At 48.5% G+C, this 115,343-nt stretch carries 98 protein-coding genes, 1 tRNA gene and 2 pseudogenes (1 of these 101 running past the window's edge); 35 read left to right on the top strand and 66 right to left on the bottom strand.

Annotated features, from left to right (window positions below):
* Window positions 1-149: 149 nt before the first annotated feature.
* From KIU71_RS12960 to KIU71_RS12975, 4 genes are read right to left on the bottom strand one after another with little or no spacing between them, the layout of a single operon-like run.
* The gene (locus KIU71_RS12960; RefSeq protein WP_214131721.1) at window positions 150-1,124 is read right to left on the bottom strand and encodes an NADPH:quinone oxidoreductase family protein; all 975 of its coding nucleotides are present in this window, start codon (window positions 1,122-1,124) and stop codon (window positions 150-152) included.
* 11 nt (window positions 1,125-1,135) lie between these two features.
* On the bottom strand, window positions 1,136-2,164 hold the full coding sequence (locus KIU71_RS12965; RefSeq protein WP_214131722.1) for a phosphotransferase family protein: 1,029 nt from the start codon (window positions 2,162-2,164) through the stop codon (window positions 1,136-1,138).
* Window positions 2,165-2,168: 4 nt separating this feature from the next.
* Window positions 2,169-3,392 carry an acyl-CoA dehydrogenase family protein gene (locus tag KIU71_RS12970; RefSeq protein WP_214131723.1) on the bottom strand — a complete coding sequence of 408 codons (1,224 nt, stop codon included), beginning with the start codon at window positions 3,390-3,392 and terminating at the stop codon, window positions 2,169-2,171.
* Between the two features lie 17 nt (window positions 3,393-3,409).
* Window positions 3,410-4,114, bottom strand: a complete 705-nt coding sequence (locus KIU71_RS12975) for a histidine phosphatase family protein (protein ID WP_214131724.1) — start codon at window positions 4,112-4,114, stop codon at window positions 3,410-3,412.
* A 193-nt stretch (window positions 4,115-4,307) separates the two neighbouring features.
* Between KIU71_RS12975 and hemN the strand changes: the two genes are divergently transcribed.
* From hemN to KIU71_RS12995, 4 genes and pseudogenes are all read left to right on the top strand, one after another.
* Complete coding sequence (gene hemN / locus KIU71_RS12980; RefSeq protein WP_214131725.1) at window positions 4,308-5,672, top strand: oxygen-independent coproporphyrinogen III oxidase; 1,365 nt, start codon at window positions 4,308-4,310, stop codon at window positions 5,670-5,672.
* A 234-nt stretch (window positions 5,673-5,906) separates the two neighbouring features.
* Complete coding sequence (locus KIU71_RS12985) at window positions 5,907-6,110, top strand: hypothetical protein (RefSeq protein ID WP_214131726.1); 204 nt, start codon at window positions 5,907-5,909, stop codon at window positions 6,108-6,110.
* A gap of 15 nt (window positions 6,111-6,125) precedes the next feature.
* Window positions 6,126-6,641, top strand: a pseudogene (locus tag KIU71_RS12990) (DUF2306 domain-containing protein); the annotation flags it as partial.
* A 101-nt stretch (window positions 6,642-6,742) separates the two neighbouring features.
* The gene (locus KIU71_RS12995) at window positions 6,743-7,216 is read left to right on the top strand and encodes a YehS family protein (protein WP_214131728.1); all 474 of its coding nucleotides are present in this window, start codon (window positions 6,743-6,745) and stop codon (window positions 7,214-7,216) included.
* 588 nt (window positions 7,217-7,804) lie between these two features.
* On the opposite strand, the gene KIU71_RS13000 is transcribed toward KIU71_RS12995, so the two are convergent.
* Genes KIU71_RS13000 through moaB form a run of 8 tightly spaced genes read right to left on the bottom strand, consistent with a single transcriptional unit; the run spans window position 7,805 to window position 12,533 of the window.
* Window positions 7,805-8,242 (bottom strand): DUF3291 domain-containing protein, encoded by a 438-nt coding sequence (locus tag KIU71_RS13000; protein ID WP_214131729.1) that lies wholly within the window; start codon window positions 8,240-8,242, stop codon window positions 7,805-7,807.
* Between the two features lie 29 nt (window positions 8,243-8,271).
* Window positions 8,272-9,345, bottom strand: a complete 1,074-nt coding sequence (locus KIU71_RS13005) for an ATP-binding cassette domain-containing protein (RefSeq protein ID WP_214131730.1) — start codon at window positions 9,343-9,345, stop codon at window positions 8,272-8,274.
* The gene (modB, locus tag KIU71_RS13010) at window positions 9,336-10,004 is read right to left on the bottom strand and encodes a molybdate ABC transporter permease subunit (RefSeq protein ID WP_214131731.1); all 669 of its coding nucleotides are present in this window, start codon (window positions 10,002-10,004) and stop codon (window positions 9,336-9,338) included. The genes KIU71_RS13005 and modB overlap by 10 nt, the downstream gene beginning before the upstream one ends.
* Entirely contained in the window at window positions 10,004-10,804 is an 801-nt protein-coding gene (gene modA, locus KIU71_RS13015) for a molybdate ABC transporter substrate-binding protein (RefSeq protein WP_214131732.1), read from the bottom strand. Before modA ends, modB begins: the two co-directional genes overlap by 1 nt.
* The gene (locus KIU71_RS13020) at window positions 10,801-11,286 is read right to left on the bottom strand and encodes a molybdenum cofactor biosynthesis protein MoaE (protein WP_214131733.1); all 486 of its coding nucleotides are present in this window, start codon (window positions 11,284-11,286) and stop codon (window positions 10,801-10,803) included. Before KIU71_RS13020 ends, modA begins: the two co-directional genes overlap by 4 nt.
* 1 nt (window position 11,287) lies before the next feature.
* Entirely contained in the window at window positions 11,288-11,533 is a 246-nt protein-coding gene (locus KIU71_RS13025) for a MoaD/ThiS family protein (RefSeq protein WP_214131734.1), read from the bottom strand.
* A complete protein-coding gene (gene moaC / locus KIU71_RS13030; RefSeq protein ID WP_214131735.1) occupies window positions 11,530-12,018 on the bottom strand; it encodes a cyclic pyranopterin monophosphate synthase MoaC in 489 nt (162 codons plus the stop codon). Before moaC ends, KIU71_RS13025 begins: the two co-directional genes overlap by 4 nt.
* A gap of 5 nt (window positions 12,019-12,023) precedes the next feature.
* Complete coding sequence (gene moaB, locus KIU71_RS13035) at window positions 12,024-12,533, bottom strand: molybdenum cofactor biosynthesis protein B (protein ID WP_214131736.1); 510 nt, start codon at window positions 12,531-12,533, stop codon at window positions 12,024-12,026.
* A gap of 159 nt (window positions 12,534-12,692) precedes the next feature.
* Between moaB and KIU71_RS13040 the strand changes: the two genes are divergently transcribed.
* Complete coding sequence (locus KIU71_RS13040; protein ID WP_214131737.1) at window positions 12,693-13,814, top strand: succinylglutamate desuccinylase/aspartoacylase domain-containing protein; 1,122 nt, start codon at window positions 12,693-12,695, stop codon at window positions 13,812-13,814.
* On the opposite strand, the gene KIU71_RS13045 is transcribed toward KIU71_RS13040, so the two are convergent.
* The 4 genes from KIU71_RS13045 to recC form a co-directional block, all read right to left on the bottom strand.
* The gene (locus KIU71_RS13045) at window positions 13,811-16,201 is read right to left on the bottom strand and encodes a zinc-dependent metalloprotease (protein ID WP_214131738.1); all 2,391 of its coding nucleotides are present in this window, start codon (window positions 16,199-16,201) and stop codon (window positions 13,811-13,813) included. The two genes, KIU71_RS13040 and KIU71_RS13045, sit on opposite strands and share 4 nt — an antisense overlap.
* Before the next feature lie 122 nt (window positions 16,202-16,323).
* Window positions 16,324-18,237: an exodeoxyribonuclease V subunit alpha gene (gene recD, locus KIU71_RS13050; protein WP_214131739.1), complete on the bottom strand. Its 1,914-nt coding sequence runs from the start codon at window positions 18,235-18,237 to the stop codon at window positions 16,324-16,326.
* On the bottom strand, window positions 18,224-21,880 hold the full coding sequence (gene recB / locus KIU71_RS13055) for an exodeoxyribonuclease V subunit beta (RefSeq protein WP_214131740.1): 3,657 nt from the start codon (window positions 21,878-21,880) through the stop codon (window positions 18,224-18,226). The genes recD and recB overlap by 14 nt, the downstream gene beginning before the upstream one ends.
* A complete protein-coding gene (gene recC, locus KIU71_RS13060; RefSeq protein WP_214131741.1) occupies window positions 21,880-25,353 on the bottom strand; it encodes an exodeoxyribonuclease V subunit gamma in 3,474 nt (1,157 codons plus the stop codon). The genes recB and recC overlap by 1 nt, the downstream gene beginning before the upstream one ends.
* 415 nt (window positions 25,354-25,768) lie before the next feature.
* On the opposite strand from recC, the gene dut reads away from it, so the two are divergent.
* Complete coding sequence (gene dut, locus KIU71_RS13065; protein WP_214131742.1) at window positions 25,769-26,236, top strand: dUTP diphosphatase; 468 nt, start codon at window positions 25,769-25,771, stop codon at window positions 26,234-26,236.
* 8 nt (window positions 26,237-26,244) lie between these two features.
* On the opposite strand, the gene KIU71_RS13070 is transcribed toward dut, so the two are convergent.
* The 10 genes from KIU71_RS13070 to KIU71_RS13115 all read right to left on the bottom strand — a co-directional run bounded on the left by KIU71_RS13070 (window position 26,245) and on the right by KIU71_RS13115 (window position 37,039).
* Window positions 26,245-26,604, bottom strand: a complete 360-nt coding sequence (locus tag KIU71_RS13070) for a hypothetical protein (protein ID WP_214131743.1) — start codon at window positions 26,602-26,604, stop codon at window positions 26,245-26,247.
* A gap of 141 nt (window positions 26,605-26,745) precedes the next feature.
* Window positions 26,746-27,882: a porin gene (locus KIU71_RS13075; RefSeq protein ID WP_214131744.1), complete on the bottom strand. Its 1,137-nt coding sequence runs from the start codon at window positions 27,880-27,882 to the stop codon at window positions 26,746-26,748.
* 14 nt (window positions 27,883-27,896) lie between these two features.
* Window positions 27,897-28,316 (bottom strand): phosphate ABC transporter substrate-binding protein, encoded by a 420-nt coding sequence (locus tag KIU71_RS13080; RefSeq protein WP_214131745.1) that lies wholly within the window; start codon window positions 28,314-28,316, stop codon window positions 27,897-27,899.
* A gap of 28 nt (window positions 28,317-28,344) precedes the next feature.
* Complete coding sequence (locus KIU71_RS13085) at window positions 28,345-29,466, bottom strand: porin (protein ID WP_214131746.1); 1,122 nt, start codon at window positions 29,464-29,466, stop codon at window positions 28,345-28,347.
* Window positions 29,467-29,482: 16 nt separating this feature from the next.
* On the bottom strand, window positions 29,483-29,908 hold the full coding sequence (locus KIU71_RS13090) for a phosphate ABC transporter substrate-binding protein (protein WP_315853294.1): 426 nt from the start codon (window positions 29,906-29,908) through the stop codon (window positions 29,483-29,485).
* A 251-nt stretch (window positions 29,909-30,159) separates the two neighbouring features.
* On the bottom strand, window positions 30,160-31,836 hold the full coding sequence (locus tag KIU71_RS13095) for an AMP-binding protein (protein WP_214131747.1): 1,677 nt from the start codon (window positions 31,834-31,836) through the stop codon (window positions 30,160-30,162).
* 145 nt (window positions 31,837-31,981) lie between these two features.
* Window positions 31,982-33,268 carry a ribonuclease J gene (locus KIU71_RS13100; protein ID WP_214131748.1) on the bottom strand — a complete coding sequence of 429 codons (1,287 nt, stop codon included), beginning with the start codon at window positions 33,266-33,268 and terminating at the stop codon, window positions 31,982-31,984.
* 178 nt (window positions 33,269-33,446) lie between these two features.
* Window positions 33,447-35,834: a TonB-dependent receptor gene (locus KIU71_RS13105; RefSeq protein WP_214131749.1), complete on the bottom strand. Its 2,388-nt coding sequence runs from the start codon at window positions 35,832-35,834 to the stop codon at window positions 33,447-33,449.
* A gap of 143 nt (window positions 35,835-35,977) precedes the next feature.
* A complete protein-coding gene (locus KIU71_RS13110) occupies window positions 35,978-36,325 on the bottom strand; it encodes a DUF2750 domain-containing protein (protein ID WP_214131750.1) in 348 nt (115 codons plus the stop codon).
* Between the two features lie 153 nt (window positions 36,326-36,478).
* A complete protein-coding gene (locus tag KIU71_RS13115; protein ID WP_214131751.1) occupies window positions 36,479-37,039 on the bottom strand; it encodes a TetR/AcrR family transcriptional regulator in 561 nt (186 codons plus the stop codon).
* A gap of 100 nt (window positions 37,040-37,139) precedes the next feature.
* Here KIU71_RS13115 and KIU71_RS13120 point away from each other — a divergent pair, with 100 nt between their 5' ends.
* Both KIU71_RS13120 and KIU71_RS13125 read left to right on the top strand, forming a co-directional pair.
* Window positions 37,140-38,213 carry a DUF418 domain-containing protein gene (locus tag KIU71_RS13120; protein WP_250207498.1) on the top strand — a complete coding sequence of 358 codons (1,074 nt, stop codon included), beginning with the start codon at window positions 37,140-37,142 and terminating at the stop codon, window positions 38,211-38,213.
* A 241-nt stretch (window positions 38,214-38,454) separates the two neighbouring features.
* Complete coding sequence (locus KIU71_RS13125) at window positions 38,455-38,823, top strand: hypothetical protein (protein WP_214131753.1); 369 nt, start codon at window positions 38,455-38,457, stop codon at window positions 38,821-38,823.
* A gap of 14 nt (window positions 38,824-38,837) precedes the next feature.
* Here the strand turns inward: KIU71_RS13125 and KIU71_RS13130 are convergent, their stop codons facing one another.
* Complete coding sequence (locus tag KIU71_RS13130; protein WP_214131754.1) at window positions 38,838-40,733, bottom strand: M1 family metallopeptidase; 1,896 nt, start codon at window positions 40,731-40,733, stop codon at window positions 38,838-38,840.
* Between the two features lie 187 nt (window positions 40,734-40,920).
* Between KIU71_RS13130 and iadA the strand changes: the two genes are divergently transcribed.
* The 3 genes from iadA to KIU71_RS13145 all read left to right on the top strand — a co-directional run bounded on the left by iadA (window position 40,921) and on the right by KIU71_RS13145 (window position 44,113).
* On the top strand, window positions 40,921-42,072 hold the full coding sequence (gene iadA, locus KIU71_RS13135) for a beta-aspartyl-peptidase (protein WP_214131883.1): 1,152 nt from the start codon (window positions 40,921-40,923) through the stop codon (window positions 42,070-42,072).
* Window positions 42,073-42,179: 107 nt separating this feature from the next.
* Window positions 42,180-42,872, top strand: a complete 693-nt coding sequence (locus KIU71_RS13140; RefSeq protein ID WP_315853295.1) for an ABC transporter ATP-binding protein — start codon at window positions 42,180-42,182, stop codon at window positions 42,870-42,872.
* Window positions 42,869-44,113 carry an ABC transporter permease gene (locus KIU71_RS13145; RefSeq protein ID WP_214131755.1) on the top strand — a complete coding sequence of 415 codons (1,245 nt, stop codon included), beginning with the start codon at window positions 42,869-42,871 and terminating at the stop codon, window positions 44,111-44,113. Before KIU71_RS13140 ends, KIU71_RS13145 begins: the two co-directional genes overlap by 4 nt.
* 472 nt (window positions 44,114-44,585) lie before the next feature.
* Here the strand turns inward: KIU71_RS13145 and KIU71_RS13150 are convergent, their stop codons facing one another.
* The 4 genes from KIU71_RS13150 to KIU71_RS13165 all read right to left on the bottom strand — a co-directional run bounded on the left by KIU71_RS13150 (window position 44,586) and on the right by KIU71_RS13165 (window position 47,889).
* Entirely contained in the window at window positions 44,586-44,843 is a 258-nt protein-coding gene (locus KIU71_RS13150; protein WP_214131756.1) for a ribbon-helix-helix domain-containing protein, read from the bottom strand.
* A 382-nt stretch (window positions 44,844-45,225) separates the two neighbouring features.
* On the bottom strand, window positions 45,226-45,684 hold the full coding sequence (locus tag KIU71_RS13155) for an acyl-CoA thioesterase (RefSeq protein ID WP_214131757.1): 459 nt from the start codon (window positions 45,682-45,684) through the stop codon (window positions 45,226-45,228).
* Complete coding sequence (locus tag KIU71_RS13160; protein ID WP_214131758.1) at window positions 45,685-46,857, bottom strand: iron-containing alcohol dehydrogenase; 1,173 nt, start codon at window positions 46,855-46,857, stop codon at window positions 45,685-45,687.
* Window positions 46,858-46,866: 9 nt separating this feature from the next.
* Complete coding sequence (locus tag KIU71_RS13165) at window positions 46,867-47,889, bottom strand: LacI family DNA-binding transcriptional regulator (RefSeq protein ID WP_214131759.1); 1,023 nt, start codon at window positions 47,887-47,889, stop codon at window positions 46,867-46,869.
* 515 nt (window positions 47,890-48,404) lie between these two features.
* Here KIU71_RS13165 and KIU71_RS13170 point away from each other — a divergent pair.
* The gene (locus KIU71_RS13170; RefSeq protein WP_214131760.1) at window positions 48,405-49,778 is read left to right on the top strand and encodes an MFS transporter; all 1,374 of its coding nucleotides are present in this window, start codon (window positions 48,405-48,407) and stop codon (window positions 49,776-49,778) included.
* Between the two features lie 37 nt (window positions 49,779-49,815).
* Window positions 49,816-51,504, top strand: a complete 1,689-nt coding sequence (locus KIU71_RS13175) for a glycoside hydrolase family 13 protein (RefSeq protein WP_250207499.1) — start codon at window positions 49,816-49,818, stop codon at window positions 51,502-51,504.
* Window positions 51,505-51,651: 147 nt separating this feature from the next.
* On the opposite strand, the gene KIU71_RS13180 is transcribed toward KIU71_RS13175, so the two are convergent.
* Window positions 51,652-53,139, bottom strand: a complete 1,488-nt coding sequence (locus KIU71_RS13180; RefSeq protein ID WP_214131761.1) for a tryptophan halogenase family protein — start codon at window positions 53,137-53,139, stop codon at window positions 51,652-51,654.
* Window positions 53,140-53,321: 182 nt separating this feature from the next.
* Window positions 53,322-56,231 (bottom strand): TonB-dependent receptor, encoded by a 2,910-nt coding sequence (locus KIU71_RS13185; protein ID WP_214131762.1) that lies wholly within the window; start codon window positions 56,229-56,231, stop codon window positions 53,322-53,324.
* A gap of 311 nt (window positions 56,232-56,542) precedes the next feature.
* Here KIU71_RS13185 and KIU71_RS13190 point away from each other — a divergent pair, with 311 nt between their 5' ends.
* Window positions 56,543-57,337: a hypothetical protein gene (locus tag KIU71_RS13190; protein WP_214131763.1), complete on the top strand. Its 795-nt coding sequence runs from the start codon at window positions 56,543-56,545 to the stop codon at window positions 57,335-57,337.
* Between the two features lie 3 nt (window positions 57,338-57,340).
* On the opposite strand, the gene KIU71_RS13195 is transcribed toward KIU71_RS13190, so the two are convergent.
* Complete coding sequence (locus KIU71_RS13195; protein WP_214131886.1) at window positions 57,341-58,078, bottom strand: HesA/MoeB/ThiF family protein; 738 nt, start codon at window positions 58,076-58,078, stop codon at window positions 57,341-57,343.
* A 5-nt stretch (window positions 58,079-58,083) separates the two neighbouring features.
* A complete protein-coding gene (gene moeA, locus KIU71_RS13200) occupies window positions 58,084-59,310 on the bottom strand; it encodes a molybdopterin molybdotransferase MoeA (protein ID WP_214131764.1) in 1,227 nt (408 codons plus the stop codon).
* A gap of 184 nt (window positions 59,311-59,494) precedes the next feature.
* Between moeA and KIU71_RS13205 the strand changes: the two genes are divergently transcribed.
* The 5 genes from KIU71_RS13205 to KIU71_RS13225 all read left to right on the top strand — a co-directional run bounded on the left by KIU71_RS13205 (window position 59,495) and on the right by KIU71_RS13225 (window position 63,776).
* Window positions 59,495-60,292: a substrate-binding periplasmic protein gene (locus KIU71_RS13205; RefSeq protein ID WP_214131765.1), complete on the top strand. Its 798-nt coding sequence runs from the start codon at window positions 59,495-59,497 to the stop codon at window positions 60,290-60,292.
* 98 nt (window positions 60,293-60,390) lie between these two features.
* Complete coding sequence (locus KIU71_RS13210; protein ID WP_214131766.1) at window positions 60,391-61,134, top strand: SDR family NAD(P)-dependent oxidoreductase; 744 nt, start codon at window positions 60,391-60,393, stop codon at window positions 61,132-61,134.
* 169 nt (window positions 61,135-61,303) lie between these two features.
* The gene (locus tag KIU71_RS13215) at window positions 61,304-61,597 is read left to right on the top strand and encodes a hypothetical protein (protein ID WP_214131767.1); all 294 of its coding nucleotides are present in this window, start codon (window positions 61,304-61,306) and stop codon (window positions 61,595-61,597) included.
* Between the two features lie 22 nt (window positions 61,598-61,619).
* Window positions 61,620-62,087, top strand: a complete 468-nt coding sequence (locus KIU71_RS13220; RefSeq protein ID WP_214131768.1) for an energy transducer TonB — start codon at window positions 61,620-61,622, stop codon at window positions 62,085-62,087.
* Between the two features lie 72 nt (window positions 62,088-62,159).
* Window positions 62,160-63,776, top strand: a complete 1,617-nt coding sequence (locus tag KIU71_RS13225; RefSeq protein ID WP_214131769.1) for a winged helix-turn-helix domain-containing protein — start codon at window positions 62,160-62,162, stop codon at window positions 63,774-63,776.
* 33 nt (window positions 63,777-63,809) lie between these two features.
* On the opposite strand, the gene KIU71_RS13230 is transcribed toward KIU71_RS13225, so the two are convergent.
* The 3 genes from KIU71_RS13230 to KIU71_RS13240 form a co-directional block, all read right to left on the bottom strand.
* The gene (locus KIU71_RS13230; RefSeq protein WP_214131770.1) at window positions 63,810-64,580 is read right to left on the bottom strand and encodes a hypothetical protein; all 771 of its coding nucleotides are present in this window, start codon (window positions 64,578-64,580) and stop codon (window positions 63,810-63,812) included.
* Between the two features lie 175 nt (window positions 64,581-64,755).
* Window positions 64,756-65,229, bottom strand: coding sequence for a DUF4920 domain-containing protein (locus KIU71_RS13235; RefSeq protein WP_214131771.1), 474 nt, complete (start codon window positions 65,227-65,229; stop codon window positions 64,756-64,758).
* An 86-nt stretch (window positions 65,230-65,315) separates the two neighbouring features.
* The gene (locus tag KIU71_RS13240; protein ID WP_214131772.1) at window positions 65,316-65,690 is read right to left on the bottom strand and encodes a DUF4174 domain-containing protein; all 375 of its coding nucleotides are present in this window, start codon (window positions 65,688-65,690) and stop codon (window positions 65,316-65,318) included.
* Window positions 65,691-66,202: 512 nt separating this feature from the next.
* Between KIU71_RS13240 and KIU71_RS13245 the strand changes: the two genes are divergently transcribed.
* Window positions 66,203-66,715: a GNAT family N-acetyltransferase gene (locus KIU71_RS13245; protein WP_214131773.1), complete on the top strand. Its 513-nt coding sequence runs from the start codon at window positions 66,203-66,205 to the stop codon at window positions 66,713-66,715.
* A 128-nt stretch (window positions 66,716-66,843) separates the two neighbouring features.
* Here the strand turns inward: KIU71_RS13245 and KIU71_RS13250 are convergent.
* Window positions 66,844-67,368 (bottom strand): annotated as a pseudogene (locus tag KIU71_RS13250) (IS30 family transposase); the annotation flags it as partial.
* A gap of 70 nt (window positions 67,369-67,438) precedes the next feature.
* Here KIU71_RS13250 and KIU71_RS13255 point away from each other — a divergent pair.
* Window positions 67,439-69,421: a protein-disulfide reductase DsbD family protein gene (locus KIU71_RS13255; protein WP_214131774.1), complete on the top strand. Its 1,983-nt coding sequence runs from the start codon at window positions 67,439-67,441 to the stop codon at window positions 69,419-69,421.
* Window positions 69,414-70,019 carry a redoxin domain-containing protein gene (locus KIU71_RS13260; protein WP_214131775.1) on the top strand — a complete coding sequence of 202 codons (606 nt, stop codon included), beginning with the start codon at window positions 69,414-69,416 and terminating at the stop codon, window positions 70,017-70,019. The genes KIU71_RS13255 and KIU71_RS13260 overlap by 8 nt, the downstream gene beginning before the upstream one ends.
* Window positions 70,020-70,260: 241 nt before the next feature.
* On the opposite strand, the gene KIU71_RS13265 is transcribed toward KIU71_RS13260, so the two are convergent.
* Window positions 70,261-70,337, bottom strand: a tRNA-Pro gene (locus KIU71_RS13265).
* A 228-nt stretch (window positions 70,338-70,565) separates the two neighbouring features.
* Here KIU71_RS13265 and KIU71_RS13270 point away from each other — a divergent pair.
* The 3 genes from KIU71_RS13270 to trhA all read left to right on the top strand — a co-directional run bounded on the left by KIU71_RS13270 (window position 70,566) and on the right by trhA (window position 72,239).
* Window positions 70,566-70,742: a hypothetical protein gene (locus KIU71_RS13270; RefSeq protein WP_214131776.1), complete on the top strand. Its 177-nt coding sequence runs from the start codon at window positions 70,566-70,568 to the stop codon at window positions 70,740-70,742.
* Window positions 70,743-70,965: 223 nt separating this feature from the next.
* Window positions 70,966-71,256, top strand: coding sequence for a class IIb bacteriocin, lactobin A/cerein 7B family (locus KIU71_RS13275; RefSeq protein WP_214131777.1), 291 nt, complete (start codon window positions 70,966-70,968; stop codon window positions 71,254-71,256).
* A gap of 326 nt (window positions 71,257-71,582) precedes the next feature.
* Complete coding sequence (trhA, locus tag KIU71_RS13280) at window positions 71,583-72,239, top strand: PAQR family membrane homeostasis protein TrhA (RefSeq protein ID WP_214131778.1); 657 nt, start codon at window positions 71,583-71,585, stop codon at window positions 72,237-72,239.
* Between the two features lie 55 nt (window positions 72,240-72,294).
* Here the strand turns inward: trhA and KIU71_RS13285 are convergent, their stop codons facing one another.
* Window positions 72,295-72,762, bottom strand: coding sequence for a YHS domain-containing (seleno)protein (locus KIU71_RS13285; protein WP_214131779.1), 468 nt, complete (start codon window positions 72,760-72,762; stop codon window positions 72,295-72,297).
* Between the two features lie 72 nt (window positions 72,763-72,834).
* Here KIU71_RS13285 and KIU71_RS13290 point away from each other — a divergent pair, with 72 nt between their 5' ends.
* Window positions 72,835-73,788 (top strand): AraC family transcriptional regulator, encoded by a 954-nt coding sequence (locus KIU71_RS13290; protein ID WP_250207500.1) that lies wholly within the window; start codon window positions 72,835-72,837, stop codon window positions 73,786-73,788.
* Window positions 73,789-73,794: 6 nt separating this feature from the next.
* Here KIU71_RS13290 and dcd read toward each other — a convergent pair whose 3' ends face one another.
* Together dcd and apbC are read right to left on the bottom strand one after the other, a co-directional pair.
* On the bottom strand, window positions 73,795-74,385 hold the full coding sequence (dcd, locus tag KIU71_RS13295; protein ID WP_214131780.1) for a dCTP deaminase: 591 nt from the start codon (window positions 74,383-74,385) through the stop codon (window positions 73,795-73,797).
* Window positions 74,386-74,467: 82 nt separating this feature from the next.
* Window positions 74,468-75,577: an iron-sulfur cluster carrier protein ApbC gene (gene apbC, locus KIU71_RS13300; RefSeq protein ID WP_214131781.1), complete on the bottom strand. Its 1,110-nt coding sequence runs from the start codon at window positions 75,575-75,577 to the stop codon at window positions 74,468-74,470.
* 93 nt (window positions 75,578-75,670) lie between these two features.
* Here apbC and metG point away from each other — a divergent pair, with 93 nt between their 5' ends.
* On the top strand, window positions 75,671-77,734 hold the full coding sequence (gene metG / locus KIU71_RS13305) for a methionine--tRNA ligase (RefSeq protein WP_214131782.1): 2,064 nt from the start codon (window positions 75,671-75,673) through the stop codon (window positions 77,732-77,734).
* A gap of 54 nt (window positions 77,735-77,788) precedes the next feature.
* Here metG and KIU71_RS13310 read toward each other — a convergent pair whose 3' ends face one another.
* Together KIU71_RS13310 and KIU71_RS13315 are read right to left on the bottom strand one after the other, a co-directional pair.
* Window positions 77,789-78,823, bottom strand: coding sequence for a methyl-accepting chemotaxis protein (locus tag KIU71_RS13310; protein WP_214131783.1), 1,035 nt, complete (start codon window positions 78,821-78,823; stop codon window positions 77,789-77,791).
* Window positions 78,824-78,987: 164 nt separating this feature from the next.
* The gene (locus KIU71_RS13315; protein ID WP_250207501.1) at window positions 78,988-79,725 is read right to left on the bottom strand and encodes a class I SAM-dependent methyltransferase; all 738 of its coding nucleotides are present in this window, start codon (window positions 79,723-79,725) and stop codon (window positions 78,988-78,990) included.
* Between the two features lie 85 nt (window positions 79,726-79,810).
* On the opposite strand from KIU71_RS13315, the gene gloB reads away from it, so the two are divergent.
* From gloB to KIU71_RS13330, 3 genes are all read left to right on the top strand, one after another.
* Entirely contained in the window at window positions 79,811-80,599 is a 789-nt protein-coding gene (gloB, locus tag KIU71_RS13320) for a hydroxyacylglutathione hydrolase (protein ID WP_214131784.1), read from the top strand.
* A gap of 79 nt (window positions 80,600-80,678) precedes the next feature.
* Window positions 80,679-82,334, top strand: a complete 1,656-nt coding sequence (locus KIU71_RS13325) for a lytic transglycosylase (RefSeq protein WP_214131785.1) — start codon at window positions 80,679-80,681, stop codon at window positions 82,332-82,334.
* A 13-nt stretch (window positions 82,335-82,347) separates the two neighbouring features.
* The gene (locus KIU71_RS13330) at window positions 82,348-83,394 is read left to right on the top strand and encodes an ion transporter (RefSeq protein ID WP_214131786.1); all 1,047 of its coding nucleotides are present in this window, start codon (window positions 82,348-82,350) and stop codon (window positions 83,392-83,394) included.
* A gap of 21 nt (window positions 83,395-83,415) precedes the next feature.
* On the opposite strand, the gene cysS is transcribed toward KIU71_RS13330, so the two are convergent.
* Window positions 83,416-84,807 (bottom strand): cysteine--tRNA ligase, encoded by a 1,392-nt coding sequence (gene cysS, locus KIU71_RS13335; RefSeq protein WP_214131787.1) that lies wholly within the window; start codon window positions 84,805-84,807, stop codon window positions 83,416-83,418.
* Between the two features lie 117 nt (window positions 84,808-84,924).
* Between cysS and KIU71_RS13340 the strand changes: the two genes are divergently transcribed.
* The 3 genes from KIU71_RS13340 (at window position 84,925) to KIU71_RS13350 (ending at window position 87,040) form a co-directional block, all read left to right on the top strand.
* Window positions 84,925-85,419 (top strand): peptidylprolyl isomerase, encoded by a 495-nt coding sequence (locus KIU71_RS13340; protein WP_214131788.1) that lies wholly within the window; start codon window positions 84,925-84,927, stop codon window positions 85,417-85,419.
* Window positions 85,420-85,488: 69 nt separating this feature from the next.
* Entirely contained in the window at window positions 85,489-86,238 is a 750-nt protein-coding gene (locus tag KIU71_RS13345) for a UDP-2,3-diacylglucosamine diphosphatase (RefSeq protein WP_214131789.1), read from the top strand.
* 100 nt (window positions 86,239-86,338) lie between these two features.
* On the top strand, window positions 86,339-87,040 hold the full coding sequence (locus tag KIU71_RS13350) for an OB-fold-containig protein (protein WP_214131790.1): 702 nt from the start codon (window positions 86,339-86,341) through the stop codon (window positions 87,038-87,040).
* Here the strand turns inward: KIU71_RS13350 and miaE are convergent.
* Window positions 86,998-87,774, bottom strand: a complete 777-nt coding sequence (gene miaE, locus KIU71_RS13355; protein WP_214131791.1) for a tRNA isopentenyl-2-thiomethyl-A-37 hydroxylase MiaE — start codon at window positions 87,772-87,774, stop codon at window positions 86,998-87,000. The two genes, KIU71_RS13350 and miaE, sit on opposite strands and share 43 nt — an antisense overlap.
* Before the next feature lie 125 nt (window positions 87,775-87,899).
* On the opposite strand from miaE, the gene KIU71_RS13360 reads away from it, so the two are divergent.
* Entirely contained in the window at window positions 87,900-88,157 is a 258-nt protein-coding gene (locus tag KIU71_RS13360; RefSeq protein ID WP_214131792.1) for an RNA recognition motif domain-containing protein, read from the top strand.
* A 17-nt stretch (window positions 88,158-88,174) separates the two neighbouring features.
* On the opposite strand, the gene KIU71_RS13365 is transcribed toward KIU71_RS13360, so the two are convergent.
* From KIU71_RS13365 to KIU71_RS13420, 12 genes are all read right to left on the bottom strand, one after another.
* Entirely contained in the window at window positions 88,175-88,855 is a 681-nt protein-coding gene (locus KIU71_RS13365; protein WP_214131793.1) for a spermidine synthase, read from the bottom strand.
* An 84-nt stretch (window positions 88,856-88,939) separates the two neighbouring features.
* Window positions 88,940-90,067: an alkene reductase gene (locus KIU71_RS13370; RefSeq protein ID WP_214131794.1), complete on the bottom strand. Its 1,128-nt coding sequence runs from the start codon at window positions 90,065-90,067 to the stop codon at window positions 88,940-88,942.
* A gap of 95 nt (window positions 90,068-90,162) precedes the next feature.
* A complete protein-coding gene (locus KIU71_RS13375) occupies window positions 90,163-90,483 on the bottom strand; it encodes an antibiotic biosynthesis monooxygenase family protein (protein ID WP_214131795.1) in 321 nt (106 codons plus the stop codon).
* Window positions 90,484-90,743: 260 nt separating this feature from the next.
* The gene (locus KIU71_RS13380; RefSeq protein WP_214131796.1) at window positions 90,744-93,326 is read right to left on the bottom strand and encodes a glycoside hydrolase family 3 protein; all 2,583 of its coding nucleotides are present in this window, start codon (window positions 93,324-93,326) and stop codon (window positions 90,744-90,746) included.
* A 10-nt stretch (window positions 93,327-93,336) separates the two neighbouring features.
* A complete protein-coding gene (locus KIU71_RS13385) occupies window positions 93,337-94,578 on the bottom strand; it encodes a sugar MFS transporter (protein WP_214131797.1) in 1,242 nt (413 codons plus the stop codon).
* 168 nt (window positions 94,579-94,746) lie between these two features.
* Window positions 94,747-95,742, bottom strand: coding sequence for a cupin-like domain-containing protein (locus tag KIU71_RS13390; RefSeq protein WP_214131798.1), 996 nt, complete (start codon window positions 95,740-95,742; stop codon window positions 94,747-94,749).
* A 2-nt stretch (window positions 95,743-95,744) separates the two neighbouring features.
* Window positions 95,745-96,491, bottom strand: coding sequence for a SapC family protein (locus tag KIU71_RS13395; protein ID WP_214131799.1), 747 nt, complete (start codon window positions 96,489-96,491; stop codon window positions 95,745-95,747).
* Between the two features lie 9 nt (window positions 96,492-96,500).
* Entirely contained in the window at window positions 96,501-98,060 is a 1,560-nt protein-coding gene (locus tag KIU71_RS13400; protein WP_214131800.1) for a tryptophan halogenase family protein, read from the bottom strand.
* Window positions 98,061-98,096: 36 nt separating this feature from the next.
* Window positions 98,097-101,036 (bottom strand): TonB-dependent receptor, encoded by a 2,940-nt coding sequence (locus tag KIU71_RS13405; RefSeq protein WP_214131801.1) that lies wholly within the window; start codon window positions 101,034-101,036, stop codon window positions 98,097-98,099.
* Between the two features lie 67 nt (window positions 101,037-101,103).
* A complete protein-coding gene (locus KIU71_RS13410; RefSeq protein WP_214131802.1) occupies window positions 101,104-104,289 on the bottom strand; it encodes a glycoside hydrolase family 16 protein in 3,186 nt (1,061 codons plus the stop codon).
* A gap of 208 nt (window positions 104,290-104,497) precedes the next feature.
* Window positions 104,498-105,334 carry a LytR/AlgR family response regulator transcription factor gene (locus KIU71_RS13415; RefSeq protein ID WP_214131803.1) on the bottom strand — a complete coding sequence of 279 codons (837 nt, stop codon included), beginning with the start codon at window positions 105,332-105,334 and terminating at the stop codon, window positions 104,498-104,500.
* Window positions 105,335-105,338: 4 nt separating this feature from the next.
* On the bottom strand, window positions 105,339-106,451 hold the full coding sequence (locus tag KIU71_RS13420; protein WP_250207503.1) for a sensor histidine kinase: 1,113 nt from the start codon (window positions 106,449-106,451) through the stop codon (window positions 105,339-105,341).
* A 288-nt stretch (window positions 106,452-106,739) separates the two neighbouring features.
* Between KIU71_RS13420 and KIU71_RS13425 the strand changes: the two genes are divergently transcribed.
* Entirely contained in the window at window positions 106,740-107,339 is a 600-nt protein-coding gene (locus KIU71_RS13425) for a Yip1 family protein (RefSeq protein WP_214131804.1), read from the top strand.
* Window positions 107,340-107,393: 54 nt separating this feature from the next.
* Here KIU71_RS13425 and purF read toward each other — a convergent pair whose 3' ends face one another.
* The 7 genes from purF to KIU71_RS13460 form a co-directional block, all read right to left on the bottom strand.
* Window positions 107,394-108,917 (bottom strand): amidophosphoribosyltransferase, encoded by a 1,524-nt coding sequence (purF, locus tag KIU71_RS13430; RefSeq protein ID WP_214131805.1) that lies wholly within the window; start codon window positions 108,915-108,917, stop codon window positions 107,394-107,396.
* Window positions 108,918-108,931: 14 nt separating this feature from the next.
* Window positions 108,932-109,420, bottom strand: coding sequence for a CvpA family protein (locus KIU71_RS13435; protein ID WP_214131806.1), 489 nt, complete (start codon window positions 109,418-109,420; stop codon window positions 108,932-108,934).
* Between the two features lie 116 nt (window positions 109,421-109,536).
* On the bottom strand, window positions 109,537-110,130 hold the full coding sequence (locus tag KIU71_RS13440; protein WP_214131807.1) for an SPOR domain-containing protein: 594 nt from the start codon (window positions 110,128-110,130) through the stop codon (window positions 109,537-109,539).
* A 31-nt stretch (window positions 110,131-110,161) separates the two neighbouring features.
* Window positions 110,162-111,430 (bottom strand): bifunctional tetrahydrofolate synthase/dihydrofolate synthase, encoded by a 1,269-nt coding sequence (gene folC, locus KIU71_RS13445; protein ID WP_214131808.1) that lies wholly within the window; start codon window positions 111,428-111,430, stop codon window positions 110,162-110,164.
* Entirely contained in the window at window positions 111,430-112,272 is an 843-nt protein-coding gene (accD, locus tag KIU71_RS13450) for an acetyl-CoA carboxylase, carboxyltransferase subunit beta (protein ID WP_214131809.1), read from the bottom strand. The genes folC and accD overlap by 1 nt, the downstream gene beginning before the upstream one ends.
* An 88-nt stretch (window positions 112,273-112,360) precedes the next feature.
* On the bottom strand, window positions 112,361-113,143 hold the full coding sequence (gene truA, locus KIU71_RS13455) for a tRNA pseudouridine(38-40) synthase TruA (protein ID WP_214131810.1): 783 nt from the start codon (window positions 113,141-113,143) through the stop codon (window positions 112,361-112,363).
* A gap of 93 nt (window positions 113,144-113,236) precedes the next feature.
* A protein-coding gene (locus tag KIU71_RS13460; protein WP_214131811.1) for a FimV/HubP family polar landmark protein crosses the window boundary here: on the bottom strand, window positions 113,237-115,343 show its 3' portion. 1,385 nt of this gene lie beyond the right edge of the window; the window shows 2,107 of its 3,492 coding nt (coding positions 1,386-3,492); the start codon falls outside the window, past its right edge; the stop codon is at window positions 113,237-113,239.

Genomic DNA, 115,343 nt, shown 5'->3' on the forward strand with positions numbered 1-115,343 from the left:
GGCTTAGCCGACAACCCGATTGCTGCCGTCATCACTGACCGCATCTAAATTACGTTACTCCATGTTTCAACATGGTCCGCGAGTGTGCGCTCGCAACCTCTAAAACGGCTCCTTCGGGAGCCGTTTTTCCTTTGCCCGCTCACGGTGGATTAAGGCGTAAGTACCATCTTGCCTTTCACTTCCCTGCCCATGACTTTATGCAATGCCTGTTTAGCGTCGGCTAGCGGCAGCGCCTGATCAACCACCACTTTCACTTTACCCTGCAAATACCAGCCTAGCAGCTCTTGCATATTCGCCGCGAAATCTTTCGGTTGATGCTGCGTAAATGAGCCCCAAAACACACCCACCACGGCGTAACCTTTCACCAGTGATAAATTGACCGGGAACTCCGGGATCTCGCCACCGGCAAAGCCTATCACCAATAGCCGACCATTCCATGCCATACTGCGGCTGCACGCATGGAAAGTATCACCTCCCACACATTCATACACCACATCGGCGCCCTTGCCGTTTGTTGCCTCTTTTATCCCTGATTTCAGATCGGTTTGTGTATAATTGATTAATATATCGGCACCATTGGCTTTGGCTGTTGCCAACTTTTCTGCTGTCGAGCAAACGGCAATAACGGTAGCGCCCATCTGCTTGCCTATTTGAACAGCTGCCAGCCCAGTGCCACCTGCAGCACCTGTAACGACCAACGTTTCCCCTGCTTTTAACTGAGCGCGTTGCTTCAGTGCGTGATGTGCGGTGGCATGAGCAGTAACCAATGCAGCAGCCTCCTCTGATGGGATTGCATCCGGCAGCGGTAGAATATGCGTTTGCGGCACTGCCACTTTTTCAGCGTACCCGCCCATCATACAAAGCGCGATGACACGCTGGCCCACTTTCCAGCCCTTAACGCCTTCACCAACTTGGCTGATAGTACCGGCCACTTCATTGCCAGGAATAAATGGTCGGTCTGGTTTCATCTGATAGAGACCTTGCACTAAGAGTCCGTCAGGAAAGTTAACACCCGCAGCATCAACATCCACGACCACCTGATTTTCAGCTGCCGTAGGGTCATCAACATCGCTGTAAGCGAGTGCATCAACCGGGCCGAATTCGTTACATACAATGGCTTTCATCTGTTCTCTCCCTAATCAATCAAAGTGACGGCATGCGCGGCAAGTGGTTTCATCATCGCTGCCAGTGAACTCGCTTTCGCATTGGAAGCATTCCCCTGCTGTGCGCGCTTCACGACCCCTTGCACAATAGCGGCCAGACGGAAAAAACTGAACGCAAGGTAAAAAGACCAGTTATCGATGGCGGCAATCCCGCGGCGCTCACAGTACTGATTCACGTAGTCTTCCTCACTGGGGATGCCTAGCGCTTCGCGATCCAACCCTCCTAACCCCGGTGCATGCCCCATGTTGTGCGGTAACCGCAACTGCATACACTGGTAGGCAAGATCAGCGAAAGGATGGCCCAACGTGGAAAGCTCCCAATCCAGCACGGCCACAACATCTGACGCGTCTTCGGCAAACATCATATTGTCTAAACGAAAATCTCCATGCACTAAAGAAACTTGCCCGTCGTCATCAGGCAGCGAGGCTTCTAACCACGTTATCAGGCGCTCAATATCGTCGATACGTTCTGTTTCAGAGGCCCGATATTGTTTTGTCCATCGTTGCAACTGACGCTCAAAGTAATTACCCGGCTTGCCATAATCACTGAGCCCGACGGCATCGACGTCGACGCTATGAAGTGCAGCCATTACGCGATTCATCTCGTCATACATTGCCCCTCTTTGGGTGTTTGACTCAATTTCCGGTAAGGCACTTTTCCAAAATATGCGGCCTGCTTTAAATTCCATAATATAAAACATGGCGCCAAGCACCTGGGTGTCGGTACACAAATGGATCGCCTCAGGAACGGGTACGTCTGTCTCAGACAGCGCACTGATCACGCGATATTCGCGATCAACAGCATGAGCCGATTTAAGCAGTTCACCGGGCGGTTGTCGGCGCAAAACATAGTCGGCATCGGCACTACTGATTTTAAAAGTTGGATTCGACTGCCCACCACTGAATTTCTCAGCGCTGACTATCTCACCTATTGAAACCTGCGCATCGCGTAAGTATTTATTCAGTGCATTTATATCCAACAAGCTGTGATGTTGACTCATTCAGTTACCCCCGTTTTGCTGCGGTGTCGGCAATTAAGTTTCTGCCTAATTGCATCATGTGCACTTGATCAGGGCCGTCGGCCAATCTGACAGTGCGGGCATACGCGTAAGCAGCCGCTAACGTTGTATCTTGACTGGTACCCATCGCGCCGTGCATTTGAATGGCCTGATCAATCACATCACAGGCCATTTGCGGCGCAACAATCTTGATTGCTGCAATAATATCGCGGGCAACTTTATTGCCGTATTTATCCATCTTGTCTGCGGCTTTTAGCGTCAATAAGCGAGCTTGTTCAACGCGACAATGCATTTGCGCTATTGCCTCACGAACCGATTGCTGCTTACTCAATGGCTGTCCAAATGCGGTTCGTTTTTCTACCCGCACACAGGCTTCATCCAAAGCTCGCTGAGCCACACCAATTAATCGCATGCAGTGATGTATACGACCAGGCCCTAAGCGACCTTGGGCAATTTCAAAACCTCGCCCTTCGCCTACCAGTAGATTCTCCGCAGGTACGCGAACGTTATCAAACACCACCTCTGCATGCCCAACCGGCTCATCATAGAATCCCATTGCAGACATGGGCCGAACAATAGTGACACCCTGTGTATCGAGTGGCACGAGAACCTGACTTTGCTGCTGATGGCGAGCGGCCTGTGGGTCGGTTTTGCCCATGACAATCATTATTTTACAGTTTTCGTTCATCGCGCCGCTGGTATACCATTTCCGGCCATTAATGACGTATTCATCACCGTCGCGCACGATCCGCGTTTCGATATTGGTTGCGTCCGACGATGCAACGTCAGGCTCAGTCATCGCGAATGCTGAGCGAATGTTGCCTTCCAGCAAGGGAATCAACCAGGTTTGTTTGTGCGCCTCAGTGCCGTATTTTGCCAACACTTCCATATTGCCAGTATCCGGCGCGCTGCAATTGAATATCTCCGCACTCCAGGGTACTCGCCCCATGATTTCACACAGCGGCGCGTACTCAAGGTTCGTTAGCCCTGCACCATAGGGTTTATACTCTTCCGGTAAAAACAAATTCCACAAACCTGCCTGCTTCGCCTTGGTTTTAAGAGTGTCCATTAAGTCCGGTGTTTTCCAACGCTGTTCGGCGTTTTCAACCGCCTCGATGTAGCGCTGTTCAATGGGATAGACATGCGTGTGCATAAAGTCTTCCAGACGCCCAATTAGGGCTGTCGTTTTGTCGCTGTAATCAAAGTTCATGAGATTTCCTTTACAGTCTAGCTGTAACTAATAGCATGGCGCATCGCTTTATTATCTAAGTGTGGCAATGCGTTGAACTGATGCAAGTGACGGCCACTCGCATTGGCAAAAATGTGTGTAAGGCTGGTGTTGCGGATCTGCAGATTCAAATTGATCATCGACGCGGCGTCCGCACCCAGTATATGGCTGATTGACATGGCGATCGCTCCGCCTGATGTCGCCATCACAATGCGCTTATGACCGCTGGCAACCGCTTGATCGAGCACTTCCACCACACGCGATTGAAATGCTTGCCAGGTTTCTGGCAGTTGATGTTCAGACAATTCTCCGGCAGACCAGGCGCGCATCGATTTTCGCAATAGTCGATAAAATGCGGCAGGCTCTGCTCCTGATGCCGGTTTGTCATCAGGGTGAATGGTTAGGTAAGCATCGGCCACAGCTTGGAAGTCAAATTCATTTAAGCCCGAATGTACCGCAACATCGTTAACACCATCAGCAACCAATTTGCCCTCTGGCGAAGTCGATAAGCCCAACAAAATGCCATGTGCGGTTTCTTCATGACGCACCATATCGCCGCGCCACAACGCGTCAAAAGTGAACTCATTATCAGCCCAAAACTGCCCTAAACAATGCGCTTGTTGCGCGCCCAGCTCACTGAGTTTGTCATAGTTAGTTTTGCCGAAGGAGGCTTGGCCATGTCGAACCAGAATAATCTCGGTCATAAATTCACTCTCACATTGTTATCACTAAATGTTAAAAATAAGTGATCGTAAAAGGTAATTGTTTATTCTGATAGGTAGGTATTGGCAATGGCAATAGTTGCCCGGCTGGATGCGCAAAGTTTGCACGAGATCAATATTCTGTCATACCGATTGCACTACACTGCACTCATTCAAACATCCTTGGTCAAGCGCTATGACGAACCTTTTCAACACCGACATTATCGCAAAATACAATACCAGTGGGCCGCGCTACACGTCCTATCCTACGGCTTTGGAGTTCACTGACCAGCTACCTGATCGCCCCCTGCACCATGCAGCACTGACCAGTGCAGGTGAAGGCTTATCTCTGTATGTCCACATCCCGTTTTGCCATAGCCTTTGCTATTACTGCGGTTGCCACAAAATCGTGACGCGCCAGCACGATAAAGCTGATCGGTACATCGATTACCTGGCGCAAGAAATGGCGCTAAATCATACGTCTTTTCGCTCGCAACCCGTCAGGCAATGTCATTTAGGCGGCGGCACACCCAGCTTTTTGAGTCCCGAGCAAATGACCCGATTGATGAATCACCTTCGACATTACTATGTATTTGCCGAAGATTGTGAAATCAGTATTGAGCTGGATCCCAGGCAATTAGATACTGCCTATGTCGATATGCTCTGGGGCCTGGGATTTAATCGACTGAGCATCGGGGTTCAGGATGTTAACGACGTCGTGCAGTCGGCTATCAATCGTGTGCAGGCGACAGAAGATATCGCGGCGTTGGTTACGCACGCCAAACACATCGGCTTCAGTTCAGTGAATCTGGATTTGATTTATGGTTTACCTCACCAAACTACCGACACGTTTGCGAAAACATTGCGTGTTGTTGGCGACATCGATCCGGAGCGGATTTCGCTATTTAGTTACGCACACATGCCGACGCGATTTGCCGCTCAACGTAAAATTAAAGAGGCGTGGCTGCCAAGCCCTGAGGCCAAGTTTAGATTAATGCTGCAAGCTATCGAGACGCTCTCAGAGCAAGGCTATGATCTGATTGGCATGGATCACTTCGCCAAGCCACACGATGAGCTGGCAATTGCTCAGCGTAGCGGTACTTTACATCGCAATTTTCAGGGTTACACAACGCGCGCCAACCTTAACATGCTGGGGATTGGCATATCGTCAATAAGCTTTGTCGGTGATTGGTATATGCAAAATGCAAAAACGCTGAACGAATATTATGCAGCGCTTGACCAGCGAACGTTACCGACCCAGCGCGGCGTTGTTATTCAGTTTGATGACGCCGTTCGCCGTAGCGTGATCATGTCACTGATGTGCAACTTAAGTGTGGATAAAATAGCGATAGAGCGAGATTTTGAAATCCAATTCGATGATTATTTCAAAGCGGAAATGGATAGTTTGTACCGATTTGAATGCGATGGATTATTGCGTATCACCGCCTCCAGTATTGACGTTAAACCTCATGCGCGGCTATTGATCAGAAATATTGCGATGACCTTTGACGCATACCTCGGCCTCGCCAAGAATCATCAACGATTCTCACGTGTCATTTAACCTTGCTGATCATTGCTGACGACCGCGGTATGTAACAAAGCCCCTGAAACTGTTACGGCATGTTTCGGTGTACTGCGCGGTGCGCTGTTTTTGTTCTACAGTAGCGCACAGATTAAAATACTAAAACTGTTCATCACAATGACTATCTCAGCATCCGCACTAAAAAGCGTACCATCCCACTCGACCGCTAACGCAGCCTCGCTCTCAGTGCGCGTGTGGTTTTCGATTCTACTTGTGGCCCAACTGTTATTTGTGGCGTATCTGGTGCTTGGGTATGGGTATGCAACAGTCACTGGTGTACCCGCCAACTGGAACACGTTCAATGACGGTAGCTTCGATGCTGCCGACCCGATAGGCAATGTTGCTTACGGCCTTCATGTTTTGCTTGCTGTGGTCATGTTATTGGGCGGTCCGATGCAATTGATACCGGCAATTTGAAACCGGTATCGCCGATTTCACAGGATCAACGGTCGCGTGTTTTTGACACTCGCGTGCACTATCTCAATCGCTGGCATTTACTTAATGATATCGCGCGGCACGGTAGGCAGTTGGCCAATGCATGTCATGACAGGTTTCAGTGGCGTGGTTGTGTTGGTCAGTAGTTTTTTTGCACTTCGAGCTGCACTGCAAAAGCGATTCGTGGAGCATCGCGTTTGGGCAATTCGTTTATATCTGGCTGCCAATGGCGTGTTATTTTTCCGCATCATGCTATTTGGCTGGTTAATGGTATTTGGGCAGCTAGGGATTGATTTTGCAACCTTTACCGGCCCGGCAATCATGTTTGTCAGCGTGGCTTCTTATCTGTTGCCGTTAGCCGTTTTCGAGTTTTACCAATATTCGCAGCGATCGGGTTCCACGCTGATAAACGGCTTATTTACGGGATTGATGTGCGTAGTGTCACTGTGTTTTCTGATCGGCACTGCGGGTGTTGTGATGGGAAATTGGTATCCTACATTATTCCCTGCTTAATATTGCCTGCTTAGTTCTGAGCCAATGAAAGGTAAACAGGCCGTTTGAATGGGGTATACTAGGGCGTATTGATGTATGAATCTCCTTAAAGGCCATGTTTTATGTTGTTGAATGATGTTTTCCGCCGCGTACGCTTTGCGTTAAGCCTTGATAATACGGCGACGATCAACGTGTTTAAGCAGGTTGATTATGCGCTCGAGGAAGACTATCTGACAGCCATGATGAAACGCGAAGACGAGGAAGGCTTTCTCCCCTGTCGGGACAAAATCCTCTGTTTTTTTCTAGACGGTTTAATTGTTAAACACCGTGGTAAGCAAAATGGGCAATTACCACCGCCCCTGCCAGCCGGCGAGCGCCTTTCCAACAACGACATATTACGTAAATTGAAAATTGCGATGAACTTCCAGCAGGAGGATATGCTGGAAGTACTGGCCTTGGCTGACTTTTCTATAGGCAAAAGCGAACTTTCTGCGCTGTTTAGAAAACCTGATCACCGCAGCTACCGCGTTTGTGGTGACCAGCTGCTACGTAATTTTCTGCAAGGTATGGTGAAAAAGTATCGTCCGAATAGTTAATTCCTGCTGCTCATGACTGAAGCCATCACGGCCATCGATAGTTAATGTCGTCTTCTTCTGTTTCTTAGCTCTTATCGTTGTGGGCCTGAAAGTACCTATTTCAGACACTCCGACAAAACAACATGATCAAAATCCAGCTTGCTCCCATCGTCAGAAAACCGACCCCATCGTGCGTTTTTGTCTGCAAGGACGTTTGCGGAATTGTTTGGCATCCATCGTTTTCTTTGACTTTCAGGAAGTTGGTGATCGTAGCACTATGGAAGAAAACGAGCACAGGTTCGGTAGAAAAACGCGCAATTTTTGCAGGATTAAATTGTTAGCTGCAAGGTGTAACATTTGATCTGTTCAGTCTGTCATACGAATGGAATATATTGGTTTTTAAGATTCAAAATTGCGTTTGGACAAGACGTAGAATGTGATCACTGCGGACAAAGACTCTTTGGCGGCTTCGCCATTTTCCTAAAAGGCCTTTTTTGTTTGCTTATTTTTTCGGTGCACTTGTGTGGCAGTTTGATAAAACGATCAACACCCTTTAGTTTTATTGAGTCGTTCCACAGGGTGTGTTTACAGTTTCACCGGACAGAAACGTTAAGGGGCTGCGTATTCGCTTTTGAAACTGAATGCGTCAGGCGTTTCACCATTCTCCCGCAGGCACTGTAATTTCGCCATCGCTTCCTCAATAGTAGGAATATGACCTTCCGGGATAAACCACAACACATAAGACGCTTCTCCCAGCGGAATAAACCATTCCTTCTTTCGTTTTAGAAAGTCGATATGATGGGTTTTGTACATAAAGTGTTTAAGTGATTCAACATCTTTCCAGACCGACATGTTTACGATGATATCTGGATTGTTTTCCACGGCTATACTGGTTGCATCACCACTGTCGTCTTGCAGTCGCCAAACAAACCCCGAACTGTTTTCAGCGATGCTATTGATGGGGTCTAGATTGTTGACGAAATCTGCCATGTTTGGCGATGCTAGATCGAACCTGACTTTGCCAATATTGAGTTGTGCGAGGTGCATGTAGTCTCCTTTTGTATGGAAAAAACGCATCAATGCGCTTTAAAACTTGCAATCATTGGCCGCCCTGCCTGTATATTAAGCTGTTCAACCGCCTGCGAGGTGATCAAAGCGGTAATCTGGATATCTGTTTCCTGATCATCTAGCGACAATAGTTGTAAGCTCACTAGCATGGTTGCCTGCGAAATTTTCTGCACGGTGAGAACCCGAGTAGGCAAATGATTTTGTAACGACGTATTCTGCGGCTTATGCAGGCTTAAAATTACCTGATTGGCATCGATTTTTAACCGATTACTCACAGATTGGGCAGCTACCATATACAGCGTATGACCCGCCACGACATATTGGTTTATGTGATTTGTACGAGGCTGGATCGCCGCCACGGGAATAATGCTAAATAAAGGCTCACTCTGTGGTTCACCATCAGCGTTGTGCTGCATGAGCAGTGTGTGGCGAAGCGTTGCTGCATCCCCTTGCTGAACAACCTCTCCCTGCTGCAAAGCGATGAGCCAATCACAACACAGCGCGAGTTCACTGAGTGCATGGCTCACCATAATAATCAGCACGCCACCCTGTGCAGCGTGGCAAAGGCAGTTTAGCACGCGTTGTTTTAATGCATTATCCAGTGCTGAAACGGGTTCATCTAACAGCAATACATCAGGGCGATTGAATAACGCTCGCGCAATTGCCACACGTTGTTGTTCGCCGCCAGAGAGGGTTTGCACAGGTTCATTTAACAGATGCTCAATAGCCAATTCGCTCAGCACGTCAGCATCGCACAAGCTTTGCATATACTGTGATTGAGGGCGCGTATTGGCATAACGCTTAGCCAGTGCAAGGTTTTCTGCCACGCTTAAATGCGGCAGCAGCACAGCATCCTGAAATACTATACCGACTCTTGGCTTAGCGTCGCATTGCATTATACGCGATGGCCATGCAACGGCCACATGCGCATTGGTTTCAAGCCCTGCCAAGCAGCGCAGGAAGGTGCTCTTGCCCACGCCGGAGGGGCCGTAAATACCGATGGCAGAAACGTCATCGGGCACCGTGCATCGCAGTGAAAGCCATGGGCGCTTGGGTTCTTCAAGGCAAACAACTAATTCCATTTCAGCACCTGCCGGCGATTAAAACGGTAGAGTAAAGACAACAGCACCAGCGAAAAAATCAACAGCAATAAAGCGAGACGATGCGCATCGGCGTATTGCAGCGACTCAACATGATCAAACAGGGCGATAGACACCACTTTGGTTTCGCCGGGAATATTGCCGCCGATCATCAAAACAACACCAAATTCACCCAAAGTGTGAGCAAAGCTTAAACCGGCCGCGGTGACAAATGCGCTTTTGGTGAGCGGCAGAACCACATGACGAAATTGCTGCCAGCGCGTCATGTGAAAGGTTCGTGCCACGTCAATGAAGCGTTTATCTAAATGCTCAAAGGCGTTGTACAACGGTTGCACGGCAAACGGTAAGGAGTAGACCAATGAGCCGATTAGTATCCCGGTAAAACTAAACGCCAGCGTACTGCCTGTGGCCGACACATAGAAACCGCCCAACGCGGTATTCGGCGAAAAAGCCACCAGCAGGTAAAACCCCAGTACCGTGGGCGGTAACACGAGCGGCAATGCAATCACAGCGTGAACGACTGGGCGCAGCGGATGCTGCCAACGCGCTAGCCACCATGCCAGCGGTGTGGCAATGACGATCAATACAACACTGGAAAGAAAAGCGAGTTTCAATGTTAACTGTATCGATTGCCAGTCCATTAGTCATAAGCTCGCGGTATAAGGTAACCCAACGTTTGGATCTGCCGCTGCGCTTCGCCAGAGCGCAAGAACGCAGTGAAAGTATGTGCCTGCTCAGGATAGTGGGTTCGTTTAAGTATCACCATGTGCTGTTCCACAAGGGGGTATAGCTGTTCTGGAATCAGTAAGGCTTCGGGTTGGTTGACGACTAACGAATAAGCCACCAGCCCACGTTCTGCGTTGCCCGTTTGTACAAACTGGTAAGCCTGCAACACACTGGTTCCCTTCACCAGAGTCGGTTGCAACGGCTCCCACATCGACAGGGCTGCGAGCATAGCGCGCGCCGCCTCGCCATACGGTGCGGTAGCAGGGTTGGCAATCGCTAATCGTTTGGTCGTACTCAGGTGCTGGCGCAGCGCATCTATCGATATGTGACGGTGCGCGTCAGATAGCGCTGCGTTAGAGTCATTAAAAATCGCATCGCGTGTCACCAACGCAAGCTGCCCTGCCGCATAGGCTCGTCGCGAACCAGCCAAACTGAGGCCGCGCTGCTCCAGCGCTTCAGGGCGTTGCTTGTCAGCGGCAAGAAACACATCAAATGGCGCACCATGAATGATTTGTGCTGCCAGTGCACCCGTCGAACCACTCGACAATTGAATGGATATGTCAGGGTTTTGTTGCTCGAAGTTTTCAGCCAGTGTGACTGCCGCTGCGTAAAAATTGGCAGCAACCGCAACTCTCAATTCAGTCGAGGTTGATGCAGCCGCCCATACCACTGAAGTGCTGCACCACACACACAGCACACGTAGCGCGAATCTCATGTCTGCGACTCGCTATCCCAACGCTGCGCCGCTTTGCTATCGCGCGTTTTCGCCATCACCCACTGTTCATCACCGTTTGAGTGCAATTCTTTTTTCCACAATGGGATATCAGATTTCAGCCTGTCCATCAGAAACTGTGCCCCATCAAAAGCGGCTTGACGGTGTGGGCTGGTCGCGCCCACAAAGACGATTTGCTCATGAGTTGCCAACACACCAATGCGATGCAACACGACAACTCGACCCAGCGAGAAGCGAGACTGTGCCGTTGCGGCTAACTGCCGCAATGCCGGTAATGTCATTTCTGAGTAGTGCTCTAACTCGATGCCGCGCAGCGATGCCTGCGCATTGCTGTCGCGAACCACGCCAGTGAAGGTAACGATCGCGCCGTCAGTTGCACAGGAACTGTCACCTCGCAGCCACGTATACAAAGTGCCGACATCAAAGTCGCTGGTTTGAACCGCGGCCCACACAGAGTCCTGCATGTTACCCCCCCGTCACGGGTGGGAAAAAAGCAATCGTATCACCGGATATAACGGCGGTGTCACGTGTTACTAAGGTGTGGTTACGCGCACACATAAGGTTGTCCGCGTCAACCAGATCCCAGTTATCGAAGCGCTCTGAAACACTATCAAGCACAGTTTGTACGGTCATACCCGGCTCGGCATCTAAACTGACACCATCACTCTTAAGTAATTGGCGAGTGTGCGCGAAAAAAAGTACCTGAATCATTGCTGCTGCGCCTGCTGATGCCGCCATTGACCTGATTTTCCACCGACTTTTTCAAGCACTCGGATACCGTCAATCACCATCGCGGGGTCGATGGCTTTACACATATCGAACACGGTCAGTGCGGCCACATTGACCGCAGTTAGCGCCTCCATTTCCACGCCTGTGCGTCCCGTTACCTTGCACAGGCTCTCGATCCGGATCCGGCTATGCTCAGGCTGGCATTCAAATAACAATTCCACCTTACTCAGCGCCAGTGGATGGCACAACGGAATGAGATCAGCGCAGCGTTTTGCTCCCTGAATACCCGCGATCCGGGCAACCGATAGCACGTCACCTTTGGCCAGCTGCTGCTGCATCACTTGCGTCAATGCCGCAGCTGTCATTCGAACATAGCCCTCTGCCCTCGCTTCACGCTGTGTCGCCTGTTTATGGGTTATATCAACCATGTTTGCGTCACCCTGATCGTTAAGATGCGTAAAACTCATGTTGGTTAGCTCCTAGCCGGGCGGTTGAGTAAATGACCCACGAAATTGCAAGGGCGATGCTCGCTGTCTAATTGAGGTTGAATGATGTCCCATGCGGTTTTACACGCACCGGTTGAGCCCGGCATGCAAAATATCACCGTGTGATTTGCCAGACCGGCAAACGCGCGCGACTGCACAGTGGATGTACCAATTTCCTGATAGGAAATCGAGCGAAATAGCTCGCCAAAGCCTTCCACTGTTTTATCAAATAACACGCCTAACGCCTCGGGCGTTGAGTCACGCAGGGTAAAGCCAGTCCCTCCGGTGACCAGCACGGCATGCACTGAATCATCAGCAATCCAGCGCGAAACGTGCGCTCGCAATTGGTACACATCATCTTTCACGATACGGCTTTCAACCAACTGATGCCCTGCGTCAGTAACGGCCTGCTGTAAAAAGCGACCCGATGTATCGTTGGTTTCATCGCGCGTGTCGGACACAGTCAACACCACGATATTCAATACCTTGGATGCCATTGTACTTAACTTCCTTAAAACGATCCCTTTGCGCTATAAGCTAACCTGATCCACTCAGTGACTCAATCACTCAGGTCAATTAATCCTTAGCGACAGACTGTTAACCCAGCAACAAACACCTTACACTACCGGCATTTACTGGCAGGTGAGCAGAAGTCCATGATCAATGAGTTTCACAAAGACTACTTAGTGGTTGCTAAAAATGCTTCAGGACGAAGTATGCAGGTGCCTGTCTATCGTTTCATTGGCAAACAGCATGGCCCTGTTGTGTATATTCAAAGCTCGATCCACGGCGCTGAAGTACAGGGTAACGTGGTGATCTACCACTTGATCCAACTGCTAAAAAGCTTACCTATTCGCGGTGAAATCATTCTCGTGCCAAACTGCAATCCGGTCGGCACCAACATCAAAGCCGGTGAATATACACTCGGTCGCTTTGATCCCGTTAACGGTACCAATTGGAATCGTGGCTATTTTTATGATCGAGATGCCGTGCTCAAGTTCGCGCGCACTGTGGGTGCGGAAGAGTCCATCCAGTCAATCAAACAACGCTTTCGTGCACATTTACTACAAGGCTTACAGCGGCGGATGAGCAATGATTGGGGATTAGGGCTGGCCAATCAACTCAACCTCAAACTTCAGTTGGTCGCAGCCAATGCCGACATCGTGCTTGATTTACATAATGGACCCGTTTCAAGTAGGCACTTGTATGTACCCGAGTACGCCGAAGCGGCCGCTACGCATTTTAATATTCCTCATATCATCTATATTCCAAACACCTTTGCCGGAGCGCTGGATGAAGCAACGTTTTGCCCGTGGTGGACGTTGTCAGAGTCGTTATCGAAAAAACACCAGCGCCAGTTTGATTTTGGTGTGGAAGCATTTACTGTCGAAATGGGATCGCAAGAGGTGGTGAATTTCAGCGAAGGTGAGGAAGATGCACAAGGGATTTTAAGTTATTTGAACAGTCGAAATGTGCTCATCGACGCCCACGTCACGCCAAAAAAAATGCCGCGCTACGCCACTGAATTGGCTAACTATAAGACGCTATTTACCCAAATGGGTGGCATTGTGGAATATTGCGCTAAACCGGGAACCCCGGTAAAGCAAGGCGATTGCCTAGCCAAAGTACTCAACGTTGATGAACTGGAAAACGAGCGTGCGGTGGAACTGATTTCCGCGCCCTGCGACTTGATCCCAATCCTACATTTCCCATCAGCGTCGGTGCTCAGCGGTACCCAGTTATACAAATGCTTCACTGAGTACCGCCAAGTAACCTAAATAGGTGACCCCGGCGGCATGGCTTTCGCGTCAAACCCACCCAACCATTCGCCGGTTTGCCAGTAACGGTTTAAATGATTGAGTAACGCTTTATCGGCGACCGTATCGTCGTTGCGCTTTAACCATTGCGTAAAATTGAGCAAATTACCCTCAATCACAAGACGGTTTTCAGGGCTAAGCGCCTCATCCATCACCGTGTCCATTAAGCCATCCAAAACGACCAACTTGACACGCTGCGCAATGACGTTTGAGTCTCGACGGGAGCGCTTCCAGGTAGATTCAATTAGTTGATTAACCACGCTACTCACCGACGGTACATCGTCATTCAGTGAATGTTGCCACGTCAGGCGATTGAGGCGCTGCGGCGCAAGCATTAATCTAACGGAATAAGCACTGGCGGCCTCAGCAGCGGAAACCGGATCGAACATCAAACCAGTACGCCCGTTGAAGGACTCCCTTGAGCGCGATGAACCATACACTTTCGGAATGATCAGTTGCGTGATGTGTTCGGGTAGCGCCAAAAACGTAGGCGAAAGGCTTTCCAACAGCGCGTCTAGGGCCCGTTGCTGTGACGCGGCATTCACCACGGTTTGGCCCTGCGGCTCTTTTTCTGTCTTCACTTCGTAAGAATATTCCACGCCGCCAATATGCTTAGCCACTGCATCGAGTTGGTAACGATGGGCAAAGTACAACGGTGCCAAGGTTTCTTCCAGTGCTGATAAGGGCGTACCCTCAGGCAGGGTATCGACACCAAAACGTGCTAAAGCGAATTGGCGAACCTGCGCGATGCGCTTGAACTCCTCAACCGGATCCGCTCCATTATCCCAAAGATGTCCGTCTGCACCGGGGTGCATAGGTGAACGAGAATCGGGGTCAGATTTATAGCGATAGCCATTTTCATGCGCCTGTGCAATCAACCTGTCGAGAGCGGCTTTCTCATCTGTGGACGTGGCGAAATCCTGATATCCATAAGCAACTGTATGAAAATCCCACGCTCCCATGCCCACTGCGTAGGCATCATCCAACTGAATTTTGCCATCGACAATGGTTGCTTTGGGGTGTGGGTAATCCATCACCGAGCCGCGCCCGTATTCAGATGCAGCAAAATTGTGCGCAATGCCTAAGGTGTGGCCTACTTCGTGGGCTGAAAGTTGACGAATTCGCGCTAGCGCCATCTCTTTCTGGGCCGAGGTATCGGTATTGCCATTCACAAACGGACTGGTTAGCCCCAATGCGATCAGATAATCCTGACGCACGCGCAACGAGCCCAGCGTTACGTGGCCTTTAATAATTTCGCCAGTGCGTGGGTCAATCACTGAGGTGCCGTAAGACCAACCGCGCGTCGCACGATGTACCCACTGGATCACGTTGTAGCGCACATCCATTGGGTCTGCGTCCTCTGGTAACACTTTGACCTGAAACGCCTGCTCATAACCAATGGCCTGAAACGCTTCATTCCACCACAATGCACCATCCTTCAACGCACTCATCACGGGTTCGGGTATACCCGGGTCAAGATAATATACGATGGGTTCAACCGCAGGGCTGGATTCTGCCTGTGGGTTTTGTTTCTGTAATCGATGCCGAGGGATCAGCTTCTGCTCCATGGGTTCATCAATGGGAACTGAGTAATCCATATAGCTATGTTTCCAAAACCCCGAAAACGGATGGAACTGACGTGGCTGGTATTGATCGTCAGGAAGCTCAATGAAAGAGTGATGTAAATGCACTGAGATGATTTCAGGCTCCGGCGATACCTGGCGCACATACTCACCCGGTTTCTTACCCGCAAAGGTGACTAAGGCTTCCAACTCGGTGTTTTTCACAAACGATTTAGTGCGCGGTAGATAGACACCACTGCGTTTCGGATCAGGCTTAAACTCTCCCTGTTTTGTGGTGGTTAAGCGGTTGCTTATTCCATGAATATCACTGACTAAAAATTCAGTGTAATCAACCAACACCGCACCGGTGCTCTCAGCAACTACTGGCAATCCGGCAATCACGGCATCAGCAAACGCTTCATCAATACTGGCTTGCTCAGCTAGGTTGCCACTGCCTGCGCGGTAGTGGGTATTGAGCTGTTTAAGCAACACTTTGTTGCCAAAGCGGGCGAACTCAACTAAGCGCGTTGCACCAAGTTGACCGCGATCCAGACCGATATCATTTGACCCGACGCCTTGAGGCAAGCTGCTCTGGAAAATAAGAGGAGAATCGATAGCGCTGATTTTTAAATAGACTTTATCTTCTGTGCCGTCATAGTAAATTGGGATAAACCCGTCCTGCGCCGTCATACCGAGGGTAAATTCCTCGATAGTTTTTGCCCAACTGGCGGTGCTTAGTATTATCAGATTAATCAGTGTCAGCGCGCTGATTAGTCTCTGCGTCATTCCACGTTGTAAACCCACGTTAAACCCTCATCTTAATTTGTTGACGGCACTCATGCGACGGTGCAGCGCTCTCGACTATACCTATGCTGTGCGCAAATAACCAGAAACGACCTAGGGCCTGTTTATCCCTCACTGATTTTGTCTGCCGAGATCCCAGACCAGCGCTGCGATGATTGAGCGACGGTGCGTTCAAACACAGGTTTGTCACACACTAGCGTGAGCTTACCCTTACTGCGGGTAATGGCGGTATACAACAGCTCTCTTCCCAGCAATTGCTCAGCGCCCTGCTCAGGAAGCACCACGGCCACGTGGTCGAACTCAGATCCTTGTGACTTGTGTATGGTCATGGCAAACACACTGTCTACCGCCGTGATCCTTTGCAGGTCGAATTGCCGCATCGGTTTACCCGCACTGGCCGCAAAACAGAGGGACAGCTGGCCCGTTTGCGCGTTACCATGATTCCAAACCAGTCCGATGTCACCATTGAATAAGCCCAATGCCGGTAGGTTGCGGGTGATCATTAGGCGCTGACCGTGAAACGCTTGGTGATGCAAAATTCCCAGTCGCTGACGAAGCCGTTGTTCAATCAATGTATTCAGCGACTCAACACCATAGTCGCCCTGCCGCAGCGCACATAACACATTGAATCGGCTTAAGCTGTTTAGCGCCTGATCAATCACTGTCATCCGGCACAGCGGCAGAAAGTGTTCGTCGATCCAGTTTTCCACTGCAAGCGATAACGCACTGTTGGGGAGTCGCTTGATACCGCTGTCGGTTACATCGCTAAGCGTTTCTAGCAGCTCCCATGACGAAGGCGATACACTCGCCTGTGCAGGTTGATTAACTCGACTTGCCAGTTGCGCCAGCGCACCGCCAAAACGCCGCGAGCCTTGCAAGCTAACGCTATAACCTATCGTTTTGGATTCGGTGTGTTGTGGTATCATGTCGCACTGCACCAGCGCCTGTATATTGTCTATTTGCGCGGGTAAAAATTGGTTCACCGCGCCCTCAACAGGCATCAGTTGTGCCAACACATTACCAGCCTCAACCGAGGGTAGTTGTTGTGCATCGCCCACCAGTATCAAGCGGCACGTTGGTGATAACGCACGGATAAGCCGAGCAAATAGCGCAACATCTAGCATTGAGCTCTCATCCACTATCAACACATCAAGTGGAAGTGGATTGGTCTCATGATATTTTGCTGCCAGTGATGTTTCCTGTAATCCGAGTAGGCGATGGACGGTTTGCGCCTGCATCGGAACACGCTGCATAGCGCGCTTAAGAGGCGAGCTGTCATCGATATCAAGATTTTTGAAACTGCTTTGCAGTGAGTCACTCAAGCGCTGAGCAGCTTTGCCTGTGGGAGCGGCTAAGCCAATATGCAACTCTTGACCTGAAGCTACGTGTAGGGCTAATAGTAAGCGTGCAACGGTGTAAGTTTTGCCAGTACCCGGCCCCCCGGTCAGGATAAAAAAGCGCTGATGCACAGCGAGGGCAACTGCGACCTGTTGCCAATCGATAGCGGCTGGATGCATGTCAGCATTGGGTGGAAATAAACAGGGCCACACTGATTGCAGAGCACTTTGGTGGATAAGCGGTTTTTCAATCAGCACATTTCTGGCTCTGAGTCCCTGTAGAATGTGTTGCTCGAAGGTCCAGAAACGTGTCGTGAACAGATGATCATCGTCCAATACGATGCACGCGGGTGACGGCAGATGACGTTGCAGGTGTGCAGCATGCTCACGAAGCGCATCCAAAACGCCAAACGAATAGCCAGGTTTGTCGTCATTACGCCATAACGTTTGCTCTGCGATTGCTTGCAACGACAAACAACTATGCCCCTGACGTTGAGCGGCGCTCAGTGCCAAAAGCAGCATGAAGCAATGGTGACGACTCGCAGCAGACTGCGGTTCGTGTACCAGACGTTGATTCACAGCCTGCGCAAAAAAATAGTCGATCGGCACGATGCCTTCCAGCGATTGCGTGGCCGCATAAAATGATTCAAACGGCGTCGCTTTTAAATCAAACAGCGTCATTTGAAAATGCCTTGTCTAGCTCAGTCAACAGAGGCTCATCGATTTCGACCGACAAAACGCCCTGTTGATGTTGATTGTGCGGGTGCATACCGCGTAAATACAAATACACAACGCCACCGAAATGCGTGCCTACCCGATAATCAGGCAACATGGCTTGCAAGTAGCGATGCAATGCTACGCTGTATAACAAATACTGTAAGTCATAGCCGTGTGACATACTACTTGCTGCCAGTTCAGCCGGAAGATAGGCATTAAAGTGATCGCCGAGGAAATTAGATTTGTAATCGGCAACGTAGTAGCGCCCATTGTGCTCGAAAATCAAGTCGATAAAACCGTGCAGCAACCCCTCCAGTTGCGCCATACTTAGCTGTGGCGCAGGTGGCGCTGCCTCTGAAGCGATGAGCCCTTTTTCAATTTGCCGTTGGCGATGCTGAGCCAACAACGTCATGACTTTTTCCACACTCACCTGCTTAAGCGGAAAATAAAACTCGGCTTCGCGTAACGTCTGCGCTGGTGTCAATTGAGCGAGGTTCACCATGTCACCCGTTGGCAACACAATATCAGTGTGTAATACGCTGTCCAGCCACGCTATCGTCGCATCAGATTGATCGTGCGCCATCACGCCGTAATGCGCATTCGTATGCAGTAAAAGCGCCTGCCAATCTGGTGCCATAAAATCTGTATTTTCCAGCACATCATGTAAAAAGTTACCCGCCGACGCGCCCTTGGCAAACACAAAGCGTGCGTCCGCTGTCCATACTGGTGAGATGTCTTGCAGCGATGACATTGCGCTCGCGTCTGCCGTATCGATGTTCTCCGCTTCCCGTTGCAGAAGCGAGACGGAAGCACTGCTGCGAATAAGGCCGCTAAATGAATGTATGTGCCAACCGCTGCGCAAGTCGCCGTTAAAAAGACGTGGTATTAATGCCTCCTGCTCGAGTGACACTGTGTTACTTGAGGCCGGTTCAGGTAACGCTGAAACCGCCGTGCACGTCCACCCAGATCCTGGCTCCGCACACAGTGAACTTAACACATCCTGCCAGCTCTTTTGCGCATCTTGCGTGGCATAAACCGCCGCACCAAACGCCGACAGCCGACTGGTATCTGTATCAGCAATGCCAACGTAGCACCGGTATTCAGCGCGTGTTACGGCAACGTACAGTAAACGCATGTTCTCAGCGTGCTCCTGTTCAGCTAACAGTCTCAATGAGCGATGTGTTGCGCCGCATTGCGTCACCCTTTGACCCAGCTCAGGATCATAAAGGGTGAAAATATGTTTAGTTGCCGGTCCCTGCTTGGTCGGATCTCTGTAGTCCGAGGCGTAAGGTAAAAATACAAACGGGTATTCAAGCCCCTTGGATTTATGCTGCGTGATGATTTTGACAAGACCCGCGTCGCTCTCCAAACGTTGCTCATACTGTTCATCAATATCAGGCGCATTGATTTGCCCCCGCAACCAGTGGATCACTTGCAGCGGATGAGCTTGCTCCCGCGCCATTTGCTCCAGAATTTCAGTCAAATGCATCAGGTTGGTCAGCGCTCGTTCCCCATTCACATGCGGTGTAAAGTGCTCACGTATCAACTCAAACAGCAGCGCCATCGTGCCTTTATCTAACCACAACTGGCGCAGTTCGATGCACATGCTGCGCAATTCAGACCAATTACCGTGTAAGGGATCACGGTGCATCGCAGCAAGACGCTCAGCGCTGATACCTAATAAATCGCTGGACAATGCCCGAATCAACTCACTGTCATTCTGACAAAGCCAGATACCGTTTAAAACGCGTAATAACTCGTGCGCCTGTTGGCTTTCAAACAATGGGGTTCGGTCGCTTAAATACACCGCATTTAATCCCACCGTTCGCAAATGAGCGCCAATCCGTTCAGCTTCGTGCCGACCGCGCACTAAAATCGCAATGTCTGACGGCCGCACGGGCCTTTCTCCGAGACTGACCTCAGCGAGTAAACGCTTAATTTCTAACACGCACCATTTTGAGAGTGCGACATGATGCTGTTGTTTTTGCTGCCCGATTGTGCCTTCTTCGTTTTCTAACTGAGGTGACAAAATACAGCTCATTGCTTCGCGCTGCTGCGACAGCGGATCCTGCAACGGGCGCTTTGCTGCTGCTGAGTGTGGCGTGGACTGAATTAACTCGTACTCGATGCCAAAACCAAATACATCTGCAGCGTTACCAGAAACCGCGTCGCCCCAGAACAAGCGATTGTACGCACTGACCATATTAGCGACAGAGCGCCAGTTGGTGTCCATCAACCACACATACTGCGCATCATCACGCGCTTTCAAATAGGTGAAGATATCGCCACCACGGAACCCATAAATCGCTTGTTTAGGATCGCCAATCATCATCAACAAGGGCGTGTCTGGCGTTGGCAGTTCAGCCACCTCAAAGCCTGTATAAACGTGGCGCAAAATAGTGTATTGCTGGGCATCGGTATCTTGAAATTCATCGATAAGGGCAGCTGGGAATTGCGTTCTGAGGGCCGTCGCTACGTGAGCATCGTGCTGAACAGCGTGCGTCAATAGCGCGATCAAATCGTCGAATGACAGTTCCGCATTCATTTGCTTGGCACTTCGCACCTGCTGTTGGATGTTACTCACTCCTTCAGCTACACATTCATAGACGGCAGCGGCATCAAGTGTTGCCTGATAAACACCGGCCAGCTTGTCGGCATCTTTTTTCAGTGACGTGCGCAGTTCGGCGATTGGCTTAAGGACTGCTTTAGCGTCCGGCTTTGTACGATAGCGATTGCCGTTGAGAAATAGCCCAACCTCAGTGGGTACCGCTATTACGTCGCTTTGCGCATCCGCTCCACGCCTCAACCAATCAAGCAGTATTGACCATTCTTCAAGGCGACTCTCTTCATCCTGATGACCGTGAACAATCGCATGGTGTACCGCCGTTTGATGGGCCTTCAATGTGTCTAGGTGATGGCGGAACTCGTCTGCACGCGACGCGACATAGTTAGTCAGTTGTTGCTGGTAGTCCTGATACAGCACTTCGGGCGTGGGGATCACCACCGGCTCTGTGCCATAAATCAAATGTTGGAATGTGTGTAAAAAGGCCGTGGGCGTATGCCAGTGTTGCTGCCTTAATAAAGTCATTTTCGCAACATCGTTGCGGATCACTCTAAACCAGTCTTCAGTGCAGCGCTGCACCACATGAGTCTGGTCATTTTGTAGCGCGAACTGAAGCGGTTTTCCCGCACCAAACGCCATTTGTTTGAGCACTCGGTGGCAAAATCCGTGCAGCGTGAATATGGCCGCTTCGTCCATTTCAACCAGCGCCAGAGACAAGCGCTGAATGGCAATTTCCGTCGGAACTTTCTGGTACAACGCAACAAGCACAGGCTCTGCGTCCTGTATTGTCGTGCTTGTGGCACGCTGCCAAAAGGTCAGTGCCGAGCGCAGCGTTTCGGTCAGGCGGCCACGAAGTTCTTGTGTCGCAGCATTGGTAAAGGTCATCACCAATATCTGCGTCACGCTTAAATCGGCCTCGAGAATGAGGCGCAAATACAAGCGGGTAATATTGTAAGTTTTGCCGGTTCCCGCACTGGCCTCAATCAAATGCTGGCCACTTAAGGGCGTAGTGGCAACATTCAGTGGCTGATGTAAACGTGCCATCAGGATTCCTTCACTTTTGAGCGCCTACCCAACGTTGGATATAGGGTGTCGTATAGCGACAGCAACGCATAGGCTGCCTGCTCATCAAACTCAGGTGCTTGCGTAAAAAACCATTCGAAATAAGCACTGCGAAGCAGTGGCGAACGCTCATCAGTCATCAACTTCTGCCACGCGTCGGCAAGTGTGATTGTCGTGTTGTGTGATGCCTCAGCGTCTAAATGACGTACCGAATCGACCAGCGCTTTGCCCAACTCACAATGTAATAACTGAGGGGCTTGTAGCACGTTAGCATAAGCCGATAGAGTCGCCTCTAACTGATGAAAGGCGTGCTCTGGTGTCACCTCAGGGTATGCTGCTTGGCGAACACTAAGATTGCCTTGCTTCTCTTCAATATCAAACACTAATGCACGGCATGATTGACCCGTGCTCAAGGCGGTTAGCATTTGTGCCAATCTATAGTTCACTTGATGATGTGCCCTGACTTCAGTGACCTGATGCGCGATTAACGTCAGCGAGTCAGTATGCTCATTGGGGGCAGCATAATACACATTGCCGGTTATCTGAACGCCCTTCATATCGTAGCGTAAAGCGTGATATTCAGGCTTAAGTTCAGACACCGTATTCGCCAATAGCGTCGCGGTATGCTGCCAGCTCTCTACTTCTGCGATTGATAGACTGTCGCTCGGGATCATGCCATCAGCAATAAACCAGCGTAGAGGATCTATTTCAGTGCTCTCTTGCTGCGTCTGAGCATGCTCAACCATGGCTGATAAAACGCGATAGCGACCCAGCGTATCGATGGCAAAGGGTTCGCTATCAAGCAGGTCAGGCGTGCGATCATCTAAATACAATCCCAGCGACTTGTTCGCAAAACAGCGTAATGGGTCGTGCAAAGCTCGCGTGATGTCCATGATCGATAAGTCTTCTGCCATATCAACATCTAGCCGATATTCAGCCTGTTGAGTAGATTGTTGTGGTTGTTGAATGGTATTGGCCAAACGTAACCAGCCCGGATCAAAACTGGGAATGGCCAAGGCTGGTGATGCGGCGAAATGTTCAGTATTGAATGGATGCAGTGGTAATGTGTACGTACGAACAGGAGCGGCCGCGTTTTGTGGATGTGAAAATGCACTGCGTATGTAGTCACATAATTCTCTGAGCACCAGACTTGGCTGACGTTCGCTGTTGTCTTTAACGCTACTCGCCTGATAGCTTAAATACAGTCGGTGACGCGCAGATATGATCGACTCTAAAAACAGATAACGGTCATCACCCCGACGGGATCGGTCACCCAGTCGACGAGACGCAGATTGCATTAAGTCGATTGAAAACGGCGTAGAAACGCGCGGAAATTCACCGTCATTCAGCCCCAGTAACGCGATGACTTTGAACGGGATACTGCGCATGGGTTGCATCGAACAAAAAGTCACCTGCCCCGTCATAAACTGATTGATCGCGTCTGGGGTGGCGAAATTGTGATTCAGTGCATCACGCATAATACTTAGCGGCACTTTGTCATTGTATCCGGCGGCATTCACGTGTTCCACCGAGGTGCCAATCACACGTTCGATCTGAGCAAGAATGAATTGGTTATCCTGCGTTTCTGCAAGAAAACTTTGCTGAAGTTGACGCAAATATCGCTGCCATTCGGGCACGCTGCGCTGAGCCAGCAACTGGTCGGCATAGCGACTCAATTGCTCTAATAACCAACAGAGTTTACCCAAGGTTTCTGCCTGTTTTCCTTCTGCGTCTGGAACGGTGAGTAGTTCATTTTGCATCATCTGTGCATCACATTGTGCAAACCCCACCAATAGACGCTCTAATCCCCACGACCAACTGTGCGATGGCTCTGCCTGTGCTCCAGTAACAAACTGTTGCTTGTGTTCACCGCTCAGCCCCCATCGAATATTGGCACGAGACAACCAATGGTTTATGAGGGTTAATTCGTCGTCATTGATTGCAAACTTGTTCTGGATAGCCGGTAAGCGCAGATAAGCGATAATATCGGTGACGCTGAAACGGCTATCCGGTAACGTTAACAAACTTAAAAATGCTGACACCTCAGGTAAGCTATCCAACGGTGTTCTATCTGCAATCGAGCAGGGGATCCTTACCCCCTCTTGGCGATGCGATGACGAAGTGAAGCGGCGCTGACCCAACTGAAAAATAGCAGGGATAAACGGCGCATAATCTTCAATAGCAGGGCACATAACGACAATATCGTGTGGTTTAATCGATGGGTTGTGCTGCATCTCTGCTAACAAAAAATCATGCAAACCCTGCAATTCCCTGAGCGCGCTGTGCGCTTTTACGACGGTGACAGAAGGGCACTGCGCAAATTGTGTAGTGCCTGTATCAGGCACGACAACGCCTTCAAAAATGGCTTGTTGCAACGTATTGAGCAGCGAACCGGATGGTGCTGACTCACTGTGACTCGCGTCACTGGGCAACGGTGCTTCAAAGGCGCTTACTTCAAAATTAGGCAACGCATTGAGCAGCGTAAACAAGTCCCTACCCTGTTGCCCCATGTTGGCCAACAGTGGGTTTTGTGTGCGTTCATCTCCCCATCGCGCCAACTCAGTGGCCAATGAAGTACGCATCGATTGCTTATCGGTTTGGAAGTCGCCCCAGTAATTCACGCACGGATTGAGATGAAACACATGAATGTCGCAATGGTTCGCCAGCGCATCCAAAAACGCCACTAACTGAGGAGCCATGGTATTGATCGCGAACACATAAAGATGTTCTGGCAACGCCGGCTGTGCCATTTTATCGGTCGCCGTCAATGCATCAATCGCTTGCCGGTGCAGCATCGCCGGGTGCAAAGGCTGTTGCTGAACCAGCAAACGCCATATGGCTGCCTGCCATTGCTCATCGCTGGCAGATAATCCTTCGGACGGCGCTACACTGTGGCCGGCTTCCCAGGCTGCTAACCAGTCTGGGCGGTAGAGCATATACTGCTCGTAAACATCAGCCAGTGCGCGAGAAAACTGTAACTGTTTGACCGCACTTTGTGCCGCACCTTGCCGACGCAAATAGGGGGTATCAAGCTTGCTCACCGGCGTTGCAACACGGGAAAAATAGTCAGCAACCGCAGGTATCTTTTGCTCGGTTAACAGGTTGGGTGTTGTGAGTAAGGCATAAATTCGCCAGCACAACACCTCACGTTTGTAAGGCGATTGCTTTGGTACCCGCTGGTCACCCAGCACTGCTCTGGCAACATTCCACATAAACCGTGTTGGCATCGGATATTGAATGTTCATCGCGATGCCATGTTGGCGCGCCAATGTCATATTTAACCAATGTTGCATACCTAAGCTTTCGACCAGAATAATATCACTGCGCAACGGCGACTGCGCATCGGCGCCTTTCACATGCTCGCGCACAGACGCTAGCAAAGAGACAAGATGTTCTAGTTTATTGGAGGGATATAGCCTGAGCACAACACCATCTGTTACTGGTTTAGATAGCACAAGACTACGTGATAACGCGTCAAAGCAAAAGAATTGCCGCGTGAGAGCATGAAAAAAATCGCGCTGTTTTGAGGACACGTTCAAAACAGCGCGATCAAGGTTATGAACACAAAGGCCACTCCCGGTAAACGACGTTGCCTGGTATCGCTTACCCATCAACGCGACCAAAGTACTCGTTAACGACCTAGTAAAAGCAACCCTTGTGCCATTGTACTAAGCCATTGTTTAAAAAAGATTTTTGTTAACTACGTATCAAATTTTTTCTTATCGACTGTCGCAATTTGGTGCACAATGCCTTCAGACTGTGCGACGTAACGTGGCTCTGATTTATACTCTTTGATAAGCACAAGGCGCTGTTCATTGCGGTGGCGAATAGGTAGAATCCCTGCGCCTTTTTGTGAAGCGGAACATTGATATGACGACCAGCAAGCAGCCGATTGAACTTAAAATCCTCGACCCTCGCATTGGCGATAGTATTCCATTGCCCAGTTACGCAACAGAAGGATCAGCTGGCGTGGATTTGCGGGCTTGCGTCGATGAGACCGTCAGCATCGCGCCAAATCAAACGCTATTGATCCCCACCGGCATTGCCATACACATTGCCGATAATTCATTGGCGGCGACCATTCTGCCGCGATCGGGTCTCGGTCATAAGCAGGGCATTGTGTTAGGGAATTTAGTCGGCCTGATTGATTCAGATTATCAGGGCCAGCTGTTTATTTCCTGCTGGAATCGTAGTGCGGAGGCATTTTCAATTTCGGCGGGTGACCGTATTGCGCAACTCGTTTTTGTTCCAGTGGTACAGGCAGACTTCACTATCGTTGACGAATTTGGCCAAAGCCAACGCGGTGAAGGTGGCTTTGGCTCAACCGGCGTGTCTTAATACTGACATCAATAATCTTCGGCCACGTCTTCGTAAGCCTCGCACTCGGTTGTGGAAACATCCTCTTCAAGCTCTTCACAGCTGAGTGCCGCCATTGATTGTAAACACGCCGCGGCGGGTTTGTGGAGCTCAGCATGTGTTTCAATCTGACTAAAATCCATAACGTTGTCGCACATGCCCGCGATCATGCCTTCTATCATTTGACGCATTTGCGGAGTTAAGTCCTCTTCCTGCCCCATTTGTTTTAATGCGCAGGTTTTCATTTTGTCGCACACGGCGACGGTTGCCTGTTCAAACGATTGTGCTGTTGCTCCTGCACTCAACAGGACAAACGAAAGTGATAATAGGTGTGTTCGCGAAATCCGCATTCCTTGCTCCTTTTTGAAGTAAAAAGCTCATACCGCTGAGCTGATAAGAATGCACAAAATAGTTCAGTTTTTAACCGCGCGCAAGCACAAAAAAACCGAGTCGCTAACGCAAGACTCGGTTTTCAACACTTGCTAGTGACTTTAAAACACGTAGTTTACCGCGAAGCGAACCAACGTGGCATCGCTACTTTCATCAATATCGTCAGTGTATTTACTAACATCGGCTTTGAAAGCCACGTTAGTGTCGTAGTCATAACGAACACCCGCAGTTATTGTGTCATTCTTCTCGACAAAAGATTGTTGGATCCCCACCAGAAGCTGTGTCAACGGCCCTTGAAACGGCGCTGGAAAGCCTGCAACACGGTCAAGTAATTTTGGACCATCGTCTGCATCAGTCGCTTCGTACGTTAATGAGGGCGTCCACTTGCCATAGCGAATGCCTGCTGTTGCGTAGTACGCAATCGTATCCGGATTGTATGAATCCGTAGCTTCGATACTGGTCACTTCCGCACTGACAAACCAGTCAAACGCGTCGTACTCAACCCCAAAACCCAAGAACTCACCGGTGTCGTCTTCAAACTCGACTAAATCAGCAAGTTCTGGAGAAATTGAACGCAGCTGACCGATTGCAGGCGCAAGCGCTGGAACATCAACCGTGCTCTTTGCACGGCCAATAACACCGCGTAATTTCAGTGCTTCGTATTGTGCTTCAGCACTCAATACGATGACATTATCACCTTTGAAGTTAGCGTCCTGTCCAGCGGTTGTAAAATCGTTATCGATCGTACCGGCGGACAACTGTAAATTATATTCCCAGTCACCTGCGTAGTTAGAGTAATCCACGCGTAACCCATCAAGGTTATTGAAAGGCACTGAATAGACCGACCTTGGTGCATTCACCCAATGGTACGAATAGCCAACATCCAGTGACGCTGAATAACGAAACAGCGGTAAGCGGAATCGACCAGCGGAAATATTGGTGTTGTCGGTCGCTTCGAAAGTGAGATAGGCCCACTCAAAATCCACTTCGTAATCGTCTGAACCACGTGCCACTAATTGCCCGGTGGCTGTCATACGGTCGTTAATATCGCCACTGACTTGAATGGCAAACAAGCTTTCTTCGCCAAAGCCGATGTTGTCATCGTAACCGTACAGCGTGTCATCGCTGCTAGTGATACCACCAATCAAATTGGCGAAACCGTTAATACGTACGTCCGCGTGAACACTACTGCTCACAGCAGCAGCAACGAGAGATAATGCGAGTATTCTTTTCATCATTCTTATCCTTGTTCTTAGTTCAACGAAACGGCTTTGACGTCGCCGGTCACTGACGCACTATCGACGTAGCCGATAGCGCTGGGGTTTTTTGATACCAATTCGATCACGTCAGCATCGCTGCTGACTTCTTTCGGCGGTACACCTTTACCCGTGAATACCAGCTTGGACCAATAAGCAGAGACCTGCGCCGAGCTGCGACCTAGCACATTCTCGTCAAAGTCTCCGCGGACTGCAGAGTCTGCAACCTGATTGATTGGAATAGACTCAACGCCATCAGAAAATTTCTTTTCTTTACCTAAAAAGATACGCTGCACGCTCTTTTCATCTAACGCGGCGGCGTTGCTTGGATGAACGATAACCGTTGTTGCAGCAGCGGCGCTGAATGACGTTAACAGCGTTAACGTTGCTGCTAGTAGTGCATGTTTTCTCAACATAGTGTGTTCCTCAGATATAAACCGTGAATTAGAAGACGTAATTAACCGCTACGCGAACCAGTGTCGCGTCGTTGCTCTCATCAATGTCGTCAGTGTATTTACTGACATCCGCTTTAAAAGCCACGTTAGTGTCATAGTCATAACGAACACCGGCAGTGATAACGTCATACTCTTCCATAAATGGAAGTTGCACACCGGCTGCAAGTGCAGCACCTGCGGGTTGTAGCTGTGCAGGCAATCCTGCAACGATGTCTAACCCTTTGATATCATTATTGCCATCGAGCGACTCGTAAGTCAGGGTTGGCGTCCATTTATTAATCCGTGCTCCGGCAGTCACGTAATAGGCAACGTCTTTCGGCGAGAAAGACTCTTCTGTTTCAATCGAAGTGATTTCTGCACTCACGAACCAGTCGAATTGGTCAACCTCAACACCTAGCCCTAAAAATGTGCCTGAGTCATCATTGAGGCTTAAAAACCCTGCCAGCTCCGGTGATACTTGCTGCATCTGTGCAAAAGCAGGCGCAAGATCGGGTATTTCCAGTGTTGCATTCGAGCGACCATAGACGCCACGAACCTTGAACCATTCGTACGTGGCTTCTGCCGAGAATACCAGTGTATTGCTGCCCTCTAGCTTGCCACCAGCAATCTCATTCTCGTAGGTGCCAGCACCCGCTTGAAGGTTGATTTCCCAATCGCCCACGAAGGTATTGTAATCGACCCGCACTCCGTCAAGGTTGTTGAATGGAACGTCGTACACAGCACGTGGGGCATTCACCCAGTGATACGAATAGCCGACATCCAGCGAGGCAGAATAGCGGAACAATGGCAACCGCAGACGGCCAGCAGAGATGCTCACCTTGTCCGTGACCTGATAAGTGAGATAGGCCCACTCAAAATCCACTTCGTAATCGTCTGAACCACGTGCCACTAATTGCCCGGTGGCTGTCATACGGTCGTTAATATCGCCACTGACTTGAATGGCAAACAAGCTTTCTTCGCCAAAGCCGATGTTGTCATCGTAACCGTAAAGCGTGTCATCGCTGCTGGTGATACCACCAATTAAATTGGCGAAACCGTTAATACGCACATCGGCATTTGCCGCTGTTGACATGGCTAAGGCCAAGGTAGAGATCGTCAGAACCTTTTTCATGAGTATTCCCTAATAATTAATTGAGTGAAATCGCTTTGACATCGCCTGTGACCGAGGCACTATCGACATAGCCAATAGCAGTCGGGTCGGCGGCAACAGCTGCTATCACTGCTGCATCATTGGCCACTTCAGTGGGGGGAACACCCTTACCTGTAAACACCAGCTTAGACCAGTATGCCGATACTTGAGCTGAGCTGCGCTCCAAAATCGATTCGTCAAACTGTGAACGAACTGATGAGTCAGCGCTTTGATTAACAGGGGTTGCAGAAGCGCCACCAGGAAACTTTTTCTCTTTCCCCAGAAAGATGCGCTTAACCACCTTATCGTCTATCGCATCAGCATTGCTTGGATGTACAACCATCACTACATCGGCTGAAGCAATGTGGGTTGTTAGCGCTAACAACGCGGCTAAACACCCTTTCTTAAAATGCATTTTCAACATGGCATTCCTCATTTTTTGAGTGAAATCATTAATTTAACGGCGCGCACTCTATAGCTAACCTGAGCAATAAACAATCAGTGATGAGTATCGAATTTCATACCTTGGTACGGTAAGTCATACTTCATCGAAATCAAATCCGCGAAATCGTTTATTCAAAACAAAAAAGGAGGCCTCAAGGGCCTCCTTTCCAACACTGCTTTAGCAAAATAACATTCGTTAGCTTGCTGAAAAGCCTCCGCTTTAGGAAAAGTCTAGTCGCTCCACACCACCTTGCCAGAATATTTTTTCTGAATAACGTCTTCAAAGCGTTCTTCGATAATGTGGCGCTTCACTTTTAGGGTTGGCGTAAGCAGTTCGTTTTCAATTGTCCACTCGCCGTTCATCACCACAATGCGGTCCAAACGCTGGTGGCTTTCCAAGCCCGCATTCACTTTCTCTAAGGTGGTCAGCAGTGACGGCTCTACATCGGTGCGAGGTTGTTTGCGCGCATCTTCTGACAGTACCAACAACGCTATCGGTTGAGAAAGGTTGTTGCCCGTTACACATACCTGCTCGACAACTTCGTTCTGCATGATCTTCGCTTCTATTGGGGCAGGTGTAACGTACTTGCCTTTGGCTGTTTTAAAGATATCCTTAAGTCGCCCTGTAATACGCACATAACCATCAGCATCAATAGTGCCCTTGTCACCGGTGCGTAACCAGCCATCGTCAGTAAAGGCTTCTTTGGTTTTTTCAGGCTCCAAATAATACTCTTTCATGTTGCACGGCGAATTAACCTGGATCTCGCCCTCATCAGAAATACGAATATCTACGCCCTCGTACGCATGACCAATGCAACCCACTTTATCGCTGCGAAAAGGAACACTGCTGGTACCATATGCGCAGTTCTCAGTCATGCCCCAACCTTCACTAATATTGATGCCGAGCCGTTCGAACCAGTGGATCGTAGCAGGCGCTAGCGGCGCAGAGCCACTGGCCCATAAGCGTGCCTGATTGATGCCTAAACCCTCTCTGATTTTTTTAGCAACGATACCTTTCAGAATAGGGATTTTGAGCATAATATTAAGTTTCTTCTGAGGTATTTTTGCCAGCACGCCCATCTGAAATTTGGTCCACAGTCGTGGCACCGAAATGAACAGCGTTGGCTGACACGCCACTACGTCACGCTGAAAGGTGTCTAATGATTCAACAAAGCTCACCTGCATTGCCGAGTAAAGACTGGCGTATTCAACCAACACGCGCTCAGTAATATGCGCAAGCGGCAAGTAACTCAATACGCGATCTTTGTCGTTCACAGACAGCGCCTGCAAAGAATTCTGCGCAGCCCAGCAGATAGTATTAAACGTATGCACTACCCCTTTTGGCTGCCCAGTGCTGCCCGACGTATAGATAATGGTCGCCGTTGACTCCATGTCAACGTTCGGCTCTCCACGTAGCGGCTCTCCATCAATAAAATCGCACCACTGCTGCTGAACATTAATGTTGGGGTAAGGAAACGCCACCGATTTGATGTTATCTGGGATCGCTTTGACTTGATTTTCAGTATCGTCAAGTTTGCCGACAAAAATAAGCTGCGTATCAGAATGCTGTAATACATACTCTATTGTGTTCTGCCCGGCAGTTGCAAAAATAGGCACCGAGATGTGCCCCGCCATCATAATGGCAAGGTCAGTCACAAACCATTCAACGCAGTTTTTAGAGAGAATACAGATTCGGCTGCCGGGTGCTAAATTTTCACGTTGGATACCAGCAGCCACTTTACGCACTAGGGTTGCGAACTCCGCCCAATTGTATTCGGTCACTTTGCCGTCAACCGGCTGACTTAAATAATTGGCGTCTGGACGTTCTTTCTCCCACTGGTACAACATTGACAGCGGCGAGGTAGGCATTTGGGTTAGGCTCATGTGGGCTTCTTGTTTTAAAGGCATATTCATCTATGTTAGACCAATTAACAACGTATTTACATAGCCTAATTAAGACGGTAATCAAAACCAAATTCAATATTAATAAGTCGACCAATAACCTCTGTTTATTCGACGATAGTGATACTTCCGACCAACTTTATGCGTTGAGTCACTCCGCCTGAACAATCACACGGCCCGTTTTAATCGCTTGACGCTTCAGCATGGGTTGTGGTGCTAGCTGATACAAATCGCCATTGCGGCCCGCAAAATGTTTGTTAACCCCACTTAATCTGGCGACGCGAGCATTAGCTTCAATGTGTTCTGCCTCGCCATGAACCGGAATTGCAATCTGCGGCCTTACCCATTGATACATGGCTTTTAGCTCGTCTTTGCATGGATGCCCCGATGAATGAATGGGATGCGTTGAACTTTCCGACAGGATGACATTAACATTGCGCTGTTCAAACTGCCTGACAAGACGCTCTACCGATTGTTCATTTCCGGGGATCACCATTGCACTGAACACCACCGTGTCACCACCGTCTAAATTCAGTGCAAAATGATTATCGTATGCCAGTCGATGCAGCGCAGCTCTCGATTCCCCCTGACTCCCCGTTGCGACCGCCAGTACCTCTTCTTTCGGAAGATAACCCAGGTGTGATGGATCAATCAGCTCGACGTCTTGAGGCCAGTAACCGGTGACGCGGGCAATAGACACCATATTTTCGAGACTTCGTCCTAACACAGCCATGTACCGCCCCGTTTGCCGTGCGATGGTGGCAAGAGCAAGCAAACGCGCAACATTACTGGCGAAACAGGTCACCACTACGCGTCCGGTCAATGGCGCAATAGTCTCTCGCAGTCCTTCATAAGCACACTTTTCAGAGATGGAGTGGCCAGCTTTCAGTGCGTTGGTGGAATCGCATACCATGGCCAGAATATTCTGCGAGCCTAACTGCTCGAAAGCCTTTGAATTAAAGCGTTGGCCAATGCCAGGATCGGGATCAATCTTCCAGTCGGCGGTATGAAAAACCGTTCCTACTGGCGTTGCAATTGTCATTGCAAAAGGCTCAGGAATACTGTGCGTGATGGGAAGCCAGGTAATGTTGAAAACGCCTACGGCGACACTATCCCCTGCATCAACTTCGATAATAGGCACGCGCACAGACAAGCCTGTCTGCGCCAGTTTCCGGCGTAAAACTTCGGCGGTAAATGGTGTTGTATAGACAGGTGCTTGTAAGCGAGGCCAGAGATGCGCTAGTGCGCCAATATGATCTTCATGAGCGTGTGTAATTACTATGCCAGCAAGATTTTCTTTTTGCCCTGCAATAAAGCTGGGATCAGCGCACAGAACGCGGAATCGTTGGTCGTCGCCGGGCACTAGTGGTTCATCAAAGGTGATACCGCAATCCACCATTAACCATTGGCCATGGTGACCATAAAGGTTGAGGTTCATGCCAATCTCGCCAGTTCCGCCCAACGGCAAAAACCAGAGTTGCTCTGAATTAGCCAGTAAAGATATAAGACACCTCAACATTTATACGACTGTGTTTCATTGTACAGTGGATCAAGCCCCCCGGTTCAGAAAAAAGGCGGCTAAATTGCCGCCCTTATCGCACTTACGTTAACTCCCGTTAAAAGAAGTAGCGCACGGTAACGCCTACGGTTCTCGGTTGATTCGTACGATACGCTAAACGCGCCCTTCCCCCACGCTCTCGGTCAAATGACAGATTCGTGTTCTCATCAAATACATTATTCACATAAAACAACGCCTCGAGATCTTCAAACACCATGCCCATGCTCAAATTCAGCGTGTGATAAGCGTCTAACGCTAAATCAACCGTGGTTTGTTCATTGCCCGTTGCGCCACCAAATGGCAGACCTGAGACGAAATTCCCCGCGCCCTCCGTTTGATCGCTCGGTTGAGTGAATCTATCACCGGTATACTGAAATGACGCTGATACATAAGTATTGTCTGAGCCAAATAACGGAGTATCAAAGTCATAGGTTGTCGCAATCGCAAACTGCACTTCGGGTACAGATGCAAGACGGTTACCTTCTGCCACGCCCCCTAACACATTGCCATCACTGTCCAACACGGTAGAGTCAAATTCGGCTTCTAGCACGGAGCCAGCGAAACTGATAAACCAGTTTTCTGTTGCCTGACGTGTCAACTCGAACTCAAGCCCGGTTGTATGTGCTTCTTCAACGTTAAATGAAATCCGTGACGAACATGAGCCCGCATCCAGCGTCACTTGCAAATCTTCAATATCGGTATGGAAGGCTGCAAGGTTCGCAGTCCAGCCGCGTGCAGCTGCTTTCATGCCAATTTCATAGTTCACCAAGGTTTCATCGTCATAATCCTGAAAACCACCAAACTGTTCGCGGTCTTGCGCGTTACACAAGGTTTCGTTTAACGGATCGTTTACCCCACCAAGCCGGAAGCCTTGGCTGATCTGGGCATTTAAATTAACCGTTTGATTAAGTCGATAATTCGCCATCAGGCGCGACGTAAAACCATCAGATTCGGTTGAGTCTGTTTGGTCATCGCCATTAGCGAATAGCCCCCCAGTGGTGAATCGACGGGATTCTTCATAATCATAGAAACGTGTACCGGCGGTCACAGACAAATCATCAGACATCGCGTAAGTCAACTCACCGAATACCGCTAGTTGCTCTAAATCATAAGGTAAATCAGCGTTATATGGAGAGTTCAGCGGAAAGCCGTTGGCCACGTCAGCCGAAGTACCCTCGCCCAAGGTGGCGTCGGTAAATGCATCATAACCGGGCGTTGGTAAACGTTGGCTGTACAGGCGCTGTGTATCGGAGTAAAAACCACCCACTAACCACTGCAATGCAGAGTCACTGTTCGACGCTGCTCGTAATTCAAAGGTGTCTTGCTCTACCTGCGTATTGTCCAATAAGTTGGACGGCAACAATACAGCGGCATCCGGAAATCCTAGATCAACGCTGACACTGCCTGTTAGCGCACTCGCATCGCGGCTGACCAGAATATCGCGATCGGTATAACTGTACACAAACGTAAAATCAATTTCATCCATCGCCAGCTCGGCTGTCACATCGGCAATGGTTGTTTCATCGTCAAACCCTTCATCGAGCAATAAATACTGTTCCCGCTCGCCTAACTGGATTGCAGGGCGTGTGGTGGTGTAAGGATTGGCAAATAGATTATAGACTTCCTGACGGTTAAATCCGTCCATATCAATTTTTTGGAACACAATACGCGGAGTGATACTTAAGTTATCCGTGACTTGCCACTTAACGGCAACACGCCCACCGGTTCTCTCACCACTGTTAACATCATCTTTGCGAGTGCCATTTTCGCCCAGCGCATTAACAAAACCCGCATAATCGGTACGATACACCACTGCACGAAGTGCAAGGGTATCGTCGGTCAACGGGACATTAATCATACCTTTGAGATGATTGCCTACCTCACCATCGGTCACAGAATTCAGGTTTGCTTCCACCGACCCTTCAGTTACGCCCAATTCAGGCTGATTGGTAATGTAGCGCAATGTACCACCAATAGAGCCACTGCCGAAAAGTGTGCCCTGAGGGCCGCGCAGCGTTTCTACTCGGGCCAAATCGTAAAGATCGAGATCCGGTGTAAACAAGGACAACGAGATAACACTCTCATCCAAATACACTCCCACCTGCTCTTTAACGCCGGGTTGGTCACGCACAATCTGGCCGGCCGACACGCCACGAATGGCTACTTGGCTTTGTCCGGGCCCTAGGTTTTGGATTGAAACGCTGGCGACGTTTCGGGTGAGCTCTTCAAGATTAGTTGCGCCAGCGCGCTCAATATCATCCTGAGTTTGTGCATTGATTGAGAAAGGGACATCCTGTAGCGCGGTTGAACGTTTGGTAGCAGTCACCATAATTCGCTCAACGTCTTGCTCATCGACAGGCTCTTGAGAAAAAACGGGGTACGACAGTGAGGCACTTACGGCAAGGGCTAGTGCCGAAGGGAGAAACCGTATCTGATTGATTTTCATGTGTAAGTCCTTCTTATTGTTTATTATTAAGGCGGCAGTGCTCTATCGCCGCCACACATGGTTTAGCAACAAATCGAAAAAGATACAAGAAAGTAATGGTTAAAAAAACCCGCCTTTGTGTAGCGGGTTACGTGAGGGCCAATTTATTGAAGAAGTTGTTCAAACTCGTCGGGCGATAATACTAAACCATCCTCACCGGGCAGCGGGCACAGCGCTACGCATAACTCGTCTTGTTGCATTCCTGTTGTCCAACGCGAAAACCAATCGGGCAGCGAAATTGGTTTTGCTTCACAATGCTGCCATTCTGCATTACGCCATAAATCGGCAGCTTCTTGACTGGGCCATACCGGAATACAATCTTCATCGTCGGTCGTTAACATCACAGCACCATCATCATCAGTCAGGATCCACACTTGATTATGCTCACGCGCGTGGGTCACAAATAGTTGGTTTCGTTGTTCAGAATTTGCCGAAATCAATTCGTTAAGCATAGTTTACTCTCCTTGGGTTGCTGCACAGCAACAATATACAGCCACTAGGCTACCGGCCAACCTTGACCGCTGACAAGCGATTTTCCATCATAATTAATTTCGGAGGCCGTTGATTTAGTTATGCGTTTAGATGGACGCTAGGTCAATAGGCATTTAGGCACCTGCCCTTACTCCGTTTAAGAACGTTGCATAAGCAAGATCTGCAGCCGATTCTGGATTGTGCTCTCCTCTCTCTATTGCTCGATGCCCCACCCAAAGTAAGCCTTCGAATAAATCACAAACCCATGTCGCTGAAAAATTGTTACTTATCTTTTTGTTTATAATTAATGAATTAATTAATTCACGCATTTCATCATTTTGCTGCTCAAAGTGAGATTGAAAATCACCTTCATCTATCAGCAATTGTTCCATTTTCGAGAGAAACGAAAACTCAGCAAATAAAGGCATTGTATTTTTTAATATTAACCTAAGTGCATCAAGATGATCTTTCGCCTGCTGACCTACATCTTTATTGACGCGATCAAATTGCTTTAAGCAATAAAATGCAATTTCCTTTTGGAGTATTTCTCTACTCTCAAAATGACGGTATACGGTTGCTCTTCCAACATTAGCGTGTTTAGCAATATCAACCAATGTTGCATCTGCATTTTTTAAAAATAACTCGAGTCCAGCCTTGACAATCAGTTGCTTCGAACGAGAAATACGGACATCCATTTTTGAGACACTCTTGTACCATATTCAACATATCTGCTATGATACAGCAATGTATCAAAAATAAATATTAACTTCAATCAGGAGAGCGCTATTGAACCGCATGATCGCTATCGATATTGCTCGCGCAATCGCTATCTTTGGCATGGTGATTGTTAATTTCAAAATTGTGATGAATGTGCAAAATGACGATTCTTTTTCGTATGTGTTTGCTGGTTTACTTGAGGGGCGGGCATCTGCATTATTTGTTATTTTAGCAGGAATAGGCATCACCTTCGTAACACGTAATACCGGCCGTTTTGATTTAACTTCAGAAACAACTAAATCGAGGTGGTTACTGATAAAACGTGGTGTGTTATTGATGTTACTTGGGTTAGCCTATGTGCCTATTTGGGAAGCCGACATTCTCCATTTTTACGGCGTGTATTTTATCATCGCTGCCTTTGTGTTCACATTGAATAATAGGTCACTATTATTGATAAGCGGCTTCTTTATATTTGCTTTTCCGCTGTTGTTATTCTGCTTTGATTACAATCATGGCTGGGATTGGAATACTCTAACGTACCATGGGCTCTGGACTTTAGATGGTATGTTTAGACACTTATTTTTCAATGGCTTTCATCCAGTTTTTCCTTGGTGTGGATTTTTGGTTTTCGGCATGTGGTTAGGTAGACAAGATTTGCTTAATCCTCTGGTCAAAAAGCAACTATTGGTCGGCGCGATCACTATCCTGGTCGTCACTGAGTTACTTTTTTACGGTGTAAGGTTATTCGCTGAAACACATTCTGAACTAGCAATAGATCCAGAACTAATCAGCTTATTATCTAGCACATCGATGATTCCCCCTCTACCTCAATATATGCTCAGCGCAGCCAGTTCGGCGGTTATTGTGTTAGTCGGGTGTTTTTATTTGGCTGATAAATTTCAATCAAGCAAACTAAGCCAGTGGTTAACGCAAACCGGCCAAGTATCGTTAACGCTCTATGTGGCGCACGTAATTTTAGGTATGGGAATATTAGACTCGCTGGGACTACTCAATAATCAACCAATCGGTGTAGCATTGTTTTCAGCCTTTTTGTTTTGCTTTTCCAGTATTGTGTTTAGCGTTTGCTGGCTGAATAAATTTAAGACCGGACCACTTGAGTGGGTATTTAAAAAGCTTGTAAAAAGAGCCTGACTGGAGGCTAAGTAGATCGGTTTTCAGGATTTAGACGCGTGAGATAAGTGTCGGTATGCATTTTATTTTAGTGTGGTCACTGCTACATGCCGTGATTTCTTAATGACTCGTAAACTAACCTGAATGCTGACGTTGCTATCGGAGACTGCAAAGCCGCAATAATTCGCTTGCTTTTTAATCAAACAACAACTACTGTATATAACAACAGTATAAAAAGGTAATTAAGCAGCGAGGTTGGTTTATGACACTGGGTATTACAGCAATTGATAAACAGTTATCAAAGTATGGGTTAGCCAATGGGGCGTGCGACAACCCGTTCCAAAAAGTAGACTTATGTTTTGGCGGTGAACAACCTGACATATCCGGTTTCAAAATTCCGTTTTGTATTGCAAAGGCGATTTTTCAAACGCCCATGTATACTCGGCTTTATTTGCACCGCTTCGTGGCGCCCAAGGCAGATAAGCCCTTTGCCTGCTGTCTTATGACTGAAAACGGTGACGTTATTGAGCGAGTCTATTATGAGAACTCGCGGCGCTATTACCAATGCAGTGACCGGTTGCTAATCCTGCTGACATCGTTGTGGTTAAGCGGTAGGTCTAAAGCCGCTTAACCCGTCAGTTAGACTTAATCCTCAAAGTAGCCTTCATTCGCTTTGATGGTTAATGGGTGATAGCCCGGCTTAGCCTGCTCGAATGCTTTCTTGGCAAAAGCCTTGCCTTCCTCGGTTTTCACCAATTCTCGATACAATGGTTTAACTAACTTGTTGCGGCCGATACTGGTTAGATAATTAAACAGCCGGTCATAGGCAGGTTGATATTGATTGTGTACTGCAATCATAAGCCAACTGTGCGCTATTTCATTGTTGCGACTTTGAGTAAGAGAGAAAGACTGATCAAGCTCGATCAATTGCGTGTCATCCAATGACCTTGGAAGATTGTTCAAAAAATACAACCATTCGTGTACCGTCCACTGTTCGGTGTCGATATCTGAAGCGTTGAGTTCACCTTCGAGCCATGCGCTGCGCGCACTATCAATTTTTGCAAATGCGTCGGATTCAGGCACGGGTGCCCCCTCAGGAATACCGGGCTCAAATATCCACTGCATAACACGTTCTCGATTCAATACATCAGCAAAATCGCTGAGTAATGTTTTGTCTAAATAAGCAATAAATTCATCCGTGGTAATACTTTGAAATTCAAACGCTTTAAAATAATCAACTAAGAATGCATCGAAGTTTTCACGCCCCACTTTCTGCTCTAACTCGCGTAAAAAGAGCGCCCCTTTCTCATAAGGAATATTTGAAAAAACATCGTCTGGATTGCGGCCGCGCAAATCAATCGCCAGTATCTGGTCATTGGGCGGGAGTGATTCAATATCATTTTGTAGATCCTGATAGCCCAGAACCGCTTCCATCTTGTAGCGTGGTGTCCCATAGATCATTTCCATAATGCGATAGGTTAAGTAAGTGGTGAAACCTTCATTCAACCAGAGATCACGCCATGTTGCATTGGTCACTGTGTTGCCCGACCAACTGTGCGCTAATTCGTGAGCAATTAATGCGACCAAGCTTTTATCGCCAGCGATCACGGTGGGAGTGATGAACGATAGGCGTGGGTTCTCCATACCACCAAAAGGAAACGAAGGCGGTAGGATCAATAAATCGTACCGATCCCAGCTGTAAGGCCCATATTTTTCTTTCGTAGCAATTAACATGCTTTCAGTATCTTCAAACTCCGCTGCCGCCGCGTCTAACACGGAGGGCTCAGCATACACTCCTGTTCGCTCACCCATGGCCCGAAACTCCAAGTCACCAATCGCTAATGCAATCAGATAGGAGGGGATCGGTTGTGGCATAGTGAATTCGTAAATGCCATCGCGCTCGGCATTAGGATCGTTAGCGGCACTCATGACCGCGCGCAGTTCCAAAGGCGTTCTGATTATCGCATCGTAGGTGACACGTACTTTAGGAGAATCTTGTAGCGGGATAAAACTGCGCGCATGAACCGCTTGAGCCTGAGTGAACAAAAAGGGGTGCTGTTTGCCCGCGGTTTGTGCCGGCGTTAACCACTGCACACCGGATGCATCAGGTGATGTGGCATAATTAATGGTAACAGCCTCGGCCCCCACCGGTAATTCAATGTGCAAGGCTGCGCCTAACTCGGGCTGGGCCGGTTTTAAATCCCAGTCAATCGGCACGTCATTGACATGAACTGAACTGATGGCAATGTCTCTGGTATCCAAAATTAGGGTATTTTCACCTTCTATGACGCGCTCAATATCCAGTGTGGCGGTACCAATAAGCTGCTGATCAGTGAAATTGGCGGTTAAATCCAAGCCAATGTGCGTCACGATAATCTCATCCGGATTGGCGAACGAGTGATAGTCTTTACTTACGTCGATAGACTGCTGTTTGCTTGACGCCTGTTCAGACTGCGCCACGTTGCGTGTTGAAGGCGCTGGTTGGGTACATGCCATCAGCAAAGCAGTGGCAGCTATTGCCGTCAAATAGGTTATTTTCATTATTATTCCTTACGCCAGAGAGAATGTTTAGTGTGCCACAGCGTCGTACCCGGTTAAATCTGAGATTCACGTCGGCGGGAAAAAACTTGCTATATCAGCTTGTTCAATTAGGATCGTCTGCCTTGATGAAAGACCCTCACCACGGAGTATTTAGTCAGTGACCATTCAGTCAAACGAAGCCCAGCCCATGATCCTTATTAAAAATGCTGATGTTTATGCACCAGAACATCTCGGCTTGCGGCATATTGTTATGGGTGGCGGCAAACTTTTGTATATCGGTCAAACGCTTCCGACCCTGGCTGATGAGTTTGATGTCACAGTGATTGACGCTGATGGCCACATGGTGACCCCTGGTTTTGTGGACAGCCACACGCACATGACCGGCGGCGGCGGTGAAGCGGGCTTCTCGACCCGTGTTCCGCCTGTGCCGATGAGCAAATTTACTCGTGCAGGTGTCACCACGGCGGTTGGCCTGCTGGGGACCGACGATCTGACGCGCAACACTGAATCAGTTATTGCGCAAGTGTACGCACTGCGCGAAGAAGGCTTTTCAGCCTACTGCTATACCGGCGGCTATCACTTACCGCCAACAACGTTAACCGGTTCGGTTAAATCAGACATTGTATTTATTGAGCCAATTGTGGGCGTTGGCGAATTGGCGATCAGCGACCATCGCTCCAGCCAGCCGACATTGAACGAGCTACTCAAAGTCGCTTCTGAAGCGCACGTTGCGCGATTGATGACGGGTAAAGCAGGCATCTTGCACTTGCATCTGGGTGATGGCAAACGCGGACTGAGTCTGATACGTGAAGCATTGAGTGAAGCTGAAATTCCGGCCCGTACTTATAATCCAACCCATGTGAACCGTCAAAAGACCTTATTTGAAGAAGCTTGTGAACTGACTAAACACGGCTGTTGGATTGACGTGACAGCGTTTGAAACGGATGGTGAAGGCTATGAGCCTGCCGACGCATTGCTGCGCTACATGTCCACATCGCTGGCACAGGATAAACTGACCATTAGCAGCGATGGTGGTGGCTGTTTACCGTCCTTTGACGGTTGCGGGCACATGACAAAGATGGATTTTGCTGATTCTAGCGCCATGACCGATGTGTTCTATGAATTGGTCGATGACGGTCACAATGTGGCTAATTTTCTTCCGTTTTTCACCAGCAACGTAGCTGACGTGATGTGCTTCCAGCACAAAGGCCGGCTAATCCAAGGGCTGGATGCCGATGTCCTGATTTTCGGTGAAAACAAGCGCTTGAAGCACGTTATTGCGCAAGGTCGCTTGCATATCAAAAACGGTGAAACCCTGCTTAAAGGTACCTTCGAATAGGTATCACCCCGGATTTGTCGCATTGCGCTTGAGCTTTACCGCAGCAACCTTTACAACCGAAACAACACAGCTTAGTGTGCTGTAAGTAACGCATATGGAGAGGGCTAGTGAGTTTGTCTACCACATCACCTGCTGTACAGTTTGAGAAGGTCACCTTCGCCTACGATCATAGCGATGCGCCGGTGATTGATGTACCGGCGTGGACATTAGCTCAGGGGCAACATAGCTTTATTTACGGCGCATCAGGTTCGGGTAAAAGTACCCTACTTAATCTCATATGCGGCACTTTGGTTCCCACATCGGGCGAGATTGCACTACTAGACAAGCCATTCTCCACACTAAGCTCATCTAAGCGGGACGCTTTTCGTGCACGTCATATTGGCGTTGTATTTCAGCAGTTTAATCTTATCGAATACCTCAGTGTGGCGCAGAACATTCACGCAGCGGCACATTTTGCGCGGCATAAGCACGCTGATTTAGATCAGACCATGGCATCATTCTGCCAACGGCTAGAATTGCCTGTCAGTATTTTATCTCAACAGGCGAGTACACTCAGCGTCGGCCAACAACAACGAGTGGCCATTGCGCGAGCTTTGATTAACCGCCCTGAATTGCTGGTGGTGGACGAGCCAACGTCTGCACTGGACCGCCAGGCACGAGATGGCTTTATGCAGCTGTTATTCGATTGCCTATCGGGTACACAAACAACATTACTGTTTGTGAGTCATGATGAAGCATTGGCAGAGCGTTTCGAGCATCAGCTCAACATCACCTCATTCACACAGGCAACATCGGTATGATCAGTACTATCGCACTGAACAGTTTGAAGAACCGACGCGGAGCGGTTGTGCTGTCGCTATTGTCCATATTTGTCAGCGTGATGGTGCTGCTCAGTGTGGATAATATTCGTCAACAAGCCAAGGACAGTTTCGGTCGCACCGTGTCAGGGGTCGACTTGATCGTTGGCGCCAGAACCGGCCAAGTCAACTTGTTGCTGTATTCCGTGTTCCGTATGGGTAACCCGACCAACAATATTAGCTGGGACAGCATAGAAACGCTGCGCGCTGCACCGGGCGTTGATTGGGTGGTGCCTATCTCACTGGGTGATTCGCATCGCGGTTTTCGTGTGATAGGCACTACAGACAGCTACTTTAACCATTTCCAATACGGTAACCAGAGAGCGCTTGCGTTTTCGCAGGGTTCCGCGTTTTCAACGCCTTTCGGTGCGGTTATTGGTTCGGATGTGGCAGAACAGTTGGGCTACCGCATTGCTGACGAGATCGTACTGTCACACGGTGTTGGCCATACGAGCTTTACGCATCATAAACATTCACCGTTTAAGGTCGTTGGTGTGTTAGAACCCACGGGTACACCGGTGGATAAAACAGTGCACGTCAGCCTTACAGGGCTGGCCGCGGCTCATATGCAAGAGGCCGATGTGGATGCACTCGTGGATCGTCTTGCACGCGGCGAAACAGCAAATGTTGAAATCAATCAGGTCACAGCCGCCTTCGTTGGCTTAGAAAACCGCATTCAGGCGCTTCAACTGCAACGCAATATTAATCAATTCGACGGCGAGCCATTGATGGCTATTTTACCCGGCGTTGCACTGGCTGAACTGTGGCAACTCGTTGGCAGTGTGGAAAATGTATTATTAGTGATTTCCGCGCTCATTTTATGTTCATCGTTGCTGGGCATGGCGACCATGTTACTCACCTCTATCCGTGAGCGACAACGTGAGTTCGCCGTTTTACGTGCCATTGGGGCAGGCCCCCACGTGGTGTTTGCGCTCATTCAACTGGAAGCTTTTTTAATCAGTGTCGTGGCAAGTTTTGCGGCGCTATTTGCTGTGTGGCTTGCACTGGCGTTGGGGCAGGAATGGCTAAGTCATGAGTATGGTTTGTTTATTGAAAACGAGGTGATGTCGCTGTCTTCATTGATCCTGATAGGCATAGTCTGTGCGGCCAGCTTCGTGATCGCCTGCATACCGGCCATTAACGCCTTTAGGCAAAGTCTTCATCAAGGGCTTTCTTCTAAATAGCGTTTGTTGCAGATCGATTGTTTTTGTGAGAAGTCAGCCACGTAGTCACCTTTAAATCGCCAACACTTTTTCGACGGGCGCATCAATCTGTGTAGCTTTCGACACATCTTTACCTTCATTCAATTCATCAATAGCCGCCTGAGCAGCAATCCTGACAAACACTGAGGCCGAAACAGAAAGGTTTACAGTGTCAATTGGATATAGCTATAAATGCGGATTTACTTTTCTTAAAATGCGAGAAATTTCAATATAGTCAACTCGTCTAACGAAAAATATAGAGTATGAGTTAACAACAGCTCGCTGATATCCTTTTTTGATGTAATCTACATTTGGTTATATTTCAGAATGTTGCGCTATCGTCTCAAATTTACTGGCAAGCTCTTAATAAAAAGCAACAGCGTTGCCTTCGCCGTGATGTTCTAAACCGTATTCTAAAATATTTACCAAGTCCTTATCTGCGGCGTTTGTTAGCCTATAACTTGGCATTTAATGCCCTCTTTTGAAGAACATCATTCAGAATTTCTTTAGGTGACCTGTCAGAAATCCCACTGTTTTCGGCCATAAGCAAAGCCTCTCGAATGACATTGATTTCCTCAGAACGTGTTTGTTCCTTGCGAATAAGGTCGCGCAGTAACTCGCTATCACTGGCGTATTTACCCGTGTTTAGCTGTGCCTGCAGCCATTCATTTTGTTGGTTCGTTACCGTAATGCTCTTTTTAACCATACTCATAGGGTAGATCTCCAGTCACATGGTAGTATTTAATGCTACCACTGATGGAATGATGATCGCGACTATCCAAAGCAATCGGCATCTCATTAGCATAAGGCTGGAGCCACTCTCAAAAGCCTGATTGCGAAACACCATTTGAATAGCGAAGACGTCAATACAGTCGAACTGTGGACGAATGGACTGAGTCGATTGGGCTAGACCACCCCAATATGGAACTCACACACTGCGCGGTACTAAATCGTCGTTGATTTATAAGAAAGCTAAAAACGTAAGGGCGTGTCAGTTATTACTAGGGCATTCTAAGATTGAAACACGACAGGTTGTCTTGGGGGTGAAGTAAACAATGCATTAGCGTTATCTGAAAATCTTGATGTTTTCATCGCTAGAGCGTGTCGATCAGAGATCGAGATATTGCGGCTAAGCCATCGTGTAATTGCCCTGAAACAGCAACCGGTTTATGTGTTTCACGATCGACGAAAACGTGCGTTAGCGAGCCTTGTGCGCGCAACAGATTATCATTATGCCAGAATAATCCGAGCTGATAGTCTACCGAGGAGTGGCCAATTCGCGTCACACGAAGCCCGCACTCAAGCTGTTCGGGGTATGCAACAGGCTTAAAATAAGCACATTGAGATGCAACGATAAAGCCAATAACGTTGCCCTGATGAATATCTAAACCGCCCCGCTCGATGAGGAAGCGATTGATGACTGAGTCAAAATACGCATAGTACGTGACGTTATTCACGTGCCCGTATAAATCATTGTCACCCCAGCGCGTCTGTATAGGATAGAAGCAGGCAAAGTCGCTCCGACAAAGTTTCTCAGTTTGACTCGCCCTCATCTACAACACCTTTTTATAAATTGCGAGCGCATCGTCAAAGTTCACGCTACGCGGATTATTTACCAACAGCCGCGTTTGCAGCATGGCATCATCCGCCAGCATAGCCAGGTCGTTCTCGCTAACGCCTAACGCCGATAATCGTCGCGTGAGGGGTAAACTCTGAATAAGATTGTCAATGGTATCGATAACGCATTCAGCTATTTCTCGGGGAGTTTTGCGTGCCGTATTTAGGTCAAAAGAAGCCGCTAACTCAGCATATAAAGGCGCGCAGCTCTCTAGATTGAAACGCATCACTTCAATCAATACCAAAGCATTGCTGAGTCCGTGCGGAATATGAAATCGCCCGCCGAGTGGATACGCTAAGGCATGAACTGCGCCGACTGGCGCGTTTGCAAACGCCTGCCCCGCTTGAAATGCGCCGAGTAACATCGCTTGGCGTGCCAAGGTGTTCTCACCATGTTGCGTGGCAGCAACAATATTGCGCGACAGCAGCCGTAGTGCATTGTGTGCGAGCATGTCAGAGTACGGGTTTTTATGAATGGCGCTGGTGAATGCCTCAATGGCATGAACCATAGCGTCAATACCTGTCGCCGCGGTAATCGCTGCAGGTAAACCTTCGGTTAAACTGGCATCCAACAGCGCAATATCAGCATACAGTTGCCTAGCAACAATACCGGCTTTCGTTGTACTGCCGGTGGTGACAATCGCTATCGGGGTAGCCTCAGAGCCCGTGCCTGCCGTCGTCGGTGCCAGGATCAGTGGTAAACGTTTGCCAATGACCTTGTCAACGCCAATGATGTCTTTGAGCGCCATTTCAGTGCCGCACACCACCGCAATCAACTTCGCGACATCCAGAGAGCTTCCTCCCCCAACGCCTATCACACCGTCAATGTGGTGCATTTGAGCACGTTGGACAGCTTGTTCAACAACATCAACGGGTGGATCGGCGACCACATCATCGAAAACACAGATGGGGAAGCCTGCCGTGTGCAATGGCCGGGTAAAACGCTCGATTAACCCCGTCGCCATTAATCCTTTGTCGGTCACTACAAGCGGGCGAGAGATGCCCAGCTGACTACACAACTCCGCGATTTTTGCAGCCCCGTTGGGCTGATTAATCAAGCTCGCGACAGTATTGAACTCGTAAGATGACGCTACTGAAGACGGCTGCATAGACAGGCGCTAACGCAACGAGCCGCGTTGCACAATGCGTGTTTCGAGCACCACTTGTTTATTCACCGCGCCCTCCATCAAAAGTTGTGCGGCCAGCTTGCCCTTTTCGATACTTTGTTGGCAGACCGTGGTTAACGGCGGCTGAGAATGCTCTGCTTCGGGAATGCCATCAAAACCTGTGATCGCCACATCTTCAGGCACGCGTAGCCCTAAATCTCGCGCAACGCGAATAGCCGATAAGGCAATAACATCGCTCATGCACAGCAATACTTCTGGTCGAGGCATTTTAGTCAATGCCTCTCGTGCAGCGATTTCAGCGTTGTGACGGTTGTTGATTGGGATGTGCCAGATCGCATCAGCGGCAATGTTCACACCTCGCTCATTGGCTGCTTGCATAAAGCCCGCTAAACGGCTTCGAGAAATCTCCTGATACTCCATGTCGACATCGGCCTGCGTCAGGCGACATACTCGATTAAAATCAATAAGTTTAAGCCCCAGAATCGCCGTTTCTGTTTTATCGCCTTTCAGGGCCAGTTTAGCAATCTCATAAGCGCCATGCTCGTTATCGATATTCACCGACGTGGTTTCCGCTGATTCAAAATCAACGATAACCACAGGCTTACCGTTGCGCATGACGCGCTGCAAAATTTTCTGCGGAATGGTGCCGTACAAGAGAAAGCCATCCGGCAAAGACTCAGCACCTAGCTGCTCCGACGTATCAACCAAACTTGAGAGCAATAGCATGTGCTTGTTGTTTTCAACGAGAACATCAGCGACGCCCTGCAACAGTTGACTCGCGACAGGGTCTGAAAGGCTATAGCTGAGCGAATCAGACAGCATCACACCAATGACATCAGACTCACCGCGGCGTAGCGTTCGTGCCGCCAGATTTGGCCCGTGATATCCCAGTTCAGCCGCATCGCGCAGGATCCGTTCTCGCAGTTTTGCTGACAATTGATCAGGTCGGTTAAACGCGTTTGAGATAGTGGCGGTCGATACACCAAGGGCGTTCGCGACCTGTTTAAGGTTCATTTTAGGTTTAATGGGGTCCTACCTTGTTCTATCGACCAGATGCGCTTAACGAGTGAGCGATCTGGCTACTTACATCAGTTAACGTAAAGGCTTCTAAAACATCTTAACGATTTAAGAATTATTCGAACATCAATATAGCGCTGAAACACAAATTTAACAATATCTAGCGACTTTGCTCCGGTGAAACACGGAGAATAAACAGCCACTATCTATTATGTCTACGGTACCGCCAGATCGCATAAAGGGTCGTGAAAACGCCCCAAAAAACTGAAATGAAAATTTTTAAACCTTAAAAATCATTACGTTAAAGAGATTATTAATTTTAACACTTTGTTCATTCAACAATGCACAATACGTCATCGGCGATGCTTTTTTTATTGATATTGTGGACTTTATTTTTTCTAAAAGAATAACTGGAAATCAAAATCTTAAACCTTTAAGATTGGGCTTAACATCATTTTTACATCCCCAAATTTGTGAGATTAATCACAAATTCGATTAAAAGGATTAAGACTATGTCAACATTAGGGGCTAAAAAGCCTTCTTTATCGTTCTGGCAAATCTGGAACATGAGCTTCGGCTTTTTGGGGATCCAATACGGTTTTGGATTACAGCAAGCTAACCTCAGCCCAATTTTTCGGTACCATGGCGCAGAAGAAGCTGGGTTACCTATATTGTGGCTTGCCGGCCCGGTAACGGGGCTTCTGATCCAACCTCTAATCGGCGCCATGAGCGACGGAACGTGGACGCGCTTTGGCCGCCGCAAACCATACTTTTTGTTTGGCGCACTTATCGCCAGTATCGCAGTCATGTTTATGCCATATGTACCCTATTTGTGGATGGCGGTCGGCTTATTCTGGATCCTGGATGCTGGTATGAATACCGCCATGGAACCCTACCGCGCCCTTGTTGGCGACAAATTAAATAATGAACAGCGCACGTTGGGGTATGCCGTACAAACGTTCATGCTGGCCGGCGGCCAGATGCTTGCCGGATTGATGCCATTAATTATGCTGGCGGTTGGTGTGTCAGCTGCAACGGATGGCAACACGATCCCTGATATCGTCAAATATTCATTTGTAATAGGCGTCGTCGCCATTATTGTGTCGATGTCATGGACGCTTTACACCACCAAAGAAGATCCACCTGATAACATCGAAGCGTTCAAGAAAGAGCGCGAAGGCAAAAACTTATTCTTCAGTGCCTTGGTCGATATCGGTGGCGCCGTCAAAAACATGCCCGACGAAATCCGCCGACTGTGGTGGGTTAAGTTTTTCTCATGGTACGGCATGCCGTTAATGTGGCAGTACCTAGCGCTATCCATTGCGCGTCATAGCTTTAACGCGCCCACACCAGATTCACCAGGCTTTGCTGAGGGAACAGCCAACGTCGGGCTAGCATTTACGGTCATGAATGTGACCACGGTGGTCATGTCGTTTCTGGTTCCTTCTATCACGCGAAAAATCGGCAAGAAGAACACTTATGCGTTGTTTTTACTTGTCGGTGGCATTGGCTTTATCTCCATGCTAGCCAACGATTCATTGGCTTGGGTATTGGCAGCAATGTGTCTCGTGGGCATTGGCTGGGCCGGTATTATCACTATGCCTTTCATCATTGCAGCAGATGTGGTTGACCGTAAGCAAATGGGCGTTTACATGGGCTTACTGAATGCGTTCATTTGCCTACCGCAAATCATCAGCATGGTCACTATTGGCTTCTATTACGACTCAATATTGATGGGCGATCCGCGCAACGCTCTTGTCCTGTGCGGTATTTGCCTAGTCATCGCTGCTGGTTTTGCAATGCGCTTGCGTGACCGCTTACACCAAGTTGATACCGCCGATGTGCTTGAGTCCGAAACCAATGCACGCACGATGACCGAGCGCTAAGCTCGGTCGATTTTTTCTATTTTTTCCGGAGTCTCTCATGCCCGCATTGAGCGAAATAAAACGCGAATGGTGGAAAGAAGCCATCGTTTATCAAATCTATCCACGCAGCTTTCAAGACAGTAATGGCGATGGGATCGGCGATATTCGCGGTATTATTAATCGGTTAGACTACATCGCCAGTCTCGGTGTCGACGTGATTTGGCTCAACCCGGTTTACGACTCGCCTAATGATGACAATGGCTACGATATTGCTGACTACCGTCAAATTATGACCGAGTTTGGTGACATGAACGATTTCGACGAATTGCTTGCCGGCATGCATGCTCGTGGTCTTAAGCTAGTGATGGATTTGGTCGTCAATCATTCCAGCGATGAGCATTATTGGTTTCAACAGTCACGGCAATCACGCGATAACCCATACCGAGATTACTACCACTGGTGGCCGGCAGAGAAAGGTACGCCGCCGCGTCGTTGGAGTTATTTTGATAAAGAAAGTAACGCCTGGGCTTATGATGCACAAACCGATGCCTACTACTTGCATTATTTCTCGGAGAAGCAGCCTGATTTAAACTGGGAAAACCCCAAATTACGCGCTGAAATATACGACATGATGCATTTTTGGTTTAGAAAAGGGATCGATGGCTTTCGAATGGACGTCATTACATTCATCTCTAAACACGACGGATACCCTGAGTTTGAGGAAAAGTATCAAGGCCAGCACATGATTGATATTTATGCACAAGGCCCCCGCTTACATGAGTATTTGCAAGAAATGCATCATGAAGTATTACAGCACTACGACATCATGACCGTCGCGGAGGGCCCGGGAACTAAACCCGACAATGTGATGAAGCTTGTTGATGAACGGCGCGGCGAGCTCAATATGAACTATCATTTTGATCATCAGGGCATTGGTGTCGGCGAGCGCTACATCATCAACGAAGACTTTCAAAACCTGGTTGAGTTTAAACGCGTCCTGACGGAATGGGATGAAGTATTCAGCGAACATGGCTGGAACACAATTTATCTGGGTAATCATGATTTCCCGCGCATGGTAACGCGTTGGGCGAATGACAGTCCTAAATGGCGTGCAACAGCCTCCAAGATGCTGACCACGTTTTTGCTCAGTATGCGCGGTACACCCTACTACTATATGGGTGATGAAATCGGCATGAGCAACATCAAATTTGATCGTATCGACCACTATAAAGACTTGATGACCATCAACTGGCATCATCTGACGCAAGCGGAAGGTGGTGATCTAAACGAATTTATTGAATCCCACAAGATCACGGCGCGCGATAATGCACGGACGCCTATCCAGTGGGATAGTTCAGAACATGCAGGTTTTACTACTGGCACTCCGTGGCTACCGGTAAACCCCAACTACACCATGGTCAATGTGGCTGCTCAAGAGCAAGACAGTCAGTCAGAGCTTAATTTCTTCCGTAAAATGGCAAGCTTGCGTAAACAGTCAATGACGCTCATCTACGGAGACTATCAATGTTTGTTTGCTGATCATGAGCATGCGTACGTTTATACGCGTACGCTGGATGACGAACAACTGATTGTGCTATTGAACTTTTCCGAGCAATCAGTTGCACTGGAGCTGCCTATGGCGGTTAAAGACTCGGCGCTCATCAACAATTATGATCACGTTGATATTGACGGAAAGACCGTTACACTGAAGCCCTATCAAGCCCTTATTTTGAATACCTTGGCATAAAAAGCGAAGTACTGGGGTGCGACGCAGTACAAAACCTGTTTATCTTTCAATTTATGCATCAGTTGACCGGCATTGTAAAATATTAGCCGCTCAATATTGCATAATACGGAAGATGAACAGGCTCTGAGTGTACAGCAGTTTTGATTGTTAACCCGTAAACTGCTGTAAAAACTCATCATGTGGCAACATCTTGGTTAGCGGTTGCTGTTTGGCCGCTAAGATCTTTTGCATCACATCAGACAACGCCTGCTCATCCAGAGCATTCACACTCGGGTGATAATCTTGCGGCTGGATCCCCTGCCCCATCATCACTTGTAGCCACGAGGCATCGCGAAAAATATCATTCTGGTCATTCATAAGTGCACCGGCTTGCGCAAAGGCGTCGATTTTCAAGGCCAGTCTTTCTGGTATATCAAGCGCACGCATGTCGCGCCAGAATTCAGAATCATCTCGCTCATTGACGTAATAATGCAGCACAATAAAGTCACGAATGGTTTCAAATTCCTGCTTCGATTCAGCGTTGTACAAATCCACCATTGCCGGTTTAACGCCGTCATTTGGGAACATCTTCATCAAGCGCACAATACCTGACTGAATTAGGTGGATACTGGTTGACTCCAGCGGCTCTAAAAAGCCACTGCTGAGTCCAATTGCGACAACGTTTTTGTGCCATTGTTTATCCGTTCGCCCAGTTTGAAAAGTAATTTTACGCGGATCACCAATCGCCTTCGAGTCCAAGTGGCTGAGCAGTGTGTTCAGTGCCTCATCATCACTGCAATACTGCGAACTGAACACTATCCCGTTACCGTTACGGTGTGTTAACGGTATGCGCCACTGCCAACCCGCTCGATGAGCAATGCTGCGCGTGTAAGGCAGTGTGGTTGCGAATCGTTCACTGGGCACAGCAAAGGCGCTGTCTGCGGGTAACAAGTGGCTCCAGTCTTCATAGTTTGTTTTCAACGCCTGCTTGATCAGAAGTCCGCGGAAACCGCTACAATCAACAAATAAGTCGCCTTGAATGCATTCACCACTGGCGAGCCTCAAAGACTCAACAAAGCCAGATTCAGGTTCAAGCTCTACCGATTCAATCTTACCTTCCGTGCGCGTGACGCCCCATTCTTCTGCGAGTTTTCTTAAATACTGGCCATACAAGGCAGAATCGAAATGATAGGCGTAGGGCATGTCATAGACGGGGTTTTGTGTGTTGATCTTGTTAAAAATCCCTTTCTGAGACGCCAAGAAATTCAGATCAAAATCCCATAACGACTGTTTCAGTCCCTGCGATTTTGCTTTCAGCCAATAATGATGAAAACTACAGAATCCAACGGTTGCCCCCGGTGCTCCGAAAGTATGAATGTAGCTCTCGCCTGGCACCCGCCAATTTTCGAATTGGATCCCCAGCTTAATTGTTCCGTGTGTGGCTTTTAGAAAAGCTTTTTCGTCTAAACCAAGATACTGATTAAACAATTGAATGGGAGGAATTGTCGCCTCGCCCACACCCACAATGCCAATCTCTTCGGATTCAACCAAACGGATATCAACATTTCGGGGTAATACCTTGCGCAATAAGGCCGCTGTCATCCAGCCTGCCGTTCCACCGCCAGCGATGACCAGTTTCCTCACGGGCTTGTGCATATGATTTACCTTTGATTTGATGGATGCAAACGAAAGTCGCTAGTCTACCGTAAGTCGCGTGAACTACCCAGCGACATCGATGTGCTCTGAACGCGGTTTTTTACCAACACTCGTCGATAAAAAAAGACCTCAAAAGCTAAACACAGGGCATTTAGCTGATGAGGCCTTTCACGGGACGCTTTTTAATAGAATGAGTAGTTAAAGTTCACCATGTAAGAAGGACCAAATGAACGACGTTGTCTCACGATGCCAGGGAAGCTGTCATCACTGGTTTCTTCGTCAACATCGGTCAAGTTAGTGCCTTGCAACGAGACACGCAGACCTTCTAACCATTCAATGTTGGTGTTGCCAGCAAAGTCATAGCTGATTTGCGCATCAACCAAAGTGACGCCTTCGCGGGTCGCCTCAGCAATCTTATTTGAACCGCCACGCTCGTAGGTCAAGAAGTCAGAACGGTCAGTTGCGGCAACTCGCACCTCAAAACCATTCATTTCGTAGTAGGCCGTGAGTGACAAAATGTCATCAGACTGACCCGGGATCCGTGAGCCGTCATCCAATTCAGCATCCAAGAAAGTAGCTGATGCTGCCACACCAAAACCATCCAACGCATCGGCAAACATGCCAAATGGAATGTTGGCTGTTAATTCAAGCCCGGTAACACTGCCTTCAAGCCCATCCTGAAAAGAAGAAGCGGTTCCCAAATCCGGTGGCGTTGCAATATCACCTGCAGAGTACTGAACATCGGCTGGGCCATAGGTACCATCAACATCGATAACACGGTCATGGAACCCTGGGATAAAGTAGTTTGCGCCACCATTGGTGGGGTCATTCGTAAAATCAATCAACTCTTGAGAATTCAGGGTCAGGTTGACCAAATCTTTGTAGAACAGTGCGGCTGATACATAACCTTCGCCTTCGAAATAATACTCATAGGATATATCGAAGTTATTGGACTCAAGCGGACGAAGCTCAGGGTTACCACCAGCCTTCGACCAAGGTGAGCCGAACTCGCGAACGGCAGCTTCTGAGTTCGGGATCGTGATCAGCTCAATATTTTGGTTAAACTTCACGAAGGCTGACGCCTGCATCTGATCAATACGCGCGCGACTGATCGTTTTGTTAGCAGCGAAGCGCACAAACTGATTATCTGCCACTTCCATACTGACGTTCAAACTCGGGAGCGTATGTGTGTAATCTGCTCCGCCGGTTACACGGCAGCTATCATCTACAACACCATCATCATTATCGTCACATACCGCAAAGTTGGCGCCAACGATACCAATGAACCCTGATGAAGTCTGATCGGTACGTACGTGTTGCAGCCCCACATTACCGCTCACCTCCATGCCGGCAAGTTCGGTGGTGAAGTCAGCCATTACATAGAAAGTTAAAACCTCCTCATCCACCGTATAGGTATCACCTAATCGATCCGGTTCCAGCAGACCCGCATCGTTTTGCGTGTAAGTACCGTCGTTATAAGGTGCAAAGCCGTCATAGGCGACAACATTACCAAAACCAGCCCAGCTTAGATCGGCTAAGCCAAACACATACTCTTGTGGAATTGAAACGGAACCTGGATAGGCTTCATGAGTCGCAAAGAATCCCTTGTTAACCTTGTCTTTATAACGGTCACTGTAGTTTACACCCGCAGTAATGCCGGTAAAAAAGTCTCCATCGAGATAACCTTGTACTTCAAAACGCACCGTAGTGAGTTCTTCTTCAAAATCAGCAAAGTTTAAAAAGCCGTCTTGGGCGTTTAAGAAGGAGTACGGGTCGCCATTGGGGCGCAATACGTCTGTTTCGAACTGATCCGCCAGATTGGCTAAACCTCCACCCCACACCTGCGGGCCTGTGAGCTGTAACAATGCAGGATCTGAGAAAGCGCCTAAGCCGCTTGAACCGGTAAAGAAAATTCCGTCAGGGCTCATCACAAATTGACGAGAGCCTAGTTGATCCTCAGACAATGTGCCCGAACGCGCCAATCCGGCATAAGATTCACCGCGCAAGTCACGTTTTGAAGATTCGCTACGCGCTGCATCAATTTCAACGGTCCAGTCATCAGTCAGTGCATATTCAATGTTCACACCGTAAACATTTAAATCACCGTCTTTCTGTAACGGATCGGTACGCAGTACAGGGTTGGCATTAATTTGCGTACCTGTTGTGTTAGCCCCCGTACCCGTAACATTTGCGGAAGCAAAGGGTTCGATGAAACCACGCAGTACACCTGAATCTGAATAATCTATATCCAGAAAATCAAAAACCATGTCTATTTTATCGGTCGGACGATATTGTAAGATCGCACTAACGGTATCACGCTCTAGCACGGTGCTGATGGCTTGCGTGTCCAAACCGGTGGGAAGGATCTGACCAGCGTCGTTCTCGGCATAGCCCCACACACCGTATTTCTGTTGGTTATTGGGAGACTCTGTTGTTGCAATGGAAACCGCTAGGCCAATAGTATCGTCAGCAAACTTTTCTACAAATGACAATGCGAAGCGGTGGCCAGTGTCATCAAATTCTGGGTTGTCTGACTCATTACTGAGTTCATAATTGCCGTTGAGTGTTAAGGTTTCCTCAGCTTGCAATGGGCGAACTGTTTGTAAATCTACGGTACCACCAATACCTTGCACCAGCAGCGTTGCATCAGTGGTTTTATAAATGGTCGCACCGGTCATAATTTCTGACGGATACAAATCATACTCAACACCACGGTTGTCACCGATACCAATTAATTCACGGCCATTCAATGAAGTACCCGTAAAATCTTCTTTGAAACCACGCACGGCAATACCGGACGTACGGCCACCCACACGTTCACCGGCCAAACCGGGTAATCGGGCCAGAGATTCGGCAATTGAGGAATCTGGTAATTTACCGATGTCTTCAGCTGAAATCGCTTCAACAATCGAACTGTTATCCATTTTCACCGCTTGGGCACGGATAAGTGACCCACGAATACCCTTAACGGAAATGACTTCAACATTTTCGGCTGAGTCTTGTTGATCCTGAGCTAGCGCATGACCGGAACACATGGCTGCCGAAACGGCAACCGACAACAGTGCTGGTTTGAATAATTGTTTAGTCTTCATTGTGTGTGCCTTTCTTCCACTGGTGTTTTAAGTTAATTGTGTTGCAACTTTGTTAATACTAGTTAACAACTAAAACCCGATCAAGCACTTTCTTAATTGTTTAAGAAAAATTTTGGAAAAAACGCAAAAGAGCTCACCAAAACCCCACAAACAATGCACTTAACGCTTTTAGCTCATACTGACTGTCATGGCGCTTTCGGCGTGTCGCTTTTGCGTAAAAAGGCGGAGTGCAAAATATCACGGGCTATTTACGCCTTACACGATTACCCGTATACTTAAACGTTAAGTCGTATTCGTTTACAGTGGTACTTGTGCAGTCATTAAGATGTTTAGCAACTGGCGTGTTTACACTCACGTTAGCGAGTGCGCTGCTTTTCTTTAGCGTATTCAGTATGGCTGACACCAAAATTGAGCCAACCATTGTTTCGAAGACCTATTTGGTCGGGGTTGAAGATTTAGAATATTATCCACTGTACACCTCGCATGAAAAATACCCTGACAAGGGTCTATTAATCACCCTGATCAAAGAGTTTGCCCGACAGAATAGTTTAGACTTTGAGTTTATCGCATTACCCATCGGGCGGTTCAGCGCGTGGTTTGAAAGCGATAATATTGATTTTCGTTTACCGGATAACCCACACTGGCACTCAGATGATGCCGGACTGATCTTCTCTAAAAGCATTCTGTCCTTACGCACCGCTACTGTCGTTTTGGACTCGCGCAAAGACTGGAAACTCAATCAGTTTACGCGTATTGGTACACTACATGGCTTCGTTCCGAGTCCCCATTGGCAAGCACGGATAAACAACGGAGCATTGGAAATCAAAAGCGATAGCTCAATGATGATGTTGGTCAGAATGCTTTATTCCGACACGGTAGAAGGGTTGGATTTAGATATCTCCGTGGTAAAGCATTATGCAGATAAATTGGGTCAAGATACTGAAAAATTGGCTCTGGCTAAAAAAGTTAAGTCGCCCCGTCTTGGCTATTCGATGTCAACCAAACATTACCCAGAAGTGCTGACTGCACTAAACCAATTTGTTGATGGTCGTCGAGACTTGATTGAAGAACTGCAAAAAAAATATCAGCTTGACGGCAGTTATTAGGCGCTAAGCGCAAACACGGCAGTGCGGGTTCGCTTCAACTTGGAACTGCCGCCATTCCGATCGCAATCCATCATAATGGTGCAGCTGGTTGATGGGTGAGCTTCCATAGCCTGTAACCAATTTAATTGCCTCCAATGCTTGCGTAGCCCCTATGATACCAACGACGGGTGACATCACACCTGATTCAGAGCAGCTCAACTCAGGTTCATGAAATAGGCGGCTAATACACGCATAACAAGTAGATTTCAGCGAGCCGTTAACACACACAATGTGCCCTTCCAGTCGAATGGCCGCGCCAATGACCAACGGAATACGGTGCTGATAACATAATCGATTGAGCTGCAGTCGCGTCGGCAGATTGTCGGTGCAATCGAGCACAACATCGGCTTTCGCCAGTATTGGCACGAGATCGGGATCAGCTAACCGTTGACTCACTGTTTTGATCTGACAACGTGAATTGAAATTTACCAGCGATAGCGCCGCAGATTCGACTTTTCGTTGCCCCAACCTTTGCTCATTGTGCAGCACCTGACGGGGTAAGTTACTTTCCTCCACACAGTCATCATCAATCAGCGTTACGTGGCCAACCCCCGCTGCAACAAGGTATTGTGCGGCTGCACACCCAAGGCCGCCAAGCCCTACGATGACCGTATGGCTTTCAAAAAGCGTAGCCTGGCCTTCAATATCAAAATCCTGTAACTGGATCTGTCGGCTATAGCGCAGCGCATCAGCGCGAGTCATTGCTTTCACGCGATAACCTGACTAAACAATTCAATCGTGACATTCTCGCCTTTACTCACCGCCCCCTGCTCCTGCGGTAACACCGCGTAGCAATTACTCTTGGAAAAGCTAGACAGCACCCCTGAACTTTGTGAGCCCGAAGGGTAAACCATCAATTGCCCAACGTCGTTAGTGAAGCAACAGGCACGCTGAAAATCAGTACGGCCTTTCGATTTTCGAAACGGCTGCGCGGCTTGTGCAATAAGACGAAGTGCAGGAATGCGCGCTTCACCAGACATAAGGGCTAAAGCAGGCTGTACAATGTGATCAAACGTTACTGCGCTTGACACTGGGTTGCCGGGAAGTCCAAAAAAAACGCTATCAGGAAGTGTTCCGAATGCGAGTGGTTTACCCGGTTTAATGGCCAGCTTCCAGAAATTAACCTGCCCCATCGCCGATAACGCTTGTCGCGTGTAATCAGCCTCTCCGACCGACACGCCGCCGGAGGTGATCACGCAATCAGCCTGAGCATTGGCATACTTGAGAGCTTCTTCAATCGCTTTAGGTTGGTCTTTAATAATCCCCAAGTTCACGACTTGTGCGCCTAATCGCTGCAACATCGCGGTTAGCATCGGCGTATTGCTGTCAAAAATATGCCCTTCAATAAAGCTGTTTCCGGGGGATAAAAGCTCATCGCCGGTTGCGAACACAGCTACGTTGACCGGACGAAATACCGTTACTTGATTGACGCCTAATGAAGCCAACAATCCGATATCTACTGCCGATAATCGCTTGCCCTTGGCACATACTATGCTGCCTGAAGTGATATCGCCGCCCGCTTTTCGTACCGCTTCACCTTCGCTTACGGGTGCATTTAACACTAACAAATCGCCGTCAATGGCAGTGTTCTCCTGCATCACAACCGTGTCTGCATTAGGCGGTAACAAAGCGCCCGTCATAATTCTCACACAATTACCTGTAGACAGCGCTCCCTTGTAGGGATTACCTGCAAAACTTTTTCCAACAACGCGCAGCGCGTCAACTTTGCTTAGATCGGCATGCCGAAACGCATAGCCATCCATCGCTGAATTGTCGAAGCTTGGAATATTCATCGGCGACATGATGTCTTGGCTAAGTACCCGTCCTAACGCCTCAGTCAAATTGCACGTCTGAATTTCATCGACAGGGGTGATAAGTTCGGTGATACGTTGAATGGCTTCGTCAATGGGCATTAAAGACGGCTTTTTCGACATAACGTGCAGTCTCCAGGATCAAGTTATCATCTAAGGCGGTCATCATCTTAACAGGATCTAAGGCCCTAAGCCTGTTGAACTTTACCAGACATATTTTGTTTAAGTCTCTGACTGGCGACCCTAGTGTTAATCCGTGTACTCGACTAAGATTAATACACCGCTTTTTGCCACTACATTAATCGCAATGGATCTGTTTCGACTGTTCGTTCTCTCAATAACGCTTGTTTACGCTGCCTCCGTTGCGGCAGGCTCTCGCGTGATAACGGTGGCGGGAGATGATTGGTGCCCCGTTAACTGCTCTGAAAAGAGTGTCGATAAAGGTTTTATGATCGATGCCGCCACACAAATTCTGGCGCTAGAAGGTTACACGGTCAATTATATAGAAATGCCGTGGACGCGAGCGATCAAACTGGCAAGAGATGGCGAGATCGACGCCGTCGTCGGTGCATTTGAAGGCGACGCCCCTGACTTCGTTTTCTCAAACTCGCCCTTACTTTACTTAAGCCCGAACAGTTTGTTCGTGAAAAGTGATACCGAGTGGGAATATAACGGTATAAGCTCGCTAAATGATGTAAGGCTTGGCGTTATCAGCGGCTACGATTATGGCGCAGTGATGAACGATTATATTCGCTCCAGATTGTTTTACGATAACAACCGCATGATCCAAGTGTTCGGTGATAACGCAACCAAACGAAATATCGATTTACTGCGTTTGGGCCGTGTCGACGTCATTGTAGAGAATGCGATTGTATTTTGGTATCAAGTTGCTGATGACGGTGATGCCAATCGGTTTCGGGAAGTTTCCACGGGCGACAGCCCCAAGGCGTGTCACATTGCGTTCTCCCCAGTGATCAAGGATGCCAATGAGCTGGTTAATGCGTTTGATCGAGGCTACCATCGTCTTCAGCAACAGCAAACTTTGCAGAGCATTGCCGAAAAATACAGCATTGATAAAAAGTATTTAAGCCCAGCCTATCAGTAGGTACTCGGCCGACTCACACACTCTCTGAAAAATCTGCGTTATACTCAGTGCCATCACTGGTACGTCCCAGTATTCATTAAGCGAAGAGGAAAGATTCTGTGCCACAAACCATCACGATCATTACTGGCGCAAGCATGGGCATTGGTTTAGCCATTGCCCAACAGCAAGTACGCGAGGGCGCTTTTGTGTTCAATCTTGATCAACAGGATTTTTGCCAACCCTTGGAAAATGCATCGTGGCTCCCCTGTGACGTAAGCAACGTAAACCAAGTACGCCGGCTCATCAACCAGTGTGCAGCAACAACAGGCCGTATCGACCGGTTGGTGTGCAATGCAGGTATCCACCTATCTGCCACCATTGAAGAAACCGGCGAAGCGATGCTTGATAAGGTGTTCGCCGTGAATGTCAAAGGCGCTTACGCGGCAATACAAGCCGTGTTACCCATCATGCGTGAGCAAGAACGGGGCGCTATCGTATTAATGGGGTCCGACCAATCTGTGGTCGGCAAGCGCAGTGCCTTTGCTTACGGTATGAGTAAAGCAGCCCTGGCGTCGATGGCTAAGACAACGGCACTTGATTATGCAGCGTTCAATATTCGTGTGAATGCAGTATGCCCTGGCACCATCGAAACCCCCTTGTTTCACGCTGCCATCGATCGGTATGTGGCGAAAACAGGGAAAGACAAAAAACAAGTGGTTAGGGATGAAGCCGCTGAACAACCTTTGAACACATTAGGTCAGCCTGACGATGTTGCCGCCTTAACCGGATTTCTCTTGAGTGAGCAAGCGCGCTTTATCACCGGAAGCCTACATGCAGTCGACGGTGGGTACACGGCAGGTTAATCTTTGGTATGAGCCACAGCCACCCACCAGCCACCTCACCTATCCCACTGATATTTAATCATAAATTTTCCTGAAACTGCAATTTCAGATTTCTTCAATAAACATTAATTGCAAACGGGGCCGTTTGTATCACGATGGAACTGCATGTCTCACAACTTAAGGAAAAAACATGACACATCGTACTTCACATCTGGTTTTTGCTGGGCTATTTTCATGTGCATCATTTGTAATGATATCTGGTTGCCAAAGCACCCAAACCTCCGCGACTCCCTCTGATCCGAAAAGCGTTGCTGCGCTAGATAGTGATGATGGTGTAGTATGCAAAATGGAAAGGCGTGTAGGCTCAAATATGATGACCCGCGTTTGTCGCACAGCCGAAGAACGTGCGGCCCAAGAAGAAGCTGCGCGCGAGGGGATGTTACGCCTACAAGGCGGAAGCATGACGACTGGCGCAGATGGCTAACCTCCTAAGCTGGAAACGGTTGATGAAAAATACATTGATGATTAAGGCAACGTTAGCAGGCTTTTTCAGCCTGCTACTTGCCCCTACTGTGCTAGCCAATTCAGACCCAGTCATACTCAAAACGGCCGTGGTTCAAACGTTGTTGGTGCCCGAAAACGAGGATTCGCTGTCATGGGAACGTACATTCCCTGAAACGCTAGTGATGTCTCGGGAATTAGAACGCGCGGGCATTCGAGGGTGTGGTATATTCAGCTTCAACATTGGCAAAGACGGTCAGGCCAATGACATTGAAACCGAAGCATCAGCACCCAGCTTTGGGCTAAGCCGTCTGGCCAAAGATTATTTGAGAGAATGGCGCTGGAAGCCCAAACAGAACGGCGGGATTGAAGAGCGCGTTTTACTGCGTCTGGATTTTTGTATTACCGGCGAAACACAGGAAGAAGCTCAGCAGTATTGCCAGTATCAAGCGACGTTGCAATGCAAAAAGTGAACACCGGGTGGCGGGTTCTTTGCACAGTTCAATTAATACGTATCGATGTAAACCAACAGCATTTGCCGCATTATGACAACGCTAATCACCGCAGGCATTGAAATTAATACGGAGCAGCGCAGCGTAACATACCAGCAAGCGCTGCTACCGATCAAAGGATTGACGTTTGAGATGCTGTTGGCACTTGTTGAAGCTGACAATGATGTGGTGTCACTCACCACATTGTCTCATCGGGTCTGGAAGGGCAAAGTGGTGAGCGACGACACGATCGCTCAACGTATTTCTTTACTCAGAAAAGCCCTCCCTGAGCATGCCAGTAGCGAAATTGAATCAGTTCGAAGTGAAGGTTATCGCTGGTTAGCAAAAGTTGAACACGCCAACGAGAGTCGGCCGATTCAGCGTAAAATGCTATGGGTCAGTGTTTGTGCCGCTATCGTCGTTATTATTGCATTAACACTCGTCTGGCTAAGCAAACGACAACCCGACAGTGCACTGATGGTTTTAGATCCCAGTGGCACGCCGGGGCACGGTATCGGCGCTGACGTATTTACGCGTGTGAAGCTTGCTCGCGCTAAGCAATATGCCAGCGCACTTACCCCAGAAAGTAATGTGATTGCAGTCCAGATGTACCGCGAACTGCTGCGCGATGCGCCAAACAATGTTACCTACAAGCAGGGCCTAGCCCAGACCTTACTCGACGGCGATTTGATATTTCGAGCTAACGCGGCGGCGCTTGCTGAAGCAAACGACATCAGTACGGAGTTGCTGCAGCAAAACCCTCAGCAGCCTGAATTTTTGTGGTTAAGGGGCCGCTTCTACGAAGCTAACGAAATGATGCAGGAAGCACTGGAGCATTATGAATTAGCCAGAGTCAGCGCGCCCAGTGATGAACAAATCGCATTGAGTTTAGCGCACCTGTACACTGAAAAAGGTGACTTGTTTGAAGCCCTTGCGCTCAGTACGCAAACGCCTATTCGACAGCAAAGCCGTCAGCTCAATCAAATTGCCAGATTACTCTATCTCACGGGGCAGATGACACAAGCTCACAATTGGTTTATGGCTGCACAACAAATTGCCCCTGACAATGCCATAGCCAATTTCGCACTCGCTAAATTTTTAATGGTCAGTGATAAACCGGAGCATGCACTGGAAGTCCTTTCTGATTTTCACCGCAACGCCACCGGAACCGCAGAAACGTATTTACTCGAATTTTTGCTCAGTCTGGAACGCGGCGATCACGACAAAGCAAAATTTGCACTCAATAAGGCTGAATCTGTCGACCCGAATGACTTTTCTGTGGTTGCGTGGCGAGAGTGGTACCTTCAACAGCAAAACTCATCAAGACCGACAACGGCGAAGTCGACAACGGATCGCAATACCGACTGGCCAAGCCAAATGATTGCCAATGCCGTCATTGCCATGGCGCACGGCGATGACGATGCGGCGTTACTGATGTTACTTCGTGCTACTCGTTTAGGTTACCTAGACTACCGCTTTATCCAGCGGGTAGCGGCGTTTGAACGATTGCACGGGACTGCCCTATTTGAAGAAATCATCATGATGATGCGAGACACACAGACCGAAGAGCGGCGCCGTAGTGAGTCACTAGAGATCCCCAATTGGGTCAGTGACCAACTGACTTATGAGGTTGTGACTACCGTCAAACTGTCTCATCAAGGTGCACGATAGAGCGGGTTACACAGCCTTTTTATGCTTGAATATCTACAAAAAATCTTGTTCGTCGGCGTAAACAATACGCACATTGTCACAATGACTGAAAGCGTTCCAAACGGCTTCTAGAGACAACGTGTCACCTACCGAAGCTACGGGTTGCTCACACCTCTCTGCCAGAACGATAGCATCAAACGATGGCTTGATATGAATACGGTGAACAAACATATCAGTGTGCTTTTGTGTATTCGTCAAACTTTCTGAAAGCGGGTTGAGTGTTGTGTGATACCAAGCCGTATTTTGGCTGGCTTCATCAACAGGCGCATCCGCTGCCTCGCCGGCAGCGTGGACACGCAATGGCTCTACCAGTAAGGGCTCAGCGTAAGCCACTGCAACTGAGTCTTGAGCCTTTAACCGCCAAAGCTCGCCACCTCGCTCAAAATGCCCTTTGAAAAACTGCGTTTGGAGTGAAAGCACTTCACGGGAAACCAGACGATTCAAGTCGAACTGCTCAGGAAGTAATGTCAATACGGCTTGCCCATCGCTCCTTTTGTTTTTATCAAGGTACTGCGTGAGACTTAACTCTGTTTCGTCATCATCGAACGTCAGTCGGTAAATAATCTGATAATCATGCGGTGCGTGATATAGCGGTAAGTGGCTCGCATAAAGGCTATAGCCATCGGTAAACACAACCATCCCGTGATAACCAACGCGAGAGTGAGCCTGATGCTCAACAGATTGCGGACTCGCGCTGACCCATTGAGAACACAGACAGGTCAAAAGAACAGTCGACTTGAGAAACTGATAAAACGGGGCAGGCATCGCCGGGCAACCTTAGCGTTCAATCTACAATTCCCGTGATCATACACTAACTGGTAAGGCTGGGGAGAGATTTACATATTATTTAAGGCATAACCTTCAGATAGAGCAATAGTAAACTCACGTGACGTACGTATGCAAAATATGGCTGTGTACCACCAAACTACTGCTATGTGGATCAGCGCGGTATTTTGACACTAGTCGCGATTAATTCGTACACGACTCCACTGGCAAGCTTGTTTGAGGGCTGTTGGAGATCTGCGTTGAAATGCGCAGCCTGTGCGTCGCTAAGGTTTTTTTCAATCAACTGCGCATTTAGCCAAACACGTTTACCGTGACTGTCGGTAGGGATAAAGAAAGCATAGTTTTTAAACGCAACGCGAACAGTGTGCTCGCCCTGCTGCGCGATGAAAAAGCAGCCCTTTTTTTGACAGACTTTTGTTACCGGTGTTTCAACCGTCAGCGGTTGTTGTTCGTATGCCTTTGGGTTGTTCAACAAATCGGCTAGATCGACCTGCGGTAACTGCGCATCAAAAGGCGCTCCGAAGGTTTCGCTGTCCGCATCAGTCGCGGTAGGCTCCGACAATCGAATCGGGTTTCCGGCCTGAGCAACTGAGCAAACTAAGCAAGCGATAACGAGCAGTGTTTTCATGGCGAACTCTTCCTTCGCTGAGATAGTATTGAGAGGTATGTATACGCTGCTAATGTGCACTGATTGAGGTGATTTGTCTATTCAACCTATCCGCCTTCTGCCGCACGCAATTCAGCTTGTCGCATTGGCATCTGATCGATATCAGCAAATACACGGGTTAAGGACAAGGATGGATAGGCCTTTTTGATCTCACTGTCGAGGCCAATGAGCACCACATTCCCACGCGTTATCAGCTGCGCGATGTCTGATGTCACCGAGACTGCTCCCATACCATTGGGATCCCAGCGGGTAACGCGTTGATTATGGATGAAATAAACGATTATTTTTCTTGCGTGCAAATCGTCCTGCGCCGCCGTCAGTTGGGCGTAGACGTGCTTTACCGAATCGGAATTATCCACTTTAATAAGGATAAGCCTATGTACAAAGCGATGTTCCGCCAGTGTGCCAGCGTGCGCACTCATGCCAAAGAGCATTAGAATAATTATCAGCAATGCTAGTGCGTTTTTGAACATACCTGAGGTTACTTCCGTAGTGGTTATCAACAAGATCATTAACATCAACAACATGTCTAGAATCGACGATGCATTGAAGCAACGCAGCCAAACCTACTTAAAATTCTACATCGTGTTGTTTGCGCTGTTGCTCTAAATTCAGACACAAGTACACTTAATAATGATGCGATGAGTTTCTTCATATTTCCTATTAGTGGAATCGCCTATTAGTTGTACCATCCAGAGTAGCATACCTATTTGTCTTTAAATGTTTCAACGCCCGCTGTTCGCTCAAAGCTTTAATACAGCAAGTGGAAACAAGCGTCTGCAACACGTTGTGAGATCATTCCATGTATTCGCTTTATATTTCCCTTACTTGTTTTACGAACACCTAAGTGTATGACTTAGCCGCCTAAAGCTGTATTATGCGAATATTGATTTATATGCGAATTTTAGTCCGCATCATTTAATAGTTAGGCGCTATGTTTAGCGATACAGTAATTTTTCAGACTAAAAGGCTTAGATGTAGGTTGTGGGTTCGAGAGGATTTAGAGGTCATCTACTCAGTCTACTCAGACAAACAGGGCGCCCGTTGGGTTGGAGACGGGCAACCTATCAGTCGAGAAGATGCCATTCGCTGGCTAGATGTCACTTTTAAAAACTACTCGGGTCGTGGTTATGGCATGAGTACCGTCATAGAGAAAGCAACGGGAACCATAGTTGGCTTTTGTGGCCTTGTTCATCCTAATGGTCAACAGCATGCTGAGATAAAATACTCCTTCAAAAAGACACATTGGGGATTGGGATACGCTAGCGAAATAGTCCCTGGAATGATCTCTTATGGAAATACTGTTCATGGTCTTGGCAAAATCATTGCAACTGTTGCGGACGAAAACATAGCATCTCAACGTGTTTTACAAAAATCGCATATGTCCCTCTCCGACGAGTATGAGGAGAACGGACAAAAAATATTAGTATACGAGTGGGACGCCTAACATGCGATTGAAGCCACTGCCTTCTGTCGTTAGCACGAAATACCTGCCGTTAATTTGTAATTTACAGTCTGACCCTCAGCGACTCCGCATCTTAACCAGTTTTTGACCGTCCACTTATTGTTGTGAGATCAATCGATGGATGCAACACACTGGTTAAATCTCTGTGCTGGTGTTTCATAGTCTAGCGTCTTTCTAGGCCGTTCGTTAAGTTGTCTGGAAACGCTGCTAAGCTTCTGTTGACTGTGCACTGATAAATCAGTGCTTTTGGGGAAATACTGTCTTAACAGCCTATTCGTATTTTCATTTGAGCCGCGCTGCCAAGGAGAATGTGGATCGCACAGGTATACTTTGATATCGGTCGCCAGCGTGAATTGCTTGTGGTCTTTTATTTCTCTTCCTCTATCCCACGTAAGTGATTTGTATAGTTCACTAGGCAGCTTTTGGGCTTGCTTAATCAATGCGGCAATGACAGTAGATGATTTACTATCTGTAACTTTAGCGAGCATTACATAACGAGAGTGGCGTTCAACGAGGGTTGCGATATAGCTATTCTTTGAACCACATATAAGGTCGCCTTCCCAATGCCCGGGAACAGCTCTATCTTCAACGGATGCTGGGCGCTCACTGATTGATAAGCCATCTGGTATCTGCCCTAAGCCTCGACATACAGTATCACCAGAGGCTCGTGCAAACACCAGCACGGCCAGTGCTCCTCATATTAACGTGTCTTTGGTAAGCGAGGATCAGCATTGGGTTGCCGGGTCCAATGCGTGGATCGGCATCCGATTGATGCCTGAGGCTGGTTGGCACACCTATTGGCGAAACCCTGGAGACTCTGGCGAAGCCCCGCGAGTATCCTTGTCATCCGATGCCCCACTCTCTTTTGGGGATATCCAATGGCCAGTACCTCAGGCCATTCCAGTTGCACATTTAGTCAATTATGGTTACGAAGGGGAGAATTTGTTGATGATCCCCGTTGATGTTCCGGCCACGTTATCCACGGATGAAGTGAGCGTCTCAGCCGAGCTTTCATGGTTGGTGTGTAAGGAAGATTGCATACCGGGTAATGCGACACTCCAATTAACACTACCGGTTGCCGCGTCCTCCAGCGCGTCAGCTGCGGCCCTTCTGTTTGAAAAAGCGCGACAACAGCTACCTGACGATAAGTGGCTCAGTGGTCAACTGGAAATTAATGAAGCATCGGTGGCTGTCGAAATCGCGCTACCTGCAGAAATGACGTCCACAACGTCCTCGCAGTGGACGCTGTTTCCCTTTCCAAGCAATTTGATCCAACACGCCAACCCACAGTATTTCACTGTCGACGAAGGTGTTTTGCGAAGTGTAATTGATAAATCGCCTTATTGGGCTGGCGACGTTGAATCAATTAACTGGCTGCTGTCTGATGGTCGTCAGGGTTTTTATGTGTCTACAGCATTGGCCGGGCAAGCACACAGCGGCGATGCTAAAGCCAGTGCGCTAGCGCTATGGGATATCCTCGGGTTAGCAGGCATGGCGCTATTGGGTGGTATCATCCTGAATTTGATGCCCTGTGTGCTACCCGTTTTGTCTATCAAAGCACTGGGGCTGCAACAAACACAAGAATCCAAGGCAGTCAAACTGGGTTTCATTAAACTGGGTTACCCATTGGGCGTGCTGGTTAGCTTTAACGCCCTCGCAGTGACGATGTTAGCCTTACAAGCGAGCGGAGAGAAACTTGGCTGGGGCTTTCAGATGCAGGAACCGTCGATTGTCATTTTGCTGAGCTTCTTATTTACATTTATCGCTCTGGTGTTATTTGACGCGCTACAGGTTGGAACGCGGTTGGCCGGCATCGGTAGTCACCTGATCGCGGGGCAAGGCTTCGGGGCGCAGTTTTTCACTGGTGTATTGGCTGTTATTGTTGCGTCTCCATGCACTGCCCCTTTTATGGCTGCGGCAATTGGCGTTGCACTGGTGAGTGAACCTGCGATTGTTCTCGTGGTATTTAACGCGCTCGCCATCGGATTCGCCTTACCATTAACATTACTGGTTTTTTCGCAACGTCTCAGTCAGTTCCTGCCTAAACCCGGCAACTGGATGGTCACATTTAAGCATATGTTAGCTTTCCCCATGCTTGCCACCGTGGCGTGGCTATGCTGGGTTTACGCGGGGCAAACCAGTCATCAAGCGCAATTTGGATTGTTGCTGGCGCTGATCACCTTTAGTTTCAGCGTGTGGCTATCTGGCCGATTACATCGAGCTGTACCAAAATGGATTTGCGCGAGCGTAGCCCTGGCGTGCCTCGTTCTGCCTATGTACCTCACCGCGCAACTGCCCGACGCCAACCAACCCGCGCGTAGCATCACTGACAACGCCGTGCCCTTTTCCAAACAGGCATTGTCCTCACTGATCAAACAAGAACAGATTGTGCTGGTAAACATGACCGCGGACTGGTGTATTACTTGCAAAGTTAACGAGCAGGTTGCGTTCGCAGATGCGGACGTACGAGCAGCGCTTAGCGCAGAGAATGTACACTACATGGTCGGCGACTGGACTAACAAGAACGACTCAATATTGGCTTACTTAAATGACTACCAACGATCGGGCGTACCGCTTTACGTCGTGTACAGTGGTACACAGTCTAAACAGGTTTTACCGCAGATATTAACGCCGTCAATCGTGATTGACGCCATCAATCAAGCAACTGAGGAAATACCCCATGAATAAATATGTGCTCGGCTTTTTTGCCTTTATCGCTCTCTCATTTAATGCGTTTGCAGCGATTACCATCGATAAACCAGCCCCTCAATTCACGCTGACGGATAGCCACGGGCAGGAGGTTTCGTTGTCTGACTTCGCAGGCAAATATGTGGTACTAGAGTGGACAAATCATTTGTGCCCCTATGTGCAGAAGCATTACCAAAGCAGTAACATGCAACAACTGCAAACAAAATATACAGAGCAGGATGTTGTCTGGCTGTCTATTATTTCATCTGCACCCGGTAAGCAGGGCTACGTGGATGCGGATGAAGCGAATCAGCTCACCAGTGAGCGCAGCGCTGTACCAACCCACGTGCTATTCGACCCAAGCGGTGAAGTTGGCAAACAGTACGCGGCAAAAACCACACCGCACATGTACATTATTGACCCACAAGGTAGCTTGAAATACGCCGGTGGTATCGACAGCATCAAATCGGCAGATATCGCCGATATCGCCAAGGCGGTGAACTACGTGGATACCAGCTTAAGTGCGCTGCTATCAGGCGAAACGGTCGACAAGCCGTTAACGCCTCCTTACGGCTGCTCTATCAAATACGCGGGTTAAAGCAAATTGGTTAGTCGCTGCAAAGTGCATTTGAGCAGCTTGTAGCGACTGACTGAGTTACAGCTATCATTTAAGCAAGATTAATGCACCGCTTGCAGGCTAGAGCTTGTGGGCTCAAAAAATTTCGAGGATTATCGAATTAGGGTGATGGCTATTGTGGTTGGCATGGTGTTGTCACTAGGCCAACGTGAATGCTGAAGTCACCGTTTATGGGGTAAACCCACCTAATGGAGTAAGGAATTGGTCGGTGTGAGAGGATTTGAACCTCCGACCCCTGACACCCCATGACAGTGCGCTACCAAGCTGCGCCACACACCGACCGAAGCGCGCATTCTACTGATTTTGAACACCTTTGCAAAGAGTAACTGCGGATAATTTAACGATGCCGCACATTAATCCCTAATTTGCATAATTTCTGTTCAATAACCGTCTACGCCGTTCTCTCCACAAATTTAGGTGAACTGTTCTGTATCCGCATTGTACGCCCATGCACATTTACCATACTCAATACATTGCTTTATACGTGTGCTAAGGATGACGAATACTATGGAGAACTTTACTCACAGAATCGTCGATGAAGAAGTGAAATTTGGTCGTGATGAAGAGCTAGTCTCAGTGACAGATACGCGCGGCGTTATCGAATTTGGCGATCCAGATATCAACAGCGGCAGAGCAGCAAAGTGTGGTATCGAAGGATATCAGCCGTTCCATTGCAAACATTAATGATATTTGCAGTGAGAACTTGCGTCAGGCGAATACCGTTAAGGATGAGGCCAAACACATCGAAGTGCGCTGTGAGCGCCTAGTACAAATGCCACATACGTTCGCGAACGAAGCCTAAGTGACTTAAAAACTGTACTTCACGTACGATGTAAGGAAGAAACTAATAGCTAAAATGAAGTAGCTAGCAGAAAGCTAGTCTACTTTTAGATAATTGGAGAGACTGATGGATATAGTTTCAGATAACGATATGTTTGTGTTGTCAAATGAAGAGCTTGAGGAAGTTAATGGTGGCTTTCTGGTCAATATTGCTATGGGGATTGTCGGCTCCGCTGCAGCTATGGGAGCATACTCAATGAGTGGTTGGAGTTCAGGACTGACCGGAGCTGGGTTCGCTGGAGCCGCTGCTGGCGGTTTTGTAGCAGGTGCAGGCGGATTTACGCCGGTGAGTGCCTCAGCAGGAGCAGCAACTGCGGGCTTAGTCGTGGCTTTCATTAATAGCACTGACGACGAGTAAATTTCTAGACCAGGGAAGTGTTTGGCTTCCCTTTCCATAGGCCACGTTATGAAAGATGTTTCAATAAATTCGATAATCTGTATCGGTTCAGCATTGTTCGGCGTTGCATTCATAAATCTTATTTTTTGGGTCTTACAGGTTGAAGAGTCTGGTCTGCTGGTAACGTTTACGGCAATTTTGTCGGCTTGTCTTGCTAATCAACTTACTTTACGTTTTTCTCTTAGCAAAACACCTCGAAGATGAAATGATTGTGACAACGCACAAACTCGGTGTACAAGTGTACGCCGAGTGCGTACACTTTGGTTTTGTTTCTCACCAAGTCATCTATGTTACCTAAAAAAACCGAGGCCTCTGATCACAGTCTCTACTCCGTCTCCGAGGAAAGACTCAATACGGCTACGCATGCGCTGGGATTCTTATTGTCGGTAACAGGGCTGATATTTCTGCTACAAAAAACGACGACGTTACCTCAGACGTTAAGCGCGTGGGTGTATGGCGTCAGTCTGGCACTGATGTTTCTATCCTCAAGCATTTATCACGTTGTCACGCGCCCTGCCCTCAAAGTCATTCTGCGCAAGGTCGATCATTCCGCGATTTATCTGCTTATTGCAGGGAGTTACACGCCATTTATGTTACTCAGCGTGAGCGGCCAGATGGGGACTATTGCCCTCATCGCGATTTGGGTAATCGGACTCAGCGGGATCCTGTTTAAGATATTGGTAGGCCACAAATACCCTAAATTGGCGGTGTCAACCTACGCGCTGATGGGTTGGTTTGCGCTGTTGCTTATCTACCCGCTGTATCAATCGCTTTCTGGCGCGGGATTCACTCTGTTACTCGTTGGAGGCCTTTGTTACAGCGCAGGTATTCCTTTATATATGCTCAAAAGTCGGCACTATTCGCACGCACTCTGGCACTTATTTGTGGTCGCTGGTGCCGCCTGTCATTTCTTCGCGATTTACTATCACGTTATTGGCGAATAAAAAAAGAACCTCGATGAGGAGGTTCCTAAAGGATGCCCAGGGAGAGAGTATCCGTTTACAAATCGTTTGCAGCAATAAACTCGATAGTTGGCCATTCAGTGTCTGCTTCATTCAGGTGCTTTGGAATGTCCTTGCGCCATGCGGCATATACCTGCGCGTTTTTGTTGACGTACAAGCGACCATCAACAATTTCGAACGCTTTGCCATCAATTTCAAATTTCTTGCCGAAAGTTGCTCCGTAAGCACAAAAACCGCCGTACATAGGTTCGTACTTTTCTGGGTTTTGTTTAAACAGGTCGCGATTTTCTGCGCTGCTAAAACGGTAGATAGCCTCATTATGTACCGCAGTAAACTCGCTACTGCCTAGAACCGGTTCTCCTACCGTGAAATAAGCAACCGCATCATGGCCGGCTAAGATGACTCCATTCGAATCCGTCTGCGTATCTACGCCAGCAAACGTGAGTGCGGAAAAAGCTAATGAAGCAGCGGCGAATGCAATTTTAATGTAACCTAGTGTTGTCATGGTAAATCCTCGTTTGGGTAAGTTGTAATCAGTCAACGAGGGCTAGTCTACGCATCATGTGCGAGTGCCAATATGCTCGATACGTCAGACATTATGTCCGATCGTACACATGGTGGTTTTAGTTTGAATACGCGAGGAACAATGGACAGCCTTAGCCATTTGTTAGCCACCCTGAAAGTCACTGCGAATGTGTTTCACAATGGGCAGTACTGCGGCAACTGGGCAGTGGATACCTCTGGAAGCCATTACATTAGTTTTCACGCCGTGTCGCATGGGCGCTGTTATGTGAAATCAATCGATGAGGCTGAAGTTCACACCTTGAGCGTAGGTGATGTGGTGATCTTTCCTCGCGACGCAAAGCATGTGATCACCAGTGATGCCGACTTTACGCAGCCGGTCAATACAGAACAATCAGTCGATTTTAATACGTTAGAGAGGAATGGCACTGGGTTAGTGTGTGGCTACTTTGAGCATCATCATCCGATGATTGCCTCTATCACAGAATTCTTGCCCACTGTGATCGTCATCAAACGTTCTGATCATCAGCAGTCCGCATTGGCGCTGCTCACTCAGACGCTGCTGACCGAATCTGTGCATCAGGCTGATGGCGCAATGTTGATTTTATCGCGCTTGAGTGAATGTATTTTGGCGCTTATTTTTCGTGATTACTTACAGGTGGAAAAAGGCATTTTGGCAGCATTAGCCAACCCGAAACTAGCACCAGCGATCAAGTCAATTTTCGCCGCGCCTGCACAGAAATGGACCGTAGATACACTCGCTGAGACCTGTTTTATATCTCGCACAGCATTTGCGACCTTATTCAAACAAACACTGGGAATATCGCCCATTGATTTTGCCACGCAGTGGCGGCTCGGGTTAGCGTATCGCCAGCTTGCCGATGACAACGTGAGCACACTGGCCGCGGCACTGGAATGTGGCTACGAGTCAGAAGCTTCCTTTTCGAAAGCCTTCAAACGTGTATTTGGGGTATCCCCGGGGTCTATTCGTGCTCAGGTTAAAACGTGAACCGCCCTAGCTCTTATCGTCTGAACTAATGCGACTGGCGATGGCGCCGTCCTGATCTTTGTACTTCGCATCGATGCGTGCATTATAAGGTTTCTCCGCCGGGCCGGAGAGCTTCTCAAAACTCAGCGCACCAATCTTCATTCCGGGCTTGAGCGCCAACGGCAGCTTGCCACTGTTGAAAAACTCCAGAACAATATTTCCTGACCAACCCGGATCGATACGGTGCGCGGTCACATGTACCATCAAACCTAAGCGTGCAAGTGAGGAGCGTCCGTCAAGCCAGCCAACAATTGAATCAGGCAAGGTAACACTTTCCAGCGTGACAGCGAGCGCAAGTTCTCCCGGATGCAGGAAAAACGATTTCCCTTCTTCCACTCGGATTTCATCACTCATCACTGAATTTAGTGCTTCTTGCACGTCAGCTTTTTTACCGCTGAGATCGATATACGGAGCCTGATGATCTTCAAAAACACGAAATTTATTGCCCAAGCGGATATCGACGGTAACGCCGCTGATCTCGTCGTAGCTCGGTGTCGGTGAAATGCCTATTTTACCGTCTTGTATATACTGATAAATGTCGCGATCACACAGTCGCATGAACTGTTCTCCGTAAAATCTGTTAAGGCGCGCGCGTGGCGTCGCGGGCTATTATGCGGTCGCAGCCTTGTGCAATCAATCACTAAACCGGTTTAAACATGATCGGGTCGCCTTTAACCACGCTAGCCGCGTGCTCATTGACCGACAAGGTGAGTGCCAGTTGCTGTGAAATCGATCGAGCGGCCTCCAGATAAGCGCTACTCAACGGCGAGTCGGGGCGTGCTTTCAGTAGTGGTACACCGCTGTCGGCATGTTCACGGATATGCAGGTCCAACGGCAAACTTCCCAGCAGTGGCAGATGATGCTGCTTAGCGAGGCGCTCACCGCCATGCTGTGCGAATATATACGCTTTCTCACCGCAATGTCCGCACTGATAATAACTCATGTTCTCAATCAGGCCGAGTACCGGTATCTCAACTTTTTCAAACATCGCAATGCCTTTCTTTGCATCGGTCAGCGCCAGATCTTGTGGTGTAGTGACCACCACAGCGGCGGTCAAGGGCACTTGTTGCGCCATAGTTAACTGGATGTCGCCGGTGCCGGGCGGCATGTCGACCAACAAATAATCTAATACCGGCCACAGCGTATCGTTCAATAACTGACTTAGCGCACGACTCGCCATTGGCCCTCGCCATACCGTGGCATTTTCTGCGGGTACGAGGTAACCGATTGAATTAGCGGCGAGCCCATGAGACATCATGGGCTGCATATGTTTGTTGTCGGCGCTTGTTGCCTGTTCAGCGGCATTGCCCAGCATAATAGGAATCGAAGGCCCATAAATATCGGCATCCAAAATACCGACGCGAGCTCCTTCTTGCTGTAGCGCAAACGCCAGATTAACTGCGGTAGCAGATTTACCCACGCCCCCTTTGCCTGAAGCAACCGCAATAATATTTTTTATATTTCGCACGGGCGTCTGCTGCGTATGCATCGCCACAATGTGTGTGTCTAGCTGTATGGTAGGGCACGGTTGCGACGCAAAGCGACGTTGCCATTCTGTGTTCAGCCAGTCTTTAATGATCGGATGCTGAGAGTGAGCGGCAAATGGCAGCGCAACGCGCACATGTTCATCGCTGTCAGAGGATAGCCACGTACCCGCTAGCTTTTCGTCCACCACAAAATATTCGGCTAACAGTTGCTTGAGTCGGTCGCTATGGTTGGCTGTGGTGCGCTTTCGGCTAAATAAATTCATCAATCACTCGCTTTCATTGATTTGCTAATGCAAATCCAGTGGATTTGGGCTAGTATTTGCGACCCATTTTTACTCTTGTTTAATAAGTTTCCAATGCCTGATTCCGCAGCATCATCTCCATCGTCTTCTCGTCGCCGTATTTTGCTGACGAGCGCTCTGCCGTATGCCAATGGCTCTATTCACTTAGGTCATTTGCTGGAGCACATTCAAACAGACATTTGGGCTCGGTTTCAGCGAATGCGCGGGCATGAGTGCTACAGCGTTTGCGCAGATGACGCGCATGGTACGCCGGTTATGCTCAAAGCCCAAGAGCTTGGCATTACTCCTGAAGAGATGGTCGCTCAAACCCGCGATGAGCATCATCGTGACCTGCTCGATTTCGGCATAGAGTATAACAACTATTATGTGACCCACTCTGAAGAAAACAAGCAACTGTGTGAAACGGTTTACAATAAGCTTGATGCAGCAGGGTATATTAGCAAACGCACGATCAGCCAATTGTATGATCCTGAAAAACAGATGTTCTTACCGGATCGATTTGTGCGCGGTACCTGCCCTAACTGCGGCGCAGAAGACCAGTATGGCGATAGTTGCGATGTGTGTTCTGCGACCTATAGCCCTGCAGAAATGAAAAATCCGCGTTCAGTAGTGTCTGGCGCAACCCCCATTTTGAAAGATTCCGAGCATTATTTCTTCGACCTTCCACAGTTTGAAAGCATGCTGCGTGAGTGGCTGAGCAGTGGCGCTGTACAAACTGAAATGGCGAATAAATTGAACGAATGGTTCGAGCAAGGTCTGCAACAGTGGGATATTAGCCGAGACGCGCCCTATTTCGGTTTTGAGATACCTAATGCACCGAACAAGTTTTTTTACGTGTGGGTTGACGCTCCCGTCGGCTACATGGCGAGCTTTTTAAACTTCTGTGCCAGCAACGATCTTAACTTTGATGATTTTTGGCAACAGGGCAGCGACACTGAGCTTTATCATTTTATTGGCAAGGACATCACGTATTTCCACTGCTTGTTCTGGCCCGCTATGCTTGAAGGTGCCGGCTACCGCAAACCAACGGGCGTAAACGTGCACGGCTTTGTGACCGTTAATGGTGCGAAGATGTCGAAATCGCGTGGTACGTTTATTAAAGGGCGAACTTACCTCGATCATTTAGATCCTGAATACTTGCGCTATTACTTTGCTTCGAAGCTGAGTGAAAATGTCACCGACATCGACCTTAACTTTGAGGATTTTGCGCAAAAAGTGAATGCCGATCTTGTTGGTAAAGTGGTTAATATCGCTAGCCGCTGTGCCAGCTTTATCACGAAACGATTCGATGGGAAATTATCGGAAACCTGCGCTGATGAAAGCTTAATGAATGCCTTTATTAATGCGTCACAAAGCATTGCGCAGCGCTTCGAAGCGCGGCAGTATCACCATGCGATCCGAGAAATCATGGCGTTAGCGGACCGGGCAAATCAATACATTGATGCACAAGCGCCTTGGGTAACGATTAAAGATGAATCGTTACAGGCACATACTCATGCCGTGTGCTCGCTAGGTATCAACTGCTTTAGAATGCTGGTGACCTATCTCAAACCGGTTCTTCCGCGGCTCGCCCAACAAGCTGAAGCATTCCTAAACGACAACTTAACCTGGGATAGCGTTAAAGCGCCGCTTTATGGCCACGCGATCGATAAATTCAAACCCATGATGCAGCGAGTCGATATGGATAAAATTAACGCGATGATTGAAGACTCAAAGCAATCGTTATCAGCGTCAGAAGACAGTGCACCGGTGCCAAAAAAACCGCCTACGAGCAAGATTGACCCCATTGCCCCCACTATTGAATTCGACGATTTTGCCAAAATTGATTTACGCATAGCATTGATCACGAAAGCGGAACACGTTGAAGGTGCTGACAAGCTATTGCGTCTTGAATTGGATATTGGTGAGCAAACTAAGCAGGTATTCGCCGGCATCAAATCCGCTTACCAACCCGAGCAACTGGAGGGTAAGCACACCGTCATGGTGGCAAACCTGGCACCGCGCAAGATGCGCTTTGGCCTATCTGAAGGCATGGTGCTGGCTGCTGGGCCGGGCGGGGATGACCTATACATACTTGAGCCGCATGTCGGCGCGACTCCGGGAATGCGCGTTAAGTAAGCGTTACCGCGCCCCGAAGGTTGACTGAAAACCGCCGGGGCATGCTAGGGTGAGCTAGTGATCGGATAATTTCGCGAGTAATTTCTGTGCCGTTGTTTCAAACCGATTCAAGCCAACCGAGTCGACGCTGCTGCGCGACTGACTCTTGGCCATCAAATCATCTGCGGCTTCTTTAAACTGGCCGTATTGCATTTCAATGCCGCGCGCATCTAAGCCAGCTGACTCGGCTAAATCAGCCATGGGTGATTCAGCATAAGAAGGGATATCAATCCGTTGTTGATGCGCTAGCGCTTCGTAAACATTTGCCTTTGTGGATAACAACTCAAGCTGAGCGGCAGATAAAGCGCCTTTGCCCGCAGAAGAGTTGATCGTTTCACGCATGCTGCGCGCCAACGTAAGAATGCTAGAAACACGCTCACTCACATTGCCCGTTTTGCCGACCAGCTCGCGAGACTTTTCCGACACTTCATTAATGTTGGTTTCAATGTTGCGCGTGCCTTCTTCAATCTTTGCCACCAGGTTGTTGATTTCCTGCGTGGATTCAGACGAGCGCATCGCCAGATTACGTACCTCTTCAGCCACAACCGCAAACCCTCTTCCCGTTTCTCCGGCGCGAGCTGCTTCAATCGCGGCATTTAGCGCTAATAGGTTAGTTTGCTCAGCAATTGAATTGATAACGACAACGAAGTTACTGATACTACTGGCTAAGCCTGACAGTTCGCCAGCATGCTTGACACCGCGTGACGAAATTTCATCAATCTGACTCAGGCCTGTGACTGTTTCTTTCAACACTTCTGACGAGCCTTCAAACACAGTATTTGCATCCACCAAATCATTTTTCTGTGCTAACAAACGTTGTGAAGATGACGCGACAAGATCTTTCACACTGGCAACAGAACCACTCGCTTGAGTAATTGCAGCAATCAAAGCGTGGCTTTCCGCAACCTGATTTTGCAACGTTAGCGATTGCTCAGAACTTGTGTGCATCTGCGATTGCAGTTCGTCTATCTGACTCTGGAGCGATTCATTCTGTTCGCTTAGTCGTTGGATTTTTTCAAGATCTTCGGGTTTAGATTTTCTAGAGAACATTGGTTACTCGCCCAGTTAACAACATTAATGACTCGGTTTTTATTCGGGGAAGATACTTGCATTCGTCAACCTAACGCCTGCCCCGTTCCTCTCCATATATCGACAGTATTGCGTAAATCTCCATATTCGCCAGCGCAAATGCGCAACAATTCGTTATTTTCTCGCTACGCTTGATGTCGAACACTGGCGCCAACAGTATTAAAACGGGGCTTCAATCGCCAACTCGGTTTAATTAACGACAACGGTATTTCGCGTTTGCGCGCCACCACCAAGTAACCGCTGCCGCTCCACGGTAGCAGCCGGCGATACCAAGATTGCAATCGTCGGTGACGTGACAAAAATCGTCGTCCATGCAAGGGGAAAAACGCAATGCTGCGTGATTCAATAATTTCAAAGCCGAGCAACTGTAACCAATCGCGCACACGCGCCTGAGAAAAATATCGGGCGGTACTTAGCGGTCGTTGTGATTTTTTATACAGAAAACGAAACAGATAATCCAAACTGAACGGATTAAAACCGGTCAACACAATATAGCCATTAGGCGTGACAACGCGGTCTACCTCACGCAGAATCTGATGCGGATCAGACGCAAAATCTAATTCATTGACCAACAGAAAAGCATCAACACTGTTTTCCGAAAATGGCAGAGCATTCGACTGAGCGCGCACGTTAGTTGCCGGGGTAGCCATGTGTGTCACATTAACCACGTGGTGAATAGGGCAATTCTTTAGTTCAACGCCAGCGCTTAATACCCCTAAACGGACGAGGTGGTAACCAAACAGGCGGCGGCTCACGTCGTCACACTCACTGGTAATCGCAAGCTTTAAGCGTTCTCCGTTAGGAATGTCCTTCCATGAGCGCGGATAAAGTGGAGCCTGTTTACGTAATGCTGCTTTTATCAAGCCGTCTATAACCTCGTTGATTGCAACTCACTCGATGAGTTTCTATAGTAGAGCACAGTCGAAACCAGACAGCGAGCGAATGTTAATGCGACATGCACTACCACAAAACGTGACCGTCACACCGTTACCCGCCTTTACTGATAACTACATATGGTGTTTTGAAGACCAGCACCGTTGCATCGTTGTTGACCCTGGCGATGGGCAAGTGGTTTACGATTATTGCCGCACGAACAATTTAAATTTAGAGGGCATATTAATTACGCATCATCATGCGGATCATACCGGTGGCCTCCCCTTACTCAAAAAGCACTTCCCTAACACGGTGGTGTACGGCCCTAAAAACCCGAATATCAAATTGATAGATCATCGAGTCAGCGAAGGTAACAAAGTGTCCATAGACTCACTTGCGTTGCAATTTGAGGTGATCGATGTGCCCGGTCACACACTGGATCACATTGCGTTTGTCGGCCATGGTGGCGTGTTATGTGGCGACACACTGTTCAGCGTAGGCTGCGGTCGGCTATTTGAGGGCACGCCGAAACAAATGCTGGCTTCGCTACAAAAGCTCACTGCATTACCCGGCGACACCATCGTTTGGTGTACCCATGAATATACATTGGCAAACATCGCGTTCGCTCAGCAGGTTGACCCCCAAAACGAAGCCTTGCAGGAATACCATGACTGGGCGACATCCCAAAGAGAGATGCAGCAACCCACATTGCCTACTACCATCGCTAAACAGCGCGAAATTAACCCATTTTTGCGCGCGTATGCCGACGACGTCAAAGCGAATGCACAGCGCCATGTCCAGCAGGAACTGGTCGATGAACTCGCTGTATTCAGCGCGGTCAGAAGCTGGAAAGATTCATTTTAGTTGCCCTCCCCATACGCAGCTTATTGGTGCTCAGCGTTAATCACGGGTAAACTAATGACAATAATGAGTGGCTAGCGAGATGAGGCCACACCAACCAAGGGTCTGTTGTCTTTTGATCAATAAATTTATTCCCGCTGCTGCAGCACTTTTTTGCTTGTCTGGCTGTGCTACCTTCACCGAAGAGCATGCACAGTCAGGTAATGATGACACGTCGGTAGAGTACGTTGTCGAAGAACCGCAGGATGAGGGGGTTGTGCCCGTCATTCATCCGTCCGAGACCGTCGATATTGAGTTAGAACCGGATATTGAGGAAACTGAGGCCGAACAGGCGCAACGGCTTGCGGATATGAACTTGTGGGAAGTCGCCGCGGATCAATTTGTGTTTGACGTACCAAACAATAAGCGGGTTAATTCTCAGCGTGCCTGGTATCTAAAACACCCAAATTACATGCAGCGCGTTTCAAACCGCGCAAAACCATTTTTACACCATATCGTGAATAAAATAACCCAATACGATATGCCCATGGAAATGGTCTTGTTACCCATCGTGGAAAGTGCGTTTGATCCCTTTGCCTATTCACATGGCTCTGCCGCGGGCATGTGGCAATTCATTGAGGGTACTGGGCTTCGATTCGGAATGCGTCAGTCATGGTGGTACGACGGCCGTAGAGATGTTATCGCCTCAACCGATGGTGCGTTGGCATACCTGACCTACCTTCACGAGTATTTTGACGGCAACTGGTTACATGCGTTGGCGGCTTACAACAGTGGTGAAGGCCGCGTGCGCAGCGCTATCCGCAAGAATAAACGGTTAGGAAAACCGACCGACTTCTGGTCGCTGGATTTACCCAGAGAAACGCGCGCTTATGTGCCCAAGCTTCTTGCGCTCGCCGATATTCTGAAAAACCATGAGCAGTATGACTTTGCGTGGCCTCACATTGATAACGCGCCGGTGATTGAAGTGGTCCCCATCAATAGTCAGATTGATTTGGCATTTGCGGCTGATCTGGCCGGTTTAACCTTACGTGAATTGAGCGCACTTAACCCGGGCTTTAATCGTTGGGCAACCGACCCAGATGGCCCGCATTACTTGGTTGTACCTGCGTCTAAAGCGGATGCTTTTGCGCAGCAACTCGCCGAGGTCGATAACAAAGATCGCCTCAACTGGCAGCGTCATCAAGTCCGTCGAGGTGATAGCTTGCTAAAAATCGCCAATCAATATCACACCACGGTCGACATCATTAAACGGGTTAATGAACTCAACTCCAACATGATCCGTCAGGGCGACCACTTGATGGTGCCTGTGGCATTACAGAGCTTAGACAACTACGTATTTTCGAATGAACAACGGTTGGAATTACTGCAGCAAACCGAGCGTAAAGGTCATCAAATAACGCACACCGTTAAGTCGGGTGATACGTTTTGGGATTTGGCGCGCAAGTATGACACCACCAGCCGCAGCATCGCGAAATGGAATGGTATGGCACCCAAAGACACGCTGCGTTTAGGACAAAAGCTGGTTATCTGGCTTGATGAAGGGAGTGAGCGGCTTACGACCGTGAACCGCAAAGTCACCTACACGGTGCGACGTGGTGATTCTCTGTCGCGTATTGCCAATAAGTTCAAAGTCAGCGTAACGCAGCTAAAAGCTTGGAATGATTTAAGCAACAAGAAGTACCTTCAGCCCGGTCAGAAGTTAACCGTGATCGTTGATGTCACCAAAGTAGCGAGTTAAGGGCCAGAGGCGCATGCTCAAAATCAATAAGGAAAACCTGAAGGCAAGCCATGAAGGGCCGTGGATTTTACTCGACCTTGCCATGCTTGGCCTTCTGTTTTTGAATTTACTCTGGTTGATTTTCGACGGGCTTTACGGCGCTGATTTTGTGTATGACTTTCTGTCTGAGCATGCCCCCAACTTTACACAAGCCTACGATCCAATCCATGACAATTTTTTGTTGGTGGATTTGGTATTTATCTCAATATTTCTGACTGAGTTTGTGGTGCGTTGGATAGCTGCGATAGTCAGGGAAACTTACTTACGCTGGTATTTTTTCCCGTTCATTCACTGGTACGATTTGGTCGGCTGTATTCCGCTGGGTGGAACGCGTATTTTTAGGTTCTTACGCATATTTTCGATCTTGCACCGCTTACACAAGTTTAAGATCATCGACTTAAATGACACAGGCTTGTTTCGCTTTATCGCCTTCTATTACAACGTGATTGTGGAAGAATTAAGCGACCGTATCGTGGTGAAAGTACTAACCGACGCGCAACAGGATATTGCTGAAGGGTCACCACTGATTGATGATATTACTCATCAGGTACTGCTCCCTCGCCGCCCCATTTTAACTCATTGGGCGGCTTCAACCATGAATCATATTGGCGAGTCTATTTTGCATCCTGAACACGGCAAAGTGATCAGAGAACATGTGCTATCTAGCGTCGGAAAAGCAGTGCGTGGTAACAATCAGATTTCCACACTGAAATTAGTGCCGGTGGTGGGCTCAACCATTGAACGAACACTCGAAACCGCGGTGACCGACATCGTCACCCAGTCAGTGATCAATTTACTGAGTGACTTAACGCCGCAGCAAATCGAGCAGTTTATGGACAATGGTCTAAAACAAGAGTCGGTTGAAGAACTCATGCTGGATAAAGAGGTATTGCTGGTCGTGAACGAAGCGTTAGAACTGGTTAAAAACTACGTTGGCGAACAGAAATGGAAAACGGAACTGGCAGCGCGCCGGGCAGCGCATAATGCGCCTGTCGCTCCGAGCGAGCCGCCACCGTTGTAAATAGCGCAGGTAGTCAAAGGGCTACAAGCGTCGCCACGTAGTGCCGCTCGCGCTATCTTCTAATTCTATGTTCATCGCTTTGAGTGCGTCTCGTGCCGCATCTGCGGCCGCCCAATCTTTATTCGCTCGCGCGTCATTTCGCTGTTGAATCAGCGCTTCGATCTCTGCGGTCTGAGAGTCTTTGTTGTGACCAGCACCTTGTAGAAAGTCAGAGGGACTTTTTTGAAGTATCCCCAACACACCGCCAAGATGAATTAAGAGCGCAGCTAAATGCGCGGCTTGCTCACTGTTAGCCGACGCTTTCGCTTTGTTCAAATCCTTGGCTAACTCAAACAACACGGCGTAGGCCTCAGGAAGGTTCAAATCATCATCCATTGCCTGATTGAACTTAGCCACGTAACCGCCCTGCTCGAACGTCGAAAGTGAGGCCGGAGCAACATCGCGCAGTGCCGTGTATAACCGCTCCAAACTGGCTCTGGCCTGAACAATACTCTCTTCGGAATAGCTTAACTGGCTACGATAATGCGCAGACATCAGAAAGAACCGCAGCGTTTCTGCATCGTGCTGCGCTAAAACATCGCGTAATGTGAAGAAGTTACCCAACGATTTTGACATCTTCTCATTATCAACTTGTACCATTCCCGTGTGCATCCAAACATTAACGTAAGGCGTGTCAAAGGCACAGCATGACTGCGCAATCTCGTTTTCATGATGCGGGAAAATAAGGTCTGAGCCACCACCGTGTATGTCAAAATGCGCGCCCAGATGCTTGTGATTCATCGCTGAACACTCAATATGCCAACCAGGCCGCCCCGGCCCCCACGGCGAATCCCAGCTTGGCTCATTCGGTTTAGCCGCTTTCCAGAGTGCAAAGTCCATCGGATCACGCTTTTCCTCGTCAACGTCTACTCGTGAGCCGGCGTTTAGCTGTGTTAGGTCTTGCTTACTCAGTGCACCGTAATGCTCATACGAGGCAACCTCGAACAGCACATCGCCACTTGCGGTAATGTAGGCAAAACCTTTGTCAATTAAGCGCTGTATCACATCAATGATCTCAGGCATGTGAGTGGTGACGCGCGGCTCAATATCCGCCGGCAGCAGATTTATCGCGGCGAAATCTTCATGCATCATAGCAATAGTGCGCGCGGTGAGCGCATCGGCGCTTTCGCCATTCTCATTAGCACGTTGAATAATTTTGTCATCCACGTCGGTAATATTGCGCACATAATTAACCTCGTAACCGCGTGAACGTAAGTAACGCACTAACACATCGAAACTCAAGTAGGTGCGCGCGTGGCCCATATGGCAGAGGTCATAAACGGTGATACCACACACGTACAAGCCGACCTTATTTTCTTCGCGAGGCACAAAGGGTTGTTTTTGTCGGGTGCGGGTATTGAACAACTGCAACATCAAGCTTTACCAAAGTGATTAATAAACGCCGCGGAGTTTAGCAAAAAGCAACTGATTTTGGTAACCGATAAAATACTGCTAAACTGCGCTCAACTTCACCGCATAAGGATTTCAGATATGATCACATTGCACACCAGTATGGGCGACATTACCCTTGAACTCTATGCCGATAAAGCGCCAAACACGGTAGAGAATTTTCTTCGTTATGCCCGCGAGGGCTTTTTTGATGGCACTATTTTCCATCGAATTATTCCTAATTTTATGGTGCAAGGTGGTGGATTCACCGCTGATATGGAACAAAAAGACACCCATGCACCGATTGAAAATGAAGCAAACAATGGGGTTGCTAACGAGCGTGGCACCATCGCGATGGCGCGCACCAACGACCCGCACAGTGCGACTTCGCAGTTTTTTATTAACGGTAAAGACAATGACTTTCTCGACTTTCAAAGTGAAACCATGAACGGTTGGGGTTACTGTGCGTTCGGCAAAGTTACCGAAGGAATGGATGTGGTAGAAAAGATGGAAGGCGTAAAAACTGGAAACCACGGCTATCATGCCGACGTGCCGGTTGAGCCCATTGTTATTGAATCCGTTACCGTTTCGGAATAATACGGAAACGTCTACTCCCCGCTCAGTCAAAATGCTGTGCGGGGCAACTCACATCGTATAAGCCACTCCATGCCACCAGTACCGGTTACTTACATCATCTCTGATTTACATCTGGGCGAGGATTTTCCAGAAATCACGCAATGTTTTGCGACATTTATGCGCGATACCGCACCGCAAGCAGATGCGCTATACGTACTCGGTGATTTATTTGAAGTCTGGTTTGGTGATGATAATGTCACCGAATTTAATACCTACATTGCGCAGCTTTTTCAACAGCTCAGTGCGAGCGTGCCTGTTTACTTTATTCACGGCAATCGCGACTTTGCCGTGGGTGAAACCTATGCCCGAAAAGCAGGCTTCACCATTCTGGATGAGCAAACTGTGGTCGACTTCTATGGCACTCAGGCTGTATTGCTTCATGGGGATGAATTGTGTACGGCTGATGTGGAATATCAGAAATTCCGTCAGCGTGCACGCACCCGCTGGTGGAAAACAGTGATGGGGGCATTACCTCTGTCATTTCGACGCTATTTAGCGCAGCGAGGACGCAAGCGCAGTAAAGAAAATAAAAAACACCTCGCCGCTGATATCATGGATGTAACGCCCAGCGAAGTTGTCAAAACGCTCGAAAAGCACAACGTTCAAGTGATGATACACGGGCACACTCATCGTCCCAATGTGCACTCACTGACAGCGAACGGCGAGCCGGCCACGCGCATTGTGCTAGGCGATTGGTATGATCACGGCAGTGTGCTAGCTATCACACCTAACGCTATGACACTGGAAACGCGTTCATTCAAACGCAAACCTGTACCATAAGGCCGGATTTGTGCGCGCCCGCTAGCTAAATTGTTTGGCTGTGTTATAAAAGACGAGGGACTTTCACATCGCTAACACAGCGACACGCACCGGAGATAACGTGTACGAATTTTTCTTTTCATGGCAAACAATCCCGTTTATGGGTGCGATGTTAGTGGTGGTGATGTTCGGCACTGTGGAGTTGATCGGGCGAGCTTTTGGCGTCAGTGTGATCCACGAGCTGGATGACCTTCGTCACGTCGAGTTTGACGTCGACCCAGAGGATCCCGACGCTATCCCGCCACTGCTCAAATGGATCTCACTTGACCGAGTGCCCCTGTTGTTGTGGTTTATCGTGTTGTGTATTGGATTTGGTGTGCCCGGCTACAGTATGAACATTGTCAGCAAATTGATTGACAATACCTACGTTAATATTGTCGTTTCAGTTGCCACAAGCATTGTCATTGCCATACTCACCGTGCGCGTGACAGGCACGCCTATTTCAAATCGTCTTCGTGCCGCGTTGCCGAGCGAGCGAATGACTCATCCTAATTATCTCGTCGGTGAACCCGCCATCATTTGTTATGGAACCGCCACGCATGAAAAGGAAGCGAAAGCGCGTTTAACCCAAACAAACCGCTACGGCGAGTACATTATGGTGAAATCATGTTACCCCGATCGAACATTTCCACCAGGATCGGATGTGATCCTGATGTATGGCAATCAAAAAGAATTTTTTGTGTCGATGCCGTCGTCTTACTTCGAAGAAGAGCGCGTTCCTCAGGCTGCGGGGACTACCGTTGCTGCTAGAGGGCCGCTATGAAAGCGTAACTCCTGATCAGGCGCGCTAATGAGTAGAGCTTCACGCTCTCCGTAAAAGCGCACCCTATCAGTGATGTCAGCATCACTGACTTGCTGTGCTAACGCCAGATAATCCTGAAAGTGCCTTGCCTCAGACCTGAGCAGTGAAATATAAAATTGCTCAAGTTCATCATCCAGATGGGGCGCTAGCATGGCAAACCGCTCGCAGGAACGTGCTTCGATGTAAGCACCGCAAATCAGTGTGTCAATCAGCTTTGCCGGCTCATGAGTTCTGACATGTTTCATCATACCTCGAGCGTAGCGAGATGCGGTTAAGTTAGCATACTCTATGCCCCGCCCCTGCATGATTTCCCAACATTGTTGAAAGTGATGGAGCTCTTCTTTGATCAGCAACACCATCTTATTGATCAGTTGATCACTCTGCGCAAATTCAGAGCGGCTGATCAATTTCTTTGAAAGACCAATGTGTTGGCTGAAATCTCCGCTACCGACTTTTCGGTATACAAAATCTTCAAACGGTTTTAGCCACGCCAGTAACGCCTCACCGCTTTGTTTGTCGACCGCGTAGCGCCGCAGCAACAGCATGGCGGTTTGCGCCGCCTTAAGCTCACAATTCGCATGATCCACCAGTAAAGTGGATAAATTCTCAGGCTTAACAGCTTCATCAATCCAGCCCTGTGGCGTAGGGCACTGTAAAAATTGATTGATGGGCTCAAGTAACGCGCTTACATTCAAATGAGTGATCCCTTCTTAACACCATGGGTCAGCAATTATACATGCTTATTGAGGATTTAGACCTGACGATACCATCAAAATAAGCGTAGACTAACCCCCTAATTGATTACCAAAGGCGGCTGGCAATGAAATTACTCGTGCGCAATTTATCTCGTTCTACAACGCAACAAACCTTAACCGCACTTTTCAGTGAATACGCGACCTTGCAATCCTGCAATCTGGTCATGGACAAAAATACGGGTGAGTCAAAAGGTTTTGGGTTCGTTGAAATTCCCAAAGTGGGTGAAGCCAAAGTGGTTATCAACACACTCAACGGCGCCACACTTGATGGCAGTAAAATACGTGTTAAAAAGGCAGAAGATAGGCCAGCGACAGACGAGTAGGTGGTCTCAACTATTACTCAGGCCATTTTTTTGGCCAGAAATATCGTATGTCGACTGCCCTTACCTTTTCTAGCGCGCACCACTTCAGTGTGTACGCGATAGCCTGCTTTCTTTAATCGCACAGTGAAAAGATGATCCGGCCCCGCAGACCAGATAGCCAACATACCCTTTGGCCGCAGCACCGCAAATATCGCATCTAGCCCTTCGCTAGCGTAAAGCCAGTTGTTCGCCGATTGTGTTAAGCCTTCTGGCCCGTTATCAACATCCAATAAGATGGCGTCAAAAGTCGGTTTGCCCGACGTAAGTAACGTTTTCACATCACCAACGTACACCGTGGTTCTGGGGTCGTTAAGCGGATAACCCGCGCACTGGCCTAGAGGCCCTTGATTCAACTCAACCACTTCGGGGATAAGTTCAGCCACAGTGACGCTGGCATGACTGTTGACTGATTTGAGTGCCTCAGACAAGGTATATCCCATACCCAGTCCGCCAACCAGCACCGATGCGCCATCCTGATCTTTAATATGCGCACAGCCGCGTTGCGACAAGACTTGTTCAGAGTTAAACACCCGGCTGTTCATCAACTCGCCACGAATACCCGAAAGTTTGATCGAAAACTCATCGCCTCTTCGGGAAAAAACGAGCTCACCGCTTTGGTGAGGAATAGTCGCTCTGCCGAGTTGCTCCCATGGGATCATTGCCGCACCTTGATACTACTTTGCACCAGAAAGATCAGGAGGTTATCACAGTTTTTTGCATTTGCAGTCCTGAATAGACACACTTTAGTCAGGCGATACTGCACTCAATGAGGCCTTGCCTGAGCTTTCGCGATATGTTTCATAATTTGAATACCCTTCTGCCCCCCCGCCATACCATTGCGAAGCATCATCAAAGCTATTCAGTGGGTAGTCATGCTCGAATCTCGTTGGTAAGTCGGGATTGGTTATCCAAGGCCTGCCAAACGCAATCATATCGGCGTCGCCATCAGCAATGCGCTTTTCAGCACTTTCTTTGTCATAACCGACATTACCGATCAATAAACCGGTGTACAGTTTGCGGAAGTCGGCGAGCGTCATCGGTTCTCCACGCTCATGAAAACCAAAACCTAGCCCATCCATGATATGCAAGTAACCGACTTTTTTGGCATCGAGTTGCTGAGCAACAAACGTAAATAACTCTCGATAATCGTCGCACCCCATGTCATTGAAAACGCCGTTTGGCGACAATCTCACGCCAATTCTTTCGGCGGGCCATATTTCCATGACGGCGTCCAATATTTCATCCAGCAAGCGGTAGCGGTTTTCTAAACTACCGCCATACTGATCATCACGCTGATTACTGCGACCATCTAAAAACTGGTTAATCAAATAGCCATTTGCCGCATGTACCTCAAGACCATCAAAACCGGCTTCTTTGGCGTTAATTGCCGCTTGTTTATAGTCAGCGATGGTGCGAGCGATATCATCTTTGCTCATTGCTCGCGGCGTTTCATAATCTTTTTTGCCGTTCGGTGTGCGAACTTTGTCGCCATCAATTTTTTTTGCAGAGGCTGAAAACGGCACATCACCGTTATGAAAATCGCTGTGTGAGGCGCGTCCAGTGTGCCACATTTGGAAGATGATGTGGCTTCCGGCTGCATGCACACGCTGTGTAATTGACTTCCATCCAAGCACCTGGTCAGCCGTATAAATACTAGGAGAATCTACCCAACCCTCTCCTTCAGGTGAGACAGAAGAGGCTTCCGTAATTAAAAGCCCACCACCAGTGCGCTGGGTGTAATAATCGCCCATGATGACATTAGGAACGCGATCCTTACCCGCTCGACCACGTGTCATCGGTGCTAGAACCATCCTATTTTTCAGTGAAACTCCATTCCAATCATAAGGTTGAAACAACGGGGACGTTGACATAGACACTCTCTTTGTTAAGCGTTAAAAGGAAGGTGAAAAAAAGTGAGATGAAAAGCGTGAGCCGGCGGCACGCCAACCACTACAGTGATATGGCTTCAAGCATGCGCTTGTGCCACCAATGTAAAAGGGTCAGACTCCATCAAATCTGGTCTGAATTGATCAATAGTGTTCGACAGTTGTTGTTGATTGGAGTGGCGCGTAAACTCATCATAAGCTGATTTATCTTGCCACTGCGCATAGTTAATCACTGTTTTATTATCTTCACTGATATGCAACGACGCACTGACAAAACCCGGACAATTGGCAATCCAATCTTGCAGTTCCACGTCAATAGCTCGCGCGAGCGAATCAGCATTGCCATTGTCGAGATAGAATCTGATTATTTGTACGTAAACATCGTGTATTATAGTGGCCACATCAATTCTCTTAACGTCATGAGTTAAAAAGTATTTTTGTTGCAGGAACCGCGCCACGGTTTAAAAATCAAAAAACATTATATTCCAGAGACTTACAACATAATCCTGATTAACACGAAAACCACCGCAGTAAAGAGTTACATGCGCAGCGTCTTTCTTACACGGTGCGCTAAAGCGCTTTACGTCTAAAAATCACGTCAGTATCTACCAGACCTGAAGGAAGACTGTAAAGGGCCTATGTGCATGAGCATCAGTAGGCCCTAGTCACACGAGAGCCTGACTGCTTCCGTTTCAGGGGCAATCCGTATGTCACTAATGGCAAGCGAAAATGGCGCGGCTGACTGTATTTGAAAGACGCTGGTTAACTCGCTCAGTTTCACACCATTATTTGTCATACAGGCCAGTTCAAGTTGAACTTTGTGCCAATCACCACCCGCCAATGCATTCAGTGTTGGTGATATGTTCACGACATGAGAACAACTGTCTGATGCGTCTCCTTCAGCTTCACAACTCATACCTAAATTCACAGCGGCCGAGGAAATTTGTTTTACCTGCACCATAAACTGCAATGTTGATTCTTGCGAGACACTACTTAAGTCTTCCCGAAAGAAGTTAATGCTATCAAACGAGACGCCAGCAGTTTCCCCTCCCTGAGCTGTCAGTATAAATGCATCTTCCTGCACGATGCGATCGGTTGTGCGGAAACTCACTGAATCTGTTTTCATGGTGCTTGCCACCACATTTATTCGCTGACCGGCATCAATCAAATTCAACTGCCACGGCTTTTCAGCCTTACCGGAATAAACGACGCGGTCCTGATTTTGTGTGGCGGGAACGTCAAATGTAACGGGCAATGAATTCCCAAGCACAGTAGTATCCGTGTAGTTAAGCCCATACCCGTAAGGAAACAATGGATGATAGTCTTCATCACCGACATTAACCGTCGCTTGATAAGGACTTGCAGGCCATGAGAATGATAATTTACCCACGAAATCGTGCCGAGGAAGGCCCTGGCTGTCTACAAATAAAACATCTGCCACCCCCTGCCCTTCCGAGCCCGGTAACCACGCTGCGACAAAAGCATCGCTTGCATTCAGTTCGGGATTAACCCAAAGGGGTCTCCCGCTAATAAATACAGAGACAATTGGAATTCCTTGTGCGCGCAGCTTTCGAAGCAATGCTAAATCGGTTTTATTCCCACGCTGATACTCCAAGTGCTCTTTATCGCCATGCCCTTCGGCATAGGGCTCTTCACCATACACAACAATGGCAACATCAGGCTTGTCGGTATAATCACCTGTAGGCGCAAGTTCTATATTATCTGTGCCTGCCGCATTTACGATTCCCTGATAAATAGACGTGCCACCGGGAAAATCTTCGTTGCTGTTATTAGTGCCCTGCCAAGTGATCGTCCAACCTCCTGATTGCTTTCCTATGTTATGTGCGGCATCACCTGCCACAAGAATTTTTTGCGTTCTGGATAGCGGTAGTAAACCGTTGTCGTTTTTTAACAGTACCAATGATTCGCGTACTGCCTGTCGGGCTACGTCACGATGGGCTGGCTGACCAATCAACTGCGTTTTCCCAGAAAACTGGCGTAACGCTGGGCTAGGCTTTTCAAATAAACCCGCACGCACTTTTACACGCAGAATGCGCGTCACAGCATCATCTATTCTGGCCATAGGGATAACGCCGCTTTTCACCTGAGCAATTATGTTTTGATACAAGGGCTTCCACGCATCGGTAGGCACCATAAAGATGTCCAGACCTGCTATCGCCGCTTGAGCGCAGTTGTCATTGCTGCATCCTTTTATCTGACCATGCCCATTCCAATCACCGACAACAAACCCGTCAAAACCCATTTTTTCTTTTAAAACGTCTGTAAGTAAATAGGAGTGACCATGTACTTTTTCGCCGTGCCAACTGTTGAATGACGCCATTACAGACTGAGCACCGGCCGACAAACCGCCGACATACCCCTGAGCGTGAACGTCGAACAAAGTCTGTTCAGAGGCAACGTTGTTGCCCTGATCATCGCCCTTAACCGTGCCACCGTCGCCAATGAAATGTTTCACTGTGCTGATCACGCGATCGTCGCCTAAAAAGCCCTCCCCGGCTGGGCCTTGCAAACCTCTCACAATGGCGGCGGAATATGATTTAACAATGGCAGGATCTTCTGAATAACTTTCATAGGTTCGCCCCCAGCGATCATCCCGCACAGTCGCAACGGTAGGCGCAAATACCCAGTCGATACCTGTAACCATCACTTCAGTGGCGGTAATGTGGGCTATCTTCTCGATCAACTCAGGATTATTAGCTGCGCCTAGCCCAATATTATGCGGGAATAGCGTCGCACCAATCACATTGTTATGACCGTGCACCGCGTCCGTACCCCACATGGTGGGTATAGACGAACCATCTAATGAACTATCAACCGATGCCTGATACATGGCTTCGGCTAAGGCAATCCAATCGGCTGGTGTAGAGTGCTTGTTGTTATTGGGAAACGCACCGCCACCGTTCAGGTATGAGCCAAAGCCATAACGGCGCATATCCTCTGGTGTAATATCTCGTATCTCAGGTTGGATCATCTGCGCCACTTTTTGTTCAAGAGTCATCTCTGCAAGCATTTGCGCGACGCGCGCTTCCACTTTAGGATCGCTGGCCACCTCAATATTCAGCGTGGGCCAGATGTCCAAATCTCGTTGTACTTTTGCTGCATCCGCTGCGCGCGCTAACACAGTTGTATCCGATTCTGAGGGCGTGGGCGCGCATCCTAAGAGTAATGCGCATATGGAAAGCAGCAGACTGATCATAATTGACGCCGATAAGTGTGTATTCATGGTTATCGCTCTATTCGCTGATTAGGTTGACGCGTGATCCGTAAGCGCCGTAGTACGCAATATACAGATAACAGATAATAGGAAGTGCAAATGCCAATTGCAGACCAATCTGGTCTGCCAGCACACCTTGTAATAGCGGCACAATGGCACCACCCACAATCGCCAGACATAGGATGCCTGAGCCTTGGCTTGTGCTACCCTTTAAATCTTTCAGCGCCAGACTGAATATGGTCGGAAACATAATGGAATTGAATAATCCGACAGCGAGAATGGCCCACATCGCAGCGGGTCCAGAGAAACTGACTGCGCACAGAATGAGTCCAACCGCCATACATGCGTTGAATGTCAACACTTTAGCGGCGCTGATATACTGCATGACAACAGCGCCAATAAAGCGCCCTACCATGGCGCCCCCCCAATAATAGGCAATCACTTTTGACGCTTGCGCTTCGGTTAATCCTGCCACATCAGGCTGGGCCAAAAAGTTAACCAGAAAGCTGCCAATCGCAACCTCGGCTCCTACATAGACAAAAATCGCGATTGCACCCAGTGTTAAGTGCGAGTAGCGCCACGCTGATACGGCTGGCTTAGAGATATCGTTGTGCTGCGCCATTCTGGGTAATTTAAGCACTGCAAAAACGACGGCTAGTGCCAGTAGCGCGGCGGCGAGCAGTAGATAAGGAGTCTTGACTAATTCAGCTGACGTGATGATTTCACTCTCGACCCCACTGAAAATCAACCAAGCCCCAAAGAAAGGCGCAACCGTTGTACCCAAGGCATTAAAAGCCTGAGTCATGGTGAGTCGAGATGACGCTGTATCAGGTTTTCCCAATGCGGTTACATAGGGGTTAGCGGATACTTGCAAAATCGTGATGCCAGCCGCTAGCACGAATAGCGCAACCAAAAACAAACCATATATGTGCAGGTTGGCGGCAGGAATAAACATAAAACAGCCAAAACTGGCCGTCACCAGACCAGTAACAATGCCTAACTGATAGCCGATACGTCGTACAAGCGCGCCTGCCGGTATGGAAACAATGAAATACGCGCCAAAAAAACAAAACTGCACCAACATGGCTTGCGTATAGTTTAGGTCAAACGCTCCCTTCAAGTAGGGGATCAGAATATCGTTCAGGCAGGTGATAAAACCCCACATGAAAAACAACGTCGTTAATGAAATAAGGGCGAAGCGCTGATCACTCGACACGTCGACATGACTTTCACTGGCGGACGACATCGGTGACGACGCCATAAGCAATCTCCTAAAGTAGATTCGTGTTGTGGTATCCGAGGTTATAGTCGGTGATGCGATTTGTTATCGCAATGTAAATGCGATGTCAGGAAAAAACCGTGCGATACCTGCGACTCAATCTCAACTAGCTCGCCGAAGTGAGACATATTCACGATAAACCGTGCAGGGTTAACGATTAAGTCGCTGCATGATCTGCGCGCGCAGTCGGCGCGCCGAATCTTCATCCATACGGTTCAAAATTCCGCGTGCTGCATCAGGAATATGATGCTGTTCGTTAGCGTTGAACACATAGGTAGCGAACAATTCCTGCCAGTACTGACGCTGCGTTTCGGGTAAGTCTCGGATAGCAAGAACGGCATGAAACAATGCATCCATCGGTGCGCCGTGGAAAGCACTGACATCCCGCCACCAATAATTCTGCATGGCATTCACGGCGCTAAGTCCTTCAACACTGTGCCACCACATACCAGGAATAAACACGGCGTCGCCGGGAGCCAGCGTAGCCTCTAAAGCCACTTTTTCAGCCTCTTTATAGCGCGGAAACCGAGTGTAGTCAGGCGCACGCACGTCAACCAAACTAACTGGCTGTCCGGCGGGAGTATTGTCCAACGGCCCGATATATAAGTTAGCATGTTGTGCTGGCGGAAAAAGGGTAAATCGACGCTCACCAGCCATCACACAAGCCAAGTTATGCGTAGAATCATAGTGGGTTGCGATACGCGAGCGAGTGCCAATCCACAAGCTATTGATTGGCGCATCCTGCATTTCCTTTACACTATTCAGTTGCGCGAAGCGTGGCGCGATATACGACATCGCAACTGATCCTAGGTACATTGCATCAGAGGGTTGCCCCTGAGCAGCACTTTTCAAGGCATTCAAAAAACGGTGAAAGCTCATACGCTCGCGCGTGAAATTAAAACGGGTTAGATCATCGGTATAGAAAAAGCGACCTTCATTGCTAGCGACTGAATGCATCACCGTAACAGGAGCATCTACGCTACTGTGTCGCAGTTCCTCTAGCCAAGTACAGATATCTTGACTTGATGAAACCGCCGGCCAATGACGATTAAGCTGACGAAATACACAGGGAGATTGTCGCTCGCTAAGTGTTGCTAGCGCGACACTGTGCTCAGTTTCAGGTATCTCCTGTATGGCTTGTGGCACGGCTATTGTCCAATGCCAGCTGGCTGGTTGAATGCGTTTTGATAATCGATCAGGCGACTGAGGTTATTTGCCGACAGAACACAGCAGTATATCGCTTGCAAGTGCCCTTGGCTGTGGAGCACCTGTAAGGCATTGGCATCTAAACTGGCTAGATTTTCTTCATGGATCGTGTAAAGCGAATTCAGCGCGCGCGTTTCACCGTTATCCAAAGTCACAGTAATGTTCACAGATTCAAGTAATTGGTATTTGAGCAAGTTGTCTACCAGCAACGTTAACTGAGTGTGACCTACATGAATGGCATTCAGTGTTGAAGCTGCTTCTGTTAAATAGGCTGACTGACCGCCCTGTGGTAAAAAAATGTCGGTGCCACGATGGCGATTAACGCCGGGATGATGCATATCAATAAACACCACTGGCTCTTCCATCGGTACACCATTTTGTTCATGCGTTTGGAAACCAATCAAGAACGGCTGCCTGCGCAGGGTTAACGGCTTATTCTCAATGCGCCATTCGGGTTTATCCACGCACAAATTTTGCTGTTCCGAAAAACCGAAAACGGCGATAGCTTCAAACTTCCCCGTATCCGCTCTTTTTTGAAAAAACAATGGAAAGTACGTGTGTAACATACGGAATTCACTCGGGAACACGCGCGCAAATGATTGATTACGCTCCTGCTCTAAGCATTTATCCAAATCAATTTTGATGTCCTTATGCGTGACATTATCCAGTACTTGATGATTATCAGGCACAATTTACTCCTAAATCACGTGTAAGCCTTGTTGGCAGATGCGTTGGATTAATTCTCTGTTTTGCGGTAACCCGCGAGTTAACTTTGCGGTCAACTGGGCATTCTGCTGCATTAATTGCGCGGCATTTTGATGATCCGACAAAGCCTTGCGTTGCGTTGTGGGCGTTGTTAACGGATACCCCATTCCGTAAAGTACATATTGATAACTCGCTGAGGGGAAAACTTCATCAGTTTGGGTAAAGTCACCGTGATATGGACTTTGATATTGCCACAGCGCGAGCAGGTCGCGCAGCGAATCAGGCGTACTGTCATCCCGACAGTTATCAATCCAATAGTCAGTATCCGTGCGCTTAGTGAGAACATAGTGTAACTTCAGAAAATCAATGATCCGCTCCCAGCGATAGGTAAACTTTTGATTAAATCGCTTGGCAATGATGTCCATAGCCTGCCGGTTCGATGGCAGTTGCTCGGTCAACATCGTCGCGGCAAGCTCCACCAGCACCAATGCAGAGGCTTCTAGCGGTTCAAGAAACCCTGCGGAAAGTCCAATAGCCACACAGTTGTTGCGCCAAAACGTTTGCCTGTGCCCGGGAATAATATCGATTTTACGCACAGCAAGCGATTCACTTTGCGTACAGCCTGAATCCTTAACATAGTTCCGCAGGGTACGTTCTGCACCGTCGAGTGTTTCGTGTGCAGATGAAAACACATATCCCACGCCTTTGCGTGTAGGCAATCCAATATCCCAGATCCAACCATTGCTCTGCGCAGTAGCAATGGTATGTGAGGCAATCGGTGCATCTGGCGTCGTGTAAGGTACCTGAACAGCCAACGCAGTGTCGTTGAAGAGTATATCTTGACAACTGTTGAAGGGCACTTGGTAGTGCTGTCCTATTAACAATGCTTTGAATCCACTGCAATCGACGAACAAATCACCGGATATATCACCATGCTGTTTAGTACACACAGCAGCAATATCATTGTTAGGATGAGATTTCACTGCGACCACGTCATCCAGTACATGCCTCACACCCAGCTTTTCAACACAATGCTGCTGGAGAAAAGTGGTAAATTTGCCTGCATCTAGATGGTAGGCATAGTTTGCCACATGCGCGTACTCAGGCGTGGTAAATTGTTTTGGCGCTAATCCCAGTTCACAGAGTCTGGCTTGAAAAGAGACTGCATCAGCAAAAGGTATATCGCGGCACTGCTCAAGCCAATAAGGCACTAAATTTGTGTGTTGATACCCTTGCGGAAGCACCAAAGGATGATAATACGCATCCTCTTGTGCACCGGTAACCCAGCGTGCAAATTTAGCGCCCTGCTTAAATGAGGCGTCGGCAAAGCGAAAAAAGTCTGTCTCTCTAACACCAATGCGTTTTAAGGTGGCACGCATGGTTGGCCAGGTGCCTTCTCCGACGCCAATAGGCGGCACTGTGGGTGACTCAACTAGGCACACCTCTACGCCGGTGTCCGTATGACTCAAGTGCTCAACGGCGAGCAAACCAGCGGTCAACCAACCGCTAGTGCCGCCCCCCACAATGACGATTTTTTTAACCTCGTTATTCATCAATAGCCTCTGCACTCACCACGCAAAGTTGCAAGTTTAGAATGTGTACCGTGCGCCCAGCATATAGCGCGTACCATATTGTCTGGCGGCTAGGAACTGTTCTTCATAACGACCATAGATTTCTTCGGTTTCGTTGTTCAGGTTAATACCTTCAAAAAACACGGTCAGCTCATCGGTTACATCATAATTGGCACTCACATCCCATTGCCCGTATTCCTTTGCAAACTGCGGTGGGGCATCGGCGGAACCCGCCGCCTGACCAACACCAAGCAGATAGCTGTCGCGCCACGCATAAGTTACTTTAACTGACACACCGTGGTTTTCGTAAAATAATTGAAAATTAGCTGAGTCACTCAAACCCACCAATGGTGACTGTACACTCAGACTATTAACGTCAAATTCAACATCACCGTTCACAAATGTCGCATTCACACCCGCACCGAAGCCAGTCTCACCAAACAGATGTTGAACCGCGAACTCGATGCCATCAACGGCTTTGGTGTCACCATTGGTCGGTTGGCTCACCAACCACTCGATCAAGGGATCGGCTGCGCTTTGCTCAATCTGCCCATTCCCGTTCCCACCGCCATTAGCAATGATTTGATTAAAGATGGCTTCAACGGTTACCTGCTCCCCTCGTGCGGCAATATCAGCTTCTGCTTGCAGATAACGAGGCCCGCCAATAATATCGTACAAGCCGTCAACGGTGATCGTATTGAAGTCAGTCTGAATAAAATTCTTCACGTCTTTCTTAAAGTAACCGATCGCAGCATAACTGCCTTCATCGTAATACCACTCTAAGGACACATCAAAGTTAGTCGATTCAAACGGTTGCAGATTAGTGTTACCCGAGCTACCGCTACGCGCGCCAGGTTTAGGATTAGACGATAACGTGCGAATACCGGCAAGATTTCCCAATGGCGCGCGCGAAATGGTTTTACCGTAAGATAACCGACCTATCACATCCTCAGTAATTTCAAGGCTGAAATCCATGGTGGGAAGCAGTAAATCATGTTCACCTTCTGCCACAACAAAAGTATCTTCGATGTCTTGATACTGCAGTACCCACTCCGTTGAACTTGTCCAAACGACTTTGTCTTCCACGCGCTGTCGAACAGTAGAGGTAACGTCAGTTTCTTCATACCGTAGACCTAGATTCAAGAATGCTGGCATATCGTAAAGATCAAATTCAAGCTCAGCTTGCAAATACGCGCTCAGTGTTTCTTCCTGAACATTGGTTTCGCTATCGATACCATCAGCATAAGCATCGGCAACAAAATCATCACCGTAGAATGCGATATGACGCGCAATCGCTTCGTCATAGTCGTAGGTATAGTAGTAATTGGTCAACAAATCCGCGCCGCCGCCAGCAAACTGATCCAGAAAATCACCGGTATCATTTCGCGTAAACATCTGATCGGGCAGTATCGCTTGCACACCGTCGTAGCCGTCAATCCCTTGATTGCCACTGAAGCCGAACCGACCGCCTATGTTTTGGTCAGTATAGGCAACACCCGCTTTGATTCTCATTAACGGTGTGTCATAGGGGCTTATCCAGGTTGAATCGAGTTGCAATTGCTCCACGGTAGATTCGCCGGGTGAATTGAAGAACTGCGCAAACTGCGAATCGAAGTCAACCGGCTGAGCTTCGGTGTTATTGTCTGGCCAAAACAATTCCATTTGAGGAATATCGCCTTGGCTGAAATCATAGGTTTTTGACACTAGATTATTCGGCCCAAGTATAATGAACCCGTTGTTACCGCTGCCTTTATCAGCGCCGTCATCAACCTTATTTGACGAGTCGTGATAATCTAATTCAACGTGGACACTGTCGGTAATATTCCAGTCCATATTAAAGCCGATAGACTCAGCCGTTACTTTGGTTGTGCCTTTTCTAACCGTATGTGCATAATCATTGTTTGCTTCATTAAAGCGTATGGCCGTGCCGCGCTCGTCAAGTTCATAAGAGTTAATGTTCCCGCCAAAGTTAAACCACACGCCAAACGAGGTGCTTTCAGAGCCGGTTTCGGCTTCTGACGCGGTGTAATCGAGTGAGAGCGTCAGGTCATCAGTTGGTGCGTATTGCAATGTTAACTGGCCATTGGTGCGAGAACGCTCAAAATCAGCAACGGTATACCCTAGGTTCTGAGGCAAGAAATGATTGCCGATACGATTGCCCTCAGCGTCCACTGCCCGCGGGTCAATAAAATCTCCTTCGTCAAGATTGGGCAGCGCGACATTGGCTTTCCAACCATCAATTGCAGCGCCTTGTTGCTGAAAATGCCTAACTTGATGAGAGGCAGACAAGCTAATACCAAACGTGTCGTCAGCAAAAGTATCACTATAAATGGCGGCAACTTCCGGCGTGACGTCGTCACCTTTTTCATTTGAACTGTCATAGATGCCTTTCGCCGATATAGAATATTTTAAACCGGGATTGCTCAGTGGCTTGGCTGTTACGATATTGACTGTGGCGCCTAAGCCTCCACTGGGTAGTTCAGCCCGTGCTGTTTTGTAAACTTCCAGCGCGTTGATGCCCTCGGAAGACAGGTTTTCAAGATTATATGAACGCGTGTTGCCCGTTCCCGGCATTTGCCGCCCGTTCAGCGTGATCAGATTAAAATCCGGGCCGAAGCCTCGTACCGTGATCTGACTCCCCTCGCCGTTCGAACGACTGACGGAGACTCCCGTGATACGTTGCAACGACTCCGCAAGATTCGTATCAGGGAACTTTCCCATTTCCTCTGCCGAAATCGCATCGACAACACCGGCTGAACTGCGTTTGATATCCATCGACCGAATGAGGCTACCACGAATACCTTGCACTTGAATAACTTCAACATTCTGTTCTGCTTGCGCTGCGCTGGCATTCTCTGTGTCTGCTTCCTGAGCCAACACCGACGCTGTTGCAGCCGCGCCAAACACCAATGAAACGGCGGTAGCTAAACGGCTTTTGATCAATAATTTGCTTTTCATAATGGTCTACTTTTTTCAAATTTTTCGAGAGAGGGGCTATGCGGTCCCTCTGGTTCAGTCATGAAATTCACGGAGCTGTGATATACGCATTGTCTACGCGATAGACGGCACCATTACCCGTTGCCCAGGCAGGGAAAATCATCACTACGTCGATTTGAGAAATATCTAATCCAGCGTCAAAGAGGGTTTGCAGCGAGTAGCTATAGGTTTGCCATTCACCCACTACCGGCTCGGCGCCTTCGAGACTGTCGCTTAGCGCCAATTCAACGGCACTGGACGTGTCACCACTTTCAATCTTAAATAACCAGGTTGAATTGGGATCTAAAGGTGCAGATATCACCTTCATTTCGAACGTCACCATGCCATTTTGCAGCAGATTACTGGCATCAAAGTACACCCCCTCATCAGCCATAAACCCCATTACGGTTGGCTCGCTACCGATGGAAAACTCGGCTGTTACACCATGTGTTGCGTCATCTTCTATTTCAACTGGCGTGCTACCGCCACAGCAGTCCCAAATTGGCCACTCAGGATTGCTCGCATCTTTAAACAGTGTCAGCCCTTGCGGCTGCGGCACGCTGGTAGGGTCAAAGATCATCATGTTATCAATACGATATACGGCTCCATCACCGGTCCCCCACGCTGGGAAAACCATCACTACGTCAATCTGAGTCACATCAAGACCAGCATCAAATAGTGCTTGGAGCGAGTAGGTATACGTTTGCCATTCTCCAGTCACTGGCTCTTGACCTTCCTGACTATCAGCTAAAGGTAGCTCGACAGCCGTGGATGTATCACCTGATTCAATTTTGAATAGCCAAGTTGAGTCCGGATCGTTTGGTGCGTTAACAACCTTCATTTCAAACTGCACCACACCATTGGTCAGGAGTGTAGAAGCATCAAGATAAACATCATCATCCGCCAACAGTCCCATTACTGTGGGCGTGGCACCAATGGTAAATTCAGCGACTGCACCATGTTCAGTATCATCGGCTTCTATCGATGGGGTCGTACCGCCACAGCAATCCCAAATTGACCATTGCTCACGCGCCTCATCCGCAAACAGCACAAATCCACTGAAACCTGATGAGGCGTTGGGATCATAGATCCGCACATTATCAATTCGATAAATGGCACCATTACCGGTATCCCACGCTGGAAACATCATCAATACATCTATTGCGCTCACATCAAGTCCGGCATTGGCAAGGTCGGCTAATGTGAAGGTTACCGTTTGCCACGCGCCAACGGATGGCGATAAACCTTCAATCGATTCAGTCATGGGTAATTCGACGGCTGTCGCACCGTTATCACTCTCGACTTTAAACAGAAATATCGAATCCGCACTATCTGGCGCGTTCACGAGCTTGATATCGAACTGGATCACGCCATTGGAAAGAATTGCGGTCGCATCAAACGGACTAGCAACGCCGCCTTCAGCATTGATAAATTCGGCTCGCGAGATAAACCCCATCACCGTAGGCGCTGCGCCAATGACAAACTCAGCGACAGAGCCGTGCTCATCGTCATCAATTTCGACGGTTGGCATTGAGCCACCGCAGCAATCCCACAATGGCCAGTTGGGGTTTTCAGCATCGATAAATACATTAAGTTCAGGTGACGCAGCCCCGTTCCCATCACCAATTTTTACATTATCGACCCGATACACAGCCCCTTCTCCAGTGCTCCAGGCAGGGAAGATCATCACTACATCAATGGCGCTCACATCCAGCCCTGCATCAGCGAGAGCTTGTAGCGGAAAAGTGTAAGATTGCCACTCGCCAACTAAAGGCACTGCGCCCTCGCTGCTTGCAGACAACGGCAGTTCAACCGCTGTGGCCGCTCCCGCACTTTCAATTTTCATCAAAAATTCGCTGTCTGGATTGGCTGGCGCTGTGACGAGTTTCATATCAAACGTCAGTGCCTGTGTTGCCACGATACCTGAGGCATCAAAAGGACTAGGAACCCCATTGTCGTCGGTTAAAAACTCTTCTCGTGAAGTAAACCCCAACACGGTTGGCTCAGCACCCACGGTAAATTCGACCACATTGCCAAAAGGTGCATCGTCCATTTCAACCGTTGGCGTAGAGCCGCCGCAACAATCCCATAGCGCCCAGTTGGGATTGGGTTCATCTTCGAAAATAACGACGCTTGCAGAATCATCCAAACTAGGAATGGAAGGGATAGGTGCAGCTCCTTCAACTAATGCATCATCGGGATCTTTGTAGCCTTGACGAACCGTTTCACAACCGCGTCCTGTGAGAGGATCTGCCGCGCATTCGTACACTCGAATATAGTCAACCTGCATGGTTTGCCCCTCGGCAAATGCAGTAGCGTCGATGCCGCCCTCATTAACACTTTCCGGCCAGTTTCCGCCAACCGCCACGTTCATAATGAAGAAAAAATCCTGATCAAATGGTGCGTTTTCCCATTTCACCTCGAGATCGCCGCTAACGCTGTCAAAGTATTCAGCAAACCAGCCACGATGTTTAAGTCCGGCAGCTCTCCCCTGACTATCAAAGCGGAACTCCGAGCGCATTTGTGTGGCATATAGGTAACCATCCACATACCAGCGGATTTCGCCCTCTTGCCATTCTATCGCGTACGTGTGGAAGTCATCTGCGGGATTGACGCCTTCGGGGAACGCATAACCTTTTCCAGACGACGAATTGTCGGGAAATCCTTTACCATAGTGTAGAGTGCCGTAAATTCGATTCTCTTCAGTGCCTTCAAGCGTTTGCGTTTTCAAATTGACCGCTTCCATAATGTCAATCTCGCCAGAACGAGGCCATCCGCCATAGACTGAATCGGTTGGCATCATCCATAAGGCTGGCCAAGCGCCCTGCCCAAACGGCAGTTTCGCTCTGATTTCAAAGCGACCATAGGTAAAGTCAGCTTTGTTCTGAGAAACCAGTCGTGCAGATGTGTAAGGAAGCGGTTCGCCGTCTTGTGAAGGCAACGCGACAATATTCAGGTTACCGTCGGCAACAAATGAGTTAGCATCGGCATCGGTGTAACATTGCTTTTCGTTGTTGCCACCTCCAGCGCAATTGACTTCATGCGTCCAATTGTTTGAGTTAATCTCGTTGCCGTCGAATTCATCGCTCCAGACTAATTGCCAGTCGGAAACGGGCGCTGACACGTCAACTGACTCGAAGTCAGAGTCAGTGGTGGTGCTACCGCCACAGCTGATTAAACCGACAGTTGATGCAAGCACGCAAGCGGTCGCGAACGGTTTGACTGATATTTTCATTATAGTGTCCCAATCGTGGTGTGCGTTTGTCGCTCCAGCGAGGCACACGCTTGAGCAGCAAACATATCTTTAACAGATTAATTACAATTGCGTCGAGGATAGTGCGGTATGTACATTTGATTAACAATTCAAATGCGATGTCACGAAGTGAATTTGCGGTATCGCCGCAGAACGCGCGCAGCCTGCGATAAAACGAAACATTTTTACGTTAACCTGCAGAATGGCTTCGCGCGTTGATAATTGTTTGAATGGCAGAACTGTAGTTTCGACTGACTTTCAACGAAACGTTATTTCCCAAATCGAGAAGACTTTCGTTGTTGCGCAGCGGTTGTATACCTTTTACTTCATTAATGTTGATCAGTGTAGACTTATGGATGCGCTGAAACACCTTACTATCAAGCTCTGTTTCCAGCTTCTTCATGGTGATCCGCACGATGTAGTTTTCCTCGCGGGTGTGGATACACATGTAATCACCAGCCGCGTCAATCCATTGAATATCAGCCACATTAACAAATACTTTTTGATGATCTGAGTTTTTCAAAACCAACTCCTGCCGAAACGGCGTTGGTAGGGGTTTATCAGAACCCAGCCAGTTCTCCAGCTCAGAGATAGCGAGCCCAGATGTATCTCCTAACGCCTTGAGCAACCTGAATTTTTCCTGCTCCTGCGCCTGAGATCCATATCGAACCCGGAGTCGTTCAACGGCCTGTTGCAGTCTGTGTAAGCTGGCAGGTTTTAGAATGTAATCGATGGCGCTGACTTCAAAGGCGGCGACAGCATAATCACTGTATGCGCTCACGAATACCACCAGCGGCATACTATCACTCTGTAGCGCTTGCACCACTTCGATACCGTTGATCCCCGGCAATTTCAGATCGATAAACAACACATCGGGTTGAAGTTTCTGGCAAAGTCTTATCGCATCATCGCCATCTGCAGCTTCACCGATCACCTTGATGCCCGCAATTTTGTCCAAACGCAAGCATAACCCTTCAATAGCCAATGGCTCGTCATCAACAACGAGCGCAGTTAGTACTTTAGTCATTCGTTTATCTCACGTGTTTAAACGGCATCGATAGCTTAACCTCAGCCATTTCTTCATGCTCCAAAAGCTCTACGCTAGTCCTACCACCAAAAAAGGTATCCAGACGTTCCCGCGTATTTTGCAAACCAATCCCAAACCCTTTCGGTAAATCTACCGCATTATCATGGCGTGTATTAATCACGCTGATGACCAGCGTATCGCTTAGTACATCGGCGCGTATACTGATGACCCCGCCTTTTTTACATGACTCAATCCCGTATTTAATCGCATTTTCGACTATCGGTTGGAGTAACATGTTTGGCAATAAAGCACTTTGGGCAGACGTTGATATATCAAAGTCGACATTGAGACGATTCGAAAAACGCACTTCTTCAATGGATAAATACAGCCTAACCAGCTTGATATCGTCACTGAGTGTACAGGTTTCACTGCCGGTATTTTCAAGAGAATAGCGAAAGAACTCGCACAGTTTATCCAACATTTCGTTGGCGTCGTCATTTTCACGTTTCAGTATCAATGTTGATATCGCATTTAAAGTATTGAACATAAAATGCGGATTGAGTTGATAGCGCAGCATTTGAAGCTGAGACTCTTTAGCAAGGGTTTGAGTGCGCAGCAACATCTGATGTTCTGTTTGCAGTCGGTTGTTGTACAGCATGATAAAAAATATCGCAGTAAATACGAATAGCGTCGCGATGGAAAAGAGTAACCATCCACCAAACTCTAACATGCTTAGGTGCTCGTACCACACCTGCTGATAAATAATCGCTTTGTAAGACGCCAGCTTAATGACGTTTAAAACAATACCTAGCGCCGCGGCTGAGACAAAGCTCAATACCAAAGCTAAATTCAGCGGCTTGTGAATAACACGGCGAATGAAAGCCCATTGCACACATGACAGTGCAAACCCACTGAGTGTCTCAACACAGAGGTGAATCAATTGCCCAGTAAGGTCAAAATCCGCAAAGTCAAATTGTGGTCGAATAATGGCTAAGAAAACAATAATGAAATAGCCTACCCAGCCAAATATTTGCAATGACCAAAATTGCTGTTGTGTGGTTGTAAAACCTTGGATATCACCGGGCATATCGGAGACGCTTTGTATCGCAGTACTCATGTGACGGCTCCTCATTTCACGTAAACAGTATTCAGAACATGCGCTACGATACTATGCAAACGTCACACACGCTATTCCCCCCTGAAACAAAAAAAGCGCACCAGACAGAATAATTAGTCATTGCTACTTGACGATATTTTACACATCCCGCAAAATCAATGTTAACTCATTGTTAATTATTAAAACTTTGATTACATTGCAGTGGGTTATTTAACCACCGCACTGACGTATAGCAATAAGACGCCCTTAAGTAGCGTTTATGAACCCGTCTTCAGGAGACTAACAACGATGATACTAAATCACTTGTGGGGAATTTATGCGCATCCCAAAGAAGAGTGGCAATCAATCGACGCTCGGCATGAGAGTTTCTTTTATGCGCTGAGTCATATCGCAATTATTGCGTTGATACCCGCGATAACAGGCTATTACAGCGCCGCGCATATCGGTTGGAGCGTGGGTGTGGGTGACGTCATCAAGCTGACTCAACAAAGCGCCCTGACAATGAGTATTGCCATGTACTTTGGTTTGATAGCAGGCGTAGTCGCGCTCGCTATCTTGGCCCATGAGCTTGCAAAAGCGTTCGATGAATTTCCAACTTACACGCAATCGCTTGAATTGGCGGCATACACTGCTACCCCATTGTTTATGGTTGGCTTTGCCGCCCTCTATCCCGTCCTGTGGTTTGTCATGGCTGTGGGCTTGGTTGGATTAACGTATTCTGTGTATCTACTTTATTCGGGTGTGCCGATAATGATGCATATCCATCAAGATAAGGGCTTTATCTATTCCAGTTCTGTAGTGACTTGTGGTCTGGTCCTACTGGTAATTCTGATGACCGGCAGTGTGTTGCTGTGGGGAATGGGCATGGGCCCGGTTTATACGCACTGACCCTTTGCAGGGCCATTGTTGAAAGTTAAACGCCAGCATTCGCTGGCGTTTTTTTTAATCCATCTGGTCAAAGTTATGCACGTCCAGATTGCTGAGCTCTGCTTGCACCACAGGGGCCTTTTTGGATTTTTCACTGCGCGCCGCATCGACACTCTCTAAGTAGCGCTGATCCACGTCGCCCGTAATATAGTTTCCATCAAACACCGAGGTTTCAAACCGCTGAATATCGCTATTTTCCTGCTTAACCGCACTGACTAAGTCAGGCAGATCTTGGAAAATCAGACCGTCCGCTTGAATTAAGTCACTGATTTGGTCGATTTCTCTACCATAGGCAACCAATTCGTTGGCGGAAGGCATATCGATTCCGTAGACATTGGGGAAGCGAATTTCAGGCGCCGCTGAAGCAAAATAGACTTTTTTTGCCCCCGACTCTCGTGCCATTTCGATAATCTGACTTGACGTGGTACCGCGTACAATTGAATCGTCAACCAGCAATACATTCTTACCTTTGAATTCGGATGAAATCGCGTTTAACTTCTTACGCACTGATTTTTTTCGCATGGTTTGGCCGGGCATAATAAACGTGCGACCAATGTAGCGATTTTTAACGAAGCCTTGGCGATAAGGTAGTTCCAAGGTATTCGCGATTTGCAATGCCACGTCCATGGAAGTTTCTGGGATTGGAATAACAACATCAATTTCTTTATCCGCCCACTCACGCTTAATCTTCTCGCCCAGTTTAACGCCCATATTAACGCGTGACGCATACACAGAAATACCGTCGATAAATGAATCGGGTCTGGCAAAGTAAACAAACTCAAAAATGCACGGCGCTGTCATTGGCTCAACGGCACACTGCTGAGTATGCAGCTGCCCCTGCTCCGTAATGTAAACCGCTTCACCCGGTGCAACATCGCGAACAAACGTAAACCCTACGGCATCCAGAGCAACACTTTCAGACGCGACCATGTACTCTTCACCAAGTTCACTGATTCGTTTTCCCAGTGCCAATGGTCGGATACCATTGGGGTCGCGAAAGGCTAAAATGCCGTGCCCAATAATGGCAGCGACAACCGCATAAGCGCCGCGAATTTTCCCGTGAACCGTACTGACGACTTTGAAAAAATCGGCGGGAGATAGCACATCGTTGCTCACATTCTGCAGCTCGTGAGCTAGTATGTTAAGCAATAATTCAGAGTCGGACGTTGTGTTGATGTGACGACGGGCAATGCGTGAAACTTCTTTCTGCAAAACCTCTGAGTTAGTCAGATTACCGTTGTGCGCAAATGCGATACCGAAGGGTGAATTCACATAAAAAGGCTGAGCTTCTGCCGAGCTTGACGAACCCGCTGTTGGATAACGGCAGTGGCCAATACCCATATTTCCGGTGAGACGCTTCATATGCCGTGTGTGAAACACGTCTCTGACCAAACCATTGGCTTTACGAAGGTTAAACACGTTATTCTCAATCGTCATGATGCCAGCAGCATCCTGACCACGGTGCTGTAATACGGTCAAACCATCATAGAGTGACTGAGCAACCCCAGTTCTGCCAACAATCCCCACAATACCACACATGCGATTTTACCTACTCAATTTGACGTTAAGAAGCTAGAGCTACCTTCCATGTATTGAAAAAACCATTCAATAATGACAGCAAACTCAGGAACTAGAACAGATGAAGCCCACCAATCAGACGATGCTGCCGGTGTAAACGTATCCATAAAAAATAATAATGCGCTGACGATCAAGACCCCACGCAATGCACCAAACACAGCACCCAGGGCTCTGTCTGTGCCACTCAGCCCCGTGGCGTGTACAAGCTGACTGAATACATAGTTCACCAAAGCGCCTACCAACAATGTGGCAATAAACAAAATAGCGATGGCGACACCATTGCGCAACAGTTCGTCGGTGATCCGTGTTAGATAGACCGCGATGTCAGGATAAAACTGGCTGGCAACAAATAACGCGGAAAACCAGACTGCCAGTGAAATAGCTTCCTTGACAAAGCCACGGATTACGCTGATCACCGTAGACAAGGCGACGATGCCAAGAATGGCGAAATCAAACCAGTTCATTCGTGCGTCGCTTTCATCATAGTAAGGAAGGGATACCTCATCAGAATGGCGCGCATTCTATCAGAACCGAACACGAATACCAATCTACAAACGGCGTCGTGAATGGGGTAAATTATTTACACTTTAAACTCAGTGATTTTGCCGCTTAAGCCCGTGATCTGTTTCAAATGCGGTAAAGCATCCTGCAGTTTTTGACGCTGCAAGTCTGGCCCGACAAACACCTTTGTTAAACGCCCGACACTGGTTTCCACTGGCTTACTGTACGCTCGGTATCCGGCATCTTCTAATTTATCCAGAAGCTCACGCACGTTTTTTTGGTGCCGGAAGCTGCCTAATTGTACTACCCAACCAGCACCATCTTGTTCTGCTGCCGTGTCACGTTCAATGTTGGTTTGTTGCTTTAAATCAGCGTTTGGTTGGCCGTTGGTTGGTGCAGCCGTTTCTGGCTCCACCGGTTCTGACCCAGAGAATTGTTCATCCAGCGGTTGCTCATCAACGATTTCCAAAGGTCGAGATGCCGCTGCAGCCACTTCTTCGGAGGGGAACTCTTTAGGCTGAACCAACGCTTTACGATCAGGCGGCGTCGGCACAGCCACAAACGTAGTATTGCTTTCGGACTTTTGCCCATCTAACAGATCGGGCAGAAAAATGACCGCCAACGCAACGATCACAATAGTTCCCACGAGTCGATTTTGTAATGCGTTTGACAAAAAACTTACCTCAGCTCAGCGAATGCCAATATTATAGGCGTTGTTGACCTGATAATGTCAACAAATCAGCGACAGTAACAAAGGAACCAAAGACTAACACCGTATCAGCGGGGCGTAACATCGACTTGAGTTCTTTAACGGCGTATTCGACGGAGTCAAACTCTCCGACAACTCTCTGACTGGCAAGCACTTGCCCCAGTTCGTGTGATTTTGCAGCACGAGGACTGTCTAAACTGACGGTTAACCAACGCGGTTGCAGGTCAAAAAAATGCGACAGGGTTTCTTCAATGGCTTTGTCTTTCATCATACCGACGATAATGTAAAGTGTTCCGCCACTTAGGACAGGTTCCAATTGCTTACGCAAATGTTGTGCAGCATGCGGATTATGACCCACGTCTGCGAACCAGTTCGGGGCTTGCTTCAGCCATTGCAGCCTGCCAGGTAACTTGGTTTCCTGAAGTAAACGATGCAGTTCGGTGGCATGCTCAGTAAACCATGCCAGATGCCCCAATTGCTGAAGCACCGCCAATGCGGTAGCCATATTTTCCAGAGGTAGCATCGGCAACGGCAGAGCCGAAAGTTGAAACTCATCGGACCGCCACGTCCATGCGTTCTCATGAGGCTGCGTAAAGGTAAACGAATGGCCTTTTTGCAAGACCTTGTTGGATAGCTTGCGAGCGGCAGCAGTTAACGTATCCGGTGGATCAGCGTCACCAATCACGAGCGGGATATCGGGGCGAAAAATACCGGCTTTTTCAATCGCTATGAGCGATCGCGTATCGCCCAGGTAAGCTTGGTGATCAACCCCGATCGAGGTTATTACAGCAATATCGGCATCGATAATATTAGTGGCATCCAACCGCCCGCCCAAGCCCACTTCCAACATCATATAATCTGGCTGTGCATTATTCAGCAGCAACAACGCAGCAAGCGTACCAAATTCAAAGTAAGTGAGTGTTTCGTCGCCTCGGGCCCTTTCAATACGCAGAAAGGCTTGGCACACATCATCCGCGCTGACGTTATCACCGTTGATGCGAATGCGTTCTTCGTAATCAATCAAGTGCGGCGAGCTATATACGCCAACCTTGTAACCTTTGGCTTGCAGAGCGGCCTCAAGAAATCGACAAGTCGACCCTTTGCCGTTGGTTCCGCCCACTGTGATCACAGTCGTGCTGTTCCATTGAAGCTGAAACCGCTGATAGACGCGTCGAATACGATCGAGCGTCATATCTATTTCGGTGGGATGGATCGCGAGAAGGTAATCTAACCAGTGAGCAAGAGGCCAATTCGACTGATTCATCAATGTCGATGTAGTTTTGTGAGTAACGAATGCAACGTGTCGCGCATTTCTCGGCGATCCACAATCATGTCGATAGCACCTTTTTCGAGCAAAAACTCACTGCGTTGAAAGCCTGGCGGCAAGGTTTCACGTACCGTCTGTTCGATGACGCGAGGCCCAGCAAAACCAATTAACGCTTTCGGCTCCGCCACATTAATATCGCCTAGCATCGCAAGGCTGGCTGATACGCCGCCCATCGTAGGGTCGGTTAACACTGAAATAAACGGTAAGCCGCGTTTGCTCATTTTAGCCAATGCGGCACTGGTTTTGGCCATTTGCATCAGTGAAAATAGCGCCTCTTGCATGCGCGCGCCGCCACTGGCTGAAAAGCAAATGAGCGGCATGTTGTGCTCTAAACATTCATTCACGGCCGCCACGAAGCGCGCCCCCACAACTGACGCCATTGAGCCACCCATAAAACTGAACTCAAAACAGGCTACCACCACCGGCATTCCTTTGATTTTACCGCGCATGACGACCATTGCGTCTTTTTCGTCAGTCGATTTCTGCGCGGCGACAATCCGGTCCTTGTAGCGCTTTGAATCTTTAAATTTAAGCACATCTTGCGGCTCTAAATCGGCTGCTAATTCTTTTCTGTCTGTTGCGTCGAGCAAACTATCAATACGCTTGCGAGCCTTGATGCGCATGTGATGATCACATTTTGGACACACTTCAAGCAACTTTTCCAATTCAGAGCGGTACAATACTGCGTCGCAGGCAGAACATTTTGTCCAAACGCCTTCGGGAACATTTCCTTTCGTCGAGGTTTGTGTACGTGGAAGGATCTTTTGTATCCAGCTCATTCAATACTGTCCTGTTGTTGTGTCGACTTTTATGTACTTATTAGACCACACTATGCGACACGGTGAAAAATAAAACTGGTCTTAGAAGTCAGGAGAGAAACAGGGGGCCTGGTCGGTAACACGGAATATCGTACGCTGCTGCATAATTAACTTGGACCAAATACAGGCCATGCGGTTTTGCAGTGGGCGCAGCCTGAGTACGATCTCTGGATTCCAGCAGCGTGTTAATCCACCCTTCAGGTTTCTCCTTGCAACCCACCACAATCAATGAGCCGGTAATGTTGCGCACCATGTGGTGAAGGAAAGCGTTCGCTTCCACATCGATAACGACGTACTCGCCCAAACGACGGACGGAAATGTTTTTTAATTGACGCCATGGAGATGCCGATTGGCAGTGAGCGGCTCTAAACGCACTGTAGTCATGCTCTCCCACCAGACATTGTGCGGCGCTGTGCATGATGTCTGCATCTAAAGGGCGATATTCGTGCGTGATCCCGCCATTCAAAATACCGGGACGCAATCGTGTGTTTTGAATGACGTAGCGATAACGACGCGTAATCGCTGAAAAACGGGCATGAAAATCTTTTCCTGTACGTTTCACCCATCGCACTGCAATACCGTCAGGTAGATTAGTGTTAACTCCCATGGTCCATGCTCGATCGGGGCGATCAATGGGTGCGTCGAAGTGCACCACCTGGCCGGTTGCATGGACGCCCGCGTCAGTGCGTCCGGCGCAATGCACACCAATAGGTTGATTGGCTATCTTGCTCAATGCTTGCTCAAGTGCGCCTTGCACTGTCTTCACATCAGCTTGGCGCTGCCAACCGCAAAATTCAGCACCATCGTATTCAACACCTAAAACGATGCGCAATGCGAACCTCGTGTATTTGATAGAAATGATTGTGGGGCAGGAGTTTACCGCAGAGCGCATCAGTGCGCCAACTGCGGTGACAGGATTTGTAAATCAAGCGCCTTTGTTCATCGCCGCCAGAATATCTTGCGCCTCTTGCTGTTGCTCAGCGTTGCCGTATTCAACCACATCGTTCAATAGCTCAATGGCTGCGTCAGTTTCGTCCATTTCAATGTATGCGCGGGCTAAATCCAAATTCGCAGAATGACTACCGCCGCTGTCTACGTCGACGCTGACATCGTCGTCGCCTATTCCGCTAAACTCAGATAAAGCAGCCTCTAAATTCAGGCTGGTCTCGTCAGCGCTGATACCGTCGTCCAATTCGCTCTCTTCCAGCAGTTGATCAACATCAACAAAGTCATTCTCAGACTGCTCCAAGTCACTCTCTGCATCATCTGGATCGGTAAACAGCGCATCTAGATCAAGATCAGGGTTATCCAGTTTGAGCTCAGTTTCGCCCTTGACCTCCGAATCGATACTATTGAGCAATTCATCGAAATCAGCGCCCTCAATCTCTTCTAAAACAACGTTATCGTCTTCATCTTCGTCGCTTAGCCAATCATCTAAGCCCGGTAAGTCTGATAGTTCATCAGCATCAGATGCCGCGTCAGTTTGTTGTTCAGGCAAACTTTGAGTATCGTCATCGTCCAGCGAGAACTCGTCAAACTCAGTATCTAAGATACTGTCATCAATCGTATCGTCAGCCTGCTCAGCACCAGCGTCACTTTGATCATGCGCAAAACTTGGAATGTCGTCTAAATCGTCGACCGAATCGGCCAAGCCATCAACATCCAATATCTCTTCTTCAGAGGTTGATTCTAGTTCAGGTTCTGCACTGCCTGCGTCAGCTTCTGCTTCATCGACCGACTCGGCCAGACCATCAACATCCAATATCTCTTCTTCAGACGTTGATTCTAATTCAGGCTCTGCACTGACTGCGTCAGCTTCTGCTTCATCGACCGAATCGGCTAGGCCATCAACATCCAATATCTCTTCTTCAGACATTGACTCTGGTTCAGGCTCTGCGCTGCGTGCTTCCGCTTCTACTTCTGCTTCGTCGACCGAATCGGCCAGACCATCAACGTCCAATATCTCTTCTTCAGAGGCCGATTCTAATTCAGGCTCTGCGCTGTCTGCTTCCGCTTTTGCTTCATCGACCGAATCGGCTAGGCCATCAACATCCAATATCTCTTCTTCAGACATTGATTCTGGTTCAGGCTCTGCGCTGCGTGCTTCCGCTTCTACTTCTGCTTCGTCGACCGAATCGGCCAGACCATCAACGTCCAATATCTCTTCTTCAGAGGCCGATTCTAATTCAGGCTCTGCGCTGTCTGATTCGACGGTTACTTCGTCGTGTTTATCTGCTTGATCATCTAGATCGAATTCAGCTAACAGCTCGTCTGTTACTTCGTCGGGGACGTCACTATCAACCTCGTCGACAGACGTTTCTTCGGCGTCAAAATCTGCATCCGACTCAATGTCATTCGCATCGGCTTCTAACTCTGCCAATAACTCATCACTGAGCGCATCAGCCGCACTGTCATTGGAGTCTTGCTCAGCTTCAAGCTCTGAAAGGAGCTCGTCAGTTAACGGGTCGCTAACATCCTCAACCGTAATATCATCGTCATCGCTGTTTTCATCACTGGTGGCTTCTGGTGGATTTTCTGCTTCCAGTTCGGCCAAAAGTTCATCAGTGAGCGGGTCGCTTGCACCGTCTTCATCATCCATATCATCGAGCGGATCAATGTCGCTGGCAAATTCATCAAGGGTTTGGATACTCTCCTGAACATCGCGTCCCTCAAGCACGGTTTCATCTGTGTCGTCCTCATCCATGAAGTCGTCATCACCCATCATACCCTGCATCATCTCAAGCTGTTCAAGCTCACCGATGATTTCATCCGTTACCTTGTCCAGCTCAGCGCCTTGGGTCGCAATTTCACTTTCTAATTGCTCAAGCATTTGCCCCGAAACACCATTTTCAGTGTCTACCTCAATACCCGCGGGTGCATTGCTCGGATTCTGCTCTTCCAGCAAATCGTCGATACTAATTTCTGGTTTTTCTTCATCGTCGTCGATTGGTGCGCTGAGCGTGTCATTGTCCTGATCGGCTGATGTCTCAGGTTCCTCTGCTGTATCCTCTTCATCATCGCCCGTCAATTCA

Origin of the sequence: Alteromonas oceanisediminis, from assembly GCF_018474025.1 — a bacterium.
In the GTDB taxonomy this organism is placed as follows: Bacteria; Pseudomonadota; Gammaproteobacteria; order Enterobacterales; family Alteromonadaceae; genus Alteromonas_E; species Alteromonas_E oceanisediminis.

Bases quoted from the DNA above. Each gene is read 5' to 3' on its own strand.
- KIU71_RS13310 (WP_214131783.1), bottom strand. From the start codon at position 78,823: ATGTTCTCTAGAAAATCTAAACCCGAAGATCTTGAAAAAATCCAACGA.
- accD (WP_214131809.1), bottom strand. From the start codon at position 112,272: ATGAGCTGGATACAAAAGATCCTTCCACGTACACAAACCTCGACGAAA.
- KIU71_RS13410 (WP_214131802.1), bottom strand. From the start codon at position 104,289: ATGAAAATATCAGTCAAACCGTTCGCGACCGCTTGCGTGCTTGCATCA.
- dcd (WP_214131780.1), bottom strand. From the start codon at position 74,385: ATGCGACTGTGTGATCGCGACATTTATCAGTATATACAAGACGGTAAA.
- KIU71_RS13205 (WP_214131765.1), top strand. From the start codon at position 59,495: ATGGATCTGTTTCGACTGTTCGTTCTCTCAATAACGCTTGTTTACGCT.
- KIU71_RS13005 (WP_214131730.1), bottom strand. From the start codon at position 9,345: ATGGAATTAGTTGTTTGCCTTGAAGAACCCAAGCGCCCATGGCTTTCA.
- KIU71_RS13420 (WP_250207503.1), bottom strand. From the start codon at position 106,451: ATGAGTACTGCGATACAAAGCGTCTCCGATATGCCCGGTGATATCCAA.
- KIU71_RS13415 (WP_214131803.1), bottom strand. From the start codon at position 105,334: ATGACTAAAGTACTAACTGCGCTCGTTGTTGATGACGAGCCATTGGCT.
- KIU71_RS13230 (WP_214131770.1), bottom strand. From the start codon at position 64,580: ATGCCTGCCCCGTTTTATCAGTTTCTCAAGTCGACTGTTCTTTTGACC.
- KIU71_RS13235 (WP_214131771.1), bottom strand. From the start codon at position 65,229: ATGAAAACACTGCTCGTTATCGCTTGCTTAGTTTGCTCAGTTGCTCAG.
- KIU71_RS13160 (WP_214131758.1), bottom strand. From the start codon at position 46,857: ATGCAGCCGTCTTCAGTAGCGTCATCTTACGAGTTCAATACTGTCGCG.
- KIU71_RS13435 (WP_214131806.1), bottom strand. From the start codon at position 109,420: ATGAACTGGTTTGATTTCGCCATTCTTGGCATCGTCGCCTTGTCTACG.
- KIU71_RS13340 (WP_214131788.1), top strand. From the start codon at position 84,925: ATGATCACATTGCACACCAGTATGGGCGACATTACCCTTGAACTCTAT.
- KIU71_RS13105 (WP_214131749.1), bottom strand. From the start codon at position 35,834: ATGAAAATCAATCAGATACGGTTTCTCCCTTCGGCACTAGCCCTTGCC.
- KIU71_RS13260 (WP_214131775.1), top strand. From the start codon at position 69,414: ATGAATAAATATGTGCTCGGCTTTTTTGCCTTTATCGCTCTCTCATTT.
- KIU71_RS13045 (WP_214131738.1), bottom strand. From the start codon at position 16,201: ATGACGCAGAGACTAATCAGCGCGCTGACACTGATTAATCTGATAATA.
- hemN (WP_214131725.1), top strand. From the start codon at position 4,308: ATGACGAACCTTTTCAACACCGACATTATCGCAAAATACAATACCAGT.
- trhA (WP_214131778.1), top strand. From the start codon at position 71,583: ATGTTACCTAAAAAAACCGAGGCCTCTGATCACAGTCTCTACTCCGTC.
- moeA (WP_214131764.1), bottom strand. From the start codon at position 59,310: ATGTCGAAAAAGCCGTCTTTAATGCCCATTGACGAAGCCATTCAACGT.
- metG (WP_214131782.1), top strand. From the start codon at position 75,671: ATGCCTGATTCCGCAGCATCATCTCCATCGTCTTCTCGTCGCCGTATT.
- KIU71_RS12975 (WP_214131724.1), bottom strand. From the start codon at position 4,114: ATGACCGAGATTATTCTGGTTCGACATGGCCAAGCCTCCTTCGGCAAA.
- KIU71_RS12970 (WP_214131723.1), bottom strand. From the start codon at position 3,392: ATGAACTTTGATTACAGCGACAAAACGACAGCCCTAATTGGGCGTCTG.
- KIU71_RS13365 (WP_214131793.1), bottom strand. From the start codon at position 88,855: ATGATCCCATGGGAGCAACTCGGCAGAGCGACTATTCCTCACCAAAGC.
- KIU71_RS13080 (WP_214131745.1), bottom strand. From the start codon at position 28,316: ATGTTGAGAAAACATGCACTACTAGCAGCAACGTTAACGCTGTTAACG.
- KIU71_RS13405 (WP_214131801.1), bottom strand. From the start codon at position 101,036: ATGAAAAGCAAATTATTGATCAAAAGCCGTTTAGCTACCGCCGTTTCA.
- KIU71_RS13070 (WP_214131743.1), bottom strand. From the start codon at position 26,604: ATGCGGATTTCGCGAACACACCTATTATCACTTTCGTTTGTCCTGTTG.
- KIU71_RS13130 (WP_214131754.1), bottom strand. From the start codon at position 40,733: ATGAAAATAACCTATTTGACGGCAATAGCTGCCACTGCTTTGCTGATG.
- KIU71_RS13380 (WP_214131796.1), bottom strand. From the start codon at position 93,326: ATGAATACACACTTATCGGCGTCAATTATGATCAGTCTGCTGCTTTCC.
- KIU71_RS13330 (WP_214131786.1), top strand. From the start codon at position 82,348: ATGCTCAAAATCAATAAGGAAAACCTGAAGGCAAGCCATGAAGGGCCG.
- KIU71_RS13195 (WP_214131886.1), bottom strand. From the start codon at position 58,078: ATGACTCGCGCTGATGCGCTGCGCTATAGCCGACAGATCCAGTTACAG.
- KIU71_RS13400 (WP_214131800.1), bottom strand. From the start codon at position 98,060: ATGAATAACGAGGTTAAAAAAATCGTCATTGTGGGGGGCGGCACTAGC.
- KIU71_RS13125 (WP_214131753.1), top strand. From the start codon at position 38,455: ATGACACTGGGTATTACAGCAATTGATAAACAGTTATCAAAGTATGGG.
- KIU71_RS13100 (WP_214131748.1), bottom strand. From the start codon at position 33,268: ATGAACCTCAACCTTTATGGTCACCATGGCCAATGGTTAATGGTGGAT.
- KIU71_RS13155 (WP_214131757.1), bottom strand. From the start codon at position 45,684: ATGAGGGCGAGTCAAACTGAGAAACTTTGTCGGAGCGACTTTGCCTGC.
- folC (WP_214131808.1), bottom strand. From the start codon at position 111,430: ATGAATCAGTCGAATTGGCCTCTTGCTCACTGGTTAGATTACCTTCTC.
- KIU71_RS13290 (WP_250207500.1), top strand. From the start codon at position 72,835: ATGCTCGATACGTCAGACATTATGTCCGATCGTACACATGGTGGTTTT.
- KIU71_RS13175 (WP_250207499.1), top strand. From the start codon at position 49,816: ATGCCCGCATTGAGCGAAATAAAACGCGAATGGTGGAAAGAAGCCATC.
- KIU71_RS13115 (WP_214131751.1), bottom strand. From the start codon at position 37,039: ATGGATGTCCGTATTTCTCGTTCGAAGCAACTGATTGTCAAGGCTGGA.
- KIU71_RS13385 (WP_214131797.1), bottom strand. From the start codon at position 94,578: ATGGCGTCGTCACCGATGTCGTCCGCCAGTGAAAGTCATGTCGACGTG.
- apbC (WP_214131781.1), bottom strand. From the start codon at position 75,577: ATGAATTTATTTAGCCGAAAGCGCACCACAGCCAACCATAGCGACCGA.
- KIU71_RS13345 (WP_214131789.1), top strand. From the start codon at position 85,489: ATGCCACCAGTACCGGTTACTTACATCATCTCTGATTTACATCTGGGC.
- KIU71_RS13165 (WP_214131759.1), bottom strand. From the start codon at position 47,889: ATGAACCTTAAACAGGTCGCGAACGCCCTTGGTGTATCGACCGCCACT.
- KIU71_RS13110 (WP_214131750.1), bottom strand. From the start codon at position 36,325: ATGCTTAACGAATTGATTTCGGCAAATTCTGAACAACGAAACCAACTA.
- gloB (WP_214131784.1), top strand. From the start codon at position 79,811: ATGCGACATGCACTACCACAAAACGTGACCGTCACACCGTTACCCGCC.
- KIU71_RS13085 (WP_214131746.1), bottom strand. From the start codon at position 29,466: ATGAAAAAGGTTCTGACGATCTCTACCTTGGCCTTAGCCATGTCAACA.
- KIU71_RS13240 (WP_214131772.1), bottom strand. From the start codon at position 65,690: ATGAGTGCGCACGCTGGCACACTGGCGGAACATCGCTTTGTACATAGG.
- KIU71_RS13185 (WP_214131762.1), bottom strand. From the start codon at position 56,231: ATGAAGACTAAACAATTATTCAAACCAGCACTGTTGTCGGTTGCCGTT.
- KIU71_RS12965 (WP_214131722.1), bottom strand. From the start codon at position 2,164: ATGAGTCAACATCACAGCTTGTTGGATATAAATGCACTGAATAAATAC.
- KIU71_RS13215 (WP_214131767.1), top strand. From the start codon at position 61,304: ATGACACATCGTACTTCACATCTGGTTTTTGCTGGGCTATTTTCATGT.
- KIU71_RS13225 (WP_214131769.1), top strand. From the start codon at position 62,160: ATGACAACGCTAATCACCGCAGGCATTGAAATTAATACGGAGCAGCGC.
- KIU71_RS13150 (WP_214131756.1), bottom strand. From the start codon at position 44,843: ATGAGTATGGTTAAAAAGAGCATTACGGTAACGAACCAACAAAATGAA.
- purF (WP_214131805.1), bottom strand. From the start codon at position 108,917: ATGTGTGGTATTGTGGGGATTGTTGGCAGAACTGGGGTTGCTCAGTCA.
- KIU71_RS13220 (WP_214131768.1), top strand. From the start codon at position 61,620: ATGAAAAATACATTGATGATTAAGGCAACGTTAGCAGGCTTTTTCAGC.
- KIU71_RS13325 (WP_214131785.1), top strand. From the start codon at position 80,679: ATGAGGCCACACCAACCAAGGGTCTGTTGTCTTTTGATCAATAAATTT.
- iadA (WP_214131883.1), top strand. From the start codon at position 40,921: ATGATCCTTATTAAAAATGCTGATGTTTATGCACCAGAACATCTCGGC.
- recD (WP_214131739.1), bottom strand. From the start codon at position 18,237: ATGACGCTGTTTGATTTAAAAGCGACGCCGTTTGAATCATTTTATGCG.
- dut (WP_214131742.1), top strand. From the start codon at position 25,769: ATGACGACCAGCAAGCAGCCGATTGAACTTAAAATCCTCGACCCTCGC.
- KIU71_RS13025 (WP_214131734.1), bottom strand. From the start codon at position 11,533: ATGATTCAGGTACTTTTTTTCGCGCACACTCGCCAATTACTTAAGAGT.
- KIU71_RS13180 (WP_214131761.1), bottom strand. From the start codon at position 53,139: ATGCACAAGCCCGTGAGGAAACTGGTCATCGCTGGCGGTGGAACGGCA.
- recB (WP_214131740.1), bottom strand. From the start codon at position 21,880: ATGGCACGTTTACATCAGCCACTGAATGTTGCCACTACGCCCTTAAGT.
- KIU71_RS13090 (WP_315853294.1), bottom strand. From the start codon at position 29,908: ATGTTGAAAATGCATTTTAAGAAAGGGTGTTTAGCCGCGTTGTTAGCG.
- KIU71_RS13075 (WP_214131744.1), bottom strand. From the start codon at position 27,882: ATGATGAAAAGAATACTCGCATTATCTCTCGTTGCTGCTGCTGTGAGC.
- KIU71_RS13360 (WP_214131792.1), top strand. From the start codon at position 87,900: ATGAAATTACTCGTGCGCAATTTATCTCGTTCTACAACGCAACAAACC.
- moaB (WP_214131736.1), bottom strand. From the start codon at position 12,533: ATGGCATCCAAGGTATTGAATATCGTGGTGTTGACTGTGTCCGACACG.
- KIU71_RS12995 (WP_214131728.1), top strand. From the start codon at position 6,743: ATGTTGTTGAATGATGTTTTCCGCCGCGTACGCTTTGCGTTAAGCCTT.
- KIU71_RS12960 (WP_214131721.1), bottom strand. From the start codon at position 1,124: ATGAAAGCCATTGTATGTAACGAATTCGGCCCGGTTGATGCACTCGCT.
- KIU71_RS13095 (WP_214131747.1), bottom strand. From the start codon at position 31,836: ATGCCTTTAAAACAAGAAGCCCACATGAGCCTAACCCAAATGCCTACC.
- KIU71_RS13000 (WP_214131729.1), bottom strand. From the start codon at position 8,242: ATGCACCTCGCACAACTCAATATTGGCAAAGTCAGGTTCGATCTAGCA.
- KIU71_RS13370 (WP_214131794.1), bottom strand. From the start codon at position 90,067: ATGTCAACGTCCCCGTTGTTTCAACCTTATGATTGGAATGGAGTTTCA.
- KIU71_RS13040 (WP_214131737.1), top strand. From the start codon at position 12,693: ATGATCAATGAGTTTCACAAAGACTACTTAGTGGTTGCTAAAAATGCT.
- KIU71_RS13170 (WP_214131760.1), top strand. From the start codon at position 48,405: ATGTCAACATTAGGGGCTAAAAAGCCTTCTTTATCGTTCTGGCAAATC.
- KIU71_RS13145 (WP_214131755.1), top strand. From the start codon at position 42,869: ATGATCAGTACTATCGCACTGAACAGTTTGAAGAACCGACGCGGAGCG.
- KIU71_RS13245 (WP_214131773.1), top strand. From the start codon at position 66,203: ATGTTTAGCGATACAGTAATTTTTCAGACTAAAAGGCTTAGATGTAGG.
- moaC (WP_214131735.1), bottom strand. From the start codon at position 12,018: ATGAGTTTTACGCATCTTAACGATCAGGGTGACGCAAACATGGTTGAT.
- KIU71_RS13285 (WP_214131779.1), bottom strand. From the start codon at position 72,762: ATGACAACACTAGGTTACATTAAAATTGCATTCGCCGCTGCTTCATTA.
- KIU71_RS13020 (WP_214131733.1), bottom strand. From the start codon at position 11,286: ATGCAGGACTCTGTGTGGGCCGCGGTTCAAACCAGCGACTTTGATGTC.
- modB (WP_214131731.1), bottom strand. From the start codon at position 10,004: ATGGACTGGCAATCGATACAGTTAACATTGAAACTCGCTTTTCTTTCC.
- KIU71_RS13275 (WP_214131777.1), top strand. From the start codon at position 70,966: ATGGATATAGTTTCAGATAACGATATGTTTGTGTTGTCAAATGAAGAG.
- KIU71_RS13425 (WP_214131804.1), top strand. From the start codon at position 106,740: ATGATACTAAATCACTTGTGGGGAATTTATGCGCATCCCAAAGAAGAG.
- KIU71_RS13270 (WP_214131776.1), top strand. From the start codon at position 70,566: ATGGAGAACTTTACTCACAGAATCGTCGATGAAGAAGTGAAATTTGGT.
- KIU71_RS13120 (WP_250207498.1), top strand. From the start codon at position 37,140: ATGATCGCTATCGATATTGCTCGCGCAATCGCTATCTTTGGCATGGTG.
- modA (WP_214131732.1), bottom strand. From the start codon at position 10,804: ATGAGATTCGCGCTACGTGTGCTGTGTGTGTGGTGCAGCACTTCAGTG.
- cysS (WP_214131787.1), bottom strand. From the start codon at position 84,807: ATGTTGCAGTTGTTCAATACCCGCACCCGACAAAAACAACCCTTTGTG.